Origin of the sequence: Acetomicrobium thermoterrenum DSM 13490 (assembly GCF_900107215.1) — a bacterium.
Taxonomy (GTDB): domain Bacteria; phylum Synergistota; class Synergistia; order Synergistales; family Acetomicrobiaceae; genus Acetomicrobium; species Acetomicrobium thermoterrenum.
Map to the genome: position 1 here is coordinate 1 of NZ_FNPD01000007.1, position 115,343 is coordinate 115,343.

At 48.1% G+C, this 115,343-nt stretch carries 113 protein-coding genes (1 of these 113 running past the window's edge); 36 read left to right on the plus strand and 77 right to left on the minus strand.

All coding sequences use genetic code 11. From position 1 onward, the window contains the following. The 3 genes from BLU12_RS06350 to ilvE all read right to left on the minus strand — a co-directional run. Positions 1-690, minus strand: a 690-nt coding sequence (locus BLU12_RS06350; RefSeq protein ID WP_234945517.1) for a phosphate acyltransferase, incomplete at its 3' end; no start/stop codon positions are given. A gap of 1 nt (position 691) precedes the next feature. Beyond that, on the minus strand, positions 692-1,804 hold the full coding sequence (buk, locus tag BLU12_RS06355; RefSeq protein ID WP_091461452.1) for a butyrate kinase: 1,113 nt from the start codon (positions 1,802-1,804) through the stop codon (positions 692-694). Between the two features lie 70 nt (positions 1,805-1,874). Then, positions 1,875-2,750, minus strand: a complete 876-nt coding sequence (gene ilvE / locus BLU12_RS06360) for a branched-chain-amino-acid transaminase (protein ID WP_091461454.1) — start codon at positions 2,748-2,750, stop codon at positions 1,875-1,877. Positions 2,751-3,007: 257 nt separating this feature from the next. Here ilvE and BLU12_RS06365 point away from each other — a divergent pair, with 257 nt between their 5' ends. Together BLU12_RS06365 and BLU12_RS06370 are read left to right on the plus strand one after the other, a co-directional pair. Next, complete coding sequence (locus BLU12_RS06365) at positions 3,008-3,832, plus strand: aminotransferase class IV (RefSeq protein WP_234945519.1); 825 nt, start codon at positions 3,008-3,010, stop codon at positions 3,830-3,832. A 12-nt stretch (positions 3,833-3,844) separates the two neighbouring features. Continuing rightward, positions 3,845-4,465, plus strand: a complete 621-nt coding sequence (locus tag BLU12_RS06370; RefSeq protein ID WP_091461457.1) for a DedA family protein — start codon at positions 3,845-3,847, stop codon at positions 4,463-4,465. 6 nt (positions 4,466-4,471) lie between these two features. Here BLU12_RS06370 and BLU12_RS06375 read toward each other — a convergent pair whose 3' ends face one another. Further along, positions 4,472-5,095 carry an ATP-binding protein gene (locus BLU12_RS06375; RefSeq protein WP_091461459.1) on the minus strand — a complete coding sequence of 208 codons (624 nt, stop codon included), beginning with the start codon at positions 5,093-5,095 and terminating at the stop codon, positions 4,472-4,474. 543 nt (positions 5,096-5,638) lie between these two features. Between BLU12_RS06375 and BLU12_RS06380 the strand changes: the two genes are divergently transcribed. After that, complete coding sequence (locus BLU12_RS06380; protein ID WP_234945520.1) at positions 5,639-6,379, plus strand: D-alanine--D-alanine ligase family protein; 741 nt, start codon at positions 5,639-5,641, stop codon at positions 6,377-6,379. 88 nt (positions 6,380-6,467) lie between these two features. Further along, positions 6,468-6,947 (plus strand): D-alanine--D-alanine ligase family protein, encoded by a 480-nt coding sequence (locus BLU12_RS06385; RefSeq protein ID WP_234945521.1) that lies wholly within the window; start codon positions 6,468-6,470, stop codon positions 6,945-6,947. Positions 6,948-7,058: 111 nt separating this feature from the next. Here the strand turns inward: BLU12_RS06385 and BLU12_RS06390 are convergent, their stop codons facing one another. From BLU12_RS06390 to BLU12_RS06430, 9 genes are all read right to left on the minus strand, one after another. After that, complete coding sequence (locus tag BLU12_RS06390; RefSeq protein ID WP_091461460.1) at positions 7,059-7,490, minus strand: pyrimidine dimer DNA glycosylase/endonuclease V; 432 nt, start codon at positions 7,488-7,490, stop codon at positions 7,059-7,061. A 115-nt stretch (positions 7,491-7,605) separates the two neighbouring features. Beyond that, entirely contained in the window at positions 7,606-9,381 is a 1,776-nt protein-coding gene (locus BLU12_RS06395; RefSeq protein WP_091461462.1) for a GmrSD restriction endonuclease domain-containing protein, read from the minus strand. A gap of 30 nt (positions 9,382-9,411) precedes the next feature. Beyond that, positions 9,412-10,191 (minus strand): hypothetical protein, encoded by a 780-nt coding sequence (locus tag BLU12_RS06400; protein WP_091461464.1) that lies wholly within the window; start codon positions 10,189-10,191, stop codon positions 9,412-9,414. Positions 10,192-10,222: 31 nt separating this feature from the next. Continuing rightward, a complete protein-coding gene (gene pglZ, locus BLU12_RS06405) occupies positions 10,223-11,068 on the minus strand; it encodes a BREX-3 system phosphatase PglZ (RefSeq protein ID WP_234945522.1) in 846 nt (281 codons plus the stop codon). 201 nt (positions 11,069-11,269) lie between these two features. Then, the gene (locus tag BLU12_RS06410) at positions 11,270-11,818 is read right to left on the minus strand and encodes a transposase (protein ID WP_091461466.1); all 549 of its coding nucleotides are present in this window, start codon (positions 11,816-11,818) and stop codon (positions 11,270-11,272) included. Between the two features lie 78 nt (positions 11,819-11,896). Then, entirely contained in the window at positions 11,897-14,443 is a 2,547-nt protein-coding gene (locus BLU12_RS06415) for a DUF2357 domain-containing protein (protein ID WP_159428512.1), read from the minus strand. Continuing rightward, positions 14,434-16,161, minus strand: coding sequence for an McrB family protein (locus BLU12_RS06420; RefSeq protein ID WP_091461469.1), 1,728 nt, complete (start codon positions 16,159-16,161; stop codon positions 14,434-14,436). Before BLU12_RS06420 ends, BLU12_RS06415 begins: the two co-directional genes overlap by 10 nt. A 5-nt stretch (positions 16,162-16,166) precedes the next feature. Beyond that, on the minus strand, positions 16,167-16,529 hold the full coding sequence (locus tag BLU12_RS06425) for a nucleotide pyrophosphohydrolase (RefSeq protein ID WP_091461471.1): 363 nt from the start codon (positions 16,527-16,529) through the stop codon (positions 16,167-16,169). A gap of 593 nt (positions 16,530-17,122) precedes the next feature. Continuing rightward, positions 17,123-17,500, minus strand: coding sequence for a hypothetical protein (locus tag BLU12_RS06430; protein WP_091461472.1), 378 nt, complete (start codon positions 17,498-17,500; stop codon positions 17,123-17,125). A gap of 113 nt (positions 17,501-17,613) precedes the next feature. Here BLU12_RS06430 and BLU12_RS06435 point away from each other — a divergent pair, with 113 nt between their 5' ends. The 5 genes from BLU12_RS06435 to BLU12_RS10215 all read left to right on the plus strand — a co-directional run bounded on the left by BLU12_RS06435 (position 17,614) and on the right by BLU12_RS10215 (position 21,475). Then, positions 17,614-18,393 carry a DeoR/GlpR family DNA-binding transcription regulator gene (locus BLU12_RS06435; protein ID WP_091461474.1) on the plus strand — a complete coding sequence of 260 codons (780 nt, stop codon included), beginning with the start codon at positions 17,614-17,616 and terminating at the stop codon, positions 18,391-18,393. Beyond that, complete coding sequence (gene pfkB, locus BLU12_RS06440; protein WP_091461475.1) at positions 18,390-19,334, plus strand: 1-phosphofructokinase; 945 nt, start codon at positions 18,390-18,392, stop codon at positions 19,332-19,334. Before BLU12_RS06435 ends, pfkB begins: the two co-directional genes overlap by 4 nt. After that, positions 19,331-19,795 carry a PTS sugar transporter subunit IIA gene (locus BLU12_RS06445; RefSeq protein ID WP_091461477.1) on the plus strand — a complete coding sequence of 155 codons (465 nt, stop codon included), beginning with the start codon at positions 19,331-19,333 and terminating at the stop codon, positions 19,793-19,795. Before pfkB ends, BLU12_RS06445 begins: the two co-directional genes overlap by 4 nt. A 19-nt stretch (positions 19,796-19,814) precedes the next feature. Next, on the plus strand, positions 19,815-21,185 hold the full coding sequence (locus tag BLU12_RS06450) for a fructose-specific PTS transporter subunit EIIC (RefSeq protein WP_091461479.1): 1,371 nt from the start codon (positions 19,815-19,817) through the stop codon (positions 21,183-21,185). Positions 21,186-21,274: 89 nt separating this feature from the next. Next, positions 21,275-21,475: a hypothetical protein gene (locus tag BLU12_RS10215; protein ID WP_327020380.1), complete on the plus strand. Its 201-nt coding sequence runs from the start codon at positions 21,275-21,277 to the stop codon at positions 21,473-21,475. Positions 21,476-21,508: 33 nt separating this feature from the next. Here the strand turns inward: BLU12_RS10215 and hydA are convergent, their stop codons facing one another. Further along, on the minus strand, positions 21,509-22,867 hold the full coding sequence (gene hydA, locus BLU12_RS06460) for a dihydropyrimidinase (protein WP_234945523.1): 1,359 nt from the start codon (positions 22,865-22,867) through the stop codon (positions 21,509-21,511). A gap of 137 nt (positions 22,868-23,004) precedes the next feature. Here hydA and BLU12_RS06465 point away from each other — a divergent pair, with 137 nt between their 5' ends. From BLU12_RS06465 to BLU12_RS06475, 3 genes are all read left to right on the plus strand, one after another. Next, complete coding sequence (locus BLU12_RS06465) at positions 23,005-24,168, plus strand: metallophosphoesterase (protein WP_091461482.1); 1,164 nt, start codon at positions 23,005-23,007, stop codon at positions 24,166-24,168. Between the two features lies 1 nt (position 24,169). Beyond that, positions 24,170-24,955 carry an exodeoxyribonuclease III gene (xth, locus tag BLU12_RS06470; RefSeq protein WP_091461483.1) on the plus strand — a complete coding sequence of 262 codons (786 nt, stop codon included), beginning with the start codon at positions 24,170-24,172 and terminating at the stop codon, positions 24,953-24,955. 66 nt (positions 24,956-25,021) lie between these two features. Beyond that, positions 25,022-25,900 carry a DMT family transporter gene (locus tag BLU12_RS06475; protein WP_234945524.1) on the plus strand — a complete coding sequence of 293 codons (879 nt, stop codon included), beginning with the start codon at positions 25,022-25,024 and terminating at the stop codon, positions 25,898-25,900. A gap of 131 nt (positions 25,901-26,031) precedes the next feature. Here the strand turns inward: BLU12_RS06475 and BLU12_RS09960 are convergent, their stop codons facing one another. The 17 genes from BLU12_RS09960 to BLU12_RS06560 all read right to left on the minus strand — a co-directional run bounded on the left by BLU12_RS09960 (position 26,032) and on the right by BLU12_RS06560 (position 44,128). Further along, complete coding sequence (locus tag BLU12_RS09960) at positions 26,032-26,226, minus strand: hypothetical protein (protein ID WP_159428513.1); 195 nt, start codon at positions 26,224-26,226, stop codon at positions 26,032-26,034. 160 nt (positions 26,227-26,386) lie between these two features. After that, positions 26,387-27,784, minus strand: coding sequence for a dihydrolipoyl dehydrogenase (lpdA, locus tag BLU12_RS06485; RefSeq protein ID WP_091461615.1), 1,398 nt, complete (start codon positions 27,782-27,784; stop codon positions 26,387-26,389). 88 nt (positions 27,785-27,872) lie between these two features. Continuing rightward, the gene (gene gcvPB, locus BLU12_RS06490) at positions 27,873-29,330 is read right to left on the minus strand and encodes an aminomethyl-transferring glycine dehydrogenase subunit GcvPB (protein WP_091461488.1); all 1,458 of its coding nucleotides are present in this window, start codon (positions 29,328-29,330) and stop codon (positions 27,873-27,875) included. Continuing rightward, complete coding sequence (gene gcvPA / locus BLU12_RS06495) at positions 29,327-30,670, minus strand: aminomethyl-transferring glycine dehydrogenase subunit GcvPA (RefSeq protein WP_009202223.1); 1,344 nt, start codon at positions 30,668-30,670, stop codon at positions 29,327-29,329. The genes gcvPB and gcvPA overlap by 4 nt, the downstream gene beginning before the upstream one ends. Further along, entirely contained in the window at positions 30,670-31,065 is a 396-nt protein-coding gene (gene gcvH / locus BLU12_RS06500; protein WP_009202222.1) for a glycine cleavage system protein GcvH, read from the minus strand. The genes gcvPA and gcvH overlap by 1 nt, the downstream gene beginning before the upstream one ends. A 35-nt stretch (positions 31,066-31,100) precedes the next feature. Next, positions 31,101-32,198, minus strand: coding sequence for a glycine cleavage system aminomethyltransferase GcvT (gene gcvT / locus BLU12_RS06505; protein ID WP_040348912.1), 1,098 nt, complete (start codon positions 32,196-32,198; stop codon positions 31,101-31,103). 112 nt (positions 32,199-32,310) lie between these two features. Beyond that, positions 32,311-33,678, minus strand: coding sequence for a V-type ATP synthase subunit B (locus tag BLU12_RS06510; protein WP_009202220.1), 1,368 nt, complete (start codon positions 33,676-33,678; stop codon positions 32,311-32,313). Positions 33,679-33,683: 5 nt separating this feature from the next. Further along, on the minus strand, positions 33,684-35,462 hold the full coding sequence (locus BLU12_RS06515) for a V-type ATP synthase subunit A (protein ID WP_091461490.1): 1,779 nt from the start codon (positions 35,460-35,462) through the stop codon (positions 33,684-33,686). 13 nt (positions 35,463-35,475) lie between these two features. Beyond that, positions 35,476-36,093 (minus strand): ATPase, encoded by a 618-nt coding sequence (locus tag BLU12_RS06520; RefSeq protein WP_091461492.1) that lies wholly within the window; start codon positions 36,091-36,093, stop codon positions 35,476-35,478. Further along, positions 36,090-36,401 (minus strand): V-type ATP synthase subunit F, encoded by a 312-nt coding sequence (locus BLU12_RS06525; protein ID WP_091461494.1) that lies wholly within the window; start codon positions 36,399-36,401, stop codon positions 36,090-36,092. Before BLU12_RS06525 ends, BLU12_RS06520 begins: the two co-directional genes overlap by 4 nt. A 1-nt stretch (position 36,402) precedes the next feature. Further along, positions 36,403-36,807 carry an ATP synthase subunit C gene (locus BLU12_RS06530; protein WP_040348815.1) on the minus strand — a complete coding sequence of 135 codons (405 nt, stop codon included), beginning with the start codon at positions 36,805-36,807 and terminating at the stop codon, positions 36,403-36,405. A 24-nt stretch (positions 36,808-36,831) separates the two neighbouring features. Beyond that, the gene (locus BLU12_RS06535; RefSeq protein WP_040348813.1) at positions 36,832-38,796 is read right to left on the minus strand and encodes a V-type ATP synthase subunit I; all 1,965 of its coding nucleotides are present in this window, start codon (positions 38,794-38,796) and stop codon (positions 36,832-36,834) included. Continuing rightward, complete coding sequence (locus tag BLU12_RS06540; RefSeq protein ID WP_009202214.1) at positions 38,787-39,881, minus strand: V-type ATPase subunit; 1,095 nt, start codon at positions 39,879-39,881, stop codon at positions 38,787-38,789. Before BLU12_RS06540 ends, BLU12_RS06535 begins: the two co-directional genes overlap by 10 nt. Further along, positions 39,878-40,222 carry an ATP synthase subunit B family protein gene (locus tag BLU12_RS06545; RefSeq protein WP_009202213.1) on the minus strand — a complete coding sequence of 115 codons (345 nt, stop codon included), beginning with the start codon at positions 40,220-40,222 and terminating at the stop codon, positions 39,878-39,880. The genes BLU12_RS06540 and BLU12_RS06545 overlap by 4 nt, the downstream gene beginning before the upstream one ends. 18 nt (positions 40,223-40,240) lie before the next feature. Then, entirely contained in the window at positions 40,241-40,864 is a 624-nt protein-coding gene (locus BLU12_RS06550; RefSeq protein ID WP_040348811.1) for a V-type ATP synthase subunit D, read from the minus strand. A 32-nt stretch (positions 40,865-40,896) separates the two neighbouring features. Then, complete coding sequence (locus BLU12_RS06555; protein ID WP_091461496.1) at positions 40,897-43,083, minus strand: FAD-dependent oxidoreductase; 2,187 nt, start codon at positions 43,081-43,083, stop codon at positions 40,897-40,899. A gap of 34 nt (positions 43,084-43,117) precedes the next feature. Continuing rightward, positions 43,118-44,128 carry an alpha-hydroxy-acid oxidizing protein gene (locus tag BLU12_RS06560; RefSeq protein WP_091461498.1) on the minus strand — a complete coding sequence of 337 codons (1,011 nt, stop codon included), beginning with the start codon at positions 44,126-44,128 and terminating at the stop codon, positions 43,118-43,120. Positions 44,129-44,208: 80 nt separating this feature from the next. On the opposite strand from BLU12_RS06560, the gene ade reads away from it, so the two are divergent. Beyond that, entirely contained in the window at positions 44,209-46,002 is a 1,794-nt protein-coding gene (gene ade, locus BLU12_RS06565) for an adenine deaminase (RefSeq protein ID WP_091461499.1), read from the plus strand. 72 nt (positions 46,003-46,074) lie between these two features. On the opposite strand, the gene BLU12_RS06570 is transcribed toward ade, so the two are convergent. The 10 genes from BLU12_RS06570 to BLU12_RS06615 form a co-directional block, all read right to left on the minus strand. Next, a complete protein-coding gene (locus tag BLU12_RS06570) occupies positions 46,075-47,058 on the minus strand; it encodes an ornithine cyclodeaminase family protein (protein WP_057940692.1) in 984 nt (327 codons plus the stop codon). Positions 47,059-47,073: 15 nt separating this feature from the next. Further along, positions 47,074-48,015 carry an MBL fold metallo-hydrolase gene (locus BLU12_RS06575; RefSeq protein WP_091461501.1) on the minus strand — a complete coding sequence of 314 codons (942 nt, stop codon included), beginning with the start codon at positions 48,013-48,015 and terminating at the stop codon, positions 47,074-47,076. 124 nt (positions 48,016-48,139) lie between these two features. Then, positions 48,140-49,297 carry an NAD(P)/FAD-dependent oxidoreductase gene (locus tag BLU12_RS06580; RefSeq protein WP_091461503.1) on the minus strand — a complete coding sequence of 386 codons (1,158 nt, stop codon included), beginning with the start codon at positions 49,295-49,297 and terminating at the stop codon, positions 48,140-48,142. 1 nt (position 49,298) lies between these two features. Continuing rightward, positions 49,299-49,586, minus strand: coding sequence for a (2Fe-2S)-binding protein (locus BLU12_RS06585; protein ID WP_091461505.1), 288 nt, complete (start codon positions 49,584-49,586; stop codon positions 49,299-49,301). After that, a complete protein-coding gene (locus BLU12_RS06590) occupies positions 49,583-50,098 on the minus strand; it encodes an NADH-quinone oxidoreductase subunit I (protein ID WP_091461506.1) in 516 nt (171 codons plus the stop codon). The genes BLU12_RS06585 and BLU12_RS06590 overlap by 4 nt, the downstream gene beginning before the upstream one ends. Further along, positions 50,095-51,204 carry an NAD(P)/FAD-dependent oxidoreductase gene (locus BLU12_RS06595; protein ID WP_091461508.1) on the minus strand — a complete coding sequence of 370 codons (1,110 nt, stop codon included), beginning with the start codon at positions 51,202-51,204 and terminating at the stop codon, positions 50,095-50,097. Before BLU12_RS06595 ends, BLU12_RS06590 begins: the two co-directional genes overlap by 4 nt. After that, positions 51,201-51,533: a (2Fe-2S)-binding protein gene (locus BLU12_RS06600; protein WP_057940698.1), complete on the minus strand. Its 333-nt coding sequence runs from the start codon at positions 51,531-51,533 to the stop codon at positions 51,201-51,203. The genes BLU12_RS06595 and BLU12_RS06600 overlap by 4 nt, the downstream gene beginning before the upstream one ends. A 178-nt stretch (positions 51,534-51,711) precedes the next feature. After that, positions 51,712-52,629 (minus strand): glycyl-radical enzyme activating protein, encoded by a 918-nt coding sequence (locus BLU12_RS06605; protein WP_091461510.1) that lies wholly within the window; start codon positions 52,627-52,629, stop codon positions 51,712-51,714. 22 nt (positions 52,630-52,651) lie between these two features. Further along, the gene (hypD, locus tag BLU12_RS06610) at positions 52,652-55,078 is read right to left on the minus strand and encodes a trans-4-hydroxy-L-proline dehydratase (RefSeq protein WP_091461512.1); all 2,427 of its coding nucleotides are present in this window, start codon (positions 55,076-55,078) and stop codon (positions 52,652-52,654) included. Positions 55,079-55,180: 102 nt separating this feature from the next. Then, the gene (locus BLU12_RS06615; RefSeq protein ID WP_268753512.1) at positions 55,181-55,606 is read right to left on the minus strand and encodes a dicarboxylate/amino acid:cation symporter; all 426 of its coding nucleotides are present in this window, start codon (positions 55,604-55,606) and stop codon (positions 55,181-55,183) included. 244 nt (positions 55,607-55,850) lie between these two features. On the opposite strand from BLU12_RS06615, the gene corA reads away from it, so the two are divergent. Continuing rightward, positions 55,851-56,909, plus strand: a complete 1,059-nt coding sequence (gene corA, locus BLU12_RS06620) for a magnesium/cobalt transporter CorA (RefSeq protein ID WP_091461516.1) — start codon at positions 55,851-55,853, stop codon at positions 56,907-56,909. 239 nt (positions 56,910-57,148) lie between these two features. Here the strand turns inward: corA and radC are convergent, their stop codons facing one another. Beyond that, positions 57,149-58,078, minus strand: coding sequence for a RadC family protein (gene radC / locus BLU12_RS06625; RefSeq protein WP_091461518.1), 930 nt, complete (start codon positions 58,076-58,078; stop codon positions 57,149-57,151). 132 nt (positions 58,079-58,210) lie between these two features. Next, the gene (locus tag BLU12_RS06630; RefSeq protein ID WP_091461520.1) at positions 58,211-58,921 is read right to left on the minus strand and encodes a SagB/ThcOx family dehydrogenase; all 711 of its coding nucleotides are present in this window, start codon (positions 58,919-58,921) and stop codon (positions 58,211-58,213) included. Positions 58,922-59,403: 482 nt separating this feature from the next. Between BLU12_RS06630 and BLU12_RS06635 the strand changes: the two genes are divergently transcribed. Continuing rightward, complete coding sequence (locus tag BLU12_RS06635; RefSeq protein WP_091461522.1) at positions 59,404-60,300, plus strand: radical SAM protein; 897 nt, start codon at positions 59,404-59,406, stop codon at positions 60,298-60,300. Positions 60,301-60,347: 47 nt separating this feature from the next. Here the strand turns inward: BLU12_RS06635 and BLU12_RS06640 are convergent, their stop codons facing one another. Then, entirely contained in the window at positions 60,348-61,679 is a 1,332-nt protein-coding gene (locus tag BLU12_RS06640) for an SH3 domain-containing C40 family peptidase (protein WP_234945525.1), read from the minus strand. Between the two features lie 37 nt (positions 61,680-61,716). Then, the gene (locus tag BLU12_RS06645; protein ID WP_091461524.1) at positions 61,717-62,121 is read right to left on the minus strand and encodes a hypothetical protein; all 405 of its coding nucleotides are present in this window, start codon (positions 62,119-62,121) and stop codon (positions 61,717-61,719) included. Between the two features lie 94 nt (positions 62,122-62,215). Between BLU12_RS06645 and BLU12_RS06650 the strand changes: the two genes are divergently transcribed. Genes BLU12_RS06650 through BLU12_RS06660 form a run of 3 tightly spaced genes read left to right on the plus strand, consistent with a single transcriptional unit; the run spans position 62,216 to position 65,028 of the window. Further along, positions 62,216-63,250, plus strand: coding sequence for a TRAP transporter substrate-binding protein (locus tag BLU12_RS06650; protein ID WP_407638650.1), 1,035 nt, complete (start codon positions 62,216-62,218; stop codon positions 63,248-63,250). 9 nt (positions 63,251-63,259) lie between these two features. Further along, a complete protein-coding gene (locus BLU12_RS06655; RefSeq protein WP_091461527.1) occupies positions 63,260-63,742 on the plus strand; it encodes a TRAP transporter small permease in 483 nt (160 codons plus the stop codon). After that, positions 63,739-65,028, plus strand: coding sequence for a TRAP transporter large permease (locus tag BLU12_RS06660; RefSeq protein ID WP_091461529.1), 1,290 nt, complete (start codon positions 63,739-63,741; stop codon positions 65,026-65,028). Before BLU12_RS06655 ends, BLU12_RS06660 begins: the two co-directional genes overlap by 4 nt. Before the next feature lie 10 nt (positions 65,029-65,038). Here BLU12_RS06660 and BLU12_RS06665 read toward each other — a convergent pair whose 3' ends face one another. The 4 genes from BLU12_RS06665 to BLU12_RS06680 all read right to left on the minus strand — a co-directional run bounded on the left by BLU12_RS06665 (position 65,039) and on the right by BLU12_RS06680 (position 68,874). Next, positions 65,039-66,322, minus strand: coding sequence for a TRAP transporter large permease (locus BLU12_RS06665; RefSeq protein ID WP_091461530.1), 1,284 nt, complete (start codon positions 66,320-66,322; stop codon positions 65,039-65,041). Continuing rightward, positions 66,322-66,822 carry a TRAP transporter small permease gene (locus BLU12_RS06670; RefSeq protein WP_234945526.1) on the minus strand — a complete coding sequence of 167 codons (501 nt, stop codon included), beginning with the start codon at positions 66,820-66,822 and terminating at the stop codon, positions 66,322-66,324. Before BLU12_RS06670 ends, BLU12_RS06665 begins: the two co-directional genes overlap by 1 nt. Positions 66,823-66,882: 60 nt before the next feature. After that, positions 66,883-67,878 (minus strand): TRAP transporter substrate-binding protein, encoded by a 996-nt coding sequence (locus BLU12_RS06675; RefSeq protein WP_143270385.1) that lies wholly within the window; start codon positions 67,876-67,878, stop codon positions 66,883-66,885. A 156-nt stretch (positions 67,879-68,034) separates the two neighbouring features. Then, positions 68,035-68,874, minus strand: a complete 840-nt coding sequence (locus BLU12_RS06680; protein WP_234945527.1) for a dienelactone hydrolase family protein — start codon at positions 68,872-68,874, stop codon at positions 68,035-68,037. 254 nt (positions 68,875-69,128) lie between these two features. Here BLU12_RS06680 and BLU12_RS06685 point away from each other — a divergent pair, with 254 nt between their 5' ends. The 7 genes from BLU12_RS06685 to BLU12_RS06715 all read left to right on the plus strand — a co-directional run bounded on the left by BLU12_RS06685 (position 69,129) and on the right by BLU12_RS06715 (position 77,087). Then, positions 69,129-70,094 (plus strand): ABC transporter ATP-binding protein, encoded by a 966-nt coding sequence (locus tag BLU12_RS06685; RefSeq protein ID WP_091461535.1) that lies wholly within the window; start codon positions 69,129-69,131, stop codon positions 70,092-70,094. A 20-nt stretch (positions 70,095-70,114) separates the two neighbouring features. Continuing rightward, on the plus strand, positions 70,115-71,080 hold the full coding sequence (locus BLU12_RS06690; RefSeq protein ID WP_091461537.1) for an ABC transporter ATP-binding protein: 966 nt from the start codon (positions 70,115-70,117) through the stop codon (positions 71,078-71,080). 52 nt (positions 71,081-71,132) lie between these two features. Beyond that, on the plus strand, positions 71,133-72,719 hold the full coding sequence (locus BLU12_RS06695; protein WP_091461538.1) for an ABC transporter substrate-binding protein: 1,587 nt from the start codon (positions 71,133-71,135) through the stop codon (positions 72,717-72,719). 83 nt (positions 72,720-72,802) lie between these two features. Then, complete coding sequence (locus tag BLU12_RS06700) at positions 72,803-73,723, plus strand: ABC transporter permease (protein ID WP_040348795.1); 921 nt, start codon at positions 72,803-72,805, stop codon at positions 73,721-73,723. Between the two features lie 31 nt (positions 73,724-73,754). After that, entirely contained in the window at positions 73,755-74,633 is an 879-nt protein-coding gene (locus BLU12_RS06705) for an ABC transporter permease (RefSeq protein WP_009202179.1), read from the plus strand. A 23-nt stretch (positions 74,634-74,656) separates the two neighbouring features. Beyond that, a complete protein-coding gene (locus BLU12_RS06710; RefSeq protein WP_009202178.1) occupies positions 74,657-75,397 on the plus strand; it encodes a gamma-glutamyl-gamma-aminobutyrate hydrolase family protein in 741 nt (246 codons plus the stop codon). Positions 75,398-75,449: 52 nt separating this feature from the next. Beyond that, positions 75,450-77,087, plus strand: a complete 1,638-nt coding sequence (locus BLU12_RS06715) for an N-acyl-D-amino-acid deacylase family protein (protein WP_009202177.1) — start codon at positions 75,450-75,452, stop codon at positions 77,085-77,087. A gap of 190 nt (positions 77,088-77,277) precedes the next feature. Here the strand turns inward: BLU12_RS06715 and BLU12_RS09965 are convergent, their stop codons facing one another. Next, complete coding sequence (locus BLU12_RS09965; protein WP_009202176.1) at positions 77,278-77,439, minus strand: hypothetical protein; 162 nt, start codon at positions 77,437-77,439, stop codon at positions 77,278-77,280. Between the two features lie 146 nt (positions 77,440-77,585). On the opposite strand from BLU12_RS09965, the gene BLU12_RS09900 reads away from it, so the two are divergent. The 6 genes from BLU12_RS09900 to aroB all read left to right on the plus strand — a co-directional run bounded on the left by BLU12_RS09900 (position 77,586) and on the right by aroB (position 83,861). Next, positions 77,586-77,768: a hypothetical protein gene (locus BLU12_RS09900; RefSeq protein WP_131725249.1), complete on the plus strand. Its 183-nt coding sequence runs from the start codon at positions 77,586-77,588 to the stop codon at positions 77,766-77,768. A gap of 87 nt (positions 77,769-77,855) precedes the next feature. Next, positions 77,856-78,893, plus strand: a complete 1,038-nt coding sequence (gene aroF / locus BLU12_RS06720) for a 3-deoxy-7-phosphoheptulonate synthase (protein ID WP_009202175.1) — start codon at positions 77,856-77,858, stop codon at positions 78,891-78,893. Beyond that, the gene (locus BLU12_RS06725; RefSeq protein WP_143270386.1) at positions 78,875-79,744 is read left to right on the plus strand and encodes a prephenate dehydrogenase; all 870 of its coding nucleotides are present in this window, start codon (positions 78,875-78,877) and stop codon (positions 79,742-79,744) included. Before aroF ends, BLU12_RS06725 begins: the two co-directional genes overlap by 19 nt. Further along, on the plus strand, positions 79,731-81,044 hold the full coding sequence (aroA, locus tag BLU12_RS06730) for a 3-phosphoshikimate 1-carboxyvinyltransferase (protein ID WP_091461540.1): 1,314 nt from the start codon (positions 79,731-79,733) through the stop codon (positions 81,042-81,044). The genes BLU12_RS06725 and aroA overlap by 14 nt, the downstream gene beginning before the upstream one ends. Further along, a complete protein-coding gene (gene aroC, locus BLU12_RS06735) occupies positions 81,041-82,210 on the plus strand; it encodes a chorismate synthase (RefSeq protein WP_091461542.1) in 1,170 nt (389 codons plus the stop codon). The genes aroA and aroC overlap by 4 nt, the downstream gene beginning before the upstream one ends. Continuing rightward, positions 82,203-83,861 carry a 3-dehydroquinate synthase gene (gene aroB / locus BLU12_RS06740; RefSeq protein WP_091461544.1) on the plus strand — a complete coding sequence of 553 codons (1,659 nt, stop codon included), beginning with the start codon at positions 82,203-82,205 and terminating at the stop codon, positions 83,859-83,861. The genes aroC and aroB overlap by 8 nt, the downstream gene beginning before the upstream one ends. 52 nt (positions 83,862-83,913) lie before the next feature. Here aroB and pheA read toward each other — a convergent pair whose 3' ends face one another. The 6 genes from pheA to BLU12_RS06770 all read right to left on the minus strand — a co-directional run bounded on the left by pheA (position 83,914) and on the right by BLU12_RS06770 (position 89,914). Beyond that, positions 83,914-84,987, minus strand: coding sequence for a prephenate dehydratase (gene pheA, locus BLU12_RS06745; RefSeq protein ID WP_091461545.1), 1,074 nt, complete (start codon positions 84,985-84,987; stop codon positions 83,914-83,916). Between the two features lie 31 nt (positions 84,988-85,018). Continuing rightward, positions 85,019-85,972: a type IV pilus biogenesis protein PilM gene (pilM, locus tag BLU12_RS06750; RefSeq protein ID WP_091461547.1), complete on the minus strand. Its 954-nt coding sequence runs from the start codon at positions 85,970-85,972 to the stop codon at positions 85,019-85,021. Positions 85,973-86,096: 124 nt separating this feature from the next. Then, the gene (locus tag BLU12_RS06755) at positions 86,097-86,471 is read right to left on the minus strand and encodes a hypothetical protein (RefSeq protein ID WP_091461548.1); all 375 of its coding nucleotides are present in this window, start codon (positions 86,469-86,471) and stop codon (positions 86,097-86,099) included. Positions 86,472-86,477: 6 nt separating this feature from the next. Continuing rightward, a complete protein-coding gene (locus BLU12_RS06760; RefSeq protein WP_091461550.1) occupies positions 86,478-87,365 on the minus strand; it encodes an Mrp/NBP35 family ATP-binding protein in 888 nt (295 codons plus the stop codon). 13 nt (positions 87,366-87,378) lie between these two features. After that, positions 87,379-88,488, minus strand: a complete 1,110-nt coding sequence (locus tag BLU12_RS06765; protein ID WP_091461551.1) for a DUF362 domain-containing protein — start codon at positions 88,486-88,488, stop codon at positions 87,379-87,381. Positions 88,489-88,492: 4 nt separating this feature from the next. Further along, positions 88,493-89,914, minus strand: a complete 1,422-nt coding sequence (locus BLU12_RS06770) for a DUF362 domain-containing protein (protein ID WP_091461553.1) — start codon at positions 89,912-89,914, stop codon at positions 88,493-88,495. Between the two features lie 199 nt (positions 89,915-90,113). Here BLU12_RS06770 and BLU12_RS06775 point away from each other — a divergent pair, with 199 nt between their 5' ends. Next, positions 90,114-91,118 carry a potassium channel family protein gene (locus tag BLU12_RS06775; protein WP_091461555.1) on the plus strand — a complete coding sequence of 335 codons (1,005 nt, stop codon included), beginning with the start codon at positions 90,114-90,116 and terminating at the stop codon, positions 91,116-91,118. A gap of 52 nt (positions 91,119-91,170) precedes the next feature. Here the strand turns inward: BLU12_RS06775 and BLU12_RS06780 are convergent, their stop codons facing one another. From BLU12_RS06780 to BLU12_RS06870, 19 genes are all read right to left on the minus strand, one after another. Next, positions 91,171-92,979, minus strand: a complete 1,809-nt coding sequence (locus tag BLU12_RS06780; protein WP_234945528.1) for a secretin N-terminal domain-containing protein — start codon at positions 92,977-92,979, stop codon at positions 91,171-91,173. Continuing rightward, positions 92,937-93,548 (minus strand): hypothetical protein, encoded by a 612-nt coding sequence (locus BLU12_RS06785; RefSeq protein WP_091461557.1) that lies wholly within the window; start codon positions 93,546-93,548, stop codon positions 92,937-92,939. The genes BLU12_RS06780 and BLU12_RS06785 overlap by 43 nt, the downstream gene beginning before the upstream one ends. 1 nt (position 93,549) lies before the next feature. Beyond that, a complete protein-coding gene (locus tag BLU12_RS06790; RefSeq protein WP_091461558.1) occupies positions 93,550-94,062 on the minus strand; it encodes a hypothetical protein in 513 nt (170 codons plus the stop codon). Further along, on the minus strand, positions 94,046-94,660 hold the full coding sequence (locus BLU12_RS06795) for a PilN domain-containing protein (protein WP_091461560.1): 615 nt from the start codon (positions 94,658-94,660) through the stop codon (positions 94,046-94,048). Before BLU12_RS06795 ends, BLU12_RS06790 begins: the two co-directional genes overlap by 17 nt. A 278-nt stretch (positions 94,661-94,938) precedes the next feature. After that, entirely contained in the window at positions 94,939-97,104 is a 2,166-nt protein-coding gene (locus BLU12_RS06800) for a pilus assembly protein (protein WP_159428515.1), read from the minus strand. Positions 97,105-97,133: 29 nt separating this feature from the next. Further along, positions 97,134-97,751, minus strand: a complete 618-nt coding sequence (locus BLU12_RS06805; protein WP_234945529.1) for a hypothetical protein — start codon at positions 97,749-97,751, stop codon at positions 97,134-97,136. Next, entirely contained in the window at positions 97,751-98,710 is a 960-nt protein-coding gene (locus BLU12_RS06810) for a PilW family protein (RefSeq protein WP_234945530.1), read from the minus strand. The genes BLU12_RS06805 and BLU12_RS06810 overlap by 1 nt, the downstream gene beginning before the upstream one ends. After that, on the minus strand, positions 98,682-99,038 hold the full coding sequence (locus BLU12_RS06815) for a type IV pilus modification PilV family protein (protein ID WP_091461565.1): 357 nt from the start codon (positions 99,036-99,038) through the stop codon (positions 98,682-98,684). The genes BLU12_RS06810 and BLU12_RS06815 overlap by 29 nt, the downstream gene beginning before the upstream one ends. Before the next feature lie 15 nt (positions 99,039-99,053). Next, positions 99,054-99,632 carry a type II secretion system protein gene (locus BLU12_RS06820; RefSeq protein WP_091461567.1) on the minus strand — a complete coding sequence of 193 codons (579 nt, stop codon included), beginning with the start codon at positions 99,630-99,632 and terminating at the stop codon, positions 99,054-99,056. A 294-nt stretch (positions 99,633-99,926) separates the two neighbouring features. Continuing rightward, positions 99,927-101,147, minus strand: a complete 1,221-nt coding sequence (locus tag BLU12_RS06825; protein ID WP_091461568.1) for a type II secretion system F family protein — start codon at positions 101,145-101,147, stop codon at positions 99,927-99,929. Positions 101,148-101,165: 18 nt separating this feature from the next. Next, complete coding sequence (locus BLU12_RS06830; protein WP_091461570.1) at positions 101,166-102,242, minus strand: type IV pilus twitching motility protein PilT; 1,077 nt, start codon at positions 102,240-102,242, stop codon at positions 101,166-101,168. A gap of 16 nt (positions 102,243-102,258) precedes the next feature. Then, complete coding sequence (locus BLU12_RS06835; RefSeq protein WP_091461572.1) at positions 102,259-103,950, minus strand: GspE/PulE family protein; 1,692 nt, start codon at positions 103,948-103,950, stop codon at positions 102,259-102,261. Between the two features lie 539 nt (positions 103,951-104,489). Beyond that, the gene (locus tag BLU12_RS06840) at positions 104,490-104,876 is read right to left on the minus strand and encodes a secondary thiamine-phosphate synthase enzyme YjbQ (protein ID WP_091461624.1); all 387 of its coding nucleotides are present in this window, start codon (positions 104,874-104,876) and stop codon (positions 104,490-104,492) included. 49 nt (positions 104,877-104,925) lie between these two features. Beyond that, complete coding sequence (locus BLU12_RS06845; protein WP_200778728.1) at positions 104,926-105,318, minus strand: type II toxin-antitoxin system PemK/MazF family toxin; 393 nt, start codon at positions 105,316-105,318, stop codon at positions 104,926-104,928. Beyond that, on the minus strand, positions 105,282-105,515 hold the full coding sequence (locus tag BLU12_RS06850; protein ID WP_091461575.1) for a hypothetical protein: 234 nt from the start codon (positions 105,513-105,515) through the stop codon (positions 105,282-105,284). The genes BLU12_RS06845 and BLU12_RS06850 overlap by 37 nt, the downstream gene beginning before the upstream one ends. Before the next feature lie 103 nt (positions 105,516-105,618). Continuing rightward, positions 105,619-106,848: an ABC transporter permease gene (locus tag BLU12_RS06855; RefSeq protein ID WP_091461576.1), complete on the minus strand. Its 1,230-nt coding sequence runs from the start codon at positions 106,846-106,848 to the stop codon at positions 105,619-105,621. Continuing rightward, positions 106,845-107,558 carry an ABC transporter ATP-binding protein gene (locus tag BLU12_RS06860; protein ID WP_091461578.1) on the minus strand — a complete coding sequence of 238 codons (714 nt, stop codon included), beginning with the start codon at positions 107,556-107,558 and terminating at the stop codon, positions 106,845-106,847. Before BLU12_RS06860 ends, BLU12_RS06855 begins: the two co-directional genes overlap by 4 nt. Before the next feature lie 15 nt (positions 107,559-107,573). Next, entirely contained in the window at positions 107,574-108,728 is a 1,155-nt protein-coding gene (locus BLU12_RS06865; protein WP_091461579.1) for an efflux RND transporter periplasmic adaptor subunit, read from the minus strand. Then, on the minus strand, positions 108,725-110,014 hold the full coding sequence (locus BLU12_RS06870) for a TolC family protein (protein ID WP_234945531.1): 1,290 nt from the start codon (positions 110,012-110,014) through the stop codon (positions 108,725-108,727). Before BLU12_RS06870 ends, BLU12_RS06865 begins: the two co-directional genes overlap by 4 nt. Before the next feature lie 148 nt (positions 110,015-110,162). On the opposite strand from BLU12_RS06870, the gene BLU12_RS06875 reads away from it, so the two are divergent. After that, on the plus strand, positions 110,163-111,371 hold the full coding sequence (locus BLU12_RS06875) for an aminotransferase-like domain-containing protein (RefSeq protein WP_091461626.1): 1,209 nt from the start codon (positions 110,163-110,165) through the stop codon (positions 111,369-111,371). A gap of 95 nt (positions 111,372-111,466) precedes the next feature. Here the strand turns inward: BLU12_RS06875 and BLU12_RS10255 are convergent, their stop codons facing one another. Further along, positions 111,467-111,736: a type II toxin-antitoxin system RelE family toxin gene (locus BLU12_RS10255; protein WP_091461583.1), complete on the minus strand. Its 270-nt coding sequence runs from the start codon at positions 111,734-111,736 to the stop codon at positions 111,467-111,469. Further along, positions 111,733-112,011 carry a helix-turn-helix domain-containing protein gene (locus tag BLU12_RS06885; RefSeq protein ID WP_057940705.1) on the minus strand — a complete coding sequence of 93 codons (279 nt, stop codon included), beginning with the start codon at positions 112,009-112,011 and terminating at the stop codon, positions 111,733-111,735. Before BLU12_RS06885 ends, BLU12_RS10255 begins: the two co-directional genes overlap by 4 nt. Positions 112,012-112,233: 222 nt before the next feature. Between BLU12_RS06885 and fbp the strand changes: the two genes are divergently transcribed. The 3 genes from fbp to BLU12_RS06900 form a co-directional block, all read left to right on the plus strand. Continuing rightward, positions 112,234-113,334, plus strand: coding sequence for a fructose-1,6-bisphosphate aldolase/phosphatase (fbp, locus tag BLU12_RS06890; RefSeq protein WP_091461585.1), 1,101 nt, complete (start codon positions 112,234-112,236; stop codon positions 113,332-113,334). Positions 113,335-113,401: 67 nt separating this feature from the next. Further along, positions 113,402-114,259 (plus strand): 3-methyl-2-oxobutanoate hydroxymethyltransferase, encoded by an 858-nt coding sequence (gene panB / locus BLU12_RS06895; protein ID WP_091461586.1) that lies wholly within the window; start codon positions 113,402-113,404, stop codon positions 114,257-114,259. A 14-nt stretch (positions 114,260-114,273) separates the two neighbouring features. After that, positions 114,274-115,343: the 5' portion of a hypothetical protein gene (locus tag BLU12_RS06900; protein ID WP_091461588.1), read on the plus strand. 193 nt of this gene lie beyond the right edge of the window; only the first 1,070 of its 1,263 coding nucleotides appear in the window; its start codon is at positions 114,274-114,276; the stop codon falls past the right edge of the window.

The following is a 115,343-nucleotide window of genomic DNA, read 5'->3' on the forward strand; positions in this document are numbered from 1 at the left end:
TCCCTTATGACGTGCGGCCTCTTCGCTCAAGGCGTTATCCAAAGCCAGAGGTCCATCGATAATGCAGCCTTTTATCTGGTTTCGTCTGTTCATCTGGACCAATGCGGCTGCATCAATCGTGCAGGGCATATCGGGATTTACTACCTCTACGGCGGCCAAGGCAGCGACCTTTGGCGTTTCGACGCCCAAACAATGATAACAGTAAACGGCGTTATTTACTATCGCCGCCTTCTCCTGAAGGCCGGGGTAGGTGTTGAGTCCCCCATCTGTAAGTCCTATAACTCTATCGAAGGCAGGAACCTCGAAAAGAAACAAATGAGAGAGCAGGTTCCCGCTCCTTAAGCCCCATTCTTTATTCAATACGGCCTTAAGCAGGGTAGAAGTCTTTATGAACCCCTTCATCAAAAGATCGCCATTTCCCGATGATACGGTTTGTACGGCCTTTGCGGCCGCTTCTTCCTCGCTTTTTGCTGAAATTATCTCGAAAGAAGATATGTCTATGCTCCTTTCCTCGGCGACCCTTGCTATCCTTCCCTTATCGCCGACCAAGGTAGCCTCAACTATTCCTTCTGAATTTGCCTTTTTGACCGCCTCAAGCACTTCTCCGTCCTCTGCTGCAGCGACGACAACTCTCATAACGGTGCCTTTCTTAGCCCTATCAAAGAGAAAATCGAGACTTTTAAAGGCCAAATTAAAGCACCTCCCTTTTTCTGTAATTTTCCACGACGTCAGCATAGGAAGACGACTTTTCTTCCCCCTTCAAAACCCTCAAGGCGTTCTCCGCTAAGGACTTCATTTCATTTTCCCCAGGATATACCAAAACGGGAGCTATCCACTGTACCCTTTCCGTTACCATGGCCACGAAGTCATCGTCGTAGGCCACGCCGCCGGTCATGATAATGGCGTCGACCTTGCCCTCCAATACGGCTGAATAGGAAGCGATCTCTTTGGCCACCTGCAAAGCCATTGCGTGGTATATCAATGCAGCCCCTTCGTCTCCCGCTTCAATGCGCTTCTTCACCTCACGAACGTCATTTGTACCGAGATAACCGACGAACCCCGAAACACCTGCAAGCTTTCGACGCAGTTCCTTCACGTTATATTTGCCGCTATAGCAAAGCTTGACCAAATCGCCCGTGGGGACGGTCCCGGCACGCTCCGGGGAAAAAGGTCCGTTTTCGTTGGCATTGTTTAGATCCACCATTCTGCCGTCCCTGTGGGCGCAGATCGTAAAGCCTCCTCCTAAATGGGCCACTATAAAGCGAAGTTTACGCCAATCCCCATCCAACTCCTTGGCCGCCTTACGCACTACTGATTTCACATTTAATGTATGGGCCAAGGAATACTTGGGAAGCTCCGGAAGACCCGTGATCCTTGCGATGTCATCCAATTCATCGGTAGCTACCGAATCGGCGATGAAGGCAGGGATATTTCTGGGTTGTGCTATAGAGTGGGCCATCAGCCCTCCTAAGTTAGATGCATGCTCCCATGGTTTGCAACGCTTCAAATATTCGATCAACACCTCTTCTACCCGATAAACTCCACCAGGCATGGGCGGATCGACTATGCCTCCGCGCCCTATTACCGCATCGAGATCGTCGAAGGAATACCTTGCCTCTTTCAAGGCGTCTTCAAGGGCTTTTAATCTGAAGTCCAACTGGCTTATTACGCCATCGAACTCCGACAACTCTTCAAGGACGTGGGTTATGGTTTTTCTCCATGTTTCCACATCATCTTCATACCACGCTATCTTAGTGCTGGTAGAACCTGGATTTATGACCAATATATTAAAGGCCACAACCATCCTCCTCTCTCGATAAGGGGCAAGACATCTTCAGTGCAGCATATCTTGCCCCGAAAAACCTGATTCGCATTTACTTGTAAATGGGATATCCTTCAGAAGTTACCAGCTTGCGAAATTCTTCTCTGAGTTTCTCCGTGACAGGACCTGGCTTGCCATTGCCAATCTTTCTTCCATCTACCTCAACGACGGCAACCATTTCGGCTGCAGTACCGGTGACGAAGGCTTCATCAGCAGTGTAAACGTCATATCTCGTAAGGAAAGTCTCCTCCACGGGGTAACCCAATTTCTTGGCCAATTCTATAACGGCATTTCTCGTAACGCCGATCAAAATTCCAACAGCGGGGTGAGGGGTCTTAACTACACCGTTTTTAACCAAAAACACATTGTCGCCGGAGCCTTCCGTCAAATAACCTTCGCGGCTCATGCAGAAGCACTCTTGGGCTCCCGCAACTATCGATTCAATCTTGGCCATGATATTGGGAAGATAATTGCAGGTTTTAACTTGGGGAGGAAGCACCTCTCCGTAGTTTTTTCTCGTAGCTGCCGTAGCCGCCTTCAAGCCCTTCTGATAAAACTCCTCCGGGTAGAGGGCAATTTTATCGGCAATGCATACTACTGTCGCTTTTGGACACTTCCTTGGGTCCAAACCTAGGTCTCCCGTTCCTCTGCTCACGACCAACCTGATGTAGGCATCCTTGAGCTCATTTCTCCTGCAGGTTTCCGCGCAAACTTCCATCATTTCCTCTTTGGAGATGGGTATCTCCAGCCATATTGCCTTAGCCGAATCGTAGAGCCTGTCGATATGCTCTTCCAGCCTAAATATGCGCCCGGCGTAAGCTCTGATGCCCTCAAACACTCCGTCGCCATACAAAAAACCATGATCGTACACTGAGACCTTTGCTTCTTCCTTGGGAACATACTCTCCATTGACATATACTACAGTCATTACTCTTGTCCCTCCTTCATAATTTGTATTGCGCAATAATGCCTTTCAAATATACATATTATAATAAAGTTTGATAAAAAAGTAGCCAGAATTTAATTGTTCTTCAGCAAAGTTGCGGGTCAATGTATGCCCAAGACACAAACCTGGGCCTTCAAGAAAAGTATATTGCTAGCCATGTTCAAAGGGCAATTTATTCGCTACAATAATTTTCGACGACCATGGTCGAATATATGGCATACAAAAAGAGGGGACTGAAATTGAAGCTTTGTTATTACAACGGCGAGTTTAAATCTCTCGGAGAAATCAGCATTCCCGTAACTGACTTTCTCGTACAAAGAGGCGTAGGTGTTTTTGACACATTGAGGACCTATCGGAAAAGACCCCATGCAATGTCGATCCATTTGAAAAGGCTGGAGGAATCATCCCATGCCCTGGGAATTAAACTTCCCTTGGATATACAACAAATCATCGGGGTCATCAGAAAAGGCATTGCAATGATGGATTGCGAAGAAGTTCAAATGCGAATTTACGTCTCGGGGGGAGATGTATTTGAAGATGGCCAATTTCCCAATCCAAGATTTTTTGTCATATTTGAACCGTTGGAAAAGGCACCAAGGGAAAATTACGAACGCGGGGTGGCTCTCGCCCCCATAGATATGGACAGGCCTTTCCCGCACATAAAAAGCGTATTTTACCTCCCTGCATATGTTGGACGTAGGGACGATAAAGAGGCTTTGGAAGTTTTGTACTGTCCCGATGGAGAGATAACGGAATCTTCAAGCAGCAGCTTCTTCATGGTGATCGACGGCAGGATAGTCACAGCTCCTACAGAGAAGGTGCTCGACGGGGTAATGCGCCAAATTATCATTACACTAGCTGAAGAAAGCGGATTGAAGGTCGAGATGAGGTGCCCCCTGCTTTCCGAAGTATCAACAGCACAAGAAGCGTTCATAACGGGGAGCATCAAGGAAATACTCCCCGTAAGAAGGATTGGAAGCCAGCATCTGGCACAGGTCAATGGCCCGGTAAGTCAATACCTTCAACACCTTTATTCAGCAAAGATAGAAGATTATTTGGAATAGGATGTTACACAGATGCTTGAAGCTATAGTTATTTTTTTGGTGAACACCATAGGCCGCTTGGGGTATGTAGGGATAACGGCTTTGATGTTTTTGGAATCTTCTTTTTTCCCCTTTCCCAGCGAAGTTGTCGTGCCGCCGGCAGGCTTTTTGGCAGCCGAGGGCAAGATGTCACTGCCTGTAGTAATATTTTGCGGAGTCGCAGGAAGCTTATTAGGGGCGATATTCAACTATTATTTGGCTCTGAAACTGGGAAGATATTTTCTAATAAAATATGGCAAATATTTTTTTATCAGCGAAAAAAGCCTGAACAAAGCCGAAAACTTCTTTAAAAAGCACGGCGCCGTGAGCACATTCGTCGGAAGATTGCTGCCCGGCATCAGGCAGTACATATCGTTGCCGGCGGGTATAGCAAGGATGAGGTTGGACCTTTTTAGCTTATACACTTCACTGGGGGCCGGAATATGGGTGGTAGTGCTGGCCCTGCTCGGATATTACATAGGAAACAACAGAGAGCGGCTTCAGGAGACACTTCATTCAATTTCCGTGGCGCTTTTTTTCTTATGTGTAACGATAATAGCGATATATGTATTATGGTACAGATCTAAGGCGAAGAAGCTCAAAGACACTCGCTAATATCAACTACTCGTTCGACAAATTGCCCTTGTCCTTTCTGTGTCCACTTTCTTCCCTTCTTATACTGATCGGACTCAGGATAACTCTGGCGTCAAACTCATCCCTTTTGGGAAATTCTGCCATGTTAAAGCAACTGATCACTATATGATCGGGGATGGCCAAAACCTTATCGGGCCTGTTCTTATGTCTTCTTAAAATTTCATCCAAGGGCAGGTCGAAGTAGATGGCCACGTTAAATCTATCGGGAACGATAAAGTCGGACCTTGATGCAGGCGTCAGATTCATTCTATCCACATATACGACCTCTTTCGTGCTTGACTTCAAAGCCTCAATAGCTTTTCTGCGTATCTCCGGCTCCTTAGGTCTCAGAACCTCATATATCCTTTCGAACCCGACGCCATTTTCTTCGGGGTGCATCTGAAGAAACAAGGATTTTCTTATTTCGTCCTGGGATATCATCTCGAAACTGCGAATTTTGCGAGACAGGTATAACCCCAGGCTCGTCTTTCCGCATCCTTGAGGCCCTATCGGGATCAAAGCTACGGGCTTTGGAGCGGCTATAGCAAAGGCCTTCGCCAAAAGAGCTATCTCCAGGAATTTTCTGACCCTAATTATGTTGAATTTTTTCATCAAAACACCACCTATCCCATTGCATATCAGGAAAACAAGCACTATAATTCTCGCAGAAAAAAGCATATACAGTCAAAAGATCTCATTCCCTCAAAAAAGAGGGAATTTTTTAGTTGGGAGTTGAAATTTATATTTTAATATCGCTTATTGTAGTATTAAATTTTGCAAATAATTGTTAATACTGCAAAAAGAGGTGATACATACAAATAAGAGATTCATTTATATATTAAGCAATATAAAAACAAGTTACTAACAACCCCTTTGGGGGGGTTGTATCTCATGCCTCAAGAAGAGGTGAATTAAAGGATGGAAGATAAAGAATCAAGTCAAGAAGTTTCCCTACCGGTCAAGGTCATAGGCATCGCCTTCAATTTATAAAGGCCTACCTCAGAAGGCGACCCGAATGACCTTTACGAGGAGTACGACTCTCAAAGTACTGTAGATGCTCTGGCAAAAGAAATAGAAAGTTTTGGATTTAAGACCCTTCTCTGCGAACAAAATGAGGATCTGCCGTCGAAACTTGCAAATCAACGCCCGGACTTCATGTTCAATATTGCTGAAGGAATAGGCACAGAAAGGGGCAGAGAATCTCAAATACCCTGCCTGCTCGAATCCTTGGGGATCCCCTATAGCGGATCTGATCCCGTTTCTCTTGCAATATCTTTGGATAAATATCTCACGAATGTCGTTTTAAAAAGAGAAAACGTCCCCGTGCCATTCATGACGCTCTTCAGAAGCGAAGATGACTTGCGCAATGTTGACATGTTGTTTCAGGATAACAACGAAACTTACATCGCAAAGCCCAGATGGGAAGGCTCATCCAAAGGCGTGTTCCGCGATTCCATATGTCGAAACCCGAATGAATTGAAACGAAATGTCTTGAGGATATTCGAGCGATACAGACAACCCGCCATCATCGAAGCCTTTCTGCCCGGCATAGAGATAACAGCCGGCATCGTCGGCAACGGCAGGGATGCCCGTTTGTTGGGCATGATGAAGATTTCGGAACGAAAACCATCGGATGACGGCGTCTTTTTGTATTCTTTGGAACATAAAAGATATTGGCTGGAATGCATACTCTATGAAGGCCCTGAAGCTATAAACGAAAAGGTCCGACGTGAAGCTGCAATGATCGCTCTCGATGCATTTCATGCCTTGGAACTCAGGGATATAGCTCGCATCGACATGCAGATGGACGGACAAGGCCAACTGAGGGTCATAGATATCAACCCCTGCCGGGGCTTTCACCTTATTATAGCGACCTTCCAATTCTTTATTCCCTAAGCGGAGGCAACTATCACGACCTCATATCGCAAATTTTGCGTTCAGCCTTCAACCGCTACAGCTTGCCTTGGCTAGAGGGATAACTACTATGAGGATATTGATCGTAACTGCCAAAGAGGATACGGAAAGGCCGGATGTACTGGATACCCTGACCGTTAGATATATGGTCGCAAAGGCTCTCGCTTCTGTCGGACATAAGACGTATGTGCTCGGCGTCACCAAAAAGGATCTGAGGAGTTTTGATGTGCTGGAGAATAAGATAAAGCGTTTCCGGCCGGATTGTATATTCAATCTCTTCGAAGGATTTTCCGACGACAGCAAAAAAGAAGTATTGTTTGCGACCTTTTTGGAAAGCCTGAACATACCATTTACTGGAAACGGCTCTGCTGCCCTGCAAGCTTCCTTAGATAACTGCTCGAAGGAGGCAGGTTGCAGCTTGAGCCGCAAGAGCTTAAAAGAGAAGAGCGAAGGCATCAGTGGATGGAGGAAAAAGCGCAACCCCAAAACGCCCCTGATGCCCAACGCTCCATCCCCGCAAGCAAGGACAAATAGGCTAGCGACAAATTAGCTAAAAATTAGTTAAAAATGAATAAAGACCAAGATTCGTAAAACCGAACCTCGGTCTTTATTTGCAAAATGCCATGTCGAACCTCGGACAGGGATTGCCCCTCCCGTTAATTCACCTGACCGCTTCCCAGGGCTCAACAGGACCGGGAACGACCTTCATTAAAGGGTGAGCGTCAGGAGCTTCTATTGAACAAAGCGAGCTATACCGACTCCTATCTCTTGTCTTGAGCTTGGCCAACAAATGCTTCCATTCGTAGCAAATCTGCCCGTCGGTCACGGAAATTAGCGGACATCTTTCGACGGGCAACAGCTTATTCTCGTCGAAGCGATAGTTTCGCGCACGACCTTCAAGGAGGACGAAATGTAAATAGGCATTTATCGCGCCCACAGGATCCGGTTGAGCGCGAAAACGTGCAAGCTGGGGATGATGGACGTAACCGCGAGTCTTTCCCTCCAATACCGCCTTGGCGAGCAGCCCCTCCCGCCACAGCGCCACCAGCCCTTTGCCATCAAGATAACGGGGATGCAACGACCAGATCCTCATGGATGATTACCTATTAGACGGGCATGTAGATATGCATTTAAATTAGCGTGAGATATTGCCAAATTCATTGTCTTGTATCCATTTTATGGCATCCTCTATAGAGTAAAAAGCCCTTTTAGAGCATTGCTTTAATATTATCTTTCAATTTCATAAATCCCCTGCGAATGATATCAGCCATTAATTTTCTACGCTCATTTAAGAAGGTCGTATATTCCATTTCATACCATCTTTCGGGCAGTGCATGCATCGTATACATTTTTTGCAGTTCTTCGCCGGTAAATCTGGCCTCAACTTGAGGCACGTAATCCTTGGGTGCTTTATCCGATATGGCTATATTGTCACGCCATTCCACCAAGGCGTAGTTAGCCGTCTGATAAATAAGACGCTTCTCTCGAATGCCCATTTTCTGTAAGTATCGCCGAGGAAACAGATGATGACGTTCCAGGGCTTTCTTTTTACTTTTAATGGTTGGATCCAACAATTCAGAGACCTTCATCTTAGAGTACAACACATTGGCATCAAGAAGGCAAAGCGCTGCATAAAAGGCAAATTGGCCAGTACTGCGAGCGGCAGCTGTCTCTAATTCGTTAGGCAGGGTCACTTCCCAATAGTCTCTCGTAAAAATGGCATTTATTTGTTGATCCAGCACTTTCACAAACCCCTCAGCTGTATCGATCCCCCGTAAGAGCGCTAAATCCTGCTCCATACGACCTTCTGGAGAGCTGGTGTAACGTCCCGTAAGAGCTACCATAAAAAACCAGCGAGCCATAACTTCTCTCAGGTAATAAGGGTCTACGCAATAATCCATCTTACCGATCAACCACATTGCATATGTATAGACTATTGTCATTTCGGAGGAGAGGAGCTGACCACTTTGATAACCGGCACGCTTTAATACCTTAAAGAAATCGTGCCAATTTTGGAGATTCAAAACACAATCCTGAGCTTCTCTCAATATATCAAATTGTTTTTCTCTCTGCTCTACGGAAAACTGCCGAGTTTGCAAATCCTTCCCGCGCAGTAGCGAATATACGTGCTCTAACCTTGCTCGACGAAAACCAAGGGCGACACTAGGCCTTAACAACTGATCAGGGCTAGGGGCAAGGTAATGGTTATATGGTGATGGACGATTATCAACTGGCGGTTTTTTAGCCTGACGGCAAAACTCTTCCAGTTGTTTTCGACCATCATCCCAAAACACCGACATAAGTGTAAGAATAAAATCAGCCTGATTAAGGGGTGTACCCTTGCTATTGATGCGAACAAATATTTCTGCAACTCTATCTTCATCAACAGAAGAAGATATTTCCAACGCAGTAAGAGGATAATCTAAGAGCTTTTCTAACCGTGTGATTGAATTTGCTATTTTTGTTCTTTCTTCATCGGCAATTTCACGATTTGCTCCAAGACGATGAAAGAATTTACTTATAAATGTATAACTGCTCACTTCCGGTTTCCATATCTCGCTAATATCGGGAATCCATTCCACATCTCTTTCAATGGCAGGGTTTGTAACTTCAAATCCTTCTTCTATGGGGTTAAAGGCAATACGAATACGAGCATGACGAAAATCTTTACTTACAATAGGAACTGCCTTAGTTACTGTATATAATGAAGCCAATCGTTGTTGGCCGTCTACTATTAACAAACGAGGGGCTTTTTGCTTTTGGCCAGTTCCTATGACTTTATGTTCACCGGGGAAGCCATTCTCCCAAAATAAAAAATAACCTATCGGATAACCACGATACATTGAGTCAAATAAGTCCCGCACTTTGCTGCTTGGCCAAACAAACGGTCTTTGGATATCAGGTAGTCCAATCTCCCCTATATCGATATCCTCCACAAGCTTTTTGAGGGTATAATCGACCTTTTTAAAAACAACATCAGGCATATTAACACATCCTTTATTCTATTAATTTTGCTAGTTAGCCTTGCCTATTACCAAAAAATCTTGACCAATTCCAACTGAGAAAGCATCGAGGCGCTCTGAGGCCTTGACCAATTGACCAGATGACACTGGGTTTATCCGAAAGGGAAATAAACTTGGCAAGTTAAGTATGGTATCCAACATCAACGGGCCCCCTTGGTGGACATGCAAAAAAGCCTCGACCAGCCAAGCAATAACCCTTATGTCATTAATGGCAAATGAAAGTCCGGGGACATAAATCCCCCTATTTGCAGTTCTCCTAAGCAGACCCCAATCGGCAAGGCTAAGAAATATCTTTTGTACAGCCAGAGATACCGTATCTCGTTCTCCATATTGCTCGCTAATGCGACGTTGCACTTGGCCGACTGACGTTATACCTTGAAGTCTCAGCTGCCTTCCTATATGCATTGCCACAGCACTCCAAAAAGGATATGCTGCCATGGTCATACCCCAATGAATTATTACATGCTCTTCACGAGGGATATGCGATAAAATTTCCAGGCCATTGTCTCTAAGACAAATCAGATCGATGGGAGGACGAACCCATATTTTCCTTAAAATAGCAATAGTTTTTTTCCTACTGCCACCTTTAACGTTTTTACCACCATAGAGCTTATTGTCTAGCAACCTTTGAAGGGCATCATAAATGGATGACTCGTCGTTTCCGGCAAGGACTAAATTAGCTGTTCTTTCCAGCCACTCTAGGCGTATCAGCCTACTAAAACCAATTTGCGAAAATCTTTTTTGTGACGTTAGCTGGCCGTTATGTGGCACAAACTCACCCCCATGAAAGGATCCGCTCGTTTTATGCTCGTTCAACCTCGATAAATGGGGCTATAACTTCCTCGATGCTAATGCCACCATGACTTACAATCACATCGTCCTTTCGAATAAAGGCTGCCCTACTTGGTGCAATTAAAGCATAATAATCTTCTGGGAGGCCGATAGACGGCCATTCCAGTGAATCGGGAAATGACATTTTGCACTTTGTTCTTAAACTTGGATCGGAATATATACGAACACGCCCCCCCCGCAATTCTGCGGTTACCCCTTCATTAGGACAACCAATTCCCTTGGCCTCGATGTTCCCATGATCTGATGTAATATATACTCTAAAACCACTATCTATTAAAATGCTCAAAAGGTCTCTCATGAATCCCTGCTTAGTCCATTGCCAAATCTGATTATGCATGCCGGCAGCACCTAACTGCATTCCATGCATTATCCGATCAATCTTATCTACGACCAAACCAGCTACTCGTAATCGATCTTGTTTTAGAACCTCATAATGTTTACTAGATATTTCATTACCTAACCCTCTGATGTAAGCTATATCATTGGCACTAAGTCCTTGCTCTGCCCAGAATTGAGCCCAAAGATTCGATTCTCTATCAGTCGTTCGAATGTTTGTCGGAAAGAACATGGGAGGTTTCCCAGCAAATGCCGCTTGTCGAGATACCGACGTTAAAGTTGGTACCCACGCAAAAACCGCAGACTCCCTAAACTGCAATCTTGAATCCAACTCTTTTAAGACATTACGTAATGTTATCCATTGATCTAAAGCAAGGCCATCGATTAACAAAAAAGCTATTTTAGTGCGCTTATCCCCTGCTAGATTTCGCGCAAGGAATCTAGGAATACGATGTAACATTACTGAAGTACCACGCTTGTTAATGGGTATCTGATCAATAGTTTCAGGAGATTATATGCACTGCATATCATCTTCCACTCGCAGCTGCATGCTTCTAACCCCCTACGCATGAACCTGTTAAACCAAGCACTTCCTTGATATGTCCAAAGACAGGTTTCATTGTGGCACTGCGTTTCTTACACAGTTTTCTGCCCTCAGGAGTCAAAAGCTTATACTCCATGGTGGAAACTGTAGTAAGAGGCAAGGGTATATTATCTTGCTGGACTTGCTGATCTCCATGATCCTGCTGTCAGGGTTGGTGATATTGGCCTTTATCTTTGTTCCATCTACGGAAACTGTACTGACATTGCAAAGTCCTGATTCGCAGCATACAGTTAAAACCTGAATAAACAGGCCTGCAAGTTCTGTGGCAAAGTTCTTACGAAAACGGCTTATGGTAGTATGGTCCGGATGATGGTCATCGGATATGATTTTAAAGGGCACGCTTTCAATACAAAGCTGTTTTATCTTTCTGCTTGATCTAACGCCAGTGCAGTATGAGTAAAAATACAAAGCTGTCATTGTGGACGGATTATAGGCGACTCTTCCCTCTTCTTTCGGATTGTAGCGTTTATAGAAAGGAATGAGGTCAAGATGTGAAACTATCTCCATTATGAACCAGAGGAGATGATTTCCCGGTAGGCAGTCTCTCATATCAGGCGGTAAAAGGTACATTTGATCTCTGTCGCTACTTATAAAGTTATATGCCATAAAGGTCCACCTCAGCCATTTTTGTAGTGATTTGATTCTTAGATTATTATAATGTATTTTGTCTGCGGATAACTTTATTCAGCAACATTTATGCAACAGGTTCTTAAATCTTTTTATAACATCCTCCACATATGTATAATACTCGTCACGAAATGGTCTGCATCTAACCAAGAAACCTGCGCTTCCGCGATATTGCACTAACATCTTATCAATAGCAAACCACGCACGACCAACAGGCTCATTGTCATGTTGCGCCTTCGGTTGACCTGGCTTTAGACTGAAACTTATTCCTGCTGCTTTTAACTCCTCATACAAACGCCATTCCGGTTCTGTTTCCAAGAAAAGTTCAGATAACTCTTTTGCTCTTTGCAGGCCAAGATACGATGACCACCGATTTCGAGAAACACGCACACCTTGTCCATTTGGTCCTTTATTCTCAATTGGCTTCTTAAACTCCACGACTTCACCAAGATAGTATACAACCTGATATTGATTCTTATTATGACTTGTACTCCACGGGGTTTGGATATCTTTTCGTCTCAAAACTCCGATTCTTTCTACTGGTGCAATATGGGTGATCGCACCAGGATTTCGCAATGATGATGGGGAGTATATTGCGACCCAACGCACAGCAAACTGTCTCCTCTGAGTTGGGGTGAGAGGTGTATAGTAGCATTGCTGAGAACAAATCCATTCAAGATGCTGTTTTGGATTATTTGGCCTTAGCACAGCTATCATTACTATCTCTTTTGCAGCTTCTCTCCAAGAACGCAACTGTTCATGAGCACTATGAGGAATTGAACGTTCGGCTATCGACCAACCACCTCTACGAAGAAGCTCGCTCAGCCATTTTTCAAGATAGCGTGTTTCATTCGGAAGAAACGGAATAGCTCCTATACCAAGTCGCTCTAAAGAAGTCCAAAAACGACTGTTAGAAAATTGATCATCTTTGTCTACATAAGGGAAGAGTGCTGCTCCTTCTACCACGCTATGTTTGAGCCTTTCTGATCTGGGGCCTTCTGAGCTTGTTTCTTCAAGAATAGCATCTCGGTAGCGATGAAGAACGTTGATGGCGTCTTGTGGTGGCCCTGGTGAACCAAATTGAGACACATAGTCGGGAGAAATTTCTATCCTATATTTAGCATCTAAAACAAGCCTCATGGTGGGCCAATTGGGGTCCTTTAATGTCAAAACTATATCTGGCTGTTGAGGAAGGAGATAGGCTGCCTTAGTAAACTTTGGGTTATATGTAACTTCGATAGTACTGGAATTATTTACTTCAAAGCGGACTGTAGATTTGTATCCACGTTTAAGCTGTACCCTAAGGCCATCGCGATCCAAAATTAGCAACCGATCAACTGGGATTTGTTTTCCAAGCAATTTAGAAATAAGGCGAACGAGGGCTAAATAACACCAATATTCGTATAAGAGATAAATATCTTTAACGGAAAGTTCAATCGGCCCCCCTAATACACGAAGCCCTCGAAGCAGAATTAGACATGCACGATAAGCCTCACGATATCCCGGAGCCGTCTGTAAAGTGAGCGAAGCAAAACCTGCGGGGGGTAATCCAGCAGCTGCTACAATGGGCTCAATTTCCTGAAGGCGTGCAATCCGATTCTCAAACGTAGCAATTTCCTCAAGAATCCTTTTATCTTTATCAGTAATGGTCTGATTGCCCTTATGTTTTAACAAAATTCTTTTCTTTTCTTCAGTGTTAATGTGCGCCAGTTGTCTACGTATTCTCTCAATTTGTAAAGCAAGCCATCTATGTTCCGATGTGTCTAATGTTGGGCAAGATCGCCGTTCGGGGAGCTTGCATTTTATCGGGGCTCCGAAGCTGGTTCGCAATCTGGGACCAGAGCCCTTGCCCTGGACAACGGCACGTAGAACAGTAGAATCAGGTTTATGTATGAGATGGACTCTAGTTGAAAGGAGCTTCCTCGAGGGACCACGATGTGGATGCTGTTCAATATAGCGTAAACTAAGTTCTAATTTATCGATGACATAACGCAAGAGCGTAAGCCATTCAAGACGCGTGGAGTCTCGAGTGTTCACTGCAAAGCCTAATTGAAATGTGGATTGAAGGTATTCTAAAACTAGCGCTGTTAGTATATCTTGAACGTCAGCAATGAGTGTCTCATAATCAGAGGTATAGTCAAGCTTGCTAGGAAAGATTTCAACCTCAAAGTCAAATTCTGGTTTCCCGCCAACAAGAACCGTAAAGCGGCTACGTCCTACTTGACCTTTAAAGTTAATTATGCCGTAGACTATTCTGTTCTCCTCAGTTTTATTGAGACCCCGCAATATTGTCGGATCGCAATGTCTTAATTCCACCCGATCAGCGGTCTTACTCTTTAGAAAGATATTATAATTCGTCTCTTCATACAGACGCGGCCCAATTTGCAAATATGGATTGTCAGCTACCTGGGGTGGGACTTCATTACGCCAAGTATTACTGCCAAAGGTAGCATTAGGCCGACATAGAGAAATGACTAATCGGCCTAATGGGGCTTGCGCTCCCCATATAGTATTTGCAGGATTCCCTTTGGGGCCACTCCAGCTAAGATCAGCTTTGTCAGTTTCTATGTGAAAAAGTTCTTCCATAGTTTTAACTATAACCAATATGAGGTATACCCATCTTCGACTAAACGCCCCCACATCAAACATAACCTAGCAGCCAATCGAGGGTATCGGGCATCATTAATTGCATTAGTACGGTTTGCCCCTTCCCAGTTCTCTAATATAGGCCATGCATCCTCATCAGTTGCAAGTGGTTCACCTGTCATTGCCCATCCGAGCATGCCTAATATGACTCGTCGGATTGCACTGCTACCTCCAACTATTCTGGGTAGGATTTTCATTTCAAGCGCCAAGTCAAGAGGATCCACTCTCTCATTGTTCCTCCCCTTGAAAGATTCTTGGATTTCCAATGCATTAATAAGGAAGAGAGCAACTTCGTCTCGAATCCTATAACCAACCTGTAACTGCGCCAAAGCGAGATATTTATTTATATCTTTAAGTGCCTCGATAGCCCTTGCAATCTCTTTCTCTTCCTCATTTTTCAGGTTATTTAACTCTGATAATCTTAAAGCTCTGGGATACCACTTTGAAATAGGCCAATAATTCCTCGTAATCCCTGAATCTACCTGCGTGGCCGTTATTTGAGGTTTTTTCCAGAGATCAAGATAAACATCCGAGAGTTCAATTGTAAAGGCACGGTCTAGGACTTTGCGACTAAAACTATGAGAACTCTCATCCATATTGACAGTCCCCACCAAACAGAGGTTTGATGGTAAGATGACCTTGCTCCACTCAACATCTTTCTTATTATTAATGGACTGCAAAAGCAAAGGATCACTATCATAGCCTAATTCCGGAGTACCATGCCTACATTCAATCTTACTAAGAACCTCTGCAAAATAATGTTCAACCCTAGCTAAGTTCATTTCATCAATAATGCATGTCCAAAGGGTATTTCTATCGTTCATAGCTTCACGAGCTATTTCGAGGAGTACACCTGGACGAAAATCTCCTTGTAAATCAACATAACCAAGAATATCCGAACTATCAGTCCAGTCTGGACGAACTGGTATAAGCCTGCTTTTTCCAGAAATCGCCTCTGCAACAAGTGCCGGCAACTTAGATTTTCCAGTTCCAGAAATACCTGCCAAGATCATGAAAGGTTTGGTACGAACTGCAGTAACGTATTGAGCTATCTGCCATGGTTCATAAACAAATCCATTACTTTGGATATGGGATATAATGTTTTCAATTACGGAATACGCATTAATTGGTTTAGTAGATACGTTAGGTACTGGACCAAATTTTTTGAGTTCCTTTTCAATAAACTCATCTATGCTTCCAAAATCCTTTTCTATCGTTTGAACTTTTGCTGCTGAAATTCTTGTAAAGCCTCTATAGGACTTATTTAAATATTGTGATAAACTCTGAACTGGAATTTCTATTTTTTCAGGCCTAGAAAGGAAATACATAAACTCCCAAGTGTGTCCATCGGAGTCTGACCCCCATAAAGCCTGTGCACATTTTTCATTTCTACACTTCTTTAATATCTTTGCAACATAATGATATGTATTGTCATACACGCATAGTACATAATCATCTGGTTTTAATTCGTTCCAAAGCCTTTCGTTGCTGGGCCCAGGCATTGCACCCCAAGCATAAATGCCATGTCTACTATTAATTAACCGCAGTTCTTCTTGATCCTCAGACTCAAAAAATTTTATGATTTTTTCTAAATTAATCGGATTTTTTATAGATATTTCTAAATGTTGTCTTGCTTCTGAATTACCAGCAGTAAAAATGAATATCTGCTTTTCCATCAGGCTCACTCCGCTTGATACTCTGTATACTTTTTCGCACTACCCCTAACAAGTTTAACTGGATATTTACTCGTATTTATATCAATTTTTAGATATGCTACATCAATAATATCTATATTTAACTTATCAGCTAACATTACAAGATAAATGAAAATATCTGCAATTTCTTCCTCTACTTGCTTGTGAATAGGTTCTGATAATTTTTTGCTTTGATCTTCAGTCAGCCATTGGAATTGCTCAACTAATTCACCCACTTCAGCAGTTAAAGCCATTGCTAAATTCTTAGGAGAATGGAACTTGTCCCAATCTCTTTCTTCGACAAAGCGTCTCAGTCTTTCCTTAAGATCAAATAACGATTTGTCATTCATAAGTTATTCACCCTTTTCATTTCCAATTTCCTCCAAAGCTTACTTTTATTTATTACTTCATTATATAATGTAATCTCGCACCAAGCGATAGAAGATGAACAGCAGGATAAAGATAAAAAAGTTTAGACAACCAGAATCAAGACAAATAAGATGACCTCTTATATGTAGCAAACTTCAGAAAAGTATAACTGCATAGATCTATAGTTAACAAGTAAATTTAACAATATTCAAAAAATGTACCACTTTCATGAATGCCAACAAGTTATCACCTAACACATTCTACGTCTCCATTTATATATTGATTGTAATTTACAATTACCTATATCCAATGTCAAGATAATATAAAAAAGCAATAACTGAACATTAGAATTGAATTTTATCTTGTGCGTGCAGTGGGATCTGTTCCTGCTAAATATTTTTACGGCTTTTCGATCTACATCACACAATGACTGATGGTGTATCTAAGTAATCAAGTAACCACCCGACTTTATCAGTCAACTTCAAAATTTTCTCATCGCTACGGAATTGTTAAATCCATAACGTGCAAAGTTGCCCCTAAAACTTTAGGTTATAGCCGTTTGATTAGGCTTAATTTATTGTTGCTTCTGCGCTTTTATGACATTTATTATCCCTGCCAAGACATCAAGGCGAGTTAGCGGCTCGCCGATCGTTTGAGCGACCTTTAAACATTCGCCGAGCTGTCCTGCCCGGGCCATAGTCATAGCAATCATAGACAGCCTACCTGATCTGAAATCGGCGTCTGCAATCCTTTGAGCTGCTTGCAGCGCCCGATCGTACTGCCCGGCTGATGCCATCGCTTCTGCAAGGAGGGAAAACACATAAATCCCGGATTGTTCGCTTTTGTTTTCGTTAATGATACCTTCGGCTATCTGTAAGGCCTTGTCGAACTGTTTGACCTGTGCAAAGGCTTGAGTAACAACAGAAAACGAAAAATTGCGTTCATATTTCATATCCGGCTTTTATGCCCTCGGCAACTATCAATTCTTAAAGGGTATTGACTTTTTGAAAGAGGCGTAATATAATGATCACAAACAATCATAAATGATCAAAAACAATCAAGGTGATGGCAGTGTTCGCAGAGGAAAGAAGGGCCGCCATAGTAAGCAAGATCAAATCGGGTGCCCCCATATACGTGGCAGACCTGGTTCAAGAGTTCGGCGTCTCCGAGGCTACGATACGTCGGGATCTGGCAGTTCTTGAAGACATGAATCTGCTCAAGCGAACTCACGGCGGGGCCGTTCCTCCCAATTACGGCCTTGAACCCACCTTTCAAGAGAAGGAAATTCAAAACCTTAACCTCAAGGCAGCTATCGGAAAAATGGCCGCATCCTTAGTAAAAGAAGGAGAAACCGTACTGCTTGACGCTGGCACCACTACCCTGCAGATCGCCTCAAACCTTCGCGGACGCAATGTGACAGTCGCCACCAACTGCATAGATGTTGCAAATGTATTCCTCGACGATACTTCGGTAGAGGTTTGGTTATTGGGTGGAATCCTGCGAAAGGGCCCCCGATCTCTCGTCGGATTTTTGACCAACCAAGCGCTAAAGGCCCTTCGCTTTGACAAGGTCTTTCTGGCAGCAAATGCCATTGACGCCGATTTCGGCGTTACCACACCAAATATGACGGAAGCCGAGACAAAGCGCCATATGCTCTTCGCCGGCAAAAAAAAGATACTCGTCGCAGACCATTCAAAGATAGGCCTGGAGGGCTTGTGCAAGATATGTGATCTCAATGAACTTGATTTGTTCATCACCGACGACAAGGGAGATGAAAGAAAGGTCGAGCAATTAAAAAGAAAGGTAAAAGTAATTATCGCTAGCGAAGGGAGCGATGAAAGGTGACATCTATCGTAACGGTCACCCCAAACCCTGCAATAGACCACACCATATTTATCCCTAACTTCACAGCAGGAAGGGTAAACAGGGTCAAAAAGGAGCGCAAAGACGTCGGGGGCAAGGGTTTCAACGTGGCTTCTTTTTTAAAGGACTACGGCATAGAAGAAGTAGTTGCTACAGGTTTTCTGGGCAAGCACAACAAAGAGTTGTTCGAGCACTTCCTTGCAGCCAGAGGGATAAAAGACGAATTCGTGCTTTTAGACGGAGAAACGCGCACCAACATCAAGATCGTTGACGAGCAAAAAAAGGAGATAACGGACATAAATTTTCCCGGACTTCAATGCGACAAAAAAGTGCGCGCCAATTTACAAAAGATATTAACACAATTAGCCGAAAATAACGATTATTTCGCTCTATGTGGCAGCCTTCCTCCCGGCATCGACGACAATTTTTTTGCCGAAGTTACATCCATACTTAAATCCCTGGGCAAATTTGTAGCTTTAGACACGAGTGGCCCTGCATTGAAAAAGGCTTTGAAATCGAAGCCTGACCTCATAAAGCCCAACATCGCAGAATTTTGCGAGATTTTTGGCCTCTCAAATCCCTCCTTCGACCAAATCGTAGAGGGTTTAAAAAAACTGCTTTCCCTGGGTATCAAAACCGTATGTCTCTCCATGGGCGAGAAGGGAGCTTTTTTCGCTGAAGACCACACCCTCATACAGGCCATACCTCCCAAGATCGACGTTTTGACCACTGTTGGCGCCGGAGATGCTATGGTAACCGGTTTAATTGCAGGTGCGGTAAAAGGAGAAGCTCTATTGGAACGGGCTAAACTAGCGACGGCCTTTTCCCTCTGTGCCCTCACAAAATTGGGAACGGAACGAACGACACGGGAAAGAGTCCTGTCCGTTATTGAGAAAATTTCCGTAAAGGAGGTCAAGATATGAATATCAAGGATTTATTATCGGAAGGAAGGATACTGCTCGACTTAACGGCCGACGCAAAGGAGGATGTCTGGAGGGCTCTGGCAAATAAGATGTATGAGGATGGGATAGTCGCAGATGTAGAGGCATATTTAAGGGATGTGGCCGAGAGGGAAAAACAGGGGACTACGGGAGTCGGATTCGGAGTTGCCATACCTCACGCTAAATCCGATGCAGTAAAGGCTGCCGGCTTAGCTATGGCCAGGACCACCCAAGGAATAGACGTAGCATCCCTCGACGGGACAAAGGCCGACATCTTCTTTCTGATCGCTGCGCCAAAGGATGCGGATAAAGTTTATCTGCAAGCCCTTTCTAAGCTCGCAAGGTTGCTTATGCACGAAAACTTCAGGGAGTCGCTGAGAAACGCCAAGTCTCCCCGGGACGTCTTGGACGTCATCGAAAGACAAGAAGAACAGATGAGTTAGAGGGAAGGAGGAAACAAAGATGGCAAAGATAGTTGCTGTAACAGCTTGCCCGACAGGAATTGCCCATACTTACATGGCAGCAGAATCTTTGAAGGTTGGAGCAGAAAAGTTAGGCCACGAAATCAAGGTCGAGACAATGGGGTCGGCGGGTTCCGAGAATAAGCTAACGGATGAAGATATAGCCCAAGCTGACATCGTCATCATCGCAGCCGACACAAACGTAAATATGGAGAGGTTCGCAGGGAAACCAATATACATGACATCTACGGGAATAGCGATCAAAGATGGCGTTGCCGTGATAGATGAAGCATTGAAGAAAGCCACGGTTACTATGGAAAAAGAGGTCGCCAAGATAGAGGAGATGAAGGCTCAGCGATCGGCACAAAGGTCTGGAGTATATAAGCATCTAATGACTGGTGTGTCCCACATAATCCCCATAGTTGTGGCCGGAGGGCTGTGCATTGCCCTCTCCTTCGCCTTCGGAATACATGCTGCAGAAGAAGAAGGCAGCTTGGCAGCAGCGCTCATGAGGATAGGCGGCGGAGCGGCGTTTGCCCTCATGGTCCCGGTCCTTGCCGGTTATATCGCCTACTCCATAGCCGATAGACCAGGCCTTACTCCGGGCCTCATAGGCGGTATGCTCGCCAATCAAATAGGCGCAGGTTTTCTCGGGGGTATATTGGCAGGTTTTATCGCGGGTTATATTACGCTTGGGCTTAAAAAATCCATAAAACTCCCGAAAAGCCTGGAGGGGCTCATGCCAGTTTTAGTCCTGCCTCTTTTATCTTCTCTGGCAACGGGATTGCTCATGATATACGTTATAGGCACGCCGGTAAAAGGCATAATGGACTGGCTTACCGTGAGCCTTAACAATATGAGCACCGCTAACGCAGCTATTTTGGGATTGATACTTGGAGCAATGATGGCCGTCGATATGGGAGGCCCTGTAAATAAGGCAGCTTACGCCTTTGCCGTGGGCCTTCTTGGGAGTAACACTTTCGAGCCCATGGCCGCGGTTATGGCCGCAGGTATGACGCCTCCATTGGGAATTGCTTTGGCCACGTTCATCGCAAAAAATAAGTTCACAAAAGAAGAAAGGGAAGCCGGCAAAGCTGCAGCGGTCCTTGGAGTGTCCTTTATAACTGAAGGAGCTATACCCTTTGCCGCCGCCGATCCTTTGAGGGTAATACCCTCAATCATTGCTGGCTCAGCCGTCACTGGAGCACTTTCCATGTTCTTCCGCTGCACCCTCAGAGCTCCCCATGGAGGTATTTTCGTCCTCCCCATCCCGAATGCCGTCGGAAATCTTGGTTTTTATATAATAGCCATAATCGCCGGAACTCTAGTAACGGCTGCCTTGGTAAGCGCACTGAAACCCAGAAAACAATAAAAGCTAAACATGCCTTAAACAAACAAAGAGGTGTCCGCAAAGGACACCTCTTTGTTTGTTTAAGTTAGCATAATTCTAAAGGCGCTACCATCCAAGATGTTGTAGAGAAAACCAACCTTTCTTACCCTACTGCTCATAGATACCTGGAGTATCTAGCAATGTCAGGCTTGGCTTCCAAAGAACCCAAATACCAAGATGGGCGCTCTGGAAGACCTAGATTTATCTACTACCTTTTAGATTCTTGCACTTCACCTAAACACCCCTTCACTAGGATGTCTTTCAGAGGTTAAGACCAAGAATTTATGAAGCATTATTTGAAAGGATCATATGCTTCGACCAAAAAATTTTCCCCTTCCTTCCCTTGCTTTAAAAAGACCATTATCGTATATCACTTCACCTCGCGATAATGTAGTACAGACTTTGCCCTTTATCGTCATCCCTTCGTAGGGTGAAAAGTCCGTATTCATATGCAAATTATTGGAACTTATTGTCCATTCTTGATTGGGATCCAGAATTGTTATATCGGCATCTGATCCAATTTGAAGCGCCCCTTTTCTGGGAAAAAGGCTATATATCCTGGCTGGATTTTCCGCAAAAAGCTTCACCATGACCTCCAGGGAAATGCCTCGTTTTAAGACGCCTTCGCTAAAGAATAAAGGCAGCGAAGTCTCCACGCCGGGCAAACCGTAGGGCAGGTCGAGAAAGCTATCCTTCCAGCTTTTTTGCTCTCTAGTAAAGGGACAGTGATCCGTCGCTATCAAGGAAATATCTCCGTTGCTGATGCCTTCCCAGAGAGCCTGAGCGTCCATGGAGGTCCTCAATGCGGGAGAAGCGGAGTATAAGTGGCCCTCCACACCCTCATATACTTCCTTCGTAAGCAGGAGATATTGGGGACATGTCTCAGCTGTCGCTTTTGAATAAAAGCTTCTGGCTCTCTTAAAGGCCTCCAAACCTAAAGCGGAGGATAAATGCACTATATGCACCCTGGCGTTTGCCCTTTCCGCCAAGTAAATGACATCGCCTACTGCCAGGGCTTCGCAAAGAGGTGGCCTTGCCTTGGCCAGAGTACTCATATCGCCAATCTCACTACGATCCAATGAACTAACGATATGGTTAATTATCTCCTCGTCTTCTGCATGTACTATGGCCAATGCTCCCAGGTCGCCTATCGTCTCAAAGGCATCGAAAAGCGCTCCTCTGTCGGTCCTTCTGCCGGAGGAGCTGTAGGCAGTGAAAAACTTAAAACTGGTAACTCCCATTTGCGTTGCCTTCAAGATCTCCCACGACCTGGATCTGTGCCAACCGATAATTTCAGCGTGAAGCGTATAATCGATGTAGGATTTTTTGGCTTCATCGAGCCTGCTTTCTATATCTTCAGGAAGGGTTGAATCTCTGTCGCCCACCGTAAAATCTATGACGGTCGTGACTCCGCCACAGGCTGCAGCTTTTGTGCCAGAAGCAAAATCATCGCTCGAACGGGTGCCAGAAACGGGAAGCTCCATGTGAACATGAGCATCTATCACGCCCGGCAACACGAGTTTGCCTGAGGCATCGACAACATCTTTTCCTTTTAAATCATAACCTATCGCCGCTATACATTCGCCTGCGATGCCGATATCCCCTTTAATCGTTCCAAAGGGACTACCTACTATTTTGCCACCTTTAATTACAACATCATACATCAGATCAACCCCCGATCGTCTGGGTTTCCCGGCCATAAAAAAGGCTTCATGTTTATCGTTATGTCAAGATGGGAAATTTATCGGATTTCTAAAGGATATCCATTTGCATTATACTATCAAAGAGAAGGGGGAGTTGTATGGGATTAGGATTAATGGTTTTTATTGGATCTGTTTCTTTGATCTATTTTTTTGCCAATTACTACATTTACAGGCACATATCTGTTTTGTGCCATTCTCCTTTGGGAAAAGTTGTGTTGATTGTCCTTGTTTTGGCCATGATCGCCTACCCCTGCGGCCGTCTGCTTCAGGCCTTCACCTCCCTTGAAGGTATCGCCAAAATATCCGCCATGGTCGGTTCTTACTATTTTGCTTTCATGGCCTATGCATTTTTATTGAGCCTCTTCATAGACATTTACAGACTCATGTCTTCTCTCTTCTCTTTTATGCCGCTTTTGGATGTCACTTTAAGAGCGCACATATGGAAAATAAGCGTCGTCCTCATAATGGTCCTGATCGTAATTGGCAGCATTAACGCAAGAAGAACGCGAACAGTGGCATTAAACCTGGAGATGCCGAATGTCAATGCGACTTTGGATTCCATCCGAGCCGTAGCCGTATCGGACGTGCATGTAGGTCTCTTCATGAACAACTCTCGCATAAAAGATCTTGTGAGCAAAATTAACGATCTGTCTCCGGACTTGGTGCTTTTCGTGGGCGATATAGTAGACGAAAGCGTTTCCGTTGCGATGGAAGAAAGCCTGGCTGAGGAATTAAAACAATTGAATGCTCCCTTAGGTGTATATGCCGTTGCCGGCAACCACGAATATTACGCGGGAATAGAGGAAGTCGAGAAATACCTCGCCAGGGCAGGAGTGAAGCTGCTCCAAGATGAATTCGCGATCATAGAAAATTCACTAATTCTTGTAGGCAGAAGGGATATTACGGCAAATCGCATAGAAAGGTCAAAACGCATTCCCTTAAACGAAATACTCCAAGAAGTTTCAAAGGATCTCCCTGTCATGGTTTTAGACCACACGCCCGTCAACTTAGACGAGGCGGCATCTCAGGGAGTTGCCATTCAGCTGTCTGGCCATACGCACAACGGTCAGATGTGGCCATTTAACTTAATAACAAAATTGATATTCGAAAAAAGCTGGGGGGTTTTGCAAAAGGACAAAACTTTAATTTACGTATCCAGCGGGTATGGAACTTGGGGACCTCCGGTCCGTCTGGGATCAATGCCGGAGATAATCCTTTTGAACCTGAGGTTCATCAATTCAGTACAAGGAGGTAGTGAGTGAAATGCCCTTTTTTACGATATCAACCTTTAACGCAAATTCCGTCAGAAGCAGGCTTCAAATCCTCGAAAGATGGTTGATAAAAAACCCCGTAGACGTCTTGTGTCTGCAAGAGACGAAGGTAAGCGACGATCAATTTCCGGCATCGGCCTTCGATTCCTGGGGATACCACGTCTTTTTCAGGGGAAGGAAAGCTTACGCCGGTGTGGCAATTGCTTGCCAAGGGGAACCCAATGAGATCATTTATGGCTTCCCCGACGGCAAAGACGGAAAGGACGACGACAGACTGATGATCGCCAGGTTCGACGACCTGTGGGTAATAAACACTTACGTCCCCCAGGGCAAGTCCATTGACCATCCCGATTATCGATACAAAAAGGACTTTTTCCGGCGATTCCTCGATTTGCTGGAATCGGAGTTTAAGGCAGATGACAAGATAATTTGGGTGGGAGACATGAACGTAGCCCCAGAGGAAAAGGACGTAACGAAACCGGAAACGAAAAGAAACCACGTATGCTTTCATGAAGAGATAAGGGATATTTTCGACACCGTCAAATCCTGGGGTTTTGTGGACGTCTTCAGAAAACACCACCCGGAAGAAGGACAGTACACATTTTGGGACTATAGGGTCAAAAATGCTCTTGAACGAAACATAGGCTGGCGCGTAGACCACATATTAGCTACGCCTTCCGTAGCAGATCGCTCAGTGGATTGCTACATAGACAGGGAACCCAGATCATGGGAAAAGCCGTCGGATCATACTTTTCTCGTCGGCATATTCGATCTTTAATTTAATCTTAAAAATTACCCACAAAAGCCAATGAATACGCTTGGGAGTACCATGAGGGGAATATTTTTGGTCCTTGGGGCGACCACGATTTGGGGAACGAACGGTCCCGTAGTTCGTTTCGTCGACGGTTTTGGAGTCGGCCCTTTTCTCATAACGCTTTTTCGCATAACCGTCAGCACCTGTATTATCATCTCTCTCGCCCCCAAACCCCGAAGCGCTTTGATAATTCCCCGTAAAGAGGAGATGGGCAGAGCGCTTTTTTGGTTGAGCTCCCTTGGGCTTATCAGCTCGAACTTGGGCCTTAGCATAGCCTTTTTGAGGATATCCGTAGGAATGACGATGATCCTGTATTACACCGCTCCGATTTGGGCTATGATAGGAGCCTGGGCTATAGCTCGAGAGCGCCCCTCTCTGGTGCAAATTCTGGCCTTAATACTCTCTCTGTGGGGAGTTTACTTTGCCGTATGGGATCCCAGCGAGGGCTTGAAGTTCGACATCATTGGCATTCTCTGCGCACTGGCCGGCGGTGCCGGTTATGCCCTCTACCTTTTAAACGGAAGATACGGACTCGGCAAAAAATCGCAGTATAAGGCCTATTTGCAAAGTTTTCTATGGGCATCGGTAATCTGTTGGGTCGCCGGGCTTTATGGAGGAAAAGCAGCGGATCTATTCAAGGCCCCGCCGAAAGCCTACCTTGGCCTAATGTATATGGCATTATGCACCTCCGCCATTGCCTTTGGCATGATCTCGAGATCCCTTAAATATCTATCTAGCTCTATAGCTTCGGTATTATCCATGAGCGAAATTCCCCTCTCTATGATGTGGGCCTTTCTATTGCTTGGAGAAAGGCCGGAAAAAAGCGCGATCATCGGCGGAGTCTTCATATGCATTGCAGTCATCATGTTGTCGCTGGAACCTTTATTCTATTGTAGAAGTAATAAATAGATGTTATATTATATGCGTCAGAGCCTGAGGCAAAAGGGGTGTGAGAGATGGAACACTACTGGAAGATCAAATGCCCGGTTTGCGGTGCCGAAACTATATCGTCCACAAAAGAAGACACACAAGTTCATTGTTCACACTTCAGCAGCTTTTTCCCTGAAAAATCTCTCGTCATCTATTACAACGATCTGGGAGAAGAGGTCGCAGTAAGCCTTGAATCCGTCGGACAGACATGCTACAACTTCTCCTGCCCTCTCTGTAAGGAGAAAATAGAGGCCTGTGCAACGGAAGGGGCACATCAATATTTCATAAAAACCAATTGCACTCATTTCGTATCCCTGCAAAGGGGAGAAGGAGATAAAATCTCTGCAATCTTTGCAGATTCCTACAATAACATTTTCCCCATGGAATTGGGATAGCATCCAACTCGAGTTTCATCCCTCCCTTTTTCTAGAAAAAGGGAGGGATGAAACTAAATTTTACCTTATTTTACCTTTTTCTGGGCAGCTGATGAATGGCCTCTCCTTTGACTCCCATCACCGCCTCGTGGAAAGCTTCCGCCAGTGTTGGGTGGGCATGAATGCAGGAGATCAACTCCTCTGCGGGTATGCCAGCATGCATGGCTAAGGCCGCTTCGTGTATGAGGTCGCTGGCGTGGGGTCCGATGATATGAACGCCCGCCAATTTGCCGTCGCCGTAGGCCAATACCTTTACCAATCCATCTTCTTCGCCCATGGCAATGGCCTTGCCGTTGCCGGCAAAGAGGAACTTGCCGACGGAGTAATCGATGTTATCTTTTTTCAATTCCTCTTCGGTCTTCCCCACAGAAGCGACTTCGGGAATGGTAAAGACCGCTGCAGGAATGGCATCATAATTTATCCTGTCGGCTTTACGTCCGAACATGGCCTCGACAGCCACTTTACCCTCCTCTGAAGCGACATGGGCAAGATAGGGCGGACCTATTACATCGCCGATGGCGTAAATTCCTTCAACGGAGGTCCGATAGAATTCGTCCACGATTATGCCCTTCTTCCCCGTTTCAATTCCCACTTCCTCGCAACCAAGGCCTTCAACGTTGGGGACGTTGCCCGTCGCTACCAAGACCAGGTCTGCATTTAGCGTAGCCTCTTCCCTGTCACTTGAAGCGTAAACGGTTAGGCCCTCTTTTCCCTGCTCTATTCTGTCTACGAGCATGCCCTCATAAAAGGTTATGCCCCTCTTCTTTAAAAGCAGCTTTATTCGCTTGGATATTTCGCCGTCCATTAACCTGAGAACTCTGCTTCTAACCATTACCGTAACATTGGATCCCAGAGCATTGTATATGCTGGCAAATTCCATGGCTATATATCCGCCGCCATATATAAAGAGGTTATCGGGCAGATCCTCGTACTCGAGCAACTCCCTGCTGGTCACTACTCCCCTCAAACCCATCCCTGGAATATCAGGTACGGCCTGTTTGGAACCGGTAGCGATAAGGATGAATTTAGCCTCAATCTCCTCCCTGCTGCCGTCGGACTTCGTTATAGATATCGTGTTCTTGCCCGATAATTTAGCCTCTCCCTCGATGACGTTAACCTTGTATCCCTTTAATAATTGAGCCACTCCTCCCGTAAGTTTGTCGACGGATCTCCTCTTCCAGGCATGCACTTTGGCCATGTCCACCTTCGCTTCGCCGACGACAATTCCGGTCTCTTCCATTCTTTGGGCCAACAGGACGCTTTCGGCACTTTGACACAAAGCCTTCGTTGGAATGCAACCATAGTTAAGACAGGTTCCTCCAATTCTATCCCTTTCGACGACGGTAACCGTGGCTCCAAGCTGTGCGGCTCTTATGGCGGCCACGTAACCCCCGGGCCCTCCGCCAATTACGACTAGGTCGCTTTTCATCAGCTTTATCCCCTTTCTCAAATATTTAAAGGCGCCTCTTGCGCCATTATTTTATGGCAAGAGACGCCCTTCGTCCGGATTTACGAGTTTACGCTTCGAAGTCCCATTTCACCACGGGTCTTTTGGCTGCCGTCACTTCGTCCAAGCGAGTAACAGGAGTGTTCTTCGGTGATTCCTTTACAAGGTCTGGGTTTTCTTCCGCTTCTTTTGCTATAGAAATCATCGTCTCAGCAAAGGCGTCCAGCGTCTCGACGCTTTCCGTCTCCGTGGGCTCTACCATCATGGCCTCCGGTACGATCAGCGGGAAGTACACGGTCGGGGGATGGAAACCGTAATCTATTAGCCTCTTTACCATATCAAGAGTAGTGACGCCCGTAGCTTTCTTCTGCTTGTTGCCGGAGATGACGAATTCGTGCTTGCACCAACGATCGAAGGGAAGTTCAAAATAATCTCTAAGTTTTTTCAAGAGATAATTCGCGTTCAAGACGGAGCATTCGGCAACTTCCCTCAAGCCCTCAGGTCCCATGGTCAAAATGTAAGCGTAAGCTTTAACCATTACGTTGAAGTTACCGTAGAAGGACCTTACCTTTCCGATGGAAAGGGGCCTATCGTAATCGAGATAGTATCTTTCGCCCTCCTTTTCCACAGTGGGAACAGGCAAGAAGGGTACAAGTTCCTTTGTAACAGCTATCGGTCCCGATCCCGGCCCGCCTCCGCCGTGGGGAGTGCTGAAGGTCTTGTGAAGGTTCAAATGTACTACGTCAAAGCCCATGTCGCCCGGTCGCGCCTTCCCTAGATTTGCGTTGAGGTTGGCCCCGTCGTAATACAAAAGACCGCCTGCGTCGTGTATTATCCTGGCAATTTCGGTTATCCTTTCCTCGAACAATCCGAGCGTATTGGGGTTCGTCAGCATGATGCCGGCCACTTCGTCGCTCATCAGTTTCTTTAGATCTTCGACATCCACGTTTCCGCGCTCGTCGGATTTCACTTCCAGCGCTTCGAATCCCACCATGCTGGCCGACGCAGGGTTCGTGCCGTGAGCCGAATCGGGTATTATGATCTTCTTCCTCTTGCCCTCTCCCCTCTCTTCCAGGGCGGCCTTTATGATCATCAAACCCGTCATCTCGCCATGAGCACCTGCAGCAGGCTGTAACGTGGCCCTATCCATGCCGGTTATCTCGCACAACATCTTCTCCAGGTCGTACATGAGTTTCAGCGCGCCCTGTACCGTCTCCTCCGGCTGATAGGGGTGAAGCCGCAAAAAACCCGGCAGGCGCGAGACGGCCTCGTTTATCTTCGGGTTGTACTTCATCGTACATGACCCTAAGGGGTAAAAGCCTAAGTCGACGGCGTAGTTGAGTTGAGATAACCTGGTAAAATGTCGAACTACGTCGACCTCAAATACCTCGGGCAGCCTGGCATCGATCTTTCTCGCGAATTTTTCCGGGATTTTTTCGCCGGCTTCAGGCACATCACAAGCAGGAAGAGAGTAAGCCTTCCTTCCCGATTTACTCAACTCAAATATGAGCTCAACGGGCTTTTTCATCGCACTTCACCCCCTGCGATCCCGACAAACCTGTCGATCTCTTCTTTTGTCCTGCGTTCTGTCACGGCGATCAGCCAGCCGTTTTTGATCTCCGGGTACTGCCCGGAAAGATCGTAGCCCCCGATAAAACCTTCCTTTAGGAGCTTCTCGTTGATCTCCTTTACCGGCTTGGGAGCGATGAGGACGAACTCTTTGAAGAAGAAAGCGTTGAAGGCGCGCTTAAAACCCCTCTTTACGAGCTCATCCATTGCGTAGTGCGCCTTGTTGTAACAAAGTTTAGCTACTTCCTTAAGTCCTTCCTTTCCCATAGTGCTCATATAGACCGCACCCATCAGGGCGCATAAGCTCTGGTTGGTGCATATATTGGAGGTTGCCTTTTCGCGACGTATGTGCTGCTCTCTAGCCTGCAGTGTCAAGACGAAACCACGACGACCTTCGGTATCTACGGTCTGTCCGACTATGCGTCCCGGCATTTTCCTCAAAAGTTTCTCCGTCGCCGCCAAAAAGCCAAAATGGGGGCCACCGAAGGATGCCGGATTGCCGAGGGCCTGTCCCTCACCAGTAACGATATCGGCTCCCAGTTTTCCCGGGGCTTCCAATAGTGCTAGAGATATGGGGTCAGCACTTACGATAAGCATGGCACCCTTAGAGTGAGCCAGTTCCGCTATGGACGCCAAGTCTTCGATAACGCCGAAGAAGTTTGGACTTTGAATCATGATTGCCGCAACTTTGTCGTTCAATTTACCCTTAACGTCCTCTAGATCAACCTGTCCGTCCTTGTATCCGAATTCCTCTACCTCAACTCCCCTAAAATGGGTGTATGTCCTTAAGACCGATCTGTATTCGGGGTTTACCGCTTTAGAACAAAGTACCTTTTCCCTTTTGGTCGCAGAGCAGGCCATGAAGGCAGATTCGGCGAAGGAAGAGGCGCCATCGTACATGGAAGCATTGGTCACGTACATACCTGTAAGCTCACATATCATGGATTGATATTCAAATATCGCCTGCAACGTCCCCTGACTTATTTCCGGTTGATAGGGAGTATAGGCAGTGTAGAATTCTCCCCTCGATATAATCGCGTCGACTACGGAAGGAACGAAATGATCGTAAACGCCCGCTCCCAAAAAGCAAGTGCAGTTGCCCAAATGCAAGTTCCTGCCGGCCAATTCCTGCGTATGTCTGACCAAACAGTCCTCTGCTAGGGGCCCCGGTATATCGTAATTTCTCTCCATTCGCACCTCTTTGGGAATATCCTCAAAGAGTTCGTCCACAGATTTGATTCCAAGGGCCTCGAGCATCCTCTCCTTATCTTCACGCGTATGGGGGATGTAATTCCACATTATCCCATCGCCTCCTCCTCTTCTTCGCAATGCTTGGCGTAGCTTGCGGCGTCTAAGAGAGCCTCCACCTCCTCAGGATTATTCATTTCGATCGTGGCGATCCAGTTCTCATAGGGATCCTCGTTGAGTAACCCCGGCTCATCTTCGAGAGCATCGTTTACTTCGGCTATTTCTCCCGAGACGGGAGAATATACATCGGAGGCAGCTTTGACCGATTCTATAGAACAAAGCGCCTCTCCCGCCTCGACCAGTGAACCCACTTCAGGAAGCTCGACGTAAACGATATCGCCTAGGTGCCCCTGGGCGAAATCAGTAATTCCGACGTAAGCTTTATTGCCCTCCACTCTCACCCATTCGTGCGTTTTCGTATACTTTAAATTTTCCGGTATGTTCATGACTCGATGCACCTCCTGCTTCTTTTTTGCTTCTTTTACTTTTTGTAACGCCTTTTGTAGAAAGGCGTCTCTACCACCTTGGCAAGCCTGTCCTTTCCCCTTATATCGACATGCACTTCTCGACCGATTTCTACATAATCGATATCCAACAATGCCAGAGCAAGATACTTTTCAAGCGACGGGGCATACGAACCTGATGTTATCACACCAACACTTTTGCCCTGTGACTTCACCTCGTAACCATGCCTCGGTACGCCCTTCTCGACCATCTCAAGGCCAGCTATCTTGCGCTTTAAACCCTTCTCCTTTTGTTCCAGGAGGCTCGCTCTCCCAATAAAATCTTCCTTGGACAGCTTAACGAAGAAGCCCAGACCGGCCTCAAGGGGAGTTATATCCTCCGACAGCTCCTGTCCGTACAAGGGCAGGCATGCCTCAAAACGCAAGGTATCTCTTGCCCCAAGTCCCGCCGGGACCAGGCCTTCTTCCTTTCCGGCTTTGAGCAATTCGTCCCAAATATGACCTGCATCGCCAGGCAGCAGATAAAGTTCGAAGCCGTCCTCGCCGGTGTATCCAGTCCGCGAAAGCAAAAGGTCCACACCTCCCACCGATACACGGTCCTTAAAAGTATAGAATTTCATTTCATCCAAAGCGACATCGGTAAGCTTTTGAAGTATGCCCTCTGCTTTAGGGCCTTGGATAGCTATCTGAGCGTATGAATCCGATACGTCTTCCGCCTTGACGTCGAACTTTTTCGATTTATCAACAATCCATTGGTAATCCTTATCTTTATTGGCAGCGTTTACGACCAAGAGGAAGCGATTTTCATCGTACATATATATCAACAAATCGTCTACAACTCCGCCATGTTCGTAGCACATAGGAGAATACATCACCTTACCCGGGACCAACTTAGTTACGTCGTTGGTTACGAGGTAATTGATGAACTTCAAAGCGTCCTTACCCTCGACAGTTATTTCCCCCATGTGAGAGACATCGAACAGGCCTGCTGCCTTTCTGGTAGCCAAATGCTCTTCGACTATGCCGCTGTATTGCACGGGAAGGGCCCATCCAAAGAAATCTACCACACGACCGCCCAACGCGACGTGTTTCTCGTAAAGAGGCGTCTTTCTCATTTCTCTCTCCTCCCTTTTTTCGTATTTCATCCATCTGCTTCTTATTCGATTACATCGAAGATGTACCATATATCATAGCATAGTGGCAATTGACAGGTAATATCTCAATTAACTATTTTAGCCTGGCATCGGCTTCCTCTTTAGATATTCTGGTGAGTTCATTGCGGGGCAACATCTTCAGCAGCTTCCAGCCAATATCTAGGGATTCGCTAATATCTCTATCCTCATCGTAGCTTTGTTTTATAAAGGAGTTCTCGAAGGACCTCCCAAAATCCATGTAGGAGATGTCTATTTGGCTAAGCTCGTCTTCCCCGATGACGCTCGCCAGAGCCCTGACGTCTTGGACCCTGCTGTAAGAAGCGTACAGTTGGCTTGCAAGGTCAGGATGGTCTTCTCTGGTGTAGCCCTTGCCTATGCCGTCCTTCATGAGCCGCGAAAGGCTGGCCAATACATCTATGGGAGGATAGATTCCCCTGGAATCCAGCTCCCTCGATAACACGATTTGACCTTCCGTTATGAATCCCGTGAGGTCTGGGATGGGGTGGGTAATATCGTCGTTGGGCATCGTGAGGATCGGGATTTGTGTCAGGCTTCCCTGGATCCCCTTCAAGACCCCGGCTCTTTCATAGAGGGAAGCAAGGTCGCTGTACATATAGCCCGGATAGCCCTTACGGCTTGGCACCTCGCCTTTGGCGACACCTACCTCCCTTAAGGCCTCACAGTAGTTCGTAATGTCGGTCATGATGACCAATACGTGCATATTGAGCTCGAAGGCCAGATACTCTCCCACGGTCAGGGCAAAGCGCGGCGTGGCTATTCGCTCGATGACGGGATCATCGGCAAGGTTTAAGAAGACAACCATGTTTTTGGTGCGCCCCTTCTCGAAAAGTTCCTCCATAAAGTAAGCTGCATCATCTCGTTTCACGCCTATCCCTGCAAAAACGACGGCAAAGTTTTCCTCCCCTACCAACTGGGACTGGTTGGCAATCTGCACGGCAAGCTTGTTGTGAGGTAGCCCGTTTCCCGAAAATATGGGAAGTTTCTGCCCTCTGATGAGTGTGGCCAATACATCTATGGCCGATATCCCCGTTTGAATGAAGTTTCTGGGATATACCCTTGCCATGGGATTTAAAGGAGATCCGTTAACATCCCTGCTATAGGCAGAATAAACGGGCCCGCAATCGTCCCTCGGTTCGCCCAAACCGGAAAACACTCTGCCGATAAGCGCAGGAGATAGTTTCATCTCGAGAGGCCTCCCTAAAAACCTTACGGCAGTCGTTTCTGGAACCAGGTCCGAAGTGCCGCTGAAAACCTGCACCAACGTGGCATCTTCGCCGTTCAAAACAACCTGTCCCAACCTGTGATCGCCGTTTTTCATCCTAATTTGAGCAAGCTCTCCAAAGCCCACGTCTGGTGTTCCTTTAAGCAGGACAAAGGGCCCATATATCTGGTCTACGCCCATGTGATCTATCAAGGGCATCGATATCACCTTCCCCTTGCAGCCAAACGTTCGCTGCCGGTCTTTTCCATGAAAGCATCAAGTTCCTCCCGTATTTTAGGCAGTTGAGCTTCCAACTCCTCTGACGATAACTCTTTGAGATGCACGAGGTTTGCCACAGTATCTCCTCCTCTCAGAAGGGAAAAGGGCACCCCCTGCCTGATCAAGGCGGAAGCCCTGTCGTAAAAGTGCATTATCAAAGAAAGAATGGCAAAACCCTTCGAAGGAGGCGAAAAGGAATCCGGACCAAAGGCGCCCTGCTGCAAGTAGCCGTTTTTAATCAAATAAGAAGTAAAGGCAACCAATCTCTCGCTGTCGGGCAATACATCCTCGCCAACAAGACGCACTATCTGCTGGATCCTTTCGTCTTCTGCTAATAGGTCCTTGGCCTTTTTTCTGAGCTCGCTCCAACCGGTATCCACATTCAAGGAAAACCAGTCTTCGACCTCGCCAACATATTCGCTGTAGGAATCCACCCAGTTGATCGCAGGAAAGTGCCTGGCATTGGCCAAGCTTTTGTCCAGCGCCCAGAAACATCTCACGAACCTCTTGGTATGCCTTGTTACGGGCTCAGTGAAGTCTCCGCCAGGAGGCGATACGGCACCGATTATTGTAACGCTTCCCATGTCGCCGTTAAGCGTTACCACCCTACCTGCCCGCTCATAGAATTCAGCAAGTCGGCTTGGCAGATAAGCGGGAAACCCCTCTTCAGCCGGTATCTCTTCCATCCTTCCGGAGATCTCCCTCAAAGCTTCCGCCCATCTCGATGTCGAGTCGGCCATCACGGCCACATCGTATCCCATATCCCTGTAATATTCGGCCATGGTAATGCCGGTGTAGATGGAAGCTTCCCTTGCGGCCACAGGCATGTTTGACGTATTTGCCACCAATATGGTCCGCTCCATCAATGGCCTGCCCGAGCGGGGGTCTTCCAATTCAGGAAACTCCTCCAGGACATCGGTCATCTCGTTGCCTCGCTCCCCGCAACCTATGTACACCACAACTGTGGCCTCGCTCCATTTTGCCAACTGATGTTGAGTTACTGTCTTTCCCGTGCCAAATCCACCGGGGATGGCCGCGGCGCCACCCTTAGCGATCGGGAAAAATCCGTCTATGACGCGCTGCCCTGTTATGAGGGGCTCTTTGGGCGTCAGGTGCTGCCTGCATGGCCTAGGCACCCTAACGGGCCAACGCTGTACCATAGGAATCTCTATCTCCTGGCCACGGCTATCCCTTACTTTAGCCACAGTTACGTCTGCTTTAAAGGTTCCCTTTGGCAGCACGAAGGTAAATTCGCCTTCTAGGCCCGGAGGGACCATTACCTTATGGGAAACCAGAGGGGTTTCTTTTATAGTTGCTATGACGGTCCCCGAAGTTGCGATATCTCCAACTTTTACCTCGGGTTCTAACTCCCACGTCTTTTCGGTATCTATCTCAGGAACTTTTATGCCTCTGGGGATGAAAATGCCGCCCTTCTCGTAAAGCGCCCCCAAAGGTCTTCCCACTCCGTCAAATATGTTGCCTAGCAATCCGGGCCCAAGGGCGATGGAAAGCGGTTCTCCCCTGCCAAATACCGGCTCACCCGCTTTGAGTCCTTGAGTATCTTCGTAAACCTGTATTGTGGCCTCGTCTTCATCGATGCGTATGATTTCGCCCATCAGTCGCATTTCGCCCACATAAACCATCTCGTGCATAGCAAACTCACGTATGCCCCTGGCTTTGACCACAGGACCGTTTGTCATGATAATTATGCCCTGTTTTTCCAATTTCGTTCCTCCCCTATTGCCAAATCGCCATCAGCCTTTCCGTCAACGTATCGCTCATCTCGACGACCTTGGTCTGCCAATCGGAGTTGACCTGCCGGTTGCCCATGTCGTCGATCAACCACAGCCCCCCAAGTATAGGGGCTGGAGTGGAGTCAAACCTCATATCGATTTGAGGACGAAGCTCCTTGCTTCTGGATACGATCCTTTCTCCGAGTGGAGAATCTATCGCCGCAAGCCTCAAAGACCCCTTCTTAAGATCGACAAGGGCCTCTTGAGCTTCCAAAAGGAGGCCAAGGAGTATCATCCAATGATCTTCTCTGGACCTCAAGGCAACGAGTTCGTCCAAAAACACGGCCTTGGCCTGGGTGATCAATCTATTCTGAAGGCGCAGCTTTTCCCTGGATACCTCCCTTTCGGCGGCCAGCAACTCCCGGCGTCTTATCTCTTCGGCCCTACGACGAGCATCGTTTATTATCAGATCGGCCTCCTGATCGATCTTGACCAATTCTTGAGAAAGCCATTCATCGGCTTCCCGTTGAGCCTTTTGCGTTATCCTCATAACCTCGGCTTCTGCCTTATCCAAGATGAGATCTCTCAAAGCACCCAATTTCTGCGTATCTACGTCAGTCACTCTATCTTCACCCCGATCGCTTCATGGAGGTACTTGGTCAGAAAATCGGCCTCTCTCGTCGTTCCGTGCCTATCGGGGATCTCAACCACCAGGGGAAGCTTTGTCTTTTCCCTGATTTCCTTGATAAGATCTGGGATTGTTGCAGCCGCCTTTTCGGTGATGAGAAGTATTCCTACGTCCTCCATCTGCAGCGCTTCATTTACGGCCTTCGCAGTCTCTTCAGATCCGTGTGCTTCCACTCCGGAGACCCCTGCAAGACGCATCCCGACGATGGAATCGTGATTATCGCTGATCAAATGTGCCCTCATTTCACATCCTTCCCAGTATCAAGAGGGCTATGATAAGACCGTAAATGGCGATCCCTTCGGCCAGCCCCAAGAAGATCAAGGTCGAACCTAGCATCTCCGGCTTTTCGCCCACAACCCCCAGAGCCGATGATCCCACAATGGCCACTGCAATGCCTGCCCCCAGACATCCAAGGCCGGCCGACAGAGCAGCTCCAAGATACCCCCAGCCTGAAACGCTCGCTGCATCACCCTGAGCGTAGCTTACCGTCGGAAATATGGTCAAACAAAAGCCAATGCCCATGGCCAATGCCGTCAAAAATACGAAAGCCCTCAAAAGCCCTTTGCTATTCCTTGCCTTTCTTTTGCCCATGATCGCTCCTGTGCAGACCAAAAGGACAACCGCCATAACGACCAACTTAACTCCCATAACGTTCATCCCCTTCTTGAAAGATTACATTTGACTACGGCTGACAGACTCGCCGGTCTTTTCCCATCTGACGGGCTTGAAAGAAACGCCGCCACCCTTATAGAACTTGCTGAAGAACTCGTAGTATTCCAACCTCAACGTCTGAATGAACACGATAAGTCCTTCCAGGCCAATTATCACGACGTTGCCTATAACCAATATGGCTATCTTGGCAAAGAGTCCTCCCGGCAATGAAGTAACCATATCGGACAGCATGAACACGGCCAGCGATAACCCCACATGGTTCAAAGCAAAGGCGGCCAGACGTAAAAAGGAAATTGTATTACTCAAGAAACTCAACAGATTGTGGAATACTTCAAAAAGGTATAATCCTCCACTCTCATTTGCTGAAGAGGAAATCCTCTCCTTCAACAATATCCTGGCCAAAAGGTCTCTCAATATAATACATGTCAACAGGACACAAAGGAGAGTTGCCACCACCCAACCCGGTATAGGCAGGGGTTTATGGCTCATCACCGCATATATTGCCCATGCTGCGGTAAGATAAAATATCAAACCGGCCATCCCTCTTCCGTCGAACAACATTCTTCCGAAATCCCGCTGCCTATAACAAAGTATCATGTTTAGTATCATGCCAATCGTTACTATGGAAACGCCTATGACGAGCGAAAGGGACAGCATCTTGCCCATATCCTTCATTGGAGACATCCAAATAGCTGGTATTATGTCCTCGAAACCAAAGATGCTGCCGTAAAGAAAGCCAAAAAGGACCGAACTGCATGCAGCTGCCTTAACCACCGTGCCGAGGGACTTGCTCATCTTGCGTTTCTTTTGCAGCAGATGGGCAAGCAATCCCAAGACTAAGCCATGTCCTACATCCCCGAACATGAAACCGAAGAAAAGACAAAAGGTGACGGCGACAAAAAAGGACGGGTCAATTTCTCCGTAAGAAGGCAAGCTGTACATGGCCACGACGTGCTGGAAAGCCCTAACAAGCGGCAGGTTTCGCAGATACGTAGGGACCCTGATCTCGCTATAGGGAAGGTTCTTTTCCTCCTCGATCATTACCGTTGTCCTCGGCGCCTGATGCTCGATCAAGCTTTTAAGCTGTGCTAACATGTCCTCGGGTATCCATCCCGAGAGCACGTAAATATCGCCTATCTCACCCCTTCCCTTACACAGGTCATATATACGCTGCATGGTATAAACGGAGGAGTAAAGCTTTTCCAGCTCTTTCCTGCGCTTGTCCAAATAATCCTTTGCTGCCTTGGACAGGCCTTCTATGGCTCTAATTTTATTGTCTATCCTTTTTTGTAACGCTTCCGCAGGATTATCCGAAATTGTTTTTAATACATCATCTATGGAATAACCCTTGAAATAGACGGAATCTAAAAGCTTTTCTGCACCTTCTTTATATTCAGGAATGGCGAAGGCCAACATCCACGTTTCGTGGTGCCAGCTGTACAGCTTCATGACCAGCATTGGCACGCTCTGGCTGCTTTCTTCTAAGCGCTTGAAGTTTTCGTCGGATAATTTGCCGAAGAACATCAACAAGTTCTGCGTATCAAGAAGCTCTTTCGGATCCATCTTGTTTTTAATCAATGCTTCGGCACAGACTAATATGGCTTTTAATTCATCCACTTCCTCCTGAAGAGATGACTTGCGCTCCGCCCAAAGTCGTAACTTTTCCGTTATTTTGCGAACCTCTGCCCTCATTCTCTCGTAGGTTTGTTCTTTCGTTACGGGTACGGGATGCGCTTCAGGAAGGCTTTCGCCAGCTGCCTGCCAGACGTAGGCCATCTCGGATAACAGTTCGTCATACGGATTGTCGGTGGAAGTCTTTACTTTCGACCGCAGAGATCGATCACCCAATATGAGATCGAGCGACAGAGGTTGAAAACCTCCAAGCAGTATCATTTGGTTAGCAACATATTCCATTTCATCCTTTGGCCCTATCAGTGTAACGGCCAACATCCTTATTATCGCCAAGATAAAGCACCTCCCGGTATCAGAGGGCGTGCCAAAAAGGCTGCGGCAATTCGCCTGTTATAATCGTACCTCACGTCCTCGATGATGGTAATAATATCACCGACCTCAAGCTCCAACAGCATCAAATAGGCAATCACGGTATGAAAAGAAGGAGATCCACTGCGAAAGGTGGATAAAGCCCTTTCGCGTAAGAACCTCTTCATATCCCTTTCCAAGGCAAGCTCGTCGTTGGGCGGCTCCGTACCGAATGCACGCAAGTAATGAGTGGTAGATAAGACGGACCAAAAGGACTCCATGTCCTCAGAAGAAGCTAACCTGTTTATCGTCGGCCCCTTTATCTTAAAGCGCACAGGGAGCAGGCGGTTTACGATCTCCTCGCGATTCATGACGTAAAAGCGCTTAGCTCTGTAACAAAAGTAGATGTTGAGGATATCGATCAAATTTCCCAATAAATTCAATACTTCAGTGCGTTCTAGGATGGGCAAATTCAGGGCTGCACGATATATATTAGAGATCACATGAGCATCTACGGCAGATTCGCAGGAGTACAAGTTCCCCCTGCCTTTGAGCAACCAATCCACGGGTTCCCTCAGGACTGGATAATACTTCGTGGCCTTTAACGTCTTTATGAACTCCTCGAAGTCTTTGCAGGAAAGCAATGCGTCGAAGGGCAGAGTTACAAAAGGCAGTCCTTTAAGGCCCGACCTGAGAGATTCCCTTTCGCCTCTACCGGCAAAGAGCCATCGCATGACCTGCTTCAGCAATCCCGCCTGAAACCTCTCAACCCAGGCCTTCAAAAAAGCCATCCTTGCGCCGTTCAAATAGGGCAAAAAGGAGGCGGAGACGTACAGTGGAACGGCCAGCAGAGCGTGTTCCAGCTCAGCCCTGTGGACATTAGCCAACACGATCGTCTCCAGGTAGGGGGCATAACCCTCCTTCCTCCTCAGATAACCCGCTATTTCCTGAGGCGAATCGCACTCGAGCAAGGCCCAAAAGTCGTTATCGTCTAGCATCTTTCCAAATAGGACGTGGGCCTTTGCTCCCGTAGCTACACATTCGCCTGCGGATACGGGAGAGTAGCTCATTGACCTCTCGCCTTCTGCAAATAGGCGTTAACCAATTCGGCTACGAGTCCTTTTATTACGGCTGGAGCGTTTTCGTTAAACCTCTTTTCCATTCTCTCTAACTCCTGCCGACCCAACGCTTCGATCTGTTGAGCTTCGGTCTGGGCGGAGGCCCTTGCAGAATCTACTATGGCCTTTGCCTGTTCTCTGGCTGCCTTTAATCTGGCCTCCCTCTCGGAAGCTGCTTTGCGCTTAGCTTCTTCTTCTATTTCTTCTGCCTTTCTCTTTGCTTCTTCTGTGATATTTTTTGCTTCGCTGTCGGCGCCCAAAAGCATCGCCAAAGCTTCCTGTATAGAAGCCATCTTTCATGCTCCTTTCCTTCACTTCTTCTTTTCTAAATTTTCCTTCGCCTTTTTCATCCGTACGATGTCTTCCCTTTCGCCCTCTTCCAACACGTTTTCGATATACGCTATGGAGGATTTGTAGAAGGGAATGGCCACCTTTTCCAGTGCATTTACTCTTTTATGCGTCTTTTTAATTTGCACGGCCAACCTGTATACGCTCGTCTCCACAGCAGCCAATCGGGATATAAGCTCGAGCACTCTCCTGAAGGCGCTGTAGGCTATATCCAGAGAGCCCGAAGTGCCGTAAAAGGAATAGCTTGGTTTTAGAGAGGCATCTACGGGATCGATCTCCGGAATCTCGACTCCCATGATGGATTTAAGCCTTATGATGAAATCCTCTTCCTCAGGAACTGCCATGGCGATATCCTCTACGACGTCTATACCCATAGATATATTCGCCCTTTCCAAGGCCTTATAGGCATCGGCAAAGACGGATGCCATCTCCCTTTGCAAATCCTTAGCATCATCTATATGTTTGACCAACTCCATCATGAGAATTTGCCGTTTTCTCTCGAGCAGGTCGTGTCCTTTTTGCGCCAGGGACGCCGTGCGGATCATTCGCATCAATGCGCCTCGAGTCGGCGTAACTTTAGAAGCCACTATCCACCAGCTCCTTTAAAGGCTTGCCTTTGCTAATTCGTCAAGACCTCCATGACAATATTTAGGGCCTCTCCTCTGGTAAGGCCTTCTTCTAAATCCCTTTTATCAACGGACAGAATCGGAGATAGCTTTTTATGGGCCCACGAGATCTTATCTTCTTTCGTGGTAATGGGCTTAGGCTCCTCGGAGGGGTAAAGCGCTCGACATAAAGCGAAAATAAATTCTCCCCTTGGGATGGGCTCTTCGCTCATACCGTTATGTAAATCAACTTTTCCTTGACCTCCCAGGTCATCAAGTATAGCACTAAGAAATTCCTTTGCAACTTCCCAGCTCAAAGGCTCGTCCACTCCAAAAATTCCCTTGGTGCGGCCTTTTCGGGAGGCTTGTAAAATGTCATTGTAGTTATCGATCCTCGAGGCTGCGAGCGTTGGTAAGCTCTTCGGCTTCATCCAACCCCTAACAGTCGCCATCTGAACGGCTGCCCAGTGGGGATGGCTTTCTGGAACATCTGAGTAAATACAAAGGGCCAGCCTATCCTTTGCTTCCAATAAAGTTTTCTGTACCTTCATGACATTAACATCTCTGGGCTGCACGCCCTCTTTTACTGCAAGTGCCGCTATCGCACCAACCGCCTGCCCGGTGAGCATGGTTATCGGCTGAAGCCTCAGCGCCCCCGAAGCCAGACGGGTAACGGACAGGTTCTTCTCCGCCACCAGGAATCCGTCCGTCTCCTTCGGAATAAATATCTCGAAGGGAACCTGGAAGGGTCCCAAGGGCTTGTTTTTGGCTATAGACTCCCTGGTTTCGCCGAATTCCGCCTCTAGCTGCTCCGTTTCATCGGCCCCGTGCAAATCAAGCAAGTAACGACCTACGGCAAGCGAGCTTCGCAATTCCCTGCCCTCGTTTCTCATGTAACTCTCGGAATTTTCCCTAATTTCGCGGGACGTCAACGTCTTTATTCCCACAACTCTTCTGCTTTCCCGTACATAAGGGCGGGGAGGAAAGTGTTTTGCAATCTCAGCGTACTCGGACGGGAGGTAGTCCTTAATGTTCTCGTACGTCGCTTCCAACTCGAAGATGTCAGATGCTACAGACCAATCGCAACCGAGCTCGTTTTGCAGGTAATAGATAAACCCAATGGTTACAAGCATCGCCCTGGCATCCACTTCTTTCCTGAAAGCTGGATCCTCGAGGTATGTCACGGGAAGGCCGGTTTTCCCCTTATATCCCTCCTTGCCTGGGTAGTCGTTAGCCCAATTAACCTCTGTCTTGGTCAGCATAAGCCAGGTCAAGGGGCTGGAGGCATCGGCGTTTCCGCGTGCCAGGCTGTCTGGCAACCCTCTATAGGCGTTGTGCGTTAAAACGTCCACGGGATATTTAAGGGGGTATCGCTTGAAGGTGGAGCCATCCCTAGCTACATAGGACATGAAGGTCTTTCTCATATCTTCGTATCCCGGCGGCGGGGTCTTTACTTTAAGCTCATCGGGCACGCCGCCGGGATAGTGTTTTATTACGGCTACCCAAGTAATGTCCTGCACTCTTGCGTCTTCATCAAAACTTCTCGACTCGCTGTCAACTAAATTCTTCCCGACTCTATAATCGGCTCCAGCAAGGGGGAGTAAATCCCCATATTCTGTGGCATCTATCAAGACCTTGCTATAGCATAAAAGCTTGGTTCCGCCCGCCTCTGCAACTATGCCCGTGACTGTTTTGCCGTCGCCCGACTTCAGTACGCTACGCACCTTGGCTCCTGTATAAAGGTCCAAAACGCCGGGCTTCTTATCCCAGGTCGTCTTCCCTTCCCTTACCCCTTTGATCATATTGGCCAACACGTACTCTCCAACATGGGGCTCGAAGGCTACTGTTATGGGAGTCCAGTAGCATGTCCCCACGGACTTGCCTCGAGAGGAGTAGTATTCAAAAATTCCTTCAAGAAATTCTCCGTAAATGCCCCATCTAGTGCCGTACATATCGTCCATTGTGGAGACAGCGGAGGCGATCATTTGGCCCCCTAAGACCGTGGTCTCCTCAAATACCGCCACCTTGACGCCAAGACGAGCCGCCTGAATTGCAGCCCCAAGCCCTCCTGTTCCGGCACCAACCACGATGACATCGTAATCCCTTTTCTCTAAAGCATCAGCCGAGCTTGAAAAGGACAGCATAACCACCAAAATAAAAACTAACCAAAGAAAAGGAAAGCGCCCTTTTTTCTCTCTCATGATCTTCCCTCCGTATAGCTATCTCATCCGCGCACTATAGAGCCAACAAATCAGTCGAGGCTTCCGCAACGCTCTGACATGATGTAAGTATCATGGCCACACTCAGTTCATCAGCCAACTTTTCGTACAAAAGCCTTACTCCATCCCTGCCACCTCCAAAGGCGCCCCACACGACGGGACGTCCTACCAACACGGCACGGGCACCTAAAGCCAAAAATTTCAATACGTCGGAACCACTTCTGACGCCACCATCTGCCAACACCACACACCTATCCTTTATTTTTGAGGCAATTTTAGGCAATACAGAAACAGTACCGGGAAGATCATCCAATACCCTGCCGCCGTGATTCGAAACTACGATGGCGTCGGCACCAGCATTGCAGGCAGCTACCGCCTCTTCCTCCGTCATTATGCCCTTAACGATCACGGGAAGAGCTGTCTTGCTGCATATCTCCTCCAAAACCTTGCAACTTATGGGTCCTACATATTCCCCCGACTTTCTCATGTTGACCAATCCGGCTGCATCCACGTCGATCCCAACGGCCAAAGCTCCGGCCTCTTCGGCAATTCTTATTCGTCTAATTATCTCGTCAAGTTTTCTTGGCTTTATAATGACAATCCCTTTCCCAACCTCAGTCAATGCATCTATCGTGTTTTCGTAGAGATCTCCCGGCCCGTCTCCAATCATTGCGATGGTACCCGCATCCAATGCCCCTTCAAGTTGGGCCTTGGCAAACTCCTTTTCCTCTATCCTGCCGGAGAAATTTACTCTGGCGCCTGCCACAGCTGCGCCGATCACGGGCAACGCCAATTTTTGCCCGAAAAGCTCAACGCCGATGTCGGGTTTATCCACCTCGTGAATGGCTTTCATCCTAAACTTGATCTCGCGAAGCGCTTCATAATTATTTTTAGCGCTGCCTCCGGTGCCTATGCCGCCTATGCCCGGCACTTTTCCGGCACAGGCCTTCATGTCACAAATCGGACACAGATGGCAAATTCCCCTCAAAGCCTCTCTGGCATTTCCCAAAACCTCATCCCACTTCATATTCGCACCACCTTGCTTTTATTTGGCTTATAATAATATTAATACTATTTAAACTAAGGCGCAAAAAGGAGTGACCGCTTATGTCGAAGTTTTTAGGAAGACATGCCCTTCACGAGATTACACGCGACCTAACGCTCGCAGCTCAAGGGAAACTCAAGGCAGATACCGTGATAAAGGGAGGACTTGTGGTAAACGTCTTTACGAAGGAGATATTGCCTGCAGACGTAGCCATATACAAAGGGCGCATCGTCCTCGTTGGGAACGCGGATCACACGATCGGCCCAAACACGAAAATTATAGACGCTTCGGGATTTTATTTGACACCAGGACTTCTTGACGGCCATATGCATGTAGAATCCAGCATGGTCACGGTGACGCAGTTTGCCAGGGCAGCGCTTCCTTGCGGCACTACCACCATCTTCATGGATCCCCACGAGATAGCAAACGTCTTGGGACTAAGGGGCGTCAAACTAATGGTGGACGAGGGCAAAAATTTGCCTCTAAAAGTATTTGCCACCATGCCGTCGTGCGTGCCATCGGCACCGGGATTTGAGGATGCCGGAACTGTCATAACGCCAAGGGAGATAGCCGAGGCCATGAAGTGGGACGAGGTAATAGGCTTGGGCGAGATGATGAACTTTCCCGGCGTGTTAGCAGGTGACGAAAATGTGCACGAGATGCTTAAAATAACGATGGAGTCAGGAAAGGTCGTAACCGGACATTACTCCATACCTGAAACGGAGGTAGGCTTACAGGCTTACGCGGCCTCAGGCGTGGCATCTTGCCATGAAGGCACAAGAAAAGAGGATGCCCTGGCCAGAATGCGTCTGGGCATGTACAATAAGATGCGAGAGGGGTCGGCCTGGCAGGACATAAAGGCCACTATCAAGAGTTTGACCGAGACCTTCGTAGACGACAGAAGGGCATTGCTCGTCACTGACGACACTCACCCTCACACCATACTGACGCTTGGCCACATGAACCACGTAGTAAAAAGGGCCATCGAAGAGGGCATGAACCCCATAAGCGCCATACAGATGGCTACTATAAACACCGCCGAGTGCTTCAGGGTAAGCCACGAAATCGGAGCTATTGCTCCCGGAAGATGCGCCGATATTCTTTTCCTTAGGGATTTGGCCGATTTTAACCCTGAGATAGTCATGACGGACGGAAAGATCGTTGCCCGGGAGGGCAAGTTGACGACGGAAATAAAAGCTTTAAACTATCCCGATTGGGCTTTAAACTCCGTGAGAATAAAACGCGAGCTTTCCGCGAGCGACTTCGAGATCAAATACGGCGGGCCTGAAAAGGAAGTAACTATCAGGGTAATTCAAGTGGTCGAGGCGAGGGTAAATACCTTTCACAAAACTGCGAAGCTTAAGGTTCACGACCAAAGGATAGAAGCCGATCCTTCCCAAGACCTGGCCAAGGTCGCCGTTGTAGAGCGTCACGGCGGACCCGGCAACATGGGGATTGGCTTTGTCGGGGGATTTGGCCTGAAGCGGGGGGCAGTGGCTTCCACCGTGGCACACGACAGCCATAACCTTTTGATCATGGGCACCAACGACGCCGACATGGCCTTTGCGGGAAACGTCCTGCACAAGTGCGGCGGCGGCATGGTCGCCGTATGCGACAGCAAGGTGCTGGCCTTGGTAGAGCTTCCCATAGCAGGCTTGATGTCAGATAAACCTGTGGAAGAGGTGGACGCCCATGTCAAGGCCTTGGACGAGGCATGGCGGAAGCTAGGATGTACCATGGAATCACCCTTCATGACCATGGCTCTGCTTTCGCTTCCCGTAATTCCGGAGCTTCGAATAACCAACAGGGGATTGGTCGATACCTTGAACTTCAAGTTCGTAGACCTGATCGTCTAGTCAATAAGTCGCGGCGAAGGCTTAACCTATATTTTAGCCCTCGCCGCGCGTAAATTATAGTTTAATATTTTACTATATCTCAATCCACTGGCCGATGCCTTTGTCTAAAGCCTTTTCATAGGCCAATTGGGCTGCCATAACGTCGTGACTTGCGATGCCCATAAGGACAGCACTGCGACGGCCTTTTCTTACTGGAGTTTTCAAACCTGCACAAAGTTCGCCCACGTCCGCGTAGATTTTATCTTTTGTCGGATAGCCGTCCTGGAAGTAAACTCCCTGCTTTTGTGTCCAAAGGTATTGGCCGGAATCGTCGCACACGAACACGTCTGCCTCCGCCATTACGGGAGCGCAAAAGGACGAGTCGTAGTCCACGGCAATGGCCAGCACGTCTTCCTTGAGACATTCGACGCGAACGTACCTTTTCGGGTCTTCGACAATCGGGGTACAGGTAACGACGATATCTGCACCGGTTACTGTTTCCTTTGGATTATCGCAGGCCACAAATTCGCATCCTTCATAGAGGGATGACATATCTTTAATATACCGCTTCGTCTGTGAAGGCATCACGTCGTAAACTCTGACCTGACGTATTTCTTTAAAGACTTCCATAAGGGCCATCAAATTCATCCTTCCCTGAACTCCCAAGCCTATGACTGCAATGATCTTCGAGTCGGGGTCGCCCAGGTATTTGGCGCACACGGCAGAGGCGGCCCCTGTGCGATAGGCCGTGATCCAAGACGCGTCCATTATGGCCTTTACCAGCCCCGTATCGCTTTCGTTCAAGCACATGATGCCGCTTATATAGGGAAGTCCCTTCTCTTGGTTGGACGGATAGCCTGCTACCCACTTGATGCCTGAAGCATCAACCTCCCCTCCTATGTAGCAGGGCATGGCATGGATAAAACAATCCTTTCTAGGATGTATGCCTATCTTCGCGGGCACGCTCACCTTGCCTTCCCCCTTTAGCCTAAACCCGCGCTCCACGGCTTCTATAATGTCGGCCATCTTTATGTTCAGCTCCTCAAGGGAGCTTCTGGAAAGCAGCAAAGATCTCACGCCAATCTCCTCCCCTTATATTGTTTTGGACAGGTAATCCAAAAAGCCATTGACCGAAGAAAGGATGTTGCCCATTTCGCGAACCTTGATGTCCTCGGGCAAATGCGAGAAATCGCTCAAAAGAGGATCCCGTTCAATTAAATAATACGCTACATCCTTCGGGTCGACGGACAATCCCTGATGGTCTGATAGGTAGTCGAGAATCAGATCGTTCCAATGCAGGAGCTGCCTTTCCTCCAAATCGAGGAACTTATTTACTTCATCAGTATAACCAAAGTGAGCATAGCACATAATGCCTGCGCCAAAAGCCTTTAACTTCTTTATGCTTGAAAGAGCGCTGTCAAGGTAAAACTTCGGCGGCGTCGCCGGGCGCAATATAAACGTGCCATCGCTAACTCCAGGGTAGGCAAATCCCCTTTTGTAATACGTTCCTGCCGCTTCTCCTGCAAAGAGGATCTTCGACCCAAGATCGTAAAGAAAGGAATAATGATGGGATGCATGACCCGGTGTTTCAATCTTGGTCATGCGATCCAATCTGACATCTTCCGGTAAAAAGCAAGACTCTTTTACGGGAATGGGCCTTCCGTAGGCCAAAGCTACGTCGCCTAACACATCAACGCTTGACTCCCAAAGTCGATCCGGGTTTACCAAATGTCTCTTGCCCTTTGGATGCACCAAAACCTTGGAAGAGCTAAATGCTTCAAGCAGCTGTCCCAGCCCTCCCGAGTGATCGAGATGCACGTGCGTCAGTAAAATCAAATCCAGCTTCGATATGCCAAGTTCCTCGATATTCTTCACCAAAACGGGCACAGTCGAAGCCGGACCAACGTCGACCAACGAGACCCTATCCAAAGTTTTGTCCACGATGAGCCAGCTGCTTAAGAAATGATGAAATCCCTGGAGGTTGTCAATGGGCAGATCTATCAAGATGATATTTACGCCTTCTCCAATGTTCAACGTAAACCTGCCATGCACAAGCTTTTCGTCGGCTATTTCAAGTCATCCTTTCTTCGTATAAAATTTGGAGATATCATGATTTAGATTTATTCATGATATCTCCTTTACTTTATCCCTTATACTACTATACTACAGCGGGCTCCTCTATCAATTCGCCCCTTTCGAAACGGTCATAATTCAATACATCGATCGGGATGGAGCTCGTTCCCGTGACGATAAGCTCGGCAAGGAGCTTGCCTGAAATGGGACCGAACATGAACCCATGCCCCGAAAAGCCCGCGGAGATGTAAAAGCCCTTCACTTCTTTAGACTCGCCGATGACGGGTTGCTTATCAGGCGACATATTGTACATGCCGGACCACTGCCTTACGACTCTTACTCCTCCAAGTTTGGGAAGCAACCTTACTATCACCCTTGACATATGTTCCAGGAAGTTCCACGTGTTGCCGAGGGAGTAATCCTCAGGATGCCCCTCGGGGCTACATCCTGCGATTATCGAGCCTATTGGCCTCTGCTGTATGTAATAGTTTCCCGAAAAACTCATGAGCATGCAGGGACAAACCCCGAATTCGACAGGCTCCGTGACCAATATCTCGTGTCTTTCGGAGTAAAGGGGAAGGTTTATCCCCGCCATGGCAGCGATATGCTGCGAGTAAGGGCCAGCCGCATCCACAATTATCGGGGCATCTATCTCTCCCCTTGTCGTAACGACGCCTTCAACCTCACCGCTCTTCACCTTTATGCCCGTACATTCGGTGAACTTATAAAACCTTACTCCCTTCTCGCTTGCAGCCTTGTGGTAGGCTATGGTCGTAAGAAAGGGATCGGCATGTCCGTCTCTGTGGTGATAGGTAAATCCGACGGCATCTTCGGCCGAAAGGGTCGGACATATCTCGTATGCCTCTTCTTTGGTAACCAGTCTTGAGGCTATTCCTAAGCTGTTTTGCAAAGCCACATTTTTCTTCAACTGCTCAAATTCGCTTTCTTTATAGGCAACCATGAGGTAGCCGCCCTGATGAAGGCCTATGTCCATTCCAAGTTCTTCATGGAGGTTTTCTAATATCTCAAGGGAGGCCAATCCCAACTGACAGTTCATCTTCGTTCCCCACTGAGCCCTGATGCCGGCTGCACATCTTCCCGTAGATCCTGCAGTGGGGATTTGTTTATCGATCACTACGACGTCTTTCACGCCCAACTTGGCCAAATTATAGGCTATGGAACACCCCTGAATACCGGCGCCAATCACTACAACATTTGCCGTGTTTTTCCATTCTTCGTGCATCTTATTTGTCCACCTCCTCGGCTAAAAGCTCAAGCTTAACCGGTTTGGAAGGCGGGCGAAAGGTTCCCGGATCGACCTGACTTATCGGAACATTTTTCATCTTGGCTATCTCCCTCAAGATGATCTCCCTGCATCCTCGACCCTGACAGGGACCCATGCCTACTCGCAGGATGTATTTGAGCTCGTCGAAGGTGTCGTACCCCCTTGCGATCCAGTCCCGTATTTCCCCCATGGTTATCTCTTCACATCTGCATACGATTACGTTTCTTTCCTTTTCTTCTTCTGTCATCTGCTCCTCACCACCCTTATGGCCCTTATCTCCATCACAAGGGATTTGGGCACCGCCACATGTACGACCTTGGTCTTATCCTTCCAGGGCTCCACGACCCTCAACACTTTTCCCTTAGAAACGACCTTGCCCTCGCGGTTTAGACATTCGACTTCTTCCCCTTCATTAGGCAACGGCAACATCTCATAGGGCAGCTTAAGAAGGGCCTCTTCGTCGCCTCCGTAAGTCAAATCTGCGACGAAACAGGCAAGTCCGGGACATTTAGCAACGCACATAGCGCATCCTGTGCACTTTTCGTAGTCAATCTGCGGGGTATCATTTATGTCGGCAAATTCCTTTATCGCACCGGTGGGACATCCCGTATGGCAGGGGTTGCAGGGAATCCTCTGGGGACATTCGACGATGACCAAACCGTTTTTTTTGCTCTCCCAAAGTTTTTTAGGCGGTTCATGCTGCTCGTACATCTCAGGGGGCAATACCCCGCTGTTATAAAGACCTTCGCTTTTGCTCATCTTTCCATACCTCCAGAGCTTTCCATCAGAACCTGCGCTATGCCCTCTCTTATCTTGGCGCTGGCTTCTCCGTTTCTCAAAGCGTTAAGCCTTTCCCAATAGAGAGCGGACTTCTCGCGATACTCTTTATCCTCAACATAACCCAGTTCGTGAGCCATGCTCAATCCCGCAATACGCCCTTCCACCATGGCACTCGAGGCTTCCTCTATGCCTGCGGCGTCGCCGGCTACCCATACGTTCGGGTTGGTCGTGCGCATCGATCTGTCGCGAATTGCGACGTGTCCGCAAAGCTGAGGTATGTATTTCATCTCACATCCCGCTTGCCATAAAAGCTCACACGTGGGATTCAAACCGACAGCCATGCATATGACGTCACAATCGACGTGGATCTCCTCCCCTATAAAGCCACAGCCTGGACTTATCTGCTGTATTATGGCACCTTCTACTACGTCTTTACCCAAGGCCTCTTTGATGGAGTGCTCCAGTAGGATGGGAACGCCAAGCCTTCTGACCTTGGCCGCGTGCACCCAGTATCCACCTATCTTTGGCATCGCTTCAACTATGGCCGCTACTTCTACGCCCGCTTGCAGCAACTGGTAACTCACGATAAGACCTATGTTGCCGGCACCTACCATCAAAATCCTCTTGCCGGGCACAACCCCGTAGACGTTCATGAGCGTTTGTACCGCTCCGGCTCCGTAGACGCCTGGGAGGTCGTTGTTTGGGAAGGGAATCAGGCGTTCTTGGGCTCCCGTGGCCACCAAGATCTTCTTGGGCAAAACCTTAAAGTAATTTTCCTCGCCCTCCATGCAGCTGACCACGCCGTCGTCCTTGTAGTAGCCCAGGGCCGTGCAATTGGTGTATGCTTGTACTCTGTTTCCGTAGCTTTTCAACTCTTCCAGAAGCACGTCGGATATGACGAAACCTCTCGTTCCAGCACGCTCAAAGGAAGAGCCGAAAAATTTGTGCGTCTGTTTGATAAGTTGGCCTCCAAGCCTTAGATCGCTATCTACGATCATCACCTTAGCACCGAAGGATGCCGCCTCGGCCGCCGCAGACAACCCGGCAGGCCCTCCTCCTATCACTAAAACCTCTGTATTTTTCACTTCGGATCACCTTCGTGATTGAGCTTAATCTTGCCCTTCCCCCGCTGAACTTCGATGCGCATTCCCTCTTTCAACGGAGTTATGCAGGTTCGCACGTTAGGCACTCCATCCACGACCATAAAGCAGGAAGAGCACTTGCCTATGGCGCAAAAAAATCCGCGAGGCCTTTTCATTTCGGGCGTCTCGCGGTATACCCTAATCCCGTTGGCATGAAGGGCCATGGCTATAGGTTCCCCTTCGAAACCTTCCAGTTCCCTCCCCTCGAAGGTGAACTTAACCAACCTGCCATGGCGAAACTCCAGTACCGGGTGTTCCCTGATCAGTTCCAAGCTTGCCACCTCCTGCCATAATTTATGTTCAGCATATGATTTTCAGATTATTATTGATTTAAATTATAATTTAACTTCAATCATTTGGGTATAGTATTATCTACGAGAAAAAAACCTCGAAGCTGTCATAGGGCTTTAAGGTTCTTGTAGAAGCCCAAATAGGCTTTGTAATAAAATACTAAATCTTGACGTACAACCCTATGCCTTCAAGTCTACCCTTGATCGCAAGAAGCCTTTCCCGCGAAGGGGATTTGTGGACCGTCATCTTGTAGTCCTTGTCAAGCCTGTTGTACTTCTCGCTTACGTCGTGAAAGGGAAGAAGATCTATCTCCTTTAGGCCTTTCATGGATGAGATAAATTCCGCCAATGTCTCTACGTTGTCAGCTGTGTCACTTATTTCAGGGATGACTGGAAAGCGAATTATGACATCTTTAGCCCTGCCATGATCTACCAGAAAGTGCAAGTTTTCCTTGATCTGAGCGTTCGATACGCCCGTGTATTTGATATGTTCCTTTTCGTCGATCAGCTTAAGGTCATACAGAAAAAGGTCCACGTAATCCATGACCGAAGCCAAAACTTCCTGCGGTGCAAATCCAGACGTATCAAGTGTCCTATGGATGTCTATTTTTTTGCATTCCTTCAACACCTCAAGCAAAAACTCATGCTGATACAACGGCTCGCCACCGGAAAAGGTGACTCCGCCGCCCGAATTATCGAAGTAGAGGACGTCCCTTTCTATCTCCTTCATGAGCTCGCCCACGGTGTACTCCCTTCCTATGAGCTTCAATGCATCGCTGGGACAGACCGCGGAGCAGCTACCACAGGCGATGCACATAGATCTTCTAATGATCGGTATACCATCGAATTCTATTGCTCCCATGGGGCATACATGGGTACAGGTGCCGCAGTGCATGCACTTATACTCGAAATACATCAACTCCTTGCCAGAGTCTATCCCCTCAGGATTATGACACCACCAGCACTTCAAAGGACATCCCTTGAAGAACACTGTCGTCCTTATGCCAGGTCCATCGTGTATGGAGTACCTTTGAACGTCGAATATCAATCCAAGGCAACTGTTCTTTGCATCATCCATTTTTCGTAGTTTTCTCCTTTATTTAAACCTGCTCGTATTCGGTCCTGGCTATTATCTCTTCCTGCAATCCCTTTGGCAAATTAACGAAGTAATCGCTGTAGCCGGCGACTCTCACCATGAGGTCCTGGAAGTCCTTGGGCCTTTTTTGCGCTTCCTTGAGCAGTTCGGTGCTTACGACGTTAAACTGCACGTGATGGCCGCCCATCATGAAAAAGGTCCTGATCAACTGGGCCAGCTTTCTGACGTTCTCTTCACCTTCGAGCAGATCGGGGCTAAGCCGTTGGTTCAGTAAGGCACCGCCTGTCTTGTCCCAATCGCATTTTGAGACGGATCTGAAAACGGCTGCAATACCCTTCCTGTCGCTTCCTTGGACGGGCGATATGCCTTCCGACACAGGGAAGCCTGCCTTTCTGCCGTCAGGGGTAGCGCCTGTGACTTTACCAAAATAGACGTGAGCAGTGGTAGGCAAAAAGTACGCCCTCTTCGACGCCATCCTTATGGGCGAGGAAGGATAGCTTTCGATCATACTGACGACTTGGTCCACGAGGTCTTTGGCTATCTTGTCGGCATAATCGTCATCTTCGCCGTATTTGGGAGTTTTGTTCAATATGGTCTGCCGCAATATCTCGTTTTTGCCGGCAAAGTCGGACTTCAAGGCATCGAGCAGTTCGTCCATCTGCACAGCCCTTTTGTCGAAGATGTGATATTTGATAGATGTCAAGCTGTAGGAAATGGTACCAAGGCCTACAACCTGGAGGTACTGTGTGTTGTAGCGCGTGCCGCCGCAATTGTAGTCCTTTGCCTTTTCCACGCAATCGCAAAGCCAAAGCGACATGAAGGGAACGGGAAAGTGCTTGGCAAATATGGACTCTATGATGTCATTTCCCTTCATCTTGATGTCCATAAAATACTTAACCTGCTTCATGAAGGCATCCCATAGCTCGTCAAAGGTCTTAAAGTTTCGGGGATCTCCAGTGCTTAAGCCCAGCTTTTTGCCCGTTCGGGGGTCGACGCCGTCGTTTAGGGTGATCTCAAGTATTTTGGGCAAGTTGAAGTATCCGGTTAAAATGTACGATTCCTTTCCGAAGGCTCCAGTCTCGACGCATCCGCTTACTCCTGCTGTGCGGGCATCCTCCAAAGATTTGCCCTGCCTCAGCATCTTAACGATGACACCGTCGAAGTTGAAAAATGGAGGTTCGCCAAAGCCGGGGCCTACTACCTTCAATGCCTTGGTGACGAAACGTTCCGGGTTTTTTACGCTCACCTGGACCGCAGTATTTGGCTGCAAGGTCCTCATCTCATCTAATACCTCAAGCAGCAAATAGGAAACTTCGTTGACGCCGTCGGAGCCGTCCTCTTTAAGGCCTCCTATGTTTATCTTCGTGAAGTCGTTATAGGTGAAGCTTTCCTCTGCCGTGACGCGCACCTTTGGCACTGCTGGCTGATTGTTGATCTTCAACCAGAATGCCTCGAGCAGCTCTTTTGCCTGTTCCCTGGTGAGCGTTCCATCGGCAACTTCCCTTTCATAAAAGGGATATAGGTGCTGATCCAGCCTTCCGGGGTTGAAGGAATCCCAGGGGTTTGTCTCGTACACTATGCCCACATGGACGAACCAATAATGCTGCAAGGCCTCCCAAAAGGTCTTTGGCGCATGGGCAGGCACGTGATCGCAAATTTGGGCCATCTTTTCAAGCTCGGCCTTTCTTTTGGCGTCTCTTTCTAATTTCGCTAACTCTCGCAGTTTTTCGGCATATCTTTTAGCGTAAATCAGTATGGCATCAGCTGCGATGTCCATGGCCTTTAGCTCTTCCATCTTGTCGTAATATGCGGGATCGGCTGGGTTTAGAGCGTTCATCTGCCTTTTGATGTCTTCCTTTACGTCCAAGACGCCCTTCTCGAATATCTTTTCTCCGCCGGCACTGTGACCTGGCGCTCTTTGCTCCATGAACTCGGTCCATATGCCGGCCTCGTAAGCTTCGATCCATTCCTTGGGGAGGTTGCTAAAGATAATTTCCCTAGTCGTCCTGCCCTTCCAGAAAGGAATAATCTCTTCTTCATATATCTTTTTGGTATCCTCGTCGACCCTGTAGGGCATGTTTTCCCTTGTGTCTAAAACTTCCAAATCCTCAAGGTCGTGGGTACATATCTCGGGGTATGTGGGCACCTCCTGGGGTCCGGTACCGCGAAGGCCTACTATGAGCTGCCCGTCTTCTACGGGAAGGCTTACTCGCTCCATCAAGTATTTGAAGGCTAGGGCACGTCTAACGGGTTCGGACTTGCCGTCGGCTTGACCGCTTTTGTAAAACTCGGTCACAAGCCTAGCCCGTTCACTTGATATCTTTACAGGAGCGCTGACGCTTTCTTCCCTAAGCTTCGCAATGCGCTTGCTTATAGGCCTTATTGCCGCCCTCCTTTTTGCCATTTCCCTTTCCACTCTTACTTCGGACATTTTACATGCCTCCTGATTATCTATAAAATGAACTAATTATATAGTAATTTGTAAATTTTATAATTATTTCTAATTTAATTGTATTATATGCCTTCTTAGCTCCTACTTCCACCTTTCCCAATCGATCAGGCCTTCGCTTTTGGAGACTATTGTAGTTCCAACAAGGTCGCCTGTGACGTTTATACCAGTTCTACCCATATCAAGAATTACGTCTATTCCAAGAACCAAGGCAAAAGCAGCCGCAGCCGCTGCAGCTGGTTCAGGATTAATTCCCAACATATTCATCGCCGCCAACAACATTACGGGGCTTGATCCTGCAATCCCCGCCGTACCTGTTGTACCAATAGTTACTACTATAGCAAGCAATACTTGCTGCGCCAATGCAAAATGAATTCCCATCGCATTGGCCACGAAAAATATGGAAAGCACTTGGTAGTAAGCTTCCCCGTCAAGATTTATCTGCGATCCCAAAGGCAGGGTAAAGCCACACACCGATCTGGGTATTCCCAACTTTTCCTCTTGTGTCAATATAAAATTACAGGTTCGTTGTCGGTTAGAATGAAAGGCGTAAAGTATTTACCGACAACCACATCACTAGGGCTTGCCAAGGATCACAACGGCGTGGTCCATACTACTTGAAGCAGCCAGTTTGCAATCTTGCAGGATGAGAATTAAAGGCTATATAATTCTATAGAGATTACAAAAATTTAGTATATCAGTATGATGAATTTATATATTGCATCATTTTATTGGAACGAACGGAGGTATCGATGTGAAAAGATCCAAAAAGGAGATCGGTAAAAAGGTCGGAGTTCCACCTGGAACGCTCATATATACTGGCGACAAAAGGGAAGAGTTCGAAATAACTGCAATAGACTACAATGCCAGCGGATACAGAAAAATAAAGGTCAAGGATATAGACGAGTGTGCATCATTTAAAGATCCTTCTACCGTCACATGGATAGATGTTGTGGGGCTGCACAGGGTAGATGCTGTAGAAAAGATCGGCAAAATCTACAACCTGCATCCCCTTGTGTTAGAGGATATCCTAAATATTCATCAGCGATCCAAAATAGAGTACTTCGAAGATTACATCTTCATTGTCCTCAAAATGTTGACCTACGACGACAAATCGCACGAGATCGAAATCGAGCAGGTCAGCATGGTGTTGGGAGACAGCTTTGTCTTTACCTTTCGGGAAAGAAAACTTGACATCTTTGACCCTATACGCGAAAGGATAGAAAACGACAAGGGAGCGATCAGAAAGAGGGGCGCCGATTATCTCCTCCATGCCTTAATCGATATCATTGTCGATCACTACTATATAATCCTCGAAAAGCTGGGAGAAGAGATTGAAGGCCTGGAAAACGAAGTGATCACAAACCCCTCCCAAGATACCGTACAGGCAATACACAAGTTTAAAAGTAATTTAATTAACATGAGAAGGTCTGCATGGCCCTTGAGGGAGGTGTTAAGCCAGCTGTCGAAGGGAGATTCACATTTAATCACTGAAGCACTCATATACTTTAGAGATGTATACGACCATACCATTCAGGCAATAGACACCGTTGAAATGTTTCGGGATATGGCAAGCAGTTTGCTTGACATATATCTTTCGAACATAAGCAATAAAACTAACGAGATCATGAAGGTTTTGACCATATTAGCCACGATATTCATCCCTTTGACCCTGATTGCGGGCATTTACGGCATGAACTTCAAATACATGCCGGAGCTGGAATGGAGATACGGTTATCCCATGGTGCTAATCGTGATATTGGTCATCGGCATAGGGATGGTGGTGTATTTTAAAAGAAAAAAGTGGATGTAATAGATTTCTTCCTAATATTATTCAAATTAATTCAATTTAAAATTTAATATAAATTATCTTGTAACTTCATATTAAAGTCTACCTTCAATATAGAGATCGTTACAATCTATATTGAAGGTTACCTTTTACACAAAACAAAACATTATTCAGAGGCGGGCTTGCATGCTGTCCTTCGGCGCAAAAGTTGCCGCGAAAAGACTTAAACTCCACACGATGAGCACCATGAGCAGCAATCGCCTTTAATTAAATATCAGGCCTTCCCTAGCAAAGCTGTAAAAATCACCCTGATTTTTGCCTACTATTATGTGATCGAGCACGTTTACGCCCACAAGATCACAGGCGTAGGATATGCGGCTAGTAAGCTCGACATCTTCCGACGATGGCGTCGTTTCGCCCGAAGGATGATTGTGAACCAGTATGACTGAAGATGCAGATTTTAAGGACGCAGCCTTTACGATTTCCTTTGGATCGACCACGGTGGCATTTACGCTGCCCTTGCTTATCTCAACATTTCCAATGGGCTTATTTTTAATATCCAAAAGAATGACGATAAAAACTTCCTTTTGCTTATCCCTCAGATAGGGGGCATAATATTCGGAAACATAGCCGATCACATCGTCAGGTTTATTTAATTTTTTCTTCGTCTCAGCCTTTTCCTTAAAAAATCTCTTACCAAGCTCAAGGGCTGCCTTTATTTGTACGGCCTTGGCAAGGCCAATTCCATCAATTTTGGAAATATCTGAGATGGGCGCCGAATCTATACCGCGAAGCGATCCAAAACGGTTGAGCAAAGTCCTTGCGAGCTCTTCTGCGCTCATGCCCTCTTTCCCGGTCCTTAAAATTATCGCCAAAAGTTTGCCCAAGGGTAGGTTTTCTGCCCCAAGCTGCACGAGCATCTCCCTTGGCCTTTCTTCTTTCACCCATTCTTTGATCGGCCGTGTCGATTTCCGCTCTGCCACCATTCTTTTAATTTTTCCCCTTAACTTTTCGCATTCATCAGCTGTATTGATATTTAACTGCAGGACTATGTCATTCGCCCTTTCTTCGGTAAGCAACCCCTTTTTGGAACATCTTAAATATACCTTTCCTTTTTTGCTGTACATCGGATAAATGGCGTTTGCCACCATGAAGTCAAGCAGTTCTTTTGCCGGCAAAATCTCGTCGCTCATGCCGATAACGACCTCCGTTCAGTTTCTATGATGATATCTCGCGGCTCCGTAAAATTTGAGATGGGACAAATGTACTCGTTAACTAATTACCTTTTGTGCAACGACACGATACACGACGCATAACGTAGATACCTATATCCTTCCTATAGGCATTATACACAACGGACTTTCTTCCTTTGGAAGGCTTAAAACTTTTTTTACTTCCTCATCCCTAAAGGCTCCAACGACCACTGTGCCAAGGCCTAAAGAAACAGCTTGCAGACAAACATTTTCAGCAGCGTGCCCGACTTCCATATACACATATCTGATGCCCCTATCGCCGTATTTGCCCGTCGTTCTTTCATAAACTGCGGTAAATACCAAGTCAATGGCGCCATCCCTGACGCAAGATTGCCTGAGAGCTGCGACAGCCAAACTGTCTCGTAAATCTTCATCTATGACCTTTAAGAGTTCATGCCCACGGGGCACATACTTATATACGCCTCTTGCGATGCCATCTACATTGCCAACCAAGACGTACAATTCAAGTGGATAAAGTGCACCTGCAGAAGGTGCCGTTTTAAAGCCCCATCTTTGACCGGTGATCCCCTGCGCAGCCCAAAGGAGTTGCGAAACCTCACCAAGCGTCAGCGGCTCATCTTTGTATCTGCGAACCGATCTTCGTTCAAGCAAAGCTTTCTCAACAGATGTGTCGCTCTCGTATTTGGGTTCAGGTAGCTTTATTTTTCCATTGGCATGCTTCCCTGGTTCACTTCCGTATCCTGCTCCTATCATCATGAAAAACCCTCCCATTCCTAAGCATATTAATGCCACAAACATGATTATTAACTTTGTTTTATTCATAAAAATCACCACTTTTTTTGATAAATAACAGTACAAGCCTATTTTCAACATAGGAATGCTGCTGCACTAGATTTTTTGTAACTGCACTCGCTAATTGCCAAACATATATTGCTATATCATTTTATCAAAAGATGATCACCGTATTCGCCAAAGGGCCGAATAGCCTTGCACGAAACTACGCTCATCTGTTCATTTTCGACATGAGCAGAAGCTGAACGATGACGACCAACTTCTTTAGGAGTTCGGTACTTCAAATTTTCGTGCAATGCATCTGTTATAATACCAGTTGCATTATTTTCTTAAAAAATAATAAGGCAACGCCCTTTTACAGTGCGAAAGGCACCAAAGATCGAGCAGCAAACTTGCAATGCAGGTATCGAAGTTTTATTGAAAACTATCTTGCCTCAGTTTAGACTACAATTTCACCAACTTCAGTAACCAAGGGGGCGTAAATTTAGCTCCTTTTACTTGAGGTGTTCATCATGAAACAGGACAAAGAATTCTTAAAAAAGCTATCGGAACGCTTGGAAATGGCTTTGGAAATTTTGTCGAACTGTGAACTGTGTCCGAGGAAGTGTCACGTAAATCGCCTTAAAGACGAAAAGGGCTTTTGCAAGACGGGAAGAAATGCCATCTTAAGCAGCTACGGATCTCATTTTGGCGAAGAAAAAGTTTTAGTAGGAAGATTTGGCTCGGGCACGATATTTTTCACCCACTGCAACATGTCATGCGTATTCTGCCAAAATTACGACATCAGTCAACTTGGCAAGGGCAATGAGGTCTCCGCCCAAGAATTGGCTGACATCATGCTTGAGCTTCAAAGGATGGGTTGTCATAACATCAACTTGGTATCTCCCACGCACTGCGTTGCCCAAATATTGGAAGCCCTTCTTATCGCCTTCGAGGAGGGCTTGAAAGTTCCCATCGTCTACAACACGGGCGGCTACGATTCCGTCGATACTCTGAAATTACTTGATGGGATCGTCGATATATACATGCCGGACATTAAGTACGGCGATGACGAAAGGGGCATGCGTTATTCTTCAGCTCCTAATTACTTTTCTGTAGCAAAAAGTGCAGTCAAGGAAATGCACCGGCAAGTGGGAGATTTAAAGACGGACGATAGTGGAATTGCCGTTAAAGGGCTCTTAGTGAGGCACCTGGTACTTCCAAACGACCTTGCCGGAACAGAAAAAGTGATGGAGTTTTTGGCCACAGAAATTTCTACCGAAACCTTCGTAAACATAATGGACCAGTACCGCCCTTTATATAAGACTAAGCAGTATCCTGAGCTTTCAAGGCCCGCCAATCGCGCTGAATTTCAAAGGGCAGTGGAGATGGCGCGAAAACATGGCATTCATCGAATATGTGAAAAATGAGTGATCTGCCGTTTATGGGAGGCCCCGGGATAGGTTTGGAAATTGTTTTACAGGAGATTTGTCATCGCCGTTACCGTATTTATCAGCAAGCTTTCCCGGTCTATGCAGGGCAAATCCTTACCGATGTCCAGGGTGCTCAATATGGATTGGCCTATGACGTAACGGCCCTCTTTACCCTTGACTTGCGTCTTAAGGCCCCAAAGGTTGTGAAAAACTACGGCCTTTCCCCTGTAAGTGCCGACATAAAGCATGATGTGCCCTGGTTTGTAAATTAGGCTCCCGAAGGGAATGCCCTGCTTAATTATTGTTTTTTCTTTTTGATCGGGAGTTAAGCCCTCAAGGGAAATCGGCTTTGCGCTTCTTGCCTGTGCTTTAGAATTTCTTGGAAGCCATATGCCAAAAATCAAAAATAAATCTCTCGTAGCTGCAGAACAGTCCCTTTTTCCGTATAACCCTCCCCAACCGTAAGTCTCCCCAATCATCTCGTCTATCATCCTGGCAGCGTTCCATTGATTGAATTCTACAGGCCATTTCTTCACCTTCTCCTTCGAAAGGCGAACCAAGCCGAAGGTCGCAAAACCGGCATCGTCCTTTCCGGTCGGCACCAGAAGTTCCATCTCATAGAGCAATTCCTTATTTAAAGGCAGAAGAGTACCCATTTTGGCATTGAAGAGAAAACGACCGTCTTTACTTACAGCCGTATCGTCCTTCACTACCGCCGAAAGCGGCAAAGAGGCGTACCTTTTCAGCAACTCCTCGTTAACGTAGGCTACCTTTCTGGAATCTATCCACCCGGCTGCAAAGGAGGTCTCCACGTAAGCCCACGTACGATCCCAAGCGAAATGGGAAATTCGTATCGGCTCCCCCGGGTTCACCCAGGAAACTTGACCGTAATCGAAGGGATATCCCTCTCCCGGAAGATCGGGAGATAAAAAGATGGGTTCAAAAGTGGGAAAGGCCCTAAGCGCTCCTTCGGCTATAACTATGCCAGGCATGTCCAAACTTCGAAAAGCCTCGACATTCGCCCTGGCGTAAATATCGTCAAACCAATTTTTCTGCCTGGGCCTTTCATTTTCTCCGTAAACCCGCCCCGGCAAGTAAACGCCAAAGGGCCACAATAAATCGTCTTTTGAATGCCTAAAATTTCCGTTCCAGGGGAGAAAAAAACGATCTCTAGCAACAGCTGCCCCTTTGGCCTGCTCTTGCGCCGTTAACAGGGGCTTGTCAAAGTCGCCCCTCAGATAGTAAAAGGGATTCTGCGGGACCTTTGGCGATAATTTCCCAAATGCAGCGCCCTCTAAAGGGAAAACGCACAAAAGCAAAAGTATGATCACAAACAATATCTCTTTAAACACCTTAGTAAGCCTCAAAAGGAACAATGAATAACCTCCTAATATCAAAAAATAATATATTAATCTAACAAAGCGCAATGCTAAATCCGCCGTTCGTCAAAAACCACCAGCACGAACCCCGCTTTATTATAGCTTTTTTTGCCTCGCTTAAAACCTCGCTTTTAAAATCCCTTACTTTTCTGTATAAGAAAATTCCCGTTCCTACTCCGGCACAAATAAGTATCAACTGCCACGTCTGGATGATCATCTTATAGCTTAAAGCTATCATACAACAAATAAAAAACAACCCGCTGCCTAAGACCAAAAACTTCCCCGGTCTAAAAATATCACTCACGTAGAACTTTTTATTAACGATGGGAAGGGCTATAAAGGCTATGTCATGAACAATGTAAATTATAAATATAGATTGCAGGGTAACAGCAAGGATGTAGTCCAAGGTCTTTGTCAAGATAAGAGCAAGGGCGACCAATGTACTTTTGGCTCGCATTGACCGGCATTGCATGAATTCATTATAATAATTTCAAGTTTGATTGAGTCATAAATAGATTAGGAGAGTGATGAGGATGAGGCGCGCAGTTATCTGTTTGCTTATCATGGTCTCTATATTGGCTTTATCAGGGCCTGCACTGGCAGAGACGCTGACGGTGAAGATGTCTTACAACGGCCCACCCGACGAGGTTAATAACGCTGTCCACTATTACGCCGTTAATTTTAAAAAGCTAGTAGAGGACAAACTTGAGGGCAAGATAAAGATCGAGCTTTATCCCGACAGCCAGCTGGGCACTGAAGAGGAACGCATGGAGCTTTTGACGAAGAGCGGGCTTAACCAACCCATCATAAATGTTGCGTCATATGCCGGCATGGCCCCCCTTTTACCCGAACTTTATGCAGCTTCGATTCCCTTCATGTTCGACAGCTACAAGGCGGCCCACCAATTCTTCGACTCCGGCAGATATTGGTCAAAGGTAAAAGAGGAGTTCAAAAAACGCACTGGCGCCGTTCTGCTGGAGGCCGTAGAAGAGGGTGGGTTTCTTGCCTTTACCAACTCAAAGCGCGAGATTAAAAGCCCCGACGACTTTAAGGGACTTAAATTCAGGGCAATGGACGAAGGCCAGGTGATACTTTACAAAGCCTTTGGCGCAAGCGGCATACCCATCCCATGGACGGAGCTTTATATGGCCTTAAAAACAGGCGTCGTCGACGGCCAGATGAACCCCGCCACCTACATCATCATAGGAAGCCTTTACGAGGTCCAAAAATATATGACTTTGGCCAACATTCAGTATTCAGACCAATTTTTGGTGGTAAACGGCGATCTTTTTGACGGACTGCCCGAAGCCGAGCAAAAGGCCATAGCCGAAGCCGCCCATCAGGCCAACGTGATGACCAGAGAAATGGTCGAGTCACAAGATGCAGAACAGATAAAGTTCCTCGAGGAAAAGGGGATGAAAGTTTATGCCCCAAACGAGGATGAAATGAACGCCTTTAGGGACAAAGGTCAGCCGGCTTACATAGAATGGCTAAAGACTACTGTTGACGAGGAATGGCTAAATATGGCTCTGGAAGACGCTAAGGCCGCAAATGAGGCCGTAAAGTAAGGACTAGGCATGCCGAAGGATATTTTGCCCAAGTTGTCTGCGGCCATAGAGCGGGCATGCGCTTACGTCTCGTGCTCGCTCTTGGCCTTAAATATATGTGACATACTCACGGGAGTGGTCTCGCGGTATCTATTTCATACTTCCTTCATCTGGACGGAGGAGTTGGCGCGATACACGCTGATATGGATGGTCATGGTGGGGGCAAGCTGTGCACACCTTCGAGGAGATATGATGGCCATCGATTTCATCCTGCCCAGGCTTCCCATGAAGCTGCAGCGCATCTTCAACGTGCTCAAGTTCATCATAGGCGTTATCGTGCTGATATTGGTCGTTTATTTTGGAGCCCATAATGCCATTGGAGCCTGGAACATGAGGACGATGGGCTTAAAAATCCCCAAAACCATACCGCTGCTTTCCCTGCCGGTGGGCCTTGGAATACTGCTCGTAGAGTTTGTCATCTACAGAAAAGACATGGGGGCGAACGAGAGATGAGTCTGCTTCTTTTACTGCTATTTTTCTTTTTTCTTATGTTAATAGGCCTTCCCCTTTACCTTTCGCTCTTATCAGTTGCCTTTGCCGGGATAGCGGTATTGGGTGACGCATCACTTCTTCGCGTCGTAAGCCAGCAGCTCTTTGGCGGTATGGATTCCTTCACCCTGATGGCCATCCCATTTTTCGTCCTGGCCGGGTCTTTGATGAACAGGTCAGGTCTTACCGACAAGCTCATAGACTTTTCCAAGCTCTTAGTGGGCTCCATGCGCGGCGGATTGGGATATGTAAACATAGTTGCAGGGATAATACTGGCAGGCGTAAACGGGTCAGCAGCTGCAGATGCCTCTGCTCTCTCTTCGATCTTAATTCCGGCCATGAGAAAGGAAGGCTACAACCAAGGTTACGCTGCAGGCCTTACTGCCGCAAGCTCTCTCATTGGCCCCATAATACCTCCTTCGATCTTCATGATCATTTATGCTTCCATGACAAATACGTCGATCGGCGGTCTTTTTGCAGCCGGCATCGTTCCGGGGTTGATTTTAGGCCTATCCTATGCTGTCATGAATTACTTCTATTCTTTCAGATACGGTGCTCCGATTTCGAGCGGAGAAGAAAGGTCGCAGGCAAAAAAGATACTAATTCAATCCATATCCGGCTTACTTGCGCCGATAATCATCATCGGCGGCATAGTTACAGGCATAGTAACCCCGACGGAATCTGGGGCATTGGCTGCTGCTTACTGCCTCCTGGTAGGGCTGTTTTACACCAAAAGGCTCGACAAAAGGGGCATTTTCGAGGCACTTTACGAGACGGTGCGCACGACCAGCTCAATATTTCTGATAATGGGAGCAGCACAAGCGGTCGGCTGGCTGCTCAAATGGGAAAGAATACCACAGCAATTTGCGGGCTTGCTTGCCGAAGCAGGGTTGACTTCAAGCCCCGTCTTGCTCATGTTGACCTTTAGCGCCATCATATTCGTGGTGGGTTGCTTCATGGAAGAAGTGGCGACACTTACCCTTCTTACGCCCATATTTTATCCGCTGGCCCTGCAGGCGGGCATTGACCCGCTGCATTTTGGCATCGTCATGACGCTAAACGTCACCATTGCCCTGGTAACCCCTCCTATGGGTGCTTGTAACTACATCGTTTCTGCGGTGGGTAAGGTGCCTTTAAGTGAGGTATTGAAGTTCATATGGCCCTTTATAGCTGTCTCCCTTGTCGTATTATCTATGATCATATTGCTCCCGGGTCTAACAATTTATGTTCCAAAATTACTGGGGCTTTAATGAATTGACCTCAACGATTTAACATCCCCACCAACCACAGGGATAAACCAGGAATATTCGTTAGCAGAAGGACACATAATATCATTGCAGCTATGAAGTAAAGTAGGTTCTTGGAGATCCTTTCAATGCTTTCCCCCGAGATGGCTGTAGCAACAAAGAGGTTAATGCCATAGGGAGGCGTAACAAAACCCACGGCAAGGTTTACGGTGAGAAACACCCCAAAATGGATAGGATCGACCCCAAGCTGTCTCATGATCGGAAGAAGTATCGGTGTAAGGATAATTACGGCAGGAATGTTATCGACGAAACATCCCATTATGAGCAGAAAGATATTGATTATAAGTAACGTTACCCAGGGCGTACTCGATATGTTAGAAAGCCATGAAGCGACAGTCGACGGTATTTGTGCCAATGCAAGATAGGAGGCGAAGGCCATGGAAAGCCCGATCATAAACTGCGTAACGCCGTTGACCAGGGAGGAATCGAGCAAGCAATTGTATATTTTTTTCAGAGTGAGCTCTTTATACACGAATTTGCCGACGAAAAAAGCGTATACGACAGTTACAACAGCCGCCTCTGTAGGGGTAAAGATGCCGCCGTATATGCCACCTAAGACGATGACGGGTATGATCAAAGCCCACACGGCCTCTTTGAAGGCCCTGCCAATAGCCTTAAGGGAAGGCCTCTGGGCGCTTCCAAGGTATCCTTTTTTGCGGGAGATGATGTAGCATACTGTCATCAGGGCAATCCCCAATATTATTCCTGGTATGATACCGGCAATGAACATGTCCCCGATCGAAACTTGTGCGACGACACCATATATCACGAAGGGAATGCTTGGTGGGATTATAACGCCGATAGAACCGGCACAAGCCGTCAGGGCAGCGGCAAAACCGGAATCGTACCCTCTATCCCTCATCGCCGGTATCATAAAAGAGCCGATTGCGGAAACCGTTGCGGGGCCCGAACCTGAAATGGCAGCGAAGAACATGCAGGCCAACACGGTGACCATGGACAGCCCTCCCGTGACAAAACCGAGCAGGCTGTCGGCGAGGTTTACCAGTCGTCTGGATATGCCTCCCTCAAGCATCAATGCACCTGCCAGTATAAAATAGGGGATCGCCAGGAGGGGAAAGGAATCGAGCCCGGTCACCGATTTTTGCGCCACTAAAACGAGAGGGATATCCGTCGTTGTCGCAAGGCATATCGCAGTTGCCAGGCCTATCGTGACACCTATCGGGACGCTTAGCGATATGAAGATTATGAGGAGGGCGAACAGCAACAACGCTTCCATTAAAAGGCCTCCTCTTGCTTGAACTTACGAAATAACCCCGCCAGATCTTCAACTAAATGTATTAACATCAAAAAACAACCCACAGGAACGGAGGCATAGGCGTAGCCCATAGGAATTCTCATTGCAGGTGAAAGTTGCCCGCTATTGAAGACATGAGTCGTAATCCGTGTTCCAGTATAGGCTAGAAATATAGTAAATGAAAACCAGATTAGCGTAATAATAACTTCAAACATAACTTTCTTTTTGCCAGCAAATTTGTTAGGTAAAATTTCGACTCGGATATGGCTGCCTTTCTTGACGGCATAACTGGCTCCTATCCAGCATTGCCACAGGAAGATATATCTGGCAAGCTCTTCGCTCCATGTGAGCGAGTTCTGGAATACGTATCTCATTACAACCTGGAGAAATACTATGCAGACGCTTACCACCATGCTGCTGACGAGCAGATATTCTTCGAGCTTGTCGAACATTTTTAAATTAAAGGCAAATGATTTCAACATGAATTCCTCCCCGGAAAACAAGAGGGGCCCTAAAGGCATGAGCCCCTCTTAAATCTTGATCTATTTTGCTACCTTTTCAGCTAGGGCGATGATGTCTTCTCCGATCTCGCCCTTGAACTGCTCGTAAATGGCGTGGGCCGCTTCAACGAAGGGCTTCTTCTGCTCGGGCGTGAGGTCGTTTATCTTCATACCCTTGTTTTGGAGTTCCACTATAAGTTCTTCCTCTTCCTGTGGCATGACTTCCCGATGTCTTGCTACAAACCTCCTTGCTCCTTCCTTTACGACTTCCTGCAACTCGGAGGGAAGGTTATCAATGAAGGACTTATTGGTCAAAATGTGAACGACGGAAAAGACATGTCCGGTCAGAGAACAGTATTTCTGTACTTCATAGAACCTGCTGTCGTGTATTAGGACTATGGGGTTTTCCTGACCATCTACGGTACCTTGCTGAAGGGCCGTGTAAAGCTCACCAAAGCTCATAGGAGTGGGATTTGCCCCCAATTCTTTGAAGAAGGCTATATGCGGAGGCACTTCCATTGTCCTTATCTTCAGGCCTTTCAAATCCTCGGGACTGTAGATAGGGCGTTTGTTGTTGGTAATGTGTCTGAAACCGTTTTCGAAATAGCCTAAATTCATCATGCCCGTTTTAAGCAATCTCTTGTCCAGCTCCTTGCCCAACTCCCCGTCGAGCGCCTCAAATGCTGATTCCCTGGTCGTGAAAAGATATGGAAGTTCGACGACGTTGAAACTCTTCTCGAAACTGGCTGTAATGGACGTAACGGGGAGGGCCATCTGAAGGATGCCCAATTGAACTGCTTCGGCCATCTCCCTGTCTCCACCCATCTGTGCATTGGGATATAGCTCGACCTTTATCCTACCACCGGAATTCTCTTCCACGTATTTTTGAAAGACCTCCCTCATTAGGACACAGTCGGGATGGCTTTCGGGCTGAATGGTTCCCACCTTGATCGTGTAGTCAGCTGCAGATGCGCAAAAGGCGAAAAAGAACAAAAACATCGCTGCCATTGATAAACTCAACCACCGCTTAAAGCTCATACATTACTCCCCCTTATGATGTATTTCATTGTGATAGAATATAACACATTTATCGGAATTCTAGAATAGTATTTTAAGGGAGTGTGTAACTTACAATACGTGGCCTAGCAAGTGGAAATTGAGTTTGCTAGGCCACGTATATGCTAACGCAATACTCTACTTTGCGAATATCTCGTTGAAAAATGCCTTCATGGCTTCGAAGGAGCGCCTTTCCGATATTGGATTGTAGGCAACGCCAATTTCAGGGTTATTGCCCGCATTCGGGTTAGTAAAACTGTGTACTGTATTGCCATAGAAGATCATCTGCCAATCAACGTTAGCGCTTCTCATTTCTTCCTGGAAGGCAATTACCTGCTCCATTGGGACCATTGGGTCATCGGCACCATGCAGGACTAAAATTGACCCCTTGATATTTTTAGCATCATCCGGGTTTGGCGTGTCGAGATTTCCGTGAAAGCTTATGGCTCCTCTAATTGGCGCTCCGCTCCTTGCAAGCTCAAGCGATGCTCCTCCGCCGAAGCAATATCCCATGGTCGCTATGCGTTCGGGATCTACAAGAGGATGATTTTGGAGCACCGAAAGGGCCGCCTGACCCCTTTCCCTCAATAAATTCCTGTCGCTTCTAAACTTCCCTGCCAACTGTGCTGCTTCATCTGCGTTTTTGGGCCTCACGCCCTTACCGTAGATGTCGGCGGCGAAAGCGACATAACCCAGCTCTGCTATTTGTCTGGCCCTCATCTTCTCGTATTCCGACAAACCCATCCATTCGTGAATTATGATGACCCCTGGACGTTTGTCTTTGACGGATTCCTCGTAGACCAAATAGCCCTCAAGTACAGTATCTTCGTGGTTGTATGTTATTATCTCTTCTTTCAACGTCTGAGCCCCCTCCGCTCGTTGCAGTAAAGGATTAGTACCTGCCAATGCGGGCAGCAAAGCAACGATCAAAAACAGACAGATCGTTGCAAATGCAATTGAAATTCCTTTATCTGACATCATATCGACCCCCTTTTTTGAGTAAACCGCTTATTTGTATTTATTTTAAATTATATGATGTAATTGTAAAGGGTAGGTCCTCAATTGATACGTCTTTCTGAGGCACATCAAAATCCTTATAACTATTTTTGAGAATTCATTTATTTAATTAATCGAATAATGATTGAGTTTCATTTTCACTTGACATATACGATGCTCGGTTATATTATTTCATAAGCGGATATATATATCCGCTAAGTGGGAGGTGCGCCTTAGTGGGAATTCCGCTACTGGATGTGAGAAATCTGAAGACCTACTTTTACATCGAAGATAGCGTAATCACAGCGGTAGATTCAGTTAGTTTCGTCGTTCAAGAAGGAGAAACACTGGGCATAGTCGGCGAGTCAGGTTCTGGCAAAAGCGTGACAGCCCTTTCTATCATGCGCTTGATACAATCGCCTCCTGCAAAGATCGTCGATGGAAAGATATTATTTAAAGGCGAAGATCTTTTGCTTAAAAGCGAAGACGAAATGAGACGGATTCGCGGAAATGAGATTTCCATGATCTTCCAGGAACCGATGACTTCCTTAAACCCCGTTCTTACCATTGGAGCTCAAATTTCCGAAGCTATAATGCTTCATGAAGGAGCATCCAAAAAAGAGGCACTGGAAAAAAGCGAGCATCTGTTGCGCCTTTGCAAAGTCTCCCTGCCCAAAAAGCGTTTGCGCCAATATCCTCATGAACTTAGCGGCGGCATGAGGCAGCGTGCCATGATCGCCATGGCCTTGGCCTGTAATCCAAGCCTCCTGATAGCAGATGAACCGACAACGGCCTTAGACGTAACGGTTCAGGCCCAAATTCTAGATTTAATACTTGAACTTCAGAAAAGAATGGGGACTGCGGTATTGTTTATTACCCACGACTTGGGAGTAATCAATGAGGTGGCGGATAATGTTGCCGTAATGTACTGTGGACGTATCGTCGAATACGGACCTACGAAGGATGTTTTGAGACACCCCCTTCATCCCTATACGAAAGGCCTTCTTGCCTCTCTGCCCACCATAAAGGGACCAAGGAAGCCATTGAAGTCCATCAAAGGCAGCGTGCCATCTCCTCAAGAGATACTCTCAGGTTGTCGATTTGCACCGCGTTGTGATTATGCCTCAGATCGTTGCGTACATACCGAACCAACGCTATCGAAGGTGGACGATCGTCTTGTTCGATGTTACAACATCCCGTGAAGTGAGAGAGGAATGATTTCATGTCGGAAATTTTGCTTCAATTGCAGGATTTGCGTGTATACTTCTCGGCGACAAGCGGAACCTTTGGCAAAAAACAATACATAAGGGCAGTCGATGGCATAGACTTAGAAGTGAAAGCAGGCGAGGTCCTCGGCTTAGTTGGAGAAAGCGGATGTGGAAAATCAACTCTGGGCAGGGCCATAGTAAGGCTTGTAGAGGCTTTAGGGAAAAGCAAGGTTTATTATCGCGGAATCGATGTGCTCTCCTTCGATAAAAGACAGCTTAAAGACTTTCGCAAAAAGGCCCAGATGGTCTTTCAGGATCCCTTCGGTTCGCTCAATCCTAGACTTACAGTGGGCGACACCATTGAAGAGGTACTCATCGTTCACGAGAGGTCGATTAAATTAGAAAGAAAGCACAAAGTAGAAAAGCTGATGGACGCAGTGGGTTTGGCTAAACACTTCCGCAACAGATACCCCCACGAATTGAGCGGAGGGCAGAGACAGCGAGTTGTAATCGCCAGAGCATTGGCCATAGACCCCGAGTTTTTAATTTGCGATGAACCCGTTTCGGCACTTGATGTTTCTATCAGGGCTCAGATAATAAACTTATTTGAAGAGCTTCAAAAGAGATTTAATTTAACCTATTTATTCATCTCCCATGATATGAGCGTCGTTAGGCATATTAGCACTCGCGTAGCTGTTATGTACCTCGGCAAAATCGTGGAGATCGCGGAGACCGATACATTGTTTGACACCCCCCTTCACCCTTATACGCAAGCCCTTCTCGAGGCCATACCGGATGTATTGGAAGATAGAGATGTAAGACGCAGAATCCTCGAGGGGGATGTTCCGAGCCCTTTGCATCCCCCCGAGGGTTGCAGGTTTCATCCTCGATGTTTTATGGCCAAAGAAAGATGTTCAATTGAAGAACCGCCTTTAATAAAAAAAGGTATCGATCATTTTGTAGCTTGTCATTATGCTTAAATAATAATTAATAATAAAGTGATGTCCAAAAAACGGAAGGAGGTAGAAAAAAATGAGGAGGTATAGAGGTTCTGTGGGAAAAGGTCCTTTTGGGGTGGGCATTTTTATTGCGTTGATCGTACTTTTTAGTTTTTTTGGCATGATCTTTTCAGAATCTCCTTCGATAGCTGCGGAAAAGAAGGTCATCGTTCAAGCAATGGATAGGGATCCCGATATTTTAGACACCATGAAAGCTGCATGGTATTCGGATGCGTTGATCTATTTGCACGATCGCTTGGTGTCGAGGGATTACAATTTCGGGTATCGACCGGGGTTGGCGACAAGTTGGGATGTATCGGAAGATGGGCTGATGTGGACATTTCATTTAAAAAAGGAAGTCAAGTTCCACGATGGCACCCCTTTTACCGCAAAGGACGTGAAATGGACAATCGATACAATTAAAGATCCGAAGACAGCTTCTCCCTTTGCCGGAGATCTCAAGGCCATCGACCAAGTCAAAATTATCGATGATTATACTGTGCAGATGACGTTGAAATATCCCTTTCCGAACCTGCTTTTCAACTTATCCAACACGGCCTCCGGAATTCAGAAGGCAGGTTGTTATGATGAATATGGGGAGGACTACGGCATCAAGACCGTCATAGGAACTGGTCCCTTTATGTTCAAGGAATGGGTCCGTGGAGACAGGATAGTGCTCGTCAAAAACCCTCATTACAATTGGGGGCCGGAATGGATGTCCAATCAGGGGCCACCCCTTTTCGATGAATTGGTCATAAGAACTATACCTGAGGAAAGCTCGCGCATAATGGAACTTTTGACCGGTGGGGTCCACGTGCTTCGCGATGTGCCTCCATTGCAGGTCGATAAACTGAAGAACAATCCCGAAATAAACATATTTACTGAACAGTCGACCAAGTTGGGGTATCTAGCCTATGCATGTGACAAAAAGCCCTTTGACGACGTGCTCGTCAGGAGGGCAATCAATCACGCAGTCGACAGAGAAACGATAGTGAAATACATATTTAGTGGCTATGCCACGCCTGCATACGGTTATCTTCCCCAGGCGTTGAAAGATGAATATCTGGAGGAAAGCGAGGAGTTGGGCTACAAATATGACCCCGCTAAGGCGAAGGAGCTGCTTGCCAAAGCAGGATTCCCAGATGGCTTTGAGACCACTCTTTCAGCTGAAAACGATTCTACATCGAAAAGGCTCGCGGAGGTTCTTCAGGCTCAACTAGCAGAAATAGGGATAAGGGCCAAGATTCAGCTTTTCGACAGCGCAAGCTATGTTGCCATGCTAAAGGCAGGGCAACAAGACCTTTTCGTCCGCCTTTATAGCTGGCCCAATGCCGATATTCTCGATTGGTTCTTGTTATCGTCGCAGTTTCCCTATCCCAACCACTCTCGCTGGTGTGATCCCAAGACAGACGAGCTGATCAACTCGGCCGCGACTGCACCTACGTGGGAAGAGCGAGCGGAGAAGTATAAGGAAGTGCAGCGATATCTCATCGAACAAGCAGTATGGTGCCCTATCTACATTCCAGACATGATGTTGGCAGTGCGGAAAGAGGTCAAAAACTTCAAGATCCATCCATGGATGATTCAATACAGCGACGGAATCGATATAGAAACCAAATAGAACCATCTTTGTTAAATTTAATGATTGGAGAAGGGGGGTTTCATGCAAGCCCCTTTCTCCAATAACCAGCAGGAGTGGTTGTGATGCTAAGATATTTCGCCAGGCGAATGACATTTCTAGCTTTAACTTTGTTGGGAATGACGATCATCATATTTTCAATGCTCCATTTATCTCCTGGAGATCCTATAGATTTGATCGTCGGTCCTAACGTAACCCCTGAAGTGCGGGAAAATATACGACATCAATATGGCTTGGACCAACCCCTGATAGTCCAATATCTTGGCTTTATGAGATCTCTTATTCGCGGCGATTTGGGACAATCGATAATTCAGCATAAGCCCGTATCAGAGTTGATTGCAGAGAGGTTTTACGTCACCTTTGAATTGAGCGTGACGGCTTTGATCATATCATTTTTAATAGCAATTCCCATTGGTATTAAAGCCGCCTTGAAGAGAAATACCGCCACGGATTACTCGCTTATGGCCGCTTCTCTGATCGGCATTTCGATGCCAACCTTTTGGTTTGGGCTGATGCTATTGTATATAGTAGCTTTCAAACTGAGGCTTTTCCCGATTTCAGGTTACGGGACATGGAGGCATCTCTTTTTGCCTGCATTGACGATTGGAATAACCGATGCGGCTTTGGTCGCTAGAATGGTGCGATCTAGCATGCTTGAGGTAATTCGCCAGGATTACATACGCACCGCCAGAAGCAAGGGCCTGCCTGAGCGGGTCGTAATTAACCGTCACGCCCTGAGAAATGCATTAATTCCGATAATTACCTTGTTAGGATTGCGCATAGGATGGATTGTGGGAGGATCTGTCGTAGTGGAGATCGTCTTTGCCAGACCTGGATTGGGAAGGTTGATGGTCGATTCCATTTTGGCCCGCGACTACCCTGTCGTCCAGGGGACAATGGTTGTTTTGACGACCTGCATAATATTGGGAAACCTCCTTGCAGATGTCCTATATGCGGTTGTAGATCCGCGTATAAAGTTGAGATGAAACAAGAAGGTTGATAAGGTGGCGATTATATATGGCTGAAGAGGTAGCAGGTGCCAGGATTGCCAGAAGCGAGAGCGCCTTCTGGCATTTGATGAAGCGTTTGTTTCGCAATAAAGCCGCGGTCTTTGGGTTGGTCATCATAGTGTTGATGTTTCTCTGCGCCATTGCGGCTCCGCTGATAGCCACTCATGATTACGCTAAACAGGATTTGCCGTCCATGCTGCAATCACCATCGAGGGCCCATTTGTTCGGCACCGACGAATTTGGGCGCGATATTTTTAGTCGGGTGATCTATGGTTCGAGAGTCTCTCTTAAGGTTGGCTTTCTGGCCGTGGGCATTTCTCTCTTCGCAGGACTTCTCTTGGGAAGCATCGCCGGTTATTACGGTCGTATTTTGGACAGCGCCATATGTGCGTTGATAGATATAGCTTTAGCCTTTCCCATGACGTTGCTCGCAATAGCCATCATCGCCATCCTTGGACCAGGTTTGTTCAACGTATGTCTGGCCATAGCGCTTTCCTCCTGGGGGTCCTTTGCCCGCATCACGCGGGGTCAATTTCTATCCCTGAAAAGCCAAGAGTTCATAGAAGCAGCTAAGATTCTCGGATATTCCGATCTTAGGATTATATTACGCCACATTTTACCAAATTCCCTGGCTCCTTTGGTCGTCTTGACGACGCTCGAGGTACCAAAGGCCATAATCGTAGAAGCGACGCTGAGTTTTTTGGGGCTCGGGATACAGCCCCCTTTGCCCAGCTGGGGTTCGATCATGAGTTCTGGCCGCTCCTTTCTTTTCGATGCTCCCTGGATAACGGTCTTTCCCGGGCTGATGATCATCTTGATTGTCATGGGTTTTAATCTCTTCGGTGATGCCCTGAGGGACACCCTTGACCCGAGACTTCGAAACTAAAAATATGGAGGAGTGTAAAAATCTTGAAGCCTATAATCGGAATAAGCAGCGTATGGTCGGCTGAAACGTGGTCAAGCGATGAGAATAAAGTCGGTTGCATCTATATTGGCAAGCAATATGTCGATGCTATTTTATACTCTGGCGGCACTCCCTTCATCCTTCCCATGATCAACGAGAGGGAATTATTGATACCCCTAATTGAGGATATCATGATGGTGATCGATGGCCTCCTGCTCAGTGGGGGTGGCAGTCTGGAGGGAATCCCGTCGCAGACGACGCGCCCTACCTTGACGGAACAACAACCCAAAAGATATGAATTCGAGAAAGAATTGCTCCTTCATGCCCGCATGAAGGGAATGCCCATTTTGGGCATCTGCCGAGGCTGCCAAATGATTGCTGAGGTGTTTGGAGGAAAGATGGATTACTCTCATTTTTTGCAGGGCCATCGACAAAAGGAGTCGGGAGATCACCCGACTCATAATGTTAGAATAACTGACAATACGAAGGCGAAGCTCCTCTTGCAGGCCGACAACATGCTGGTCAACAGCTTTCACGTGCAATCCATAGAGTCCGTACCCGAAGGCTTTATCGCAAGCGCCATATCCGATGATGGGGTCATCGAAATAATCGAATCCACTCTGGATCCTTTCGTAGTGGGCGTTCAGTTTCATCCTGAGGAGATGTTGCTATCCAGCGAACAGGCAAAGAGGATCATCGATCTTTTCGTCGAAAGCGCCAGGGACTTTAAGAAAACTCGATCGTAGTCAAGCTGCAACATAGCGATTTAAAAATTTATGATTATTAGAAAGGAATAATATGTTAGATATAATTATAAAAAATGGAATTATAATAGATGGGTCCGGCAAAAAGAGATACATTTCAGATATAGGAGTAAAAGATAATTATATTTGCAAAATTCAAAGCAACATCGAAGATTGCGCCGCAAGATACATAGACGCCAAGGATTTAATAGTGTCTCCGGGCTTTATAGACGCTCATAGTCATTCTGACTTTACTATCTTTATAAATAATTTTGGAGAGAGCAAAATAAGGCAGGGCATAACTACTGAGGTGGTCGGAAATTGCGGATTTACTGCTGGACCTATAGTATCTGAGCATAAAAATGAGCAGTTGCAATATTTAGCCAACACAATTGTATTAAACGATGAAATGGAAAAAATATGGGATTGGAAAAGCCAAAAAAGTTTTTTGGATTATTCTTCTAGGGATGGAATGTCCTTCAATCTAGCACCCTTAGTGGGACATGGAATGATCCATGTCGGCGTAATGGGGTTTGACCAGAGAAAACCTACGCATGATGAAATGGATAAGATGAAGGCATTGCTAAAGTCAGAACTGGATAGTGGATTTTATGGTCTATCCACAGCCTTTCAATACGAACCAGGTAACTTCATCGATATGGACGAGATTGCCGAATTATGCGAGATGATAAGAGATTATGGCGGAATCTATGCCATCCACATGAGAGACGAAGGCAAGGATTTAATACTTTGTGTGAAACATGCCATAGAGATAGCGAGAAGGACTGGAGTAAGAATTCAAATATCGCACTTAAAGGCCACTTACAAGCCCAATTGGGGCAAAGTCAATGAAGCCTTAACTTTGATAGACGAGGCTGAAGACGCCGGCCTTGATGTTGGATTTGACGTTTACCCCTATACGGCCTATGGTAGCGGCCTTATCGATTTAGTCCCACCCCGGGCAAAAAGAGACGGGCCCAAAGAAATGGTAAACCTTCTTAAATACGAAGAGACTAGACGAAGAGCGGTAAAGGACATGGAAGAGGGATTAGAAGATTGGGAGACGATAATGGTCTGCGATGACTGGGACGAATGCGTCAAAGTAGCCTTATTAAAGAGTGATAAGAACAAAAAATACGAAGGAATGACGATAAAGGAAATAGCCGAAGACATGAAATGCACCCCTTATGAAGCCGTCATTCAATTGTTAATCGATGAAGATGCTTCCGTGAAGTGCATATTCTTTGCCATGTGCGAAAAGGACTTGGTCTACGTCATGTCTCATCCCGAAGCTTGCTTTGGAACAGATGGAAGGGCATGCGCGACCTACGGGGAATTGAGCAAAGGTTCTGTGCACCCCCGTTATTACGGCACCTATCCTCGTATAATGGGACATTACACAAGGGAAGAAAAAGTCCTGACCTTGGAGGAAGCCGTGAAAAAATCGACGTCATTGCCTGCGGAGAGGTTCAACATACGAAAACGTGGAGCCATAAAAGAAGATTATTTTGCCGACATAACCATATTTGATCCCGATGTAATCATCGACACAGCCACATTTGAAAACCCCCATCAATATCCAAAGGGAATTGAGTACGTAATAGTAAATGGCCAAATGGTCATTGAGAAGGGTTTTCATACTGGAAATCTCCCTGGCCTCGTATTAAACAAGATTGCAGGGGTTAAAGATTAAATTGTTTCGAAACCGATTAACAAGTCGGCGCAGCCGCTTTTTTCGGCCGCCTGCAGTAATTTTTCGTCCCGAACGATATTAAAAGAGCTTTGCCTGACTATTTATTAAAAAAGTCTATGATCAATAACATCATCTTGTATTATAACAATAAATTGGGAAAGGGTGTCTGAAAAGGGGCGGTTTTCAAGTTTTAACCGACGCTTACGCCTTCGTTCCACAGGCGTTCTTCTGCAGTCTCGCTAGCAACCACCAGGGGAAGAATCCAAGAGTCTTTCGGCTCAAGGGATACCGCACAGCCGGGAGAGAATGTCGACCTGCCAAGCTCAGAGACAGGCCATGTCTCGCCCGTCAACTCCTGCTTTAAAAGATATCTGGCGGCTGTACCCCAGAATGCTGCATTTTTTTATCGTCTCAAAAAATTTTTGTTGACAAACTATGACATGTCGTATAACATAATTGTCAACCTAAAACTTTGCGAAATGGAGGAGGCGCCAAGTGATGATAGGACAACGTTTCTTAGCTACGTCAGGGCAATGTGTCAGTGCCATTAGCAACATGTGCGCCTCCATATCCGGCGGTTATTACTTTAGCAACGGCCAGTGGCGTTATTATTACGCTTCTGGCCCTTTTTCTTATGGAGACCGACCGCCGGGTGGGAAAGATTACTTTAATTTCAGATAGTAGAGTAACATAATAGCAGATTAAATCCGGGGTTCGGTCTCAAAGCCGAACCTCGGATTTTTTTATTTCAAAAGGGAGGGAAAGAAGATGGAAAGAGCCATCGTAAAGACAAAAAGAGGAGAATCGGCAGGAAGGCTTTTAATGAAATTGGACCAAATAGGGATAAGGGCCAGGATCGCAAAGGAGGAACCAGAGGCAATCCTGTTGGCCGAAGGGGAGATCGACGAGACCAGCATAAAGACGATGCCGGAAGTAGATCAGGTGACCAAGGTTAAGTTGCCCTTCTCTTTGGCAAGCAGAGAGTGGCATAAAAAAGACAGCGTAGTGAATATAGCACCGGGAATCTCCGTTGGCGGAGGAAACGTTCTCATCATTGCCGGCCCCTGTGCTGTAGAGGGAAAGGAGCAGATTGTAAAGACGGCACAATCGGTAAAAAGATCCGGAGCACTGGCGCTTAGAGGAGGCGCTTACAAGCCGAGGACCAATCCGTACACCTTCCAGGGGCTCGGCATCGAGGGCTTGGCTCTGCTGGCAGAGGCAAAAAAAATCTCGGGCCTTCCGATCGTCACGGAAATAATGACCCCCGAAGACATCGACTTCATGCTCCCCCACACCGACATCCTGCAGGTCGGTTCCCGAAACATGCAGAACTTCTCCCTCCTCAAGGCCTTAGGCAAGGTCGACAAACCAGTTCTGCTTAAAAGGGGCATGATGGCCACCATAGATGAATGGCTACAAGCTGCGGAATACATCATGGCCGGAGGAAACTTCAACGTCATACTCTGCGAGAGGGGAATAAGAAGTTTCGAAAAAAGGACGAGAAACACCCTGGATCTAAACGCCGTCCCCCTGGTCAAGAGCTTAAGCCATTTGCCTGTGATCGTAGATCCCAGCCACGGAACGGGAAAGAGCGAGCTCGTTCCCAGCATGAGCCTGGCTGCCCTTGCCGCGGGAGCGGACGGCCTGATCGTAGAGGTGCACCCGAATCCCGAGGAAGCGGTAAGCGACGGCGACCAATCGCTCGACCTGGAGGAGTTCGACAAACTGATGAAATCGATCAAAAGACTGCTTTCCGTGATGCCCGAAAAAACTCTGGAGGGATCGAAGTGCTCTGTAGCAGCGTAGGCATCGTAGGGCTTGGGCTTATAGGCGGTTCCATGGGGAAAGGATTGCTCGAAAGCCGCTCCGTCGACAGGGTCCTCGGTTGGGACGTGGACGGAAACGTGCTGGAGCATGCCCTTTCATCAAAAGCCATAACTTCGATCGCTAGCCCGAAGGAAACGGTCGAAGAAACCGAACTTTTGATCATAGCCACCCCGCCAAGCAAAATGACCGCCTTAAGCAAAACATTGGCCCCTCTTGCGGGTAAAAATTTAAAGGCCGTTGTGGATACGGCCAGCACCAAATCTGCTCTGTCAAAGGAATTATCCTTTATCTGGAAGGAAAAATACGTAGGGCTTCATCCCATGGCGGGCAAGGAAAAGGGCGGTATCCAAAACGCAACAGCAGAAATGCTCTATGGCGCCGTTTGCGCGCTGGTTCCCACCGAAATTTCTGACGGCGAAGCTACGAAAATGGCCAAAGACCTCATCTGCGCCCTAGGCATGCTCCCCGTAATAACAGCTCCGGAAGAACACGACGAAATTGTGGCCCTTACGAGCCATCTTCCCATGTTTATGGCCATTAGCCTTGCCTTGTCGGCATTCAAGGGAGCTTCTAAAAACCAAAAACTTCCATACTTCATAGCCGGCGGTTTCAAAGACACCACGAGAGTGGCATCTTGCCCTCCCTGGCTCGTAACCGACGTGTGGGAGACGAATAGAGGCTTTATAAAAAAGGCGATAAAGGAATTTATAGATATTTTATCCGAGTTGTCAGAGGTAGAGCCGGAGAGTTTGTTCGATTTGGCGACCAAGGCCAAAGAGGCAAGGGAATCACTGCTAAAGCGTCGAGGTGAGATAAGTGATAGAAATTAGACCGCAAGAAGGAATTGTCGGCGAGATAAAGGTACCGGGCGACAAATCAATATCCCATAGAGCTGCCCTGCTGGGGTCTCTTTCGAGGGAAGGCATAGAAGTGGAAAATTTTTCTCCGGGGGAGGACTGCGCGAGCACCCTTTCGTGCCTTAGGACGATGGGCTGCGAAGTCAACAAAGATGCCGTCTCAGGCAAGGTATCGGTAAAAGCCCCTGACGGCTTAAAAGAACCGAACGATGTCTTGGACGCAGGAAACTCCGGGACCACGGCCAGGCTCATATTGGGATTAATATCGGGAATCCCTAACATATTTGCCGTCATCACGGGCGATGAAAGCCTGAAGAGAAGACCTATGGGAAGAGTTGCCAAGCCGCTAGTTGCCATGGGCGCAAAGATAGACGGAAGGGAATTCGGAGAGAAGCTTCCCCTGGCGGTTAGAGGAAGAAAGCTTACGGGCGGCGTTCACACCCTCCAGGTGGCAAGCGCTCAGGTGAAAACGGCAATACTTTTCGCCGGCCTTAGAGCGCAGGGAGCAACTACAGTGATCGAGCCTACCCTTACGAGGGACCACACAGAGATAATGCTGGAACACCTGGGAACCCCCATCTTCAGAAAGGGCCTCAAGGTCACCGTGTACCCCGTTTCTTCCCTTAAGGGAGCAAGCTGGACCATACCGGGAGATTTTTCTGCTGCCGCCTTTTGGATAGTGGCTGCAGCCATTACCGAGAAAAGCGAGCTTCAAATCAAAAAGGTCAACGTAAATCCTACGAGGACAGGACTTCTAAGGGTGCTTCAAAGAATGGGGCTGGATTACAACATCGAAGACGAGATCTTGAGCGGAGGAGAAAGGATGGCCACCATCACGGTGAGGTCGTCGTATCTTAAGGGCACAAAGGTAATGCCCGAAGAGATACCCTCCATGATAGACGAACTTCCCGTACTGGCCGTGGCAGCCACCCAGGCAGAAGGGACCACCGAAATAAGGGGCGCCGGCGAGCTCAGGGTAAAGGAAAGCGACAGGATTCACGCCATGACTGAAGGCCTCAAGAGGATGGGCGCCCAAATAGAAGAGCTTCAAGACGGCTGGATCATAAAGGGCAAAACAAAACTTTCCGGCGCAAGGCTCAAAAGCTTCGGCGATCACCGGATAGCAATGGCCCTTGCTGTAGCCGGATTGGCCGCAGACGACAGTGTGATACTTGAAGGCGAAAGTTGCGTACACATATCCTACCCCTCCTTTTTCGAGGACTTAAAGGCCCTGACGACGAAATCCCAACCGAAGGAGAGGGTGTCGTCATGAGCATTCGCATGCTGTCCAGTGGTGAATCACACGGCAAGGGTTATCTGATCATTGTCGAAGGTTTGCCGGCGGGCCTTCCCATATCTAAGGACTACATCGAAGAGCAGCTTGCCAGAAGAAGGCGTGGCTACGGCAGAGGAGAACGCATGAAACTCGAAAGGGACGAGTTCGAGTTTTACAGCGGCGTCAGGGGAAAAGTTACGACGGGAAACCCCATTGGGGTGGTCCTTCGCAACAGCGAATGGGAAAAGTGGAAGGACGCCATGGACGCCTTCGACCTGAAAGAAGACGAGGCCAAAGAGAGGGAGATAACAAAGCCAAGGCCGGGACACGCCGACGCGTCGGGCATGGCAAAGTTCGGATTTGAAGAGGCAAGAAACGTATTGGAGCGGACAAGTGCAAGGGCCACCGCTGCCTGGACGATAGCAGGGACATTATGCAGGAGGCTTTTAGAAGACCTGGGCATAGCCGTGAGAAGTTCCGTCACATCCGTAGGACCACGATCGATCGGCCTGCCCCGAAGCGAGGAAGAATGGACCAGGGCCTGCTCTTCCGACATGGGCCTTCCGAGAGAGGAAGACGAAGAAGAAATTATGGCGATCATAGACGAAGCCAGAAGCTCCGGCGATTCCCTGGGCGGTACTTTCGCAATATCCGTGAAAAACGTCCCCGCCGGCATAGGATCTTACAGCGAATGGGACAGGCGCCTGGACGGACGCCTTGCTCAGGCCTTGATGGCAATCCCTTCGGCCAAGGGAGTGGAGATAGGCGGCGGTTTCGGCCTTTCGCAGAGGCCGGGCAGCGAAGTACACGACGAGTTCGTACTCTCCTCAGGCCTTTGGACTCGCCGGACGAACAACGCCGGCGGCATAGAAGGTGGCGTAACTAACGGCGAGGAATTGACCCTTCACGTCGCCCTAAAGCCAATCCCTACTTTGAAAAAGCCCCTTCGCACCTTCGACGTGCGGACTAAAAGGGAAACTTCGGCTCACGTGGAACGGGGGGACGTTTGCGTCGTGCCCGCTGCCTCTGTGGTGGGAGAGGCGATGACGTCGCTGGTGCTCGCACAGGCCTTATGCGAACAATTCGGTGGCGACAGGATGGAAGATTTGCGATCTCGATTCGAGGAACATACAAAGAGGACGAGGAGGATGTTTCATGTCTGACATAGCTCATATTACAATGATAAAGGAGTCTCAGGCAAAAGGTAAGGTTGCTTCAAAACCCTTCAGACTCTACCTGGGCGGATTCATGGCAGCGGGCAAGACCTCTGTCGGAAGAAAGCTTGCGGAGCTGACGGGCTTCCCCTTCGTCGATACCGATGATCTCGTCGAGGCCATGGCCGGGATGAGCGTAGCCGAGATATTCCAAAAGCATGGTGAACTTTACTTTAGAGCCCTCGAAGCGGAAGCCTTAGAGGAGACTTTCAAGCTTAAAAACGTGATAGTAGGCCTCGGCGGAGGTGTGCTCGTCAACCCAGAGAATAAGGCCAAGATTTTCGCGAATGGTACTTTGATAATTTTAGACGCTGCCATAGAGACGATCCTAAAACGGGCATCCAACGAACCCGGCAAGAGACCTCTACTGAAAGAAGAATCCGTGGCAGAACTCATGAATCGGAGGCGAGAAGCCTACAGCAAGGCTCACATCCGCGTCCGGACGGACGACCTCTTCGTTGATGAAGTAGCCATGAGCGTAATGGATATGCTCGCCGACCTCTTTCCCGAAATCAAACAACCCAAGAAAGTCGAAACGATCCCAGTAAAAACGGCAAATGCAGAATATCCCGTCCTGGTGGGAAGCGACATATTGGCTTCTTTCGAGGACATTATGTCGGAGATCGTCCCAAAAAAATTCAGCTCTGCCTTTTTGGTAAGCGACCCCCTTACCTTCTCCCTATTTTCCAGGAACTTCAAAAACTTGAAGGATGTACACTTGCTGCCTAGAGGAGAGGCGGGGAAATCCTTAAGCCAGCTTTCGCTGCTCTACGAAGATCTGGCACGAAACAACATTGATAGGAAGGGGCTAATAGTAGCTTTAGGCGGCGGCTGCGTGGGAGATACGGCGGGCTTTGCAGCCTCCACTTGGATGCGAGGCATCGACGTCGTCCACATCCCCACCACCCTTATAGCTCAAGCAGACAGCGCCATCGGCGGAAAGACCGCCGTAAACCTGCCTGAGGGCAAAAACCTCGTTGGCACCTTTCATCAGCCCTGCGCCGTGATCGTCGACGTAAACTGTCTCCTGAGTTTGCCCGACGAGGAGTTCAGGCAGGGCATGGCCGAGGTCATTAAGTACGGGCTGGGGGAGGACAGGGAATTTTTGAGTTGGCTTTCGGAAAATAGGGGCTCGATCGCAGAAAGAAATCCCGAAACCTTGCTAAAAATGGTAAAACGTTGTATAGAGCTTAAAGCATCGGTGGTGAAAGAAGACGAAAGAGAGACGACGGGGGCAAGAAGCCGCCTCAATCTCGGCCACACTATTGCACACGGGCTGGAAGCCCTTCAGGGATACGGCGGCATAAAACACGGAGACGCCGTGGCCGTCGGAATGGTCGTGGCGACGCACCTTGCCGTCATACTTGAATTGGAAAGCAAAGGCACCCTGGCCGAGCTCCTCGACCTGCTCGAACATTTCGGCCTGCCCACAAAACCTTGCGCAGATTTCGACAGCATTCTCCCTTACATCATGAGGGACAAAAAGTTCGTCGGTTCAAAGCCCATGTTCGTTCTGCCGAGGAAAGGCTACAAATGCGAGATGATGGAGGTAGATACAGACCTTTTAAAAAAGGCCTACGAAAGGGCCGGAGGCCGATAATTCGAACATATCGACCATTGCAAGAAGACAACCTGATGGGCTTAAGTCAAGCTCATCTTCTTATTTGAGGGTAAGAGCCCAGAACGCGAAGCCTTTCCACCCTGGAATTCATCGTTGCGAGGGCTTCCTTTACCTTCTTGTCTTCTGCGTCTCCCTCGAAATCGACGAAAAAGAAATACTCAAAGGGATTTCCCGGAAGGGGGCGAGACTGGATCAGAGTGAGGTTAAGCCCTGCCCTGTACAGGGGCTCCAAAGCCTGAAATAAAGTGCCCGGCTTGTGGGATACATTAAACAATATGGATGTCTTGTTTCTCTTGGACCTGCCTTCGCAAGCATGTCCGACAAGCCAGAACCTCGTGGCGTTGTAAGGCCTGTCCTCAATGCCCTCCTCTAAAATGTTAAGACCCTTCAGTTCGGCCGCCAGCTTTCCGCAGATGGCGGCGCTCTTTTGTTTCGACTTTGCGATGTTAGCCGCATAGCTGGTGCTTGAAGTGGGTATTAGCCTCACTCCCGGCAGGTTTCTGCTAAGCCAGTTTCTGCACTGCCCGAAGGGCTGGGGATGGGAGTAAACCTCTTCGATGTCGGAAAAAGAATTCTCACAGCTTGCCAACACCAGCCTTATGGGAAGCTGTCCCTCCCCTATGACAGATAAACTTTGATCGGCAGTGGCAAAGGCATCCAAAGTGGCGTATACGGTGCCCTCCGTGGTGTTTTCCACGGGCACGACGCCCATTTGAGCTTTTTCCTTCGAGATGGAGCTTAAGACCTGTGCCGGGTCTTCAACGAAGACAAGATCTACTGACCTCCCCAATAGGGCAAAGGCCGCTTCGTGGGAAAAGGAGCCCTCGGGTCCCATGCAAGCGACGGTGGCAGGCCTTTGAACGGACCTGCAAAAGGATATTACCTCGCCAAAAAGCAGGCGGACGAATTTGGGATCCACATCTCTGGCCAAGCCGCAAAGCCTGTCCAGGACCTCAATTTCCCTCAAGGGATCGTAGACAGGAGCGTCACCTTTAACCTCGCCTATCCCTTTGGCCAGGCTGACCCGCCTTTCGAGAAGACGAAGCAACTCCTCGTCTATGGATTCGATCTCTTTCCTCAAAGCGTGAAGATCCTGATTGGACATCTCCAGGCCTCCCTCTTTTCGTTTCTAGCAATTATACAATATCTCTGAGGGCCAAGCCCAGCGATGCCTCCCAGCCATATCCTTTGGGCCGCTCGTGAGACGAAAAACTATCCCAGGGATTGAACAAAACCGTAACAAGGTTCAGTACAGATTGCGACGCTGTCTTTAACGACGCCCCAAATTTATCGGAGGCGACCAAAAACAAACGATCTATTTCGATCCAGGGATAAAAACCGTATAGATAATCCAAGGTAAACTTTATCTCTTTTATGAAACTTTGGATTACATTTTCGGAGGCCGTTTTTCGTCCTACCATAACGGGCCTGTAAAATATGTCATTTCCTCTGTAATTCAATGAGATCATGGAAATTGAGTCACCGGGAAACAAACACAACGTCCCTCTGTCAAAAGACGAATCGCGGCGCCTTGCGCTTTCAACATGAAAACCTACCGTTCTCGTTAGGGCCAGGCTAACGGGCTCCAAAGCGGAGGGCAAAAAACCCGCTTTCATGGCAGCTTCCATAATTTTATCCACAAGGTCCTTTCCGGAGGCAGCGACAAGATATTTTTTAAATGATCCCTTCTCGTCTATGCCATTACAGCGAGGAAAGTCAATTTCCACTGTATCATAATAGGCCTTTTCGCCGGAAATAGGAAAAAGATCTTCCAATTGCCAGTAAAGCGATTTTTTTACGTCCTCAAAGTCCATATCCCCTGGAAAGTCGGCAAACCCGATATGGCTATCCCTTATAGGAATGCCAAAGGCCGCTTTTATCTTTCCAAAGCGGCCTATCTTCAGCTTTAATTTTCTAAGTGCTGCATACAATGAATCCGTGTCTCTAATGCTTTCCGTCTTTATTGTTTTTTGAGAAAGGTAGACCTTGATATGAGCGTTGCATTTTATGGATCTGCCTTCCCTTTCAAGCTCCACGTAGCGAAGTCCTTCTCCTGTTATGGATATGCCGCGGCGTAGATTCCTTTTCATAAGATCACTTCCATTCGTATATGCTGGATCGATGATAACACCATACGGCAAATTTAGGCATCAGGATTAGGTATACTTTATATGAATGTATTTCTTAGCAGGCTCCTTTCTGTGGGTCCGTAATTCATATCTTTATCCTACAGTGCTTCTCCAGCGCCAAAAGGTAATCCCTAAGTTCGCGGAAATCTTCGTGGAAGGCGGTTATTCCGTAACGTTCAAATTGATAGTAACAATCTCTTTCGAGGGAATTGATCAGCCAAAGGATTTGCCGTCCGAGGTCCAGAACGTAGCTCTCGCCTTCATCGTAGGCCCAGTATTTCGTCAAGACATCCGAAGCGTTTAACTTTATCAGGCCCTCGACGAATTCATCCAATGTTATCTCGTCCGTATTCAGACGGTACAAAAGCCTTAGGGCTCCTTTCCCGATGCGGACGACCTCTTGAAGAAAGCCGCCTTCATATTTCTCGTTACTTTCGGGGACACCTTTTACGTCTGCCATGGGACATCACTTCTTTTTGAGGGATGCCGTTAATTTTGATGCTATATCGTCTAAGGTCCGGGCAAAAGCGGAATCGGGTTTCTTGTCCACAAGAGGAACGCCGTCGTCAACGCACTGACCCATATCGAGCTCGATGGGTATATCGCCCAGGAAGGGAATATTCATTAAACGAGCCAACTTTTCGCCCTCGCCTTTTCCGAAGGGATACATCTTTTCTCCGCAGGCGGAGCACTTGAGCGAACTCATATTTTCCACGAGACCTAAGAGAGGTATGTCGAGCTCCTTTGCGGCACTTATAGCCCGCGAGCATACCATGGCAGAGACCCCCTGCGGGGTGGTAACGACGAGCATTCCGTCCAGCTCAGGTATGGATCTCATCACTGTTTGAACCTCATCTCCCGTGCCCGGAGGGAGGTCTACAAGCAGAAAGTCGGCCTTTCCCCAATTTACAGATGCTATGAGCTGCCTTATAGCGCGCATCTTGTGAGCACCCTTCCACATTATGGGTTGCTCTTGCGACGCCCACATGGAAGCCACGGAAACGACCTTTATGCCCCTTGATGAAGTCAAGGGATTGAGACGGAGATCGTGATGTCCGGGATGATCGTGTTCGCTTACCACATCCATCCTTCCCAGCAAACCCAAGGCCCTCGGAACGGCGGGACCGTGAAGGTCGGCATCAAAGATGCAGACTTCATAGCCCCTCCTCTTCAAGGCCGAGGCCAAATTAACGGTTACTACGGTCTTTCCGACACCGCCTTTGCCGCTCAATATGGCAATTTTGTGCTTGATGTCCTTTAAAGCCATTGCCAGTGGTCCTTTGGTCCTGAGCGCCTCCTCTCTGATCCTCGCTTTCATGGCTTCGAATTGTTCTCTTTCAAGGTTAACGTTCACGATTTAACTCACCTCACATCCAACAGGTTTCAAAGTCGGCGCTCCCAAGCCCCATTTTTTCCGCATATAAAAGCATGTCTTGAGGCTTCATCCCCGTTATCTTAAAAAGCTTCTCCTCCGAAGGGCTTAATGCCTCACACTCTTCGGCGATTGAGCCCCTTATGCCAAAGGCCTCGTCTATCAATTGGATAGAGGCGAAATCTAAAGCAACGGGATCGAAGGACATTAAAATGCCTTGATCCGAGATGAAGGGAACGTCCGAAATGGGGTAACAGTCAGGATAGGGAGATACGTCCATTAAAATATTTACGTAAAAGACCTTTCCCTGGAGGGCGATATCGACGGCCAAGGCCGCATCGACTGTTCGCTTTTGAAAACGTCGGGCTGAATCTCTGTCAACAACCACTGCACCCGTCGGGCAGGAGGCCGTGCAGTAATAAGCGCAACCTCTGCAGATTTTTTCTTCGAGTCGAGGCCGACCCTCCTTCACCTGTACCACACCGTGCGGGCAGTGTATCGCACATTGGCCGCATCCGTCGCAACTATCTTCGATAAAAATAGGGTGCAAGGGAGCATGGATCCTCTCCTTTCCCCTCAAAGACGAACAACCGACACCACAGGAAACCAGCGCCCCCGACAAGCCGGCAAAGGGGTGGGCCGTAACGTGAGATATGACAACGAGAGCTTGAGACTCGGCTACGGCCCTTGCAACTTCTACGCCGCCCAGTTCTTCGCCTTCGACGGGGATCAACAGATCTTCTTCTCCCGTATATCCGTCAGCCAACATGGGACTTTTACCCAGGCTCGTCACGTCAAAACCGTGCAGCGCTGCCGCTTCAAGCCACCTGCTGCCCACCTCCGAGGCCTTCGAGTTCATGCTCAGGGTATCTACCAGCAGCAGATGCCCCCCAAAAGAGTAGACCGCGTCGACAACTGCCTTGACTAGCAATGGCCTTATGTGATTAAGGTTTTCCCTCTCTCCTACCTCGAATTTGACGGCAATCAGATCGCCCGAAGAAAACATGTCCCCCAGTTCGCTTCGTTTTAAAGCCTCCCTTAAGCGCTTTATCAAGTTCGAGGAGCTGTATTGCTCCCTTGCGCCCACAGAATGCACGACTGACATATTGTTAGTCCTTTCCTACGGCGTCAGCCCATTCCTTGACGGGCAGTTTCTTTAAATACTTCTTTCTGTCGCCCGGCTTGAATTCTTCGTGGCTCGGCTTTTCCTCGAAGGGAACCCTCTTATAGGGCGCAGCCTCGAGGACGAAATCGCGCTTCTTCCACATCTCTCTCTGGATGAGGGTCGTAGGCGTCGGCCTGATCTGCCACTTTGCAATGTGCTCTTCGTTATAAGGAGGCGTATAGGTTAGTATCTCATATTCCATATTCCCCAATCCGTTTTTAACGCCTGCCGTAATCTGGTACCTTGGAGAGGTGCCCTGGGTTATTGCAAACTTGTCCTGCCCCTGCTTGTAGCCGCCCTCCACGCCTTCCAAGGCTTTGTTGGCACCGCCTGGATAGGCCGGAGCGGCATCAATCATGTCAAGTATGGCGGCATCGATGGCAACGGGGTCTTTGGAGGCGAACACGCCAATGTCTGGCACCACGGGAAGCGTAGCCCAGGGGATGCAGTCGCAGTTGGGATCCACGTCTATGCAGTAGGCCATATGTCCGACCTTGCCCTCCTCGAAGGTGAGCATGACGCCTTTGGCCGCATCTGCCATGGCTATCTGCGCATAGGGGAAGTAATCGGGAGTGAAGACCATGCACTCATGCCCCGTGAACATGCACGTTATTTGACAGGAGTAGCAAAGCCAGCACTTTTCTGCGTCGAAGTGATGTCCCTTTTCGTCGATGTGATATGCTCCTCTTGGGCAGGAGTCCTCGCATAGCTTGTGGAAGGGGCAATCCAGACCAAGGCATTTCTCGGGATACCTTGCGGGCCATCCCAGGAAGTCCTCGGGGCTTCCCCAGTGGGCTAGATGTTCATGATACTTGCCCCGTTTGGACTGACCGCCTATGCCAATGTTCTTGATGCATCCGCCGAAAGAAGCAACGGGGTGCCCCTTTGCGTGGGCCAGGTTTATCATGGCGTCAGCATGAGCTATGGCCGCAGCGACGTACGCCTCTTTGAGCAGGACGCCCGTCGGGACCTCCACCCTCACGTCGTCGTCTCCTGAAAAGCCGTCTGCCACCACGACGGGACAGCCCATGGAGGCCTCGGTAAATCCGTGTCTGGCGGCGGTCTCAAGCGCGAGGTTTCCGATAAACCTGGAGCTGTAGGGATGATAGGTAAGCGTAGTAGTGTCGCAAACGAAAGGTCTTCCTCCGCAGGCCTTGACTTCCTCGACTATTGCGGCAACCAGTTCGGGACGCAAGCACCTTGTCCTGTTCCATTCGCCGAAGTGTATCTTTATGGCTACACTGTCTCCTTTTTCGATGCATTCGTTTAGCTTGGCTTTGTAGAAGAGATCTTTGGCCTTCGGAACAAGGGATTCTACCCAATTTGCTGCGTTGGCGTCGGCAAACCACACCTTTTGTTTTGCCATTTCCAATCCCCCCCTGTTCGTGAAAACGAGGTATTTTTCATTATTTTAGCACTAACCGCAAAATTTGCAAATGCAGTAATGAATTAAAATAATTTCACATAATCGGCGCAGATTACATGAAATTATTTTTGATATAATAATTTTTATCTAACCAGCAACAGGCAAGCTCCAAAGTTTCAATCATAAGGGGCCAGCAAAGATGAAAATAACTAAGTCAGCGTGGATTTGGCTGTTTACCCTTCTTTTCGTTCTGGGCTTTGGGATCGGCGGGTTTTGTATATTATTAGACCTCTCCTTCGTAGAGGCCTTTTACTACACAATCATTACTCTGGCCACGGTCGGATACAATGCGCCGCCCAACCTCTCCATGGAAGGGATGCTTTTCATTGCCATTCTCGTAATTTTGGGCATCAGCGCAGCAGGCTATGCCGTCAGCCAGGTTACGCGCTATTTTCTCGTCGAAAGAATTCTGACAGCGCTGGGCAAAAGGAGGGACATCAGGGTGGACAGGCTGGAAAAACACTGGATAATCTGCGGGCTGGGCAGGATGGGAGAAGAGGTCTTTGAACACCTGAGACATTACGATATTCCCTGTATGGCACTGGAAATGTCGGAACAAAAGGTCGCCTGGGCACGCGAAAAGGGGTGGATAGTCCTTCAAGGGGACGCCCGAGACGAAGATACTTTGGAGAGCGCAGGCGTGAGAAGGGCAGAGGGCCTTATCGTCACCCTGTCAGACGCCTCGGACAACGTCTACGTAATCATAACCGCCCGCTCCTTAAACCCCAATTTGAGGACTATCGCAAGGGCGAGCGACTCTCAGTCCGTCCGCATACTCTACAGGGCAGGTGCTGAAAAGGTAATAAACCCCATCATAGCTGGAGCAGCGGCCATCGCCAGGGCCTCCATAAAACCGACGGTAGCAAACTTTTTGGAGCTGGTGAATATATCCAGGGACCTGGACATCGACTTCGATTCCGTTCACATCATGCCGGGAAGCCCCCTCCTAGGCAAAAGCCTGGCGGAATCTCCCCTTAGGTCCGAATACAACGCCATGGTAATCGCCGTAAAAAGAGATTCCGGAGAGTACATCTATAACCCCACGAGTTCACTGGTGATCGAGCAGGGAGACGAGCTCATCGTCTTCGCCGACGGAAAGCGCATGGCAAATTTAAGAAAAGTGGCCGCCGGCCTTAAGGAATAAACCCAAAAGACCGGACGGCCTCCTTTATTTACTTCTTTTGCCGACCTTTTATCTATTTGCCGAAGTTCGTGCTCAATGCCCCCAATTCGCCCACCTCTATGGATGTATCAGGAACATCCAATATATAGGGAACCACCACGGTTACGACTTCCGATTCTTCGTCCCTCTTCGTGCGAGTCTTGAATATCTCCCCCAACAAAGGAATGTCGGCCAGTACCGGAATTTTGGAAACGGTATCGGTCTTTCTCCTGTCAAACAAGCCTCCTATGACGAAGGGCTCTCCGTTTCTTACCCTCACCATGGTGGTCACTTCACGGGAGCTGGTGACGGGGACTTCCTCTCCCATGCCTCCCGGCCGCCACTCCACCACTTCGCCCGTCGAGATGGCAACGTTTATGGTAACCGTGTCGTCCCTGCCTACAATAGGAGTAAAATCGAGCTTAGGGCCGACTCGCTCCTCGCTATAAACGGGATTCCCGGCATCGTCGCGTTCGGAAATGTATTTGATGTTCGTGGTCAAGGCGATGGATGCCTTCTGCCCGTCGACAGTTACGACGGAAGGGCTTGCAAGTATATCTGCCTTGTTGGATTCGACCAGATTCCTTATTCCGACATCCAAAAGCCTGAGCGTGCCGTCGGTTATGTCAACGAGGTCCACGTCAAGAGGCGAGGTTGGCCTGTCGTCGTCGGGATCGAACTTGTCGGGTTCGCTCGCATGAACATAGCCTATGGCGCCGCCGCCTGCTCCGTAGGAAAACCACCAGTGTTTGTAAACGGCATCTACGATGCTCTCCAGTTCCTTCCTGCCGGTGTCCCTGACCTCTATGAGGCGCGCCTGAAGCATGACCTGACGTCCGGGATGGTCGATCCTTTGAAGCAGTTGTTCAACGTCCCTCAAATTGTCGGGCCTTCCCGTCACGTATACCGTCCGAAGCCTCTCGTCCACAGCTACGTTGGTTATCCCGACAAGGCTCTGGAGGATAGCGGGCACCTGCTTAGGGTCGGCATAAGCTATCTTGAAGGACTTCGTCTGCTCCATCCCCAGCGATCTGCCCAGGTTTTCTGGGGTCCCAAACAAAATAGTATTTCCCATCATGGCGTATTTCAAGTTGTTCATACGCATTACATAGGCCAAAACTTCTCTCAAGGGGGCATCCTTTACGCTTAAAGTCATCGTAGCAGGCGGCACTGAAGGGTCTATTATGATGTTTATGCCCATGAACTTGGCGAGCATCCTCAAGACGTCTTTGAGCTCGGTGTCCCTAAGTTCGAGGGTCACAGGGGTGGAGAGGGACATGGGATCCTTGGGCCCCGTTTTAAGCGAGAGAGGGGGTGTTTCATCGACTTTCTTCGGCGGCTCCTCAGGGGCTTTGACGCCTTGCTTTACAATATGTATCTTGTAAAGGGGGGCAGGCTCAGTTCCCTTTATCTCCTTTGTTTCAAGAGGCTCTGTGGTAAAAAGACGCATTTCGAGGCTGCCTTCGACGTTTTGTACTTCTATGCCGCTCAAAAGGGGAAAGCTGTAGCTTCTGGACCACTTCTGTGCAGGGATATAGGCATTCTCGAAAAAGAAGACCATTTCCCCCGGATTGTTGAACAAAAGCTGAGGGAGCGGCAATTTCGTCCCCTTCACCTCCACTAGCAAGAGATTTGAACCCACCTGATGTATCATGACCCCACCGAATAAAGGAGCATCCGGTGGTATCTGGACTGGCGACGTACTGCCCGTTTGCGCCAGCGCCTTCCCGCCCGTAAAAGAGCAGAGGGCGAAACATAAAAACACCACGACGAGCATAAAGCCAACCTCTTTAGTCTTTCTCATAGCACATCCATCCCTAATTCCATTTTCGTTCCTGCCCATAATACCACCACCTTCGTCTGGGTAATGCTCACTACCCTGCCCCGTCCGTCTCCGAACCTGTAACCCGGCGAGACTATAAGGCCGTCACCTTCGCCCTCGATGTTCATCAGCGCCATGGCTTTTCCGTCCAGCAACATTACGGCGCGAACTTCCATGTAGGGAGGCAAATAAAGCTCTGCCTGCAAAGGATAGCTTTTTTCATCTTCCGATGGAACATCAGAATATGATAGCTGATAAGAAGTCAAGACGGGTTCTTCGAAGGGACACCGCTCAAGGGTTGAAGCCACATGGGTGAGCTCTCCCTTCCTTGACCTGATCATGATGATTCTTTCTAACCCCTCGACGGTATTTGCGTAATTATCCCCCTCCTCCGCCTTGAGCTTTACTTCCGAGGCTTCTACAGGAGTTACCGCCGATAAGGTCGCTATTTGCCTGTAAAGATACATTGACCATACGATGCTCAAAATAAACAAGAGGGCTATTAATATGCGCAAAAAACGCATTGCGCCTTTCTCATAAAGAAAACTCTTCCATAAAGAAACGAAGGACTCTCTCCATCCTTCATTCACGCTAATTCCACTCCCCCGCCATGATGGTCTCTACAAATATTTCAACGTCAACTAGCTTTTCCTCTTGACCTTTGACTGTTAGGCTAAAAAGGCGCATCGCCATTTTGCTACTTCGAATGTCAGAAAGTGCTCTAAGGAGATCGAAATAATCGCCTCCACAAGACACCGATACGGCCTTTCGGTCGGAATCGGTCGATTTAATGGGGTTAACCCGGTAGATTTTCATCATATTCCTAGCCAAAATCCTCTCGATAGTGGAAAAAGGGGCTACATTATCCCCCGGAAATTCCAAGCTGTATTCCGTCAGCTTGTCCAACGAGGCTCGATAAATCTTAAGCAACGCCCTCTTCTGCGCAACAGCAGACTCTAAAACCATTACCTGTCTTTTCAAATCATTAACGGCGTCTCTCTCGCTCAAAATATTCACGCTAACAGACCGCTGAAACCAAAGAACCTCGCCCAAAATAAGACAAAAACAAAAGACGATAACTGCCTTTTTAGCGTTTAATCTCATCTTTTTCGACTCCTTCAACGACATCATGGGTGCTCATAAAATCTTTAAGTTCGCAGGAAAAGCTGAATTTCACCAAAGAGCTTTCTTGTTCGCCCTTTGTCCTTTTCGTTTCCTTGGTCGTAACGAGAGGGCTGATAGCATTAACCACGCTTGAATTGAGGAGTTTCAATGCAAAGGCGGCCACATCGTTTTCCGCAAAGGCATAACCCTCTACGTCAGCCCTGCCGGGTACTTGCCTTACCTGAGAAAGCCATACATCGTCGGACAGGGAGACTATGGTTGCAAAAAGAAACTCTATAGATGGAAGCTCCTGCTTAAGCATTGACAGTGCCTTTTCGTATTGATCAAGTCTTTTCTTATTTTCTGCTATATAGCCATCAAGTCCTTTGTTTTCGCTGGCGAGCCTATCAACGCTTTCCTGAAGAAGCTGCCTCTGGGATTCAAGATCCCTCAAAATGAAGAGGCCGTATGCTACCGTAAAGGAGGACGTAACGACAAAAACCGAAAGAAGTGCCAATGCCACGACCCTCGGCAGATCGACTTTTTTTCGTTCCGCCAATTTTAAGCCTTGAGGCCTAAGGTCCACTTTAACTGTCATGATTTATCCTTAAAACAGTCATCTCCGATGTGAAATTATGGGATGATCCAGTGTTAATATTTTGTATTAACAAATCATCATACAATACTAATTGTTTTACTTTTACCAACAATAAGCCCTCCTGAAAATTTAGTTTAACGTATGCTATGACAAAGCCGCCATCTAATCAAATACATATTAAATTAAAGTTAACTCCCAATACCTTTATAAAATTTTCTATGCGAAATTAGCATTAAACTATTTTTAACAAGCATCGTAAAAAAGTCTTAATGGAATATTCATTGCTTCCAACTTCTCCAATAGGAAGGAACCATAACGCCTTCCGGGTATAGCGATTCCCAGTTAGTCACTTCAAGGGGCACATCAAAAATCAATAAACCTTTATGGATACTGGCCGATTCTTCTTCGACTTTTAGGTCATCTGGGATAAAGACCTCTAGTTGTGGAAATTTTATAACGCCTGCATAAACGTAATCTTCCGACATGACCATTCCCGTCATCCTTACACCTTCCAGCTCTATAAATTTTTTATTACCCGTCCATGCGCCTTTACCCGTTACGGCATTTAAAATGTAAATGCGACTTTTACCAAGATCGCATGGCCTTTCTGGTTTTAAGTAAGTGGAAAAGAAGATATGACCTTTATAATACGTAGTGGAAGTCGCGGGATATTCATTCGCATCAAGCCTTATGTACCATCCTCTACTATCTGCGTTCGCAGTTTCAGAAGATAATTCCGTGAGGTCATCAATGCTACTTGAGCCTTTAGAGATATTTGCAGCTATCATATAATTTGTGGTGGCCTCGTCTCCTATCAAATCTTCATCATCTCCTGTGAGGGCAAAAAGCCACTTATCACGATTAATATACGCAACATCTAACGTATAAAAGGATCCAGATGAGCTTTTTATATCAAAGACATTTTTAATGGTCCATTGCCCAGGTGTCTTGGCCCTTAGATCGCCTTCGTATATGACTCCGTTATTTCCTCCAACATAAAAATATTTAGCCAAACGCGTATAGGCCTTGCAAAGCATCGCTACAGGAGTTGCAATTTCTTGTGCAGAAGGAATGCTAAAGACCTTAAGCAGCCTGCCATTTTCGATGTTAATGACATAAACTCCAGCTAATAACGAGGAATCGTCGCCACTTTTCATCATAGATCCGTTCCCCATGATTGCGACCCACGTATCCGTCTGTGATCCCTTTTGGGTCGATACATAACCTATAGCAGGTGTGCTTTTTGTAAAGCGCATATCTTTATAATTTAAGTCGCTGTTGTCTGTTATTTCATTGTGCATTTGGTCCATACGAGAAACGGCATTTCCATTCCTAACCCAATAGGAAACATACCGGCCCTGATTTGGAAGCAAACTATCTCCGGCACGAGTGTATATGGCATTTTCAACTGCCCACATAAATTGCGGCTCGTTTGGGTCGGTTACGTCCAGGACATAAAGACCAGCTCCAGCATAACCAAGCAGGCCCAATATAATGGTGTGATATCTGCCATCACTAAACAACACGTCTTCCGCCACTAACGGGCCATCTAGCAAGTAACGCGAATGAGATGTGTCACCCTCCTCCCACTTCGGTTCTTTACCAGATAGGTCCTGCTTCATTCCTACAATTCTCCCTTCGGCAAGCACGTTTGGAGGGATAAAAGCCCACTTCTCCTGCCCAGTACTGCAGTTAAATGCATGAAGCATTCCATCGTTAGCTTGAACATATATCAACTTTTCCCTCTTTGCATTTTTTTTCTTAAACTCGTTGTATTTTGTATCAATATACCCACCTTTTGGAGCGCAAACTTTCACTAAGCCACTGTGATATATATCACCCAGCTTGTATCTTTCATTTTCGTTAGTTTCATGCCATTCATCACTGCCCAGTACCCATCTTATGAATTTGGGCACCTGTTCAAAAGGAAGATAATTAACGTTGGGCTCAAGCATCTGAGCCAGAGTTGAAGAGTTATTGATACTACTATTAAAATTTATTCTCCAATTTCGATCCTTCCAATTGGCAGTAAAGACATCTCGGTCGCTATAAGGTTGACTATCAAGTTTCATGCCTGCATCCCACTCAGGAGACGCAGGCATGATCCCTGAAGACAATATATATTTATACAAATGACCTTTCCATTGCCCTTCCTTCGTCGGCTCAAAGCTGGCAGTATAAATAACAACATCTCCACCGGGATTGTCAGGCGAGATTACAAGAAGGGTTCCATTAAAAAATGGTGTGCTATGATAACATTGATCAAAACTTTCTGGAAATGCTTTACTTATACTGCATAGAATAGGTGTTTGTATTTGCAACTTTTCCCCTTCTACAGGTTCCGTCTCTGCATAAAGTAAAGGGGACATAACAAATGTCAATCCACAAAAAAGAAAAAGGGCTACAATAGGAGTTGAATATTTCAAAGAAAACTTTTTAAACATCTTCAGAGGAGACGCCTTCCTAGGAAGCTTCATAACCGCATAGCGACCGTTTGTTCCACAGTAATTGTTCTGTCCTTGTAGGTAGCAATGCAACGTATTAGGTAAATTGCCATATAGCCTTCTTCCATTGCCCTTTCCACACCACTTCCGACTCTATTGGCTGAAGGGTAACTTGGTCCAGTTACTGCACTAATGTCATCAACTTGCGGGCGAATGCGGGGAGGAAAGCCTCTCTCGTAATTCAGGTCAGGATCAGGCTCGTAGACTAGATCGTAAACTACAATGTGCAATTTTATTCCATCTTCCGTTATTTCTTCAAAAACGCCGCTGTCCGCCATTCCGATCTTGGCAAGAAGAGCCTCGTATACGTAGGCAGCACTGTTGGGTCTATCGTCGGAGGAAAGGAAGCCATCGCCATCTTTATCTTCCCAGTGAGGTATTTTGCCTGACTTGACGTTTTCGTAGATCCATGCCTTACCGATCTCGATGCCACTTACGGCGGCGTTGTAAAGGCGGGTGCCTGTCACCATTTGTCTGGCGCTTGAGTAGTAATTTTCAGTCATGTAAAGAGCCGCCGTCACGAGAACACCTCCCACCAGCAACACGACAAGGACGAGGGGCAGTGCTATGGCCCTTCTATTTACCATCAGTTTCTCACCCGCCACGAGGCCGTCATGGCAATGAGCCTGTAGTGTCTGTCTTCGTCGGTAACGATCTCATCAAGCGGCCAACCGGAGACGTCACCCAGAGTGATTTTTTCGAAAAACCTGCGGTTTCCTCTGAGGAGTAGATGAACAGTCAAAAGGCTGTTTTGCTCATCGAAGGAAAAAAGTGCTTGAGATACGCCTTCGACTATTGGCTGGGCAGGGCTTCGTGTGACGTCTCTGACGTAAAAGGAAGGAGAAGAACCGCCCGGGTTATTAACGTAGGCGGACATGGCCCTTACGTACTGAAGCTCGGAAAATTGGGGTATGAGATCTATTTTAGAGGCGACTACGGTGAGCCTTTTTCGATCGGCACTTATATTTTTTACGATAAATGGCGTCTGGCATCCCGAAAAGGATACCCAATAGTCGGTCATTACCGACAAAGAAAAGTTCGCTGGCTTCAACTGGTCACCGGGGCACGGAGACGATAGATCAAGCACGACTTCCTGGCCTGCTTCTGCGTCCCCTTCGGCCAATACACCTACACCTGAGCCCAAGCTGTAGACGATACCTATCTTTTTGTAATAATCCGTTCCGGCAATCTTTACGCTATCTGGAAGAAAGATCGGCCTATCCCAGCCCCTTGTATCACTACGTAACGCCGCAAGAAGGTCGACTCCTGGATTTGAACGAACTACAAAGACATCTTCAAAAACACCTGGATCATTTGGCATAGATAAACCTGCATGAAGAAAAGGAAGTTCAAGACGGGTTAATACCATCTCCCCCCGCTGACGGGCTATTGTGAGATCAGCCGACTGCTCAAAGTGCCTCGAAAAGGAAAAGAATAGCCCCACGGCGGCGATGCCAACCACGGCAAGGATGATCATCGCAACGAGAAGTTCAATTAGCGTAAAAGCTTGAAGTCGTTTAACCCGAGGTATGGCACGCACTGACACTCACCTGCCTCGTAATTTCGAGCTTGCTCTTTCCGTCGTTCCAGGCGACGCTTACTCTTACTTCCTTTTGTTGGCCCACTGTTTCCCCGACGGACCAATCTATTCTGTAACCGTCGATAGTTTGAGACCCGACCGATAGGTCATTGAACTCCTTCGACTCGAGCTCGTCGAGCTTTTGCACGGCAAGCAGCGCGGCCTGCTCCCTGGCGGCCGAGACCGCATAAAGCCTACTTGTAGCCGCAGGAAGGGCCGCCATGGGTATGAGCGCCACAGTAAGTAGCATCAGCGCCACTAAAGCTTCTATCAGGAAGAAACCGCGCCGCTTCACGTCACTTCACCTGGACTATTGGACGATTACGTAGATTTTAGAATCAGTTTCTTTGAAATATCCGGGGTCATTCGCGCCTGACGCTATATCTAACTCGTTTGTGCCGTACAGTCCAGCAGATTTGGCTTGCTGTGCTAAATTTTTCTTCACGCCACTTCTGACTTCACCATATTTTTCTTCTGATGCTGCTAAATCATAGCCCAGAAACCATGCGTCTTCCGTTTCATTTGCTTGCTCTGAATCAGTCCAGGATTTTACTATACTTCCTTCTTCAAATTTAAAACGCATGGTGTTTTTATCCAGCGGTCTATCTAAATACTTATTTAAAGGGCCTGGGTCACCTTGAAGACTTGTCCAATCAGTGTTTGAATAACCCGTTGGATTTTCCGCCATCCACATCAAAGCTGCCGCCTTCATATTCCTCAGGTCGCTCATTATTCTCGTCGCTTCGGCTGCGTCCCTACTTCCCCCTGCAGCAAGTGTCATCCCAGCCGTCAATATTCCAATAATTGCTATAACTATCAAGACTTCGATTAGTGTAAAACCTTTCCTAGATTTCTCTTTTTTCAACATTTTTATAAATACCTCGCTCAATTTTACCATCCTTTCTTGAAGATATAATATATTTAGTATCGTGTTCCCAAATAGTATAAAACAAAAAAATAATAATGCCAGATTAGCACTATTATAATATATTTTATATTTATTAATTATAATCAGATATTATATCTTAAGCTATCAAATGATTAAGCAGTGTAATTATACTTTTGATGTTCTATAAATGGACGAAATCGCTCATTAAGTTGTATATATTTCTGACGATAATACAATGTACAAATCTTGCTTAAATTTATATCTTATATTATTAATATACTTAATATTATCATATTATATCCCATTCAGTAAACCCTGAATCGAACCGATTATGGGCATAAAAACTGCAAATACGACCAGTGCAACCACACCTCCGACGAAGACAATGAGCACGGGCTCGATTATGGAGGTGAGACGCTTTATCTTCTCGTCGAGCTCGAACTCAAACCAATCCGCAACCTTGTCTACCATATCTTCTAGCCTGCCGGTCTGCTCCCCTATGGTTATCATATGAGCTGCCAGGGGAGGTACGACCTTTATTTTTTTGGCCGTCTCGCCCAGAGCAACTCCTCTTTTTGCCTTTTCTGCCAGCTGGGCGAAGGCGGCTTCCACAATGGCGTTTCCCGACACATCTGCTGTCATCTCAAGGGCAGAAAGTATGGGAACACCCGCCTGGATAAGTCCGGCAAAAGTCCTAAACGTTCTTGCCAAAACAGATTTTTTCCATATGTCGCCAAAAAGCGGCAACCCGAGCTTTAAAGCGTCAACCTTCCTCTTAGTCTCTTTCTTTCTTGAAAAAAGATATGTGGTTAAGGCCAAAAGCAGGACCGCCACAAGGGATAAATGCCAGCGACTGCTAAGCCACAGCGAAAAGCCCAAAACAAGCCTGGTTGGCAGCGGAAGCTCCACACTTAAATCGGTAAAGACGTCGGCAAGTCGGGGCATTATCAGCGTCACCAGCAAAAACACTACGATTATGGCAAAGCCCATGACCACTGCCGGGTAGGTCGAGGCCGAAATGATCTTTTTCCGGAGCTCGTCCTGACGCTCCAGGAAGGTGGCAAGACGGTCCAGGCTCGATTCCAGCACTCCGCCTTCTTCTCCTGCCCTGGCGATGGCCACCATGAGCTTTGAAAATTCCTTCCTGGTAGCCATGGCGGCACTCAAAGAGGTGCCCCTGTCAACCATGGTCTTGACTTCCCTAATGGCCTCGGCGAAGCGCTTGTTTTCTGTCTGTTCGGCGAGCATATCAAGGGCCATGCCTAAGGTTATGCCGGCATCGAGCATCGTGGCCAGCTGCCTGAAGAAAACGGCCTTGTCCTTGAGCTTTACGGTCGACATCGTCTCAAGCCTGGCTTTTAACGTCTTGGCGACGGGTACCTCAATCTCTCCTATCTCTATGGGGTAGTATGCTCTCTCCCTGAGCCATTGAAGCACCTGCTCCTTCGAATAAGCCTCAAGTGTCCCCTGAACAATCTTACCCTCTTTACTTCTTGCTCTATACCTGTAAGCCATTGTCACCCAACTCTTTTTTTAGGTATGAAGAACCCTGTTAAAGTCCTTGAGATCGAAGGCGTAGGAAGCTGCCAGGTCGTAAGGCAATTTGCCTTCCTTCACTAACCGGGCCAAGTCCTGGTCCATGGTGTGCATGCCCTGATCAAGCCCAGTCTGTATGATGCTCTTCAAGCCGTGGATTTTCCTTTCCCTTATGCAGTTTCGCACTGCAGGAACAGCCCACATTAGCTCCGTAGCAACTATTCTGCCGCCTCCTGGCAGAGGGACGAGCTGCTGGGAACAGACTCCTATCAATATGTTGGCGAGCTGTAGCTTCACCTGCTCCTGCTGATGGGGCGGAAAGATGTCCAAGATCCTGTCTATGCTCTGTGGGGCGTCGGGGGTATGAAGCGTCGTAAGGACGAGATGTCCCGTCTCCGCAGCCATTATTGCAGCCCTTGTGGTTTCTAAATCCCTCATTTCGCCGATCATTATCACGTCGGGGTCCTGGCGCAACACCCTCCTCAAGGCCTCAGCGAAACTTGAGGTATCCACCTCGACTTCCCTCTGATGAATCAGTGACTTTGCCGAGGTAAATATATATTCTATTGGATCCTCAATGGTAACTATATGACAACTCCTGGTCAAGTTTATCTCCTGTATTATAGCTGCCAAAGTCGTGGATTTGCCATGCCCTGTGGGCCCTGTTACGAGAAAGAGACCGTGGCGTCTCTTTGTGACTTCCTGAATCTGAGGGGGAAGGAGAAGGTGTTTTATAAGGCGAATCCTCTGGGGTATCAACCTTAAGGCCAAAGCTAGGTTACCACGCTCGAAAGAGCAATTGCCCCTAAAGCGGACTATTTCCCCGTTGGCGAGGGAAAAGTTGAAGCTGAAGTCCAGCTCTCTTTCCTTGTAGAAACGCTCAAGCTGGGTTTCCGATATAAGGCGAGACAATATGCTCCTGACGTCAGTTGTCGTCAGAGGAGGATGGTCGATCGGGTACAACTGTTCGTCTATGCGAAAGGTTGGAGGAAAACCCACCGAAATATGAATGTCGCTGGCATTTCTCCTTGAAGCCTCAGTAAACAATTCCTGAATTCCGAAACGCAAGGACATGACAACACCTCGATCCTCACAGTGTCACCGACAGCACTTCGTCGGCGCTCGTTATCCCGTCTTTCACTTTTTTGGCACCCGAGACTCGAAGGGTTCTCATGCCCTGACGAATGGCCATGGCCCGAAGATCGTCGGAGGTGGCTCCCGTCATCACGGCCCTCCTTATCTCCTCGGTCATGGGCATTATCTCGAAAATTGCCGTCCTTCCCCTGTATCCTGTGCCGCGGCATTCATCGCAGCCTCCGGGCTTATAAACGGTCGTAAAGCCATCCAGGCCCAGACTTTCGGCCACGTCCTGCGGCAGCTCATAAGACACCTTGCAGCTGGGGCACAGTTTTCTGACCAACCTCTGCGCCATCACGGCGACCACGGAAGAGGACACCAGGAAGGGCGGAATTCCCATGTCTACCATCCTTATGATGGAGCTTGGGGCGTCGTTTGTATGAAGCGTCGACATCACCAAGTGTCCCGTGAGGGCAGCCCTGACGGCCAGCTGGGCCGTTTCCGTATCGCGCATCTCACCCACCAGTATGATGTCGGGGTCCTGGCGCAGTATGGACCTCAAGACCGTGTCGAAGGTAAGGCCTGCCTTTTCGTTTATCTGCACCTGGTTGACTCCCGCAATGGTGTACTCGACGGGGTCTTCCACCGTCGTGATGTTCACGTCGTAGGAGTTAAGGGTCTGTAGTATCGAATAAAGGGTGGTCGATTTTCCGCTCCCCGTCGGCCCCGTGACCAATATGATGCCATAAGGTACTTTTATGATCTTATCCAGGACCACTCTCTCATCGGTATCCAGTCCGAGCTTTTCCAAGCCCACCATGGCTGTGGCCTGATCGAGCAAGCGCATGACCAGCTTTTCGCCGTAAATGGCAGGAAGGCTTGATACTCTTATATCGATGCGCCGACCCTCTGCGCGAAGGAGTATCCTGCCGTCCTGAGGGTGGCGCTTCTCTGCGATGTCCATGCCCGACATTATCTTTATTCGAGACGACACAGGGGGGTGAAGGTGTTTAGGAAAGGTGAGCATATCGAACAAGACGCCGTCTATTCTGTACCTGACCCGCGTCTCACTCTCGAAGGGCTCCACGTGGACGTCGGAGGCGCCGCTTTCCACGGCCTGCCCCAATATGGTGTTAACGAGCTTGACGACGGGGGCATCGTCTATGGAGACGGCCTCTTCCCTCGACAGGTCAAACTCGGCGCCTTCTTCCTCTACCACCTCGATTAAAGCCCTGTCGATGCTTGATTTTACGCTGTAAAAGGACTCTATGGCGCGCTTGATGTCGGAAAGGGTTGCGATCATGATGTCAAGGTCCATGCCCGTTATCATCCTGATCTCATCGAGGGCCAGGATGTTGAAGGGATCGGAGATTGCTATGGTCAGCTTATTTGCGTTTTCATCGATCGAAAGGGGAACAACCTCAAGCCTCCCGGCCATGCTCTCGGGTATGGTGTCAATGGCCTCCTGCATGGGGCGAAACATGGAAAGGGAAACGAAGGGATACTTCGTCTGCTTTGAAATGGCCTGGGCTAGATCCTTTTCCGTGACCCAACCGTTTTTGACAAGGATCTCGCCGATGCGCAGGTTCGTAGCGGTCTGCTCCTTTAAGGCCATCTCCAACTGCTCGGGCAGGATGTAACCCTGCTCGAGCAGTATCCGGCCCAAAAGAGGCTTCCTCTCGGCCTGCTTGTCCCTGTTATTCATAAACCTGCCTCCAGACTATCAGAATATTAAACAGATTTTGTAATGTTGTTATAGCATAGCATACAATAACTAATCGAACGTGAGCTGAAAAATTCCGGACAATGTTAAAATTTATTTTGTACGGCACTAACGACATGTTCTATTACTTTGATGTAATTAGTTAACATATCTTAACTATCCATAAAAAAGCCCATGAAGCCTGTAAATCACACAACTCCATGGGTCTGTCGCGCTACTCACTCACCCTTCGCTCTTGCACCCGCCATCAGAAATCCAAAGGGATTATCGTACCCCCGAAACCATAGATATTTTTTATATCACGGACATCTTGTTTTAACAATAGGGCAAACTTCAAAATAATAAAAATTTTCTGCATGAAAATTCCACATGAGCTCGCCGGGAATTCACAACCGGGACACGTGACGACCCCCACCTGTTTGCCTGGCGACCCCTAACTATATTTAATATAACTAGATTTATATAACTAGATCCCGGGGAACTATTTGTGTCCGCCACGCGTTCTTTCTTACTAAAACTTTTTATTTTAATAAAACATAAAAGAGCCTGTCCCTCGGTCCGTCGAACTCGCAGAAAAATATGCCCTGCCAAGTACCGAGCATTAAACGACCATCATGGATGGGTATGACCTGCGAGGCGCCGATGAGGCTAGACTTTATGTGGGCATCGGAGTTGCCCTCGAGGTGCGAATACTCTCCCTTACGCGGAGCCAGGTTCTTAAGCTGTCTCAAGATGTCCTTCCTGACGCTCGGATCAGCGTCTTCGTTTATCGTAACGGCCGCAGTGGTATGGGGGACGTAAACCACACATAAGCCCTCCTTTATGCCTGAGGACCTCACGTCCTCCTCCGCCGTACGCGAAATGTCTATAAGCTCCTCGCGAGCCTTAGTGCGCAACGTATGAGCCATAAACACCTAAAACACCTCCGTAAAATGTTTCATACCGCAATACCGCAGTCTATCCATCCAGGCCAAAGACGACCTTTAGGGCCTCGTCGATCTTTGACATCACGTCTTCTTCAAGCTCGCCGCGCACCCTGACAAGGCGCTCGGCGTAATCGACGGGCCTGGTTTGCAGGCAGTCAGCGACGGATTTTTTGGTCAGTCCGTTTCGGGGAGTCGGATCTATTTCAACGTTTGTGATAATCCTGGCCTTCTTTTCGCTCCAGGCCATTACGGGCACCACCTGAACGACGGGAACGCGCTCGTTGTAAACGTCGTTGGTAACGACCACGCAGGGGCGAACTTTCCCCGTCTCGGAACCCTTCGTGGGATCAAGGTCGATGTCTATCACCATTCCCCGTTTTAACACGCTCATGACGGCCACTCCGCGGTGTTTGCCTTCGTCCATTCTCGGGTCTCGGCGTCCTCTTCGTAAACTTGGGCGTAAAGGGCCGCCGATTCGCGCAAACGTCGATTAGCCATATCCTTCACATATAGATCCAGGGCAAAACGAACCATTTCGCTTTTGTCCTTGAATCCGAAGCGCTTGAACTGTTCAAGCAATTTGACGTGCGATTCATCGAGTCCGACTTTGACCTGTTTCATGTGAACCCTCCTTTAGGCCCTACATCTGGGCCCAATAAATAGTGCCATTGGTAACTGCTATTATAGGGTCTAAAAATCGAGGGTCAAGCCGGCACCACGCATATCATTCGTACCGAAGTGCATCTATGGGGTTCAAAAGCGAGGCCTTGTAGGCAGGGTACAAGCCGAAGACGATGCCGACCAATGCGGAAAAGCCAAAGGACAAGGCAACGGAGCCGGGAAGCACGACGGTCTGCCAGTTGAAGGCTTGCGACAGCACGTAAGACAGCAGTGCCCCAAGGAAGACCCCCACCGCTCCGCCGGTCATGGAAAGCATGCCCGACTCCACCAGAAACTGAAGCATTATGTCCTTTGAAGTCGCGCCGACGGCCATGCGGATGCCTATCTCCCTGGTGCGCTCGGTGACGGAAACGAGCATTACGTTCATTATGCCGATGCCGCCCACCAGCAGCGATACCGATGCTATGGAGCCCAAAAGAAGGGACATCACCTTCATGGACTCTTGGGCTGCTTCCATGGCCTGCTGCATGTTTCTCACGGTGAAGTCGTCGTCCTGTGGATTTGATATCTTGTGGCGCTGTCTTAACAGCAGGGTCACCTCTTCCTGGGCCCTGTCCATTAGGTCTTCTGACTTGACCTTTACCGTTATGGAAGAAACCATGTCTGGTCTTGGCATGCCAAAAAGCCTCTTCTGCGCCGTCGTTACGGGCACCATGACTACGTCGTCCTGATCCCTGCCCCAGCTCGACTCGCCCTTGGGCTCAAGCACGCCTATCACCTGAAAAGGTATGTTTTTTATCCTGATCGTCTCGCCCACGGGGTCGGAATAGCCAAAAAGCTCTTGCGCCACGGTCGTCCCAAGTATGGCCACCTTGGCGGCGCTTCTTATGTCCTGCTCCGTGAAGGGACGCCCCAACTTCAGCTGCCAGTCGTTGACCACGAATACTCCTTCAGTAACGCCTGAAATTTGGGTTGACCAGTTTTGGTTTCCGTAGACCACCTGAGCTACCCCTGAGTATTGGGCCAACACTTCTTCGATGGACGGACATTCCTCTTTTATGGCCGTGGCGTCGCCTAAAGTCAGCGAGGGGATGCTGCCGGCGCCCATGCGGATGCCTCCTGAGGTTACCGTCCCGGGCCGTATCATGAGCAGATTGCTTCCCATGCTGGACATGACGCTTTTTATCTGAAAAGTAGCGCCCGCACCCAGCGCAAGCATAGCTATGACCGCCCCAACGCCTATGACTATGCCCAGCATGGCAAGGCCCGAGCGCATCTTGTTTGAAACTATGGCCCTGAAGGAAACGCGGCAGGTCTCGACGAAGGATATCATTCGACATCCACCCGACTTTCGACTGTTTCTTTCGACCCGTCGCTCGATATCAGGCCGTCTAAAACACCTATAACCCTCTTTCCGTAGCTTGCGATGTTGCTGTCGTGAGTCACGAGCACCACCGTTATGCCCCGTTTTTCGTTCAAACTCACCAACATTTCCATTACCTGAGCACCGGTCTTGGAATCCAGGCTTCCCGTCGGCTCGTCGGCCAAAAGAAGGGGGGCATCGTTCACCAGCGCCCTGGCTATGGCCACCCTCTGCTGCTGGCCTCCCGAGAGCTGGTTCGGCCTGTGATCGGCCCAATCAAGCAAACCCACCAGCTCCAGCGCCTCCTCGGCCTTCCGCTTTCGCTCTGCCGTTGGAAATCCCGCGTAGAGCATGGGAAGCTCCACGTTTTCCATGGCATTCATCCTGGGAAGGAGGTTAAACCCCTGAAATATGAAGCCGATCTTTGCGTTTCTGACGCGGGCTAGCTCATCTCTCGTCATGTCGGTGATCTCCCTGCCGTCCAGCAGGTAGGAGCCGGACGTGGGCACATCCAGAGCTCCCAATATGTGCATGAGGGTTGATTTGCCCGACCCCGAAGGACCCATTATTATCACGAATTCCCCCTTTTCGATAGAAAAGGAAACCCCCTTCAGGGCCTCGAACTCCACGCCGTCCATCCTGTAAACCTTTCGTACGTCTTTCACCTCTATTAACGCCATTTCCAACCCATCTCCCTAGAAGGGAAATCTCCTTGCGCTTGCCCTTCCCTTTGTGGAGCCTGCTTCCTCGCCGATTATGACGCGATCGCCCTCTTTAAGATCGTCGCTTTTTATCTCCACGTAAGCTCCGTCGGTTATTCCCGTCTCCACTTGTACGGGAAGGGGGCGTCCCTCCTCCAGCACCCAAAGGACCCGGCCTCGCAGGAGCTCTCCTTCGTAAGCGGAAGGCCTGTACCTGAAGGCAGCGCTTGGCACGGCCAGGACGTTCTCCTTTTTATCGGTAATTATGGTCACGTTTGCCGTCATGCCGGGTTTTAACATCAAATCGGGATTGGACACGTCGATAATCACAGGATAGGTTACCACGTTTTCGACGACGCTCGATGCTATCCTCACCTGCTTTATCCTGCCCGAAAAGATGGCGTTGGGGTAGGCATCGACTGTGAAGGTCACCTCCAGTCCCTCTCTCACGTTTCCTATGTCGGCTTCGTCCACGTTGGTCTCTATCTGCATCTTAGTGAGGTCCTGAGCTATGGTAAAAAGCGTAGGCGTCTGAAAGCTTGCAGCCACCGTCTGCCCTACGTCCACGTCGCGGGAGACCACTATGCCATCGACGGGAGAGTAGATCCTGGTGTAGCCGAGGTCGGTCTCGACCTTCTTTAATGAAGCCTGAGCCTGAAGGACGTTCGCATCGGCCTCGCTCACGCCTGCCACTGCAAGGTCGTAGTTGGTCTGGGCAGAATCGAGGTCACTCCTTGCGATTAAGTCCCTCTCCCAGAGCATCTTCTGGCGATCGAGGTTTCTTTTCGCATCGGCAAGGGTGGCCTGTGCCCTCTGCAGCCCGGCTTTTGCCTGCATGAGGTTGGCCTTTGCCTGCTCCACCTGGGCTTCAAAGGTGGTGGGATCTATGAGGGCTATTATCTGCCCCTTATTCACGATGGAGTTGTAATCTGCGTAGATTTCCCTTATAGTCCCTGAGACCTGAGTTCCCACTTCTACGGTCGTCACCGCCGAAACGTTTCCTATGGCAGTCACGAAAGAAGAGATATCGCGCCTTTCGACGGGCGCCATATCGTAGTTTACGCCCTCCTTCCTGCTAAAAACCCCCCTGCCAAAGGCCGCGAAAAGCACCGCTCCTATGACGAGGACAAATAACATCTTCTTTTTCACGGCAAATTCTCTCCCATCGCACTTTTAAGCGTAATTTCGGCCATCCTGTAATCGTAAAGGACCTGAACGTAATTTCTCCTGGCGTCGTTTAAAGCCACCGTGGCATCCGTAACCTCGATGGGGCTTCCAACTCCCGCCTGATATCTTCCAATGGCCAGCTCCAGGTTTTCCTCCGCCTGCCTGACCATTAGCCTGGACACTTCCACGCTTTCGCCGTATTCGATCAAGGAAAGATAACCCTCTTCGATTTCGAGGGAGATGTCGTTTCTCAAGGATGAAGTGGCCAACTTAACTTCCTCTAGGTTGGCGGCCGCTTCCTTCGTCCGATATTCCACGAGATGCCCGTCGAAAACGGGTACGCTCAAAGACAGGCCGTAATTCCAACCTTCATCGAGGGGGAAATCCCTGCCCTCAAAATTATAGGCCGCATAGGCCGAAAGAGTCGGAGAATCGCCTCTGGCCGCAAGCTCCAGCGATTTTTGTGCCGCGACCTCGCTGGTTTCCTGAGCCTTGAGGTCCGGCCTGTTTTCAAAAGCCCTCTCCAGCGCCTCCTGTTTCGTTATATCGTAGGCCTTGAAGTCCATGTCGTCTGCTATGTCATAGGAGGGCGTGTCGGCAAAGCCCATGGCATTGCTCAAGGTCTTCCACGCTATCTCAAGCGAGGATCTGGCCTTTATTAGCTCGAGGCGGGCGTTGCTCAAATCCACCTGCGCCTTCGTTACGTCGAAGCGGGGCGCCGTGCCTGCCTCGTAAAAGCCCTGAGCCTGCCTTAAGTGTTCCTCAAACTGTCTCACCGTATCCTCGGCCACGGAGACGTTTCTCTTAGCAGCCAGCACCCCGTAGTAGGCCTCCGAGACGCCGTAGGCAATATTTCTTTTCGTGTTGTCCGCCTCAAATCCTGTCGCCGTGACGTTTTCTCTCTCAATGCCTATCTTCCTTTCCCGCTGACCGAAGTCGGTTATAACTTGAGATAGGGAGATGTCGCTGGAGTAATTTGAGCGGGTGCTTCCGCCTGCCGGAGAGCTTCTCGAGTAGTTGGTGGATGCGGACAGCTCGGGGTAATTTTGCGACATTGCCTGGCCAACCCTGCTTTCCTGGGCTTCAACCTTCTTTTGAGCGCCCATGACGTCGGGATGGGCCTGAAGGGCTATCTCTATACATTGCTCCAAGGTTAAAAGATCGCCCTCTTGTAGCATTGAGGTCTCGGCCTGAGAAGGCGAAGGTCCGAATAAAGCTGCCGAATAAATAAAAATTGACGCCAAGGTTAATTTAGTCCGAGCCTTCAAATGCGTTTTGCTCCTTTCTATCTTTTTCTGTAATTTTATTTTAATATTTATATAATGCAATCCGTACTTACACCTATGCCTGTTTTAGCATTAAAGTCCTGTTAAGGCCACTGAATTTGAAAAAAGGAGTGATGTAGGGTTGGACATAATGTCATTGCTGGGTAAAAGGGTCACCGAGAGGATCAAGCCTTCCGCCATCACGGAGATGATGATACTCGTAAAGAAACACAAGGCAATTTCGCTGACGGCGGGCGAGCCCTCGAGCGAGATGTATCCCGTAGATCTGCTGCGGGAGACCATAGAGGGGGCTTTGAGGGATCCCGGAATCCTCAGCTACTATCCCCTTTCCACGGGGATAACGGAGCTTAGGGAATGGATAGCCGAATGGATGAAGGAAGACGGACTTTTGCCGCAAAGCTACGGCGGGGAAAACGTGATAATGACTAACGGCTCGCAGGACGGGCTTAACCTCGTTTCCGAGGCCTTCGTAGAGCCGGGCAACACGGTGCTGGTCGAAAATCCCACCTATCCGGAGGCCCTTCTTGCCTTCGGCAAGGAAGGGGCAAGGTTCGTAAGCGTCCCCGTCGACAAGGACGGCCCTATAGTCGAGGAAATGGAAAGGGTCTTATCTCAAAACAAGGTTAAACTCTTTTACACGATAGTGAACTTCCAAAATCCCTCGGGCTGTGTGACGACGGAGGAACGGAAGAAAAGGATGTTGGAGCTGGCCTCGCGGTACGGCTTTTTGATCATAGAAGACGATCCCTACAGATACCTCAGGTATGAGGGGGAACACGAAGGGTCTTATATCGGCCTCGCCCAAGATGAGGATAGGGTCATATATCTTGGAAGTTTCTCGAAGATCATAGCGCCGGGCATAAGGTGCGGATATATGGTCGTATCCTCAAAGATCACATCTCAAATGGGAGAACTTGTGCTTGCGACGAAGCTGTCCCTTCCGGCATTTCTGCAGAGGGCGACCTGGGAGCTGTTGCGAAATATCGACATGAAAGCCCACCTTGCCAAGCTGGCCGATACCTACAGGACAAGAAGGGACGCTCTGCATCGCTTTTTGCAGGAAAAGGCGGTGCCTCAGGGCATGACCTACGACCTGCCCAAAGGAGGGTTTTTCATATGGGCCCGCGTGCCGTGGCTGAAGGACTGCTTCGACTTTGCCAAATTTGCGGTGCTTGAAGAAAAGGTAGGCGTCGTTCCGGGGGCTGCCTTTTATCCCGACGTCTTGACTGCCGACAGATCTACCTTGAGGCTTTCCTTCGCGAAGGTCCCACCGGAAACTGCCGAAGAGGCGGGCGAAAGGCTTGGGAGGGCTTTGGCCAGATATAAGGAAACCGGATAAAAAGACAAGGACACGAAGTTGGCCCCAAAGCATATGCTCGGCTTTGGGGCCAACTTTTTCAGTTTAAGAAACAGGATGCCATACCTATATTTCAACTACCTGAGATGCCTGTAAGCCTGCCCGCGTGGTCGTACGGCTAATACAATTACCGCATTAGTGGAGTTATCTATTGTATAAAGTATCCGCCACCCGCCGACGCGGGACGAGCGCAACCCTTCCATATCCGTCAACGGCTTGCTCAACCGTGGATCGAGCGGATCATCGGACAGTTCGTGCAGCCGACTGCGGATACGTTTTTCAAGTTTGGAGTCCATGCGGTCTAAAGTTTTTACGGCTTCACGGGAGAGCCTTACTTCATAATTCACAGTCTTTTATCTTGCTCGTACTCTTTCAGCGTCACATATCTGCCGGCTTTGATGTCTTCCAGGCCGCGCTTTACAGCTTCCAGGTCATCCCTGCTCAACTTCTCTTCATCGTCATTGCTTGTCTTTAAAAATGCCTTTAGGTCGCTTTCTCTGATCCGCCACACGCTGCCCACTTTGATTCCTTTTAATTTTCCCTGCCAAAGCCATTTTTTTATCGTCACAGGCGAAAGCGAAAGGATTTCGGCCGCATCCTTGGGCGTAAGTAGCTTTTCCATTTCTATCACTTCCTAACGGTTCCTATTTGTTATTAATAATTGCTATTCCTGTCTACGGCAATATGATACCACATATTAAATTCTATATCATCTTTTTTCATATCAATACGAACAATCAAACTGGACCGACCTCGGACGTCTAATTTAACATTTGTGCATTTTAGTGTAAAATTATATGCGTAACTCTGTCTTGATCACAAAAATGAAAAGGGGGAGAGCACATTGAGAGTAACCCTAACAGCGATCAAGGCCGACATAGGAAGCATTGGAGGGCACATTCGCCCCAGTGTTTCGCTGCTCAAGGAGGTGGAAAGGTCGCTTCAACCTCATCTGGGCAGTGATTTCATCGATTTCCGCCTTTCCTACACGGGAGACGACATCGCCATATTGATGACCCATACTCACGGCACGGACAACCCACTCATCCACCAGATAGCCTGGGACGCCTTCAAGGCTGCCGCCGACGTGGCAATGAAAGAGGGCCTCTATGGTGCGGGGCAGGACCTGCTTAAGGATGCCTTCTCCGGCAACATAAGGGGGCTTGGTCCCGGCATCGCCGAGATGGAGTTCGAGGAAAGAAAAAGCGAGCCTTTCCTGCTTTTTGCCGCCGACAAGACCGACCCCGGAGCCTTCAACCTGCCGCTTTACCTTGCCTTTTGCGATCCCATGTACTGCAGCGGGCTGCTTCTTTCGCCGAACATGTTCAAGGGGTTCAAGTTTGAGATCATGGACGTCTCATACACCGGGGGCGACAAAGTAATAGCTCTCGTCGCCCCCGAGGAGTTGTACGACATCGCGGCGCTGCTTCGGGATCCGGAGCGCTACGTGATAAAAGCTGTTTATTCAAGGACAACAGGGGAGATAGCGGCCGTCGCCAGCACCACAAGGCTTCACAACATAGCGGGCAAATACGTGGGAAAAGACGACCCCATCCTTTTGGTCAGGGCCCAGGGCAGTTTTCCTGCCACGGGAGAGATTCTTGAGCCTTATGCGCTGGTACCTTACGTAGGCGGCTTCATGAGGGGCAGTCACCAGGGGCCTCTCATGCCCGTCAAGCAAAACAGCTCCGTGTCCTTCTTCGACGGCCCGCCAATCGTAAGCTGCACTGCCTACTGCGTCAAAGAGGGCAAGTTGTCCGAGGAAGCCGACGCCTTTGATCATCCCTTCTGGGATTACGTGAGGGAGATAGCCTCAAAAAAGGCAATAGAGCTGCGCAGGCAAGGATTTTACGGAAACGCCATGCTGCCCTACGGGGAACTCGAGTACGGCGGCATAGTCGAAAGGCTCAAGGCCTTGGAAGGCAAGTTCGAGATCAGGCATTAACTGCAATCCGGGCGGGAGAAAGTCTTCCGTCCGGATAATTTTAATCCATAAGAGGAGGAAAAGGGTTATGTCAAAGAAATCACGTCTGGACCTCATGAAGATGAAGGAAAAGGGCGAGCCCGTAGCATGGATAACGGCTTACGACTTTCCCACGGCATCCTTTGCCGAACAGGCAGGGATGGACATGATACTCGTAGGAGACAGCTTAGGGATGGTATTGCTGGGCTACAAGGGAACCGTACCTGTGACGATGGAAGAATGCATCACCTGCTGCAAGGCAGTGCGAAGAGGTGCTCCTAATACCTTTTGCATAGGCGATATGCCCTTTATGTCATACCAGATATCCGACGAAGACGCCGTGTATAACGCAGGAAGGTTTTTGAAGGAAGCCGACATGGACGCCGTGAAACTTGAAGGCGGAAGAAGGGTCATTACGAGGATAAAGGCCATTGCCGACGCAGGGATCTTGGTCATGGGACATATCGGTCTTACCCCGCAAAGCTCAGGAGTCCTTGGAGGATTTAAGGCACAGGGCAGAGACCCAAAAAGCGCCAGAGACCTAATAATGGACGCCCGAGCCATAGAGGAAGCCGGAGCTTTCGCCCTACTTCTTGAGGCGGTGCCGCCGGAACTGACGGAATTCATAACAAAAGACCTTTCCATACCCGTTTACTCCATAGGAGCAGGAGCTCCCTGCGACGGACAGCTTCTCATATGCGGAGACATGCTAGGGTTATTCCAGGCCTTCACTCCAAAGTTCGTAAAGAAGTACGCAAACGTCGCAGAAGTTGAGACAAATGCCTTCAAGAGATATATAGAGGACGTCAAGACGGGCAAATTCCCGGAGGATCAGCATTGCTACCACATACTGCCCGAGACGGCTGAGGAATATCAGAAGATGCTTGAAGAGCTAAAGAGAAAGTAAGGAGGGTTAAAGCCATGAGTTGCGGAGGAATTTTTTGTGAGGAGGCTTTAAGGAGCTTAAATTGCTATCTCGCCGACCCCAACAGCAAGCTGGTAAAGGACATATCGAACGTCATCAAGAAGTATGGATCCCCTTCGGAGATAAACGAAAGGGCCTGCGAGGCAAGAAAGGTGCCGAATTTGCTCCAGCGCTTGAGCAGGATCAACTCGCCCTACCTAAAGGACCTGGAATGGCTGATGGAACAAAAGGAAAAGAGGGCCTTCGTATCCCTAAGCGAGTTTCGGGCAAAGGTGTTGGGCGAAAAGGCCTCATCGATGCAGTTTGACGAGTCAACCGCCGTCACCCTTGAGATTAGCGCCCTTCAATACTTCCCCTGGTTCATAAGCGAGGCAAAAAGGGCTATAGAGAAGCGAGAGCTCATGCCCGGACGCTACATAAGGGTAAGGAACATGAAGGAACAGGAGCACGACAACGGAGACATCATGGCCGTCGCAGCCGCCGCCCAGATTGCAGGGGCGAGCTGGGTCGAGACCCTGGACACAAAGGGAACGGACGGATCCAACATACACTTGGGAGGGCCTGAGACCATAACGGGCTACTTCACGGGCGTGGGGCAGCCCAACGACCACCCTCTTCAGTGGGTGGACGAGTACCTTTACTACGCCACCAATTACGGAGTCCGTGAGGTCTTGAACATCAATCCCGGGTCGGTGCTGGCGGGGTTGATACTCTACAGGCTGGGAGTCGACATAAAATTCAAGATCTCAGTTTTCATGGGAACCGACAACCTTTATTACCTTTTTATCATATTCGCCCTTGCGAAGCTGCTTGCCCGAGAGGACGGATCCACTGCCCTGTCGGGGATAAATCTCGCAAATTCCGTAAACGTAAAGACCTTCCTAGACATGGCCAAGATGCGGAGGGATATGGGCCTTGAGGACAAGGTAAGGATAGAACATCACATAACGGAGGCCTACAAGAGCATCATTATACAGCCTTACTGCCGAAGAGACGACCTGCTTTTGGCAGTAGAGCACGGCATACCCAACATCTCAGCAAAACATGAGGGCGGCGACCCGGAAGA

Coding starts and splice junctions, on each gene's coding strand:
- buk (WP_091461452.1), bottom strand. CDS start 1,804: ATGGTTGTGGCCTTTAATATATTGGTCATAAATCCAGGTTCTACCAGC.
- ilvE (WP_091461454.1), bottom strand. CDS start 2,750: ATGACTGTAGTATATGTCAATGGAGAGTATGTTCCCAAGGAAGAAGCA.
- BLU12_RS06370 (WP_091461457.1), top strand. CDS start 3,845: ATGCTTGAAGCTATAGTTATTTTTTTGGTGAACACCATAGGCCGCTTG.
- BLU12_RS06375 (WP_091461459.1), bottom strand. CDS start 5,095: ATGAAAAAATTCAACATAATTAGGGTCAGAAAATTCCTGGAGATAGCT.
- BLU12_RS06380 (WP_234945520.1), top strand. CDS start 5,639: ATGTTCAATATTGCTGAAGGAATAGGCACAGAAAGGGGCAGAGAATCT.
- BLU12_RS06385 (WP_234945521.1), top strand. CDS start 6,468: ATGAGGATATTGATCGTAACTGCCAAAGAGGATACGGAAAGGCCGGAT.
- BLU12_RS06390 (WP_091461460.1), bottom strand. CDS start 7,490: ATGAGGATCTGGTCGTTGCATCCCCGTTATCTTGATGGCAAAGGGCTG.
- BLU12_RS06395 (WP_091461462.1), bottom strand. CDS start 9,381: ATGCCTGATGTTGTTTTTAAAAAGGTCGATTATACCCTCAAAAAGCTT.
- pglZ (WP_234945522.1), bottom strand. CDS start 11,068: ATGTTACATCGTATTCCTAGATTCCTTGCGCGAAATCTAGCAGGGGAT.
- BLU12_RS06410 (WP_091461466.1), bottom strand. CDS start 11,818: ATGGCATATAACTTTATAAGTAGCGACAGAGATCAAATGTACCTTTTA.
- BLU12_RS06420 (WP_091461469.1), bottom strand. CDS start 16,161: ATGGAAAAGCAGATATTCATTTTTACTGCTGGTAATTCAGAAGCAAGA.
- BLU12_RS06425 (WP_091461471.1), bottom strand. CDS start 16,529: ATGAATGACAAATCGTTATTTGATCTTAAGGAAAGACTGAGACGCTTT.
- BLU12_RS06430 (WP_091461472.1), bottom strand. CDS start 17,500: ATGAAATATGAACGCAATTTTTCGTTTTCTGTTGTTACTCAAGCCTTT.
- BLU12_RS06435 (WP_091461474.1), top strand. CDS start 17,614: ATGGCAGTGTTCGCAGAGGAAAGAAGGGCCGCCATAGTAAGCAAGATC.
- BLU12_RS06445 (WP_091461477.1), top strand. CDS start 19,331: ATGAATATCAAGGATTTATTATCGGAAGGAAGGATACTGCTCGACTTA.
- BLU12_RS06450 (WP_091461479.1), top strand. CDS start 19,815: ATGGCAAAGATAGTTGCTGTAACAGCTTGCCCGACAGGAATTGCCCAT.
- hydA (WP_234945523.1), bottom strand. CDS start 22,867: ATGTATGATGTTGTAATTAAAGGTGGCAAAATAGTAGGTAGTCCCTTT.
- BLU12_RS06465 (WP_091461482.1), top strand. CDS start 23,005: ATGGGATTAGGATTAATGGTTTTTATTGGATCTGTTTCTTTGATCTAT.
- xth (WP_091461483.1), top strand. CDS start 24,170: ATGCCCTTTTTTACGATATCAACCTTTAACGCAAATTCCGTCAGAAGC.
- BLU12_RS09960 (WP_159428513.1), bottom strand. CDS start 26,226: ATGAGTGCAATTGGTTTTTATGAAATATTGATGTGCCCCTTCCGTTGC.
- lpdA (WP_091461615.1), bottom strand. CDS start 27,784: ATGAAAAGCGACCTAGTCGTAATTGGCGGAGGGCCCGGGGGTTACGTG.
- gcvPB (WP_091461488.1), bottom strand. CDS start 29,330: ATGAAAAAGCCCGTTGAGCTCATATTTGAGTTGAGTAAATCGGGAAGG.
- gcvPA (WP_009202223.1), bottom strand. CDS start 30,670: ATGTGGAATTACATCCCCCATACGCGTGAAGATAAGGAGAGGATGCTC.
- gcvH (WP_009202222.1), bottom strand. CDS start 31,065: ATGAACATACCGGAAAATTTAAAGTATACGAAAACGCACGAATGGGTG.
- gcvT (WP_040348912.1), bottom strand. CDS start 32,198: ATGAGAAAGACGCCTCTTTACGAGAAACACGTCGCGTTGGGCGGTCGT.
- BLU12_RS06510 (WP_009202220.1), bottom strand. CDS start 33,678: ATGCCCTTGATAGATCACATGGGCGTAGACCAGATATATGGGCCCTTT.
- BLU12_RS06525 (WP_091461494.1), bottom strand. CDS start 36,401: ATGAGGGCACATTTGATCAGCGATAATCACGATTCCATCGTCGGGATG.
- BLU12_RS06530 (WP_040348815.1), bottom strand. CDS start 36,807: ATGGGAGTTAAGTTGGTCGTTATGGCGGTTGTCCTTTTGGTCTGCACA.
- BLU12_RS06540 (WP_009202214.1), bottom strand. CDS start 39,881: ATGAGCTACTCTCCCGTATCCGCAGGCGAATGTGTAGCTACGGGAGCA.
- BLU12_RS06545 (WP_009202213.1), bottom strand. CDS start 40,222: ATGGCTTCTATACAGGAAGCTTTGGCGATGCTTTTGGGCGCCGACAGC.
- BLU12_RS06555 (WP_091461496.1), bottom strand. CDS start 43,083: ATGAGAGAGAAAAAAGGGCGCTTTCCTTTTCTTTGGTTAGTTTTTATT.
- BLU12_RS06560 (WP_091461498.1), bottom strand. CDS start 44,128: ATGAAGTGGGATGAGGTTTTGGGAAATGCCAGAGAGGCTTTGAGGGGA.
- ade (WP_091461499.1), top strand. CDS start 44,209: ATGTCGAAGTTTTTAGGAAGACATGCCCTTCACGAGATTACACGCGAC.
- BLU12_RS06580 (WP_091461503.1), bottom strand. CDS start 49,297: ATGCACGAAGAATGGAAAAACACGGCAAATGTTGTAGTGATTGGCGCC.
- BLU12_RS06585 (WP_091461505.1), bottom strand. CDS start 49,586: ATGACAGAAGAAGAAAAGGAAAGAAACGTAATCGTATGCAGATGTGAA.
- BLU12_RS06590 (WP_091461506.1), bottom strand. CDS start 50,098: ATGAGCAAAAGCGAAGGTCTTTATAACAGCGGGGTATTGCCCCCTGAG.
- BLU12_RS06605 (WP_091461510.1), bottom strand. CDS start 52,629: ATGGATGATGCAAAGAACAGTTGCCTTGGATTGATATTCGACGTTCAA.
- hypD (WP_091461512.1), bottom strand. CDS start 55,078: ATGTCCGAAGTAAGAGTGGAAAGGGAAATGGCAAAAAGGAGGGCGGCA.
- radC (WP_091461518.1), bottom strand. CDS start 58,078: ATGAGCGACGAGATTTTGCCGGCAAAAGAACTGCTTGACTTCATGGTG.
- BLU12_RS06630 (WP_091461520.1), bottom strand. CDS start 58,921: ATGAATAAAACAAAGTTAATAATCATGTTTGTGGCATTAATATGCTTA.
- BLU12_RS06635 (WP_091461522.1), top strand. CDS start 59,404: ATGAAACAGGACAAAGAATTCTTAAAAAAGCTATCGGAACGCTTGGAA.
- BLU12_RS06650 (WP_407638650.1), top strand. CDS start 62,216: ATGAGGCGCGCAGTTATCTGTTTGCTTATCATGGTCTCTATATTGGCT.
- BLU12_RS06655 (WP_091461527.1), top strand. CDS start 63,260: ATGCCGAAGGATATTTTGCCCAAGTTGTCTGCGGCCATAGAGCGGGCA.
- BLU12_RS06660 (WP_091461529.1), top strand. CDS start 63,739: ATGAGTCTGCTTCTTTTACTGCTATTTTTCTTTTTTCTTATGTTAATA.
- BLU12_RS06665 (WP_091461530.1), bottom strand. CDS start 66,322: ATGGAAGCGTTGTTGCTGTTCGCCCTCCTCATAATCTTCATATCGCTA.
- BLU12_RS06670 (WP_234945526.1), bottom strand. CDS start 66,822: ATGTTGAAATCATTTGCCTTTAATTTAAAAATGTTCGACAAGCTCGAA.
- BLU12_RS06675 (WP_143270385.1), bottom strand. CDS start 67,878: ATGAGCTTTAAGCGGTGGTTGAGTTTATCAATGGCAGCGATGTTTTTG.
- BLU12_RS06680 (WP_234945527.1), bottom strand. CDS start 68,874: ATGTCAGATAAAGGAATTTCAATTGCATTTGCAACGATCTGTCTGTTT.
- BLU12_RS06690 (WP_091461537.1), top strand. CDS start 70,115: ATGTCGGAAATTTTGCTTCAATTGCAGGATTTGCGTGTATACTTCTCG.
- BLU12_RS06695 (WP_091461538.1), top strand. CDS start 71,133: ATGAGGAGGTATAGAGGTTCTGTGGGAAAAGGTCCTTTTGGGGTGGGC.
- BLU12_RS06700 (WP_040348795.1), top strand. CDS start 72,803: ATGCTAAGATATTTCGCCAGGCGAATGACATTTCTAGCTTTAACTTTG.
- BLU12_RS06705 (WP_009202179.1), top strand. CDS start 73,755: ATGGCTGAAGAGGTAGCAGGTGCCAGGATTGCCAGAAGCGAGAGCGCC.
- BLU12_RS06715 (WP_009202177.1), top strand. CDS start 75,450: ATGTTAGATATAATTATAAAAAATGGAATTATAATAGATGGGTCCGGC.
- BLU12_RS09900 (WP_131725249.1), top strand. CDS start 77,586: ATGATAGGACAACGTTTCTTAGCTACGTCAGGGCAATGTGTCAGTGCC.
- aroF (WP_009202175.1), top strand. CDS start 77,856: ATGGAAAGAGCCATCGTAAAGACAAAAAGAGGAGAATCGGCAGGAAGG.
- aroC (WP_091461542.1), top strand. CDS start 81,041: ATGAGCATTCGCATGCTGTCCAGTGGTGAATCACACGGCAAGGGTTAT.
- aroB (WP_091461544.1), top strand. CDS start 82,203: ATGTCTGACATAGCTCATATTACAATGATAAAGGAGTCTCAGGCAAAA.
- pheA (WP_091461545.1), bottom strand. CDS start 84,987: ATGTCCAATCAGGATCTTCACGCTTTGAGGAAAGAGATCGAATCCATA.
- pilM (WP_091461547.1), bottom strand. CDS start 85,972: ATGAAAAGGAATCTACGCCGCGGCATATCCATAACAGGAGAAGGACTT.
- BLU12_RS06755 (WP_091461548.1), bottom strand. CDS start 86,471: ATGGCAGACGTAAAAGGTGTCCCCGAAAGTAACGAGAAATATGAAGGC.
- BLU12_RS06765 (WP_091461551.1), bottom strand. CDS start 88,488: ATGTCAGTCGTGCATTCTGTGGGCGCAAGGGAGCAATACAGCTCCTCG.
- BLU12_RS06770 (WP_091461553.1), bottom strand. CDS start 89,914: ATGGCAAAACAAAAGGTGTGGTTTGCCGACGCCAACGCAGCAAATTGG.
- BLU12_RS06775 (WP_091461555.1), top strand. CDS start 90,114: ATGAAAATAACTAAGTCAGCGTGGATTTGGCTGTTTACCCTTCTTTTC.
- BLU12_RS06780 (WP_234945528.1), bottom strand. CDS start 92,979: ATGGGCAGGAACGAAAATGGAATTAGGGATGGATGTGCTATGAGAAAG.
- BLU12_RS06790 (WP_091461558.1), bottom strand. CDS start 94,062: ATGAGATTAAACGCTAAAAAGGCAGTTATCGTCTTTTGTTTTTGTCTT.
- BLU12_RS06795 (WP_091461560.1), bottom strand. CDS start 94,660: ATGACAGTTAAAGTGGACCTTAGGCCTCAAGGCTTAAAATTGGCGGAA.
- BLU12_RS06800 (WP_159428515.1), bottom strand. CDS start 97,104: ATGTTTAAAAAGTTTTCTTTGAAATATTCAACTCCTATTGTAGCCCTT.
- BLU12_RS06805 (WP_234945529.1), bottom strand. CDS start 97,751: ATGGTAAATAGAAGGGCCATAGCACTGCCCCTCGTCCTTGTCGTGTTG.
- BLU12_RS06825 (WP_091461568.1), bottom strand. CDS start 101,147: ATGGCTTACAGGTATAGAGCAAGAAGTAAAGAGGGTAAGATTGTTCAG.
- BLU12_RS06830 (WP_091461570.1), bottom strand. CDS start 102,242: ATGTCCTTGCGTTTCGGAATTCAGGAATTGTTTACTGAGGCTTCAAGG.
- BLU12_RS06835 (WP_091461572.1), bottom strand. CDS start 103,950: ATGAATAACAGGGACAAGCAGGCCGAGAGGAAGCCTCTTTTGGGCCGG.
- BLU12_RS06840 (WP_091461624.1), bottom strand. CDS start 104,876: ATGGCTCATACGTTGCGCACTAAGGCTCGCGAGGAGCTTATAGACATT.
- BLU12_RS06845 (WP_200778728.1), bottom strand. CDS start 105,318: ATGGACGAAGGCAAACACCGCGGAGTGGCCGTCATGAGCGTGTTAAAA.
- BLU12_RS06850 (WP_091461575.1), bottom strand. CDS start 105,515: ATGAAACAGGTCAAAGTCGGACTCGATGAATCGCACGTCAAATTGCTT.
- BLU12_RS06855 (WP_091461576.1), bottom strand. CDS start 106,848: ATGATATCCTTCGTCGAGACCTGCCGCGTTTCCTTCAGGGCCATAGTT.
- BLU12_RS06860 (WP_091461578.1), bottom strand. CDS start 107,558: ATGGCGTTAATAGAGGTGAAAGACGTACGAAAGGTTTACAGGATGGAC.
- BLU12_RS06875 (WP_091461626.1), top strand. CDS start 110,163: ATGTCATTGCTGGGTAAAAGGGTCACCGAGAGGATCAAGCCTTCCGCC.
- BLU12_RS06885 (WP_057940705.1), bottom strand. CDS start 112,011: ATGGAAAAGCTACTTACGCCCAAGGATGCGGCCGAAATCCTTTCGCTT.
- panB (WP_091461586.1), top strand. CDS start 113,402: ATGTCAAAGAAATCACGTCTGGACCTCATGAAGATGAAGGAAAAGGGC.